The 93,355-nt window shown below is 64.4% G+C and carries 80 protein-coding genes, 1 tRNA gene and 1 pseudogene; 46 read left to right on the top strand and 36 right to left on the bottom strand.

Features of this window, described 5'->3' with window-relative positions:
* Positions 1 to 514: pseudogene (locus tag ACE3RX_RS13920) on the top strand (lysine decarboxylase); the annotation flags it as partial.
* 240 nt (positions 515 to 754) lie between these two features.
* Here ACE3RX_RS13920 and ACE3RX_RS13925 read toward each other — a convergent pair.
* Both ACE3RX_RS13925 and ACE3RX_RS13930 read right to left on the bottom strand, forming a co-directional pair.
* Positions 755 to 1,258: a dihydrofolate reductase gene (locus tag ACE3RX_RS13925; RefSeq protein WP_374484749.1), complete on the bottom strand. Its 504-nt coding sequence runs from the start codon at positions 1,256 to 1,258 to the stop codon at positions 755 to 757.
* A 1-nt stretch (position 1,259) separates the two neighbouring features.
* Positions 1,260 to 2,054: a thymidylate synthase gene (locus ACE3RX_RS13930; RefSeq protein ID WP_374484752.1), complete on the bottom strand. Its 795-nt coding sequence runs from the start codon at positions 2,052 to 2,054 to the stop codon at positions 1,260 to 1,262.
* 157 nt (positions 2,055 to 2,211) lie between these two features.
* Here ACE3RX_RS13930 and ACE3RX_RS13935 point away from each other — a divergent pair, with 157 nt between their 5' ends.
* Positions 2,212 to 3,666 carry a hypothetical protein gene (locus tag ACE3RX_RS13935; RefSeq protein ID WP_374484754.1) on the top strand — a complete coding sequence of 485 codons (1,455 nt, stop codon included), beginning with the start codon at positions 2,212 to 2,214 and terminating at the stop codon, positions 3,664 to 3,666.
* A 48-nt stretch (positions 3,667 to 3,714) separates the two neighbouring features.
* Here ACE3RX_RS13935 and ACE3RX_RS13940 read toward each other — a convergent pair whose 3' ends face one another.
* The gene (locus ACE3RX_RS13940) at positions 3,715 to 4,998 is read right to left on the bottom strand and encodes an O-acetylhomoserine aminocarboxypropyltransferase/cysteine synthase family protein (protein WP_374484756.1); all 1,284 of its coding nucleotides are present in this window, start codon (positions 4,996 to 4,998) and stop codon (positions 3,715 to 3,717) included.
* A 216-nt stretch (positions 4,999 to 5,214) separates the two neighbouring features.
* Between ACE3RX_RS13940 and ACE3RX_RS13945 the strand changes: the two genes are divergently transcribed.
* Positions 5,215 to 5,595, top strand: coding sequence for a hypothetical protein (locus tag ACE3RX_RS13945; protein ID WP_374484759.1), 381 nt, complete (start codon positions 5,215 to 5,217; stop codon positions 5,593 to 5,595).
* Here the strand turns inward: ACE3RX_RS13945 and ACE3RX_RS13950 are convergent.
* Positions 5,592 to 6,098, bottom strand: a complete 507-nt coding sequence (locus tag ACE3RX_RS13950) for an O-acetyl-ADP-ribose deacetylase (RefSeq protein ID WP_374484763.1) — start codon at positions 6,096 to 6,098, stop codon at positions 5,592 to 5,594. The genes ACE3RX_RS13945 and ACE3RX_RS13950 overlap by 4 nt on opposite strands.
* A gap of 131 nt (positions 6,099 to 6,229) precedes the next feature.
* Between ACE3RX_RS13950 and parA the strand changes: the two genes are divergently transcribed.
* Together parA and ACE3RX_RS13960 are read left to right on the top strand one after the other, a co-directional pair.
* Entirely contained in the window at positions 6,230 to 6,889 is a 660-nt protein-coding gene (gene parA, locus ACE3RX_RS13955; RefSeq protein WP_374484766.1) for a ParA family partition ATPase, read from the top strand.
* Positions 6,886 to 7,635 carry a hypothetical protein gene (locus tag ACE3RX_RS13960; RefSeq protein ID WP_374484768.1) on the top strand — a complete coding sequence of 250 codons (750 nt, stop codon included), beginning with the start codon at positions 6,886 to 6,888 and terminating at the stop codon, positions 7,633 to 7,635. Before parA ends, ACE3RX_RS13960 begins: the two co-directional genes overlap by 4 nt.
* A 9-nt stretch (positions 7,636 to 7,644) precedes the next feature.
* Here the strand turns inward: ACE3RX_RS13960 and pabB are convergent, their stop codons facing one another.
* The 10 genes from pabB to cysC all read right to left on the bottom strand — a co-directional run bounded on the left by pabB (position 7,645) and on the right by cysC (position 24,839).
* Positions 7,645 to 9,450 (bottom strand): aminodeoxychorismate synthase component I, encoded by a 1,806-nt coding sequence (gene pabB / locus ACE3RX_RS13965; protein ID WP_374484771.1) that lies wholly within the window; start codon positions 9,448 to 9,450, stop codon positions 7,645 to 7,647.
* Positions 9,451 to 9,544: 94 nt separating this feature from the next.
* The gene (ppk2, locus tag ACE3RX_RS13970) at positions 9,545 to 10,684 is read right to left on the bottom strand and encodes a polyphosphate kinase 2 (protein ID WP_374484773.1); all 1,140 of its coding nucleotides are present in this window, start codon (positions 10,682 to 10,684) and stop codon (positions 9,545 to 9,547) included.
* 46 nt (positions 10,685 to 10,730) lie between these two features.
* Positions 10,731 to 11,642: a hypothetical protein gene (locus tag ACE3RX_RS13975; RefSeq protein WP_374484775.1), complete on the bottom strand. Its 912-nt coding sequence runs from the start codon at positions 11,640 to 11,642 to the stop codon at positions 10,731 to 10,733.
* Positions 11,643 to 11,760: 118 nt separating this feature from the next.
* Positions 11,761 to 13,026 carry a gephyrin-like molybdotransferase Glp gene (glp, locus tag ACE3RX_RS13980; RefSeq protein ID WP_374484977.1) on the bottom strand — a complete coding sequence of 422 codons (1,266 nt, stop codon included), beginning with the start codon at positions 13,024 to 13,026 and terminating at the stop codon, positions 11,761 to 11,763.
* 5 nt (positions 13,027 to 13,031) lie between these two features.
* Complete coding sequence (gene mobA, locus ACE3RX_RS13985; protein ID WP_374484777.1) at positions 13,032 to 13,637, bottom strand: molybdenum cofactor guanylyltransferase MobA; 606 nt, start codon at positions 13,635 to 13,637, stop codon at positions 13,032 to 13,034.
* A 1-nt stretch (position 13,638) separates the two neighbouring features.
* A complete protein-coding gene (gene moaA / locus ACE3RX_RS13990) occupies positions 13,639 to 14,727 on the bottom strand; it encodes a GTP 3',8-cyclase MoaA (RefSeq protein ID WP_374484780.1) in 1,089 nt (362 codons plus the stop codon).
* Between the two features lie 193 nt (positions 14,728 to 14,920).
* Entirely contained in the window at positions 14,921 to 15,709 is a 789-nt protein-coding gene (locus ACE3RX_RS13995; protein WP_374484782.1) for a hypothetical protein, read from the bottom strand.
* Positions 15,710 to 15,749: 40 nt separating this feature from the next.
* On the bottom strand, positions 15,750 to 23,051 hold the full coding sequence (locus tag ACE3RX_RS14000; RefSeq protein WP_374484784.1) for an autotransporter-associated beta strand repeat-containing protein: 7,302 nt from the start codon (positions 23,049 to 23,051) through the stop codon (positions 15,750 to 15,752).
* A 30-nt stretch (positions 23,052 to 23,081) separates the two neighbouring features.
* Complete coding sequence (locus tag ACE3RX_RS14005; RefSeq protein WP_374484786.1) at positions 23,082 to 24,302, bottom strand: TIGR03032 family protein; 1,221 nt, start codon at positions 24,300 to 24,302, stop codon at positions 23,082 to 23,084.
* A 12-nt stretch (positions 24,303 to 24,314) separates the two neighbouring features.
* Entirely contained in the window at positions 24,315 to 24,839 is a 525-nt protein-coding gene (gene cysC, locus ACE3RX_RS14010; RefSeq protein WP_374484789.1) for an adenylyl-sulfate kinase, read from the bottom strand.
* Between the two features lie 245 nt (positions 24,840 to 25,084).
* Between cysC and ACE3RX_RS14015 the strand changes: the two genes are divergently transcribed.
* Entirely contained in the window at positions 25,085 to 25,951 is an 867-nt protein-coding gene (locus tag ACE3RX_RS14015; protein WP_374484792.1) for a hypothetical protein, read from the top strand.
* A 17-nt stretch (positions 25,952 to 25,968) separates the two neighbouring features.
* Here the strand turns inward: ACE3RX_RS14015 and ACE3RX_RS14020 are convergent, their stop codons facing one another.
* Positions 25,969 to 26,916 (bottom strand): LysR substrate-binding domain-containing protein, encoded by a 948-nt coding sequence (locus ACE3RX_RS14020; protein WP_374484796.1) that lies wholly within the window; start codon positions 26,914 to 26,916, stop codon positions 25,969 to 25,971.
* A gap of 99 nt (positions 26,917 to 27,015) precedes the next feature.
* On the opposite strand from ACE3RX_RS14020, the gene ACE3RX_RS14025 reads away from it, so the two are divergent.
* Complete coding sequence (locus tag ACE3RX_RS14025; protein ID WP_374484800.1) at positions 27,016 to 27,945, top strand: AEC family transporter; 930 nt, start codon at positions 27,016 to 27,018, stop codon at positions 27,943 to 27,945.
* Between the two features lie 15 nt (positions 27,946 to 27,960).
* On the opposite strand, the gene ACE3RX_RS14030 is transcribed toward ACE3RX_RS14025, so the two are convergent.
* The 3 genes from ACE3RX_RS14030 to ACE3RX_RS14040 all read right to left on the bottom strand — a co-directional run bounded on the left by ACE3RX_RS14030 (position 27,961) and on the right by ACE3RX_RS14040 (position 32,058).
* Entirely contained in the window at positions 27,961 to 29,061 is a 1,101-nt protein-coding gene (locus ACE3RX_RS14030; protein WP_374484803.1) for a GGDEF domain-containing protein, read from the bottom strand.
* Between the two features lie 31 nt (positions 29,062 to 29,092).
* On the bottom strand, positions 29,093 to 30,730 hold the full coding sequence (locus ACE3RX_RS14035; RefSeq protein ID WP_374484807.1) for a methyl-accepting chemotaxis protein: 1,638 nt from the start codon (positions 30,728 to 30,730) through the stop codon (positions 29,093 to 29,095).
* A gap of 119 nt (positions 30,731 to 30,849) precedes the next feature.
* On the bottom strand, positions 30,850 to 32,058 hold the full coding sequence (locus ACE3RX_RS14040) for a two-component system response regulator (protein ID WP_374484811.1): 1,209 nt from the start codon (positions 32,056 to 32,058) through the stop codon (positions 30,850 to 30,852).
* 260 nt (positions 32,059 to 32,318) lie between these two features.
* Between ACE3RX_RS14040 and ACE3RX_RS14045 the strand changes: the two genes are divergently transcribed.
* Complete coding sequence (locus ACE3RX_RS14045; protein ID WP_374484814.1) at positions 32,319 to 32,525, top strand: hypothetical protein; 207 nt, start codon at positions 32,319 to 32,321, stop codon at positions 32,523 to 32,525.
* Between the two features lie 49 nt (positions 32,526 to 32,574).
* On the opposite strand, the gene ACE3RX_RS14050 is transcribed toward ACE3RX_RS14045, so the two are convergent.
* Both ACE3RX_RS14050 and ACE3RX_RS14055 read right to left on the bottom strand, forming a co-directional pair.
* On the bottom strand, positions 32,575 to 36,654 hold the full coding sequence (locus ACE3RX_RS14050) for a PAS domain S-box protein (protein WP_374484818.1): 4,080 nt from the start codon (positions 36,652 to 36,654) through the stop codon (positions 32,575 to 32,577).
* Positions 36,655 to 36,768: 114 nt separating this feature from the next.
* Positions 36,769 to 39,423, bottom strand: coding sequence for a PAS domain-containing protein (locus ACE3RX_RS14055; RefSeq protein WP_374484820.1), 2,655 nt, complete (start codon positions 39,421 to 39,423; stop codon positions 36,769 to 36,771).
* 399 nt (positions 39,424 to 39,822) lie between these two features.
* On the opposite strand from ACE3RX_RS14055, the gene ACE3RX_RS14060 reads away from it, so the two are divergent.
* Together ACE3RX_RS14060 and ACE3RX_RS14065 are read left to right on the top strand one after the other, a co-directional pair.
* A complete protein-coding gene (locus ACE3RX_RS14060; RefSeq protein WP_374484822.1) occupies positions 39,823 to 40,671 on the top strand; it encodes a substrate-binding periplasmic protein in 849 nt (282 codons plus the stop codon).
* A gap of 27 nt (positions 40,672 to 40,698) precedes the next feature.
* Complete coding sequence (locus ACE3RX_RS14065) at positions 40,699 to 42,459, top strand: pyrroloquinoline quinone-dependent dehydrogenase (protein ID WP_374484824.1); 1,761 nt, start codon at positions 40,699 to 40,701, stop codon at positions 42,457 to 42,459.
* Positions 42,460 to 42,475: 16 nt separating this feature from the next.
* On the opposite strand, the gene ACE3RX_RS14070 is transcribed toward ACE3RX_RS14065, so the two are convergent.
* The 4 genes from ACE3RX_RS14070 to ACE3RX_RS14085 all read right to left on the bottom strand — a co-directional run bounded on the left by ACE3RX_RS14070 (position 42,476) and on the right by ACE3RX_RS14085 (position 46,928).
* On the bottom strand, positions 42,476 to 43,105 hold the full coding sequence (locus tag ACE3RX_RS14070; protein ID WP_374484826.1) for a response regulator: 630 nt from the start codon (positions 43,103 to 43,105) through the stop codon (positions 42,476 to 42,478).
* Complete coding sequence (locus ACE3RX_RS14075) at positions 43,102 to 44,511, bottom strand: histidine kinase (RefSeq protein ID WP_374484829.1); 1,410 nt, start codon at positions 44,509 to 44,511, stop codon at positions 43,102 to 43,104. Before ACE3RX_RS14075 ends, ACE3RX_RS14070 begins: the two co-directional genes overlap by 4 nt.
* A 366-nt stretch (positions 44,512 to 44,877) precedes the next feature.
* Positions 44,878 to 46,278, bottom strand: a complete 1,401-nt coding sequence (locus ACE3RX_RS14080; protein ID WP_374484832.1) for a sensor histidine kinase — start codon at positions 46,276 to 46,278, stop codon at positions 44,878 to 44,880.
* On the bottom strand, positions 46,272 to 46,928 hold the full coding sequence (locus tag ACE3RX_RS14085) for a response regulator (RefSeq protein ID WP_374484836.1): 657 nt from the start codon (positions 46,926 to 46,928) through the stop codon (positions 46,272 to 46,274). Before ACE3RX_RS14085 ends, ACE3RX_RS14080 begins: the two co-directional genes overlap by 7 nt.
* A 337-nt stretch (positions 46,929 to 47,265) precedes the next feature.
* Here ACE3RX_RS14085 and ACE3RX_RS14090 point away from each other — a divergent pair, with 337 nt between their 5' ends.
* A complete protein-coding gene (locus tag ACE3RX_RS14090; protein WP_374484838.1) occupies positions 47,266 to 48,360 on the top strand; it encodes a serine hydrolase domain-containing protein in 1,095 nt (364 codons plus the stop codon).
* 99 nt (positions 48,361 to 48,459) lie between these two features.
* On the opposite strand, the gene ACE3RX_RS14095 is transcribed toward ACE3RX_RS14090, so the two are convergent.
* The 6 genes from ACE3RX_RS14095 to ACE3RX_RS14120 all read right to left on the bottom strand — a co-directional run bounded on the left by ACE3RX_RS14095 (position 48,460) and on the right by ACE3RX_RS14120 (position 55,407).
* Positions 48,460 to 49,578: an alpha/beta fold hydrolase gene (locus ACE3RX_RS14095; RefSeq protein WP_374484840.1), complete on the bottom strand. Its 1,119-nt coding sequence runs from the start codon at positions 49,576 to 49,578 to the stop codon at positions 48,460 to 48,462.
* A gap of 366 nt (positions 49,579 to 49,944) precedes the next feature.
* Positions 49,945 to 51,471, bottom strand: coding sequence for a cryptochrome/photolyase family protein (locus tag ACE3RX_RS14100; RefSeq protein ID WP_374484842.1), 1,527 nt, complete (start codon positions 51,469 to 51,471; stop codon positions 49,945 to 49,947).
* Positions 51,468 to 52,727: a DASH family cryptochrome gene (locus ACE3RX_RS14105; protein WP_374484844.1), complete on the bottom strand. Its 1,260-nt coding sequence runs from the start codon at positions 52,725 to 52,727 to the stop codon at positions 51,468 to 51,470. Before ACE3RX_RS14105 ends, ACE3RX_RS14100 begins: the two co-directional genes overlap by 4 nt.
* Positions 52,724 to 52,870 (bottom strand): DUF2256 domain-containing protein, encoded by a 147-nt coding sequence (locus ACE3RX_RS14110; RefSeq protein WP_374484849.1) that lies wholly within the window; start codon positions 52,868 to 52,870, stop codon positions 52,724 to 52,726. The genes ACE3RX_RS14105 and ACE3RX_RS14110 overlap by 4 nt, the downstream gene beginning before the upstream one ends.
* On the bottom strand, positions 52,871 to 54,397 hold the full coding sequence (locus tag ACE3RX_RS14115; protein WP_374484854.1) for a deoxyribodipyrimidine photo-lyase/cryptochrome family protein: 1,527 nt from the start codon (positions 54,395 to 54,397) through the stop codon (positions 52,871 to 52,873). It lies immediately after the preceding gene.
* Between the two features lie 17 nt (positions 54,398 to 54,414).
* Positions 54,415 to 55,407, bottom strand: a complete 993-nt coding sequence (locus ACE3RX_RS14120) for an NAD(P)/FAD-dependent oxidoreductase (RefSeq protein WP_374484858.1) — start codon at positions 55,405 to 55,407, stop codon at positions 54,415 to 54,417.
* A 97-nt stretch (positions 55,408 to 55,504) separates the two neighbouring features.
* Between ACE3RX_RS14120 and ACE3RX_RS14125 the strand changes: the two genes are divergently transcribed.
* From ACE3RX_RS14125 to ACE3RX_RS14135, 3 genes are read left to right on the top strand one after another with little or no spacing between them, the layout of a single operon-like run.
* A complete protein-coding gene (locus tag ACE3RX_RS14125) occupies positions 55,505 to 56,245 on the top strand; it encodes an SDR family NAD(P)-dependent oxidoreductase (protein WP_374484863.1) in 741 nt (246 codons plus the stop codon).
* A gap of 6 nt (positions 56,246 to 56,251) precedes the next feature.
* Positions 56,252 to 56,710 (top strand): DUF3429 domain-containing protein, encoded by a 459-nt coding sequence (locus tag ACE3RX_RS14130; RefSeq protein WP_374484867.1) that lies wholly within the window; start codon positions 56,252 to 56,254, stop codon positions 56,708 to 56,710.
* The gene (locus ACE3RX_RS14135; protein ID WP_374484870.1) at positions 56,710 to 58,050 is read left to right on the top strand and encodes an ABC1 kinase family protein; all 1,341 of its coding nucleotides are present in this window, start codon (positions 56,710 to 56,712) and stop codon (positions 58,048 to 58,050) included. Before ACE3RX_RS14130 ends, ACE3RX_RS14135 begins: the two co-directional genes overlap by 1 nt.
* Positions 58,051 to 58,612: 562 nt before the next feature.
* Here the strand turns inward: ACE3RX_RS14135 and ACE3RX_RS14140 are convergent.
* Together ACE3RX_RS14140 and ACE3RX_RS14145 are read right to left on the bottom strand one after the other, a co-directional pair.
* Positions 58,613 to 58,688: transfer RNA gene (locus ACE3RX_RS14140), tRNA-Asn, on the bottom strand.
* A gap of 96 nt (positions 58,689 to 58,784) precedes the next feature.
* Positions 58,785 to 59,993 (bottom strand): amino acid aminotransferase, encoded by a 1,209-nt coding sequence (locus ACE3RX_RS14145; RefSeq protein WP_374484872.1) that lies wholly within the window; start codon positions 59,991 to 59,993, stop codon positions 58,785 to 58,787.
* Between the two features lie 118 nt (positions 59,994 to 60,111).
* Between ACE3RX_RS14145 and uvrB the strand changes: the two genes are divergently transcribed.
* Positions 60,112 to 62,175 (top strand): excinuclease ABC subunit UvrB, encoded by a 2,064-nt coding sequence (uvrB, locus tag ACE3RX_RS14150; RefSeq protein WP_374484874.1) that lies wholly within the window; start codon positions 60,112 to 60,114, stop codon positions 62,173 to 62,175.
* Between the two features lie 100 nt (positions 62,176 to 62,275).
* Positions 62,276 to 62,767, top strand: coding sequence for a low molecular weight protein-tyrosine-phosphatase (locus tag ACE3RX_RS14155; protein WP_374484878.1), 492 nt, complete (start codon positions 62,276 to 62,278; stop codon positions 62,765 to 62,767).
* Between the two features lie 104 nt (positions 62,768 to 62,871).
* On the opposite strand, the gene ACE3RX_RS14160 is transcribed toward ACE3RX_RS14155, so the two are convergent.
* Positions 62,872 to 65,922 carry an Rne/Rng family ribonuclease gene (locus ACE3RX_RS14160; protein WP_374484881.1) on the bottom strand — a complete coding sequence of 1,017 codons (3,051 nt, stop codon included), beginning with the start codon at positions 65,920 to 65,922 and terminating at the stop codon, positions 62,872 to 62,874.
* A 541-nt stretch (positions 65,923 to 66,463) separates the two neighbouring features.
* Here ACE3RX_RS14160 and ACE3RX_RS14165 point away from each other — a divergent pair.
* Genes ACE3RX_RS14165 through ACE3RX_RS14180 form a run of 4 tightly spaced genes read left to right on the top strand, consistent with a single transcriptional unit; the run spans position 66,464 to position 69,338 of the window.
* Positions 66,464 to 67,420 (top strand): RluA family pseudouridine synthase, encoded by a 957-nt coding sequence (locus ACE3RX_RS14165; protein WP_374484886.1) that lies wholly within the window; start codon positions 66,464 to 66,466, stop codon positions 67,418 to 67,420.
* Positions 67,413 to 68,069, top strand: coding sequence for an HAD-IA family hydrolase (locus ACE3RX_RS14170; protein ID WP_374484891.1), 657 nt, complete (start codon positions 67,413 to 67,415; stop codon positions 68,067 to 68,069). The genes ACE3RX_RS14165 and ACE3RX_RS14170 overlap by 8 nt, the downstream gene beginning before the upstream one ends.
* Positions 68,048 to 68,416: a Rieske (2Fe-2S) protein gene (locus tag ACE3RX_RS14175; RefSeq protein ID WP_374484895.1), complete on the top strand. Its 369-nt coding sequence runs from the start codon at positions 68,048 to 68,050 to the stop codon at positions 68,414 to 68,416. The genes ACE3RX_RS14170 and ACE3RX_RS14175 overlap by 22 nt, the downstream gene beginning before the upstream one ends.
* Entirely contained in the window at positions 68,397 to 69,338 is a 942-nt protein-coding gene (locus ACE3RX_RS14180) for a S49 family peptidase (protein WP_374484897.1), read from the top strand. Before ACE3RX_RS14175 ends, ACE3RX_RS14180 begins: the two co-directional genes overlap by 20 nt.
* 6 nt (positions 69,339 to 69,344) lie before the next feature.
* On the opposite strand, the gene ACE3RX_RS14185 is transcribed toward ACE3RX_RS14180, so the two are convergent.
* Both ACE3RX_RS14185 and ACE3RX_RS14190 read right to left on the bottom strand, forming a co-directional pair.
* Positions 69,345 to 70,058, bottom strand: a complete 714-nt coding sequence (locus ACE3RX_RS14185; RefSeq protein ID WP_374484899.1) for an SAM-dependent methyltransferase — start codon at positions 70,056 to 70,058, stop codon at positions 69,345 to 69,347.
* 3 nt (positions 70,059 to 70,061) lie between these two features.
* The gene (locus tag ACE3RX_RS14190; protein WP_374484901.1) at positions 70,062 to 70,637 is read right to left on the bottom strand and encodes a nucleoside triphosphate pyrophosphatase; all 576 of its coding nucleotides are present in this window, start codon (positions 70,635 to 70,637) and stop codon (positions 70,062 to 70,064) included.
* Positions 70,638 to 70,742: 105 nt separating this feature from the next.
* Between ACE3RX_RS14190 and ACE3RX_RS14195 the strand changes: the two genes are divergently transcribed.
* The 9 genes from ACE3RX_RS14195 to ACE3RX_RS14235 all read left to right on the top strand — a co-directional run bounded on the left by ACE3RX_RS14195 (position 70,743) and on the right by ACE3RX_RS14235 (position 77,242).
* On the top strand, positions 70,743 to 71,219 hold the full coding sequence (locus ACE3RX_RS14195) for a DUF177 domain-containing protein (RefSeq protein WP_374484903.1): 477 nt from the start codon (positions 70,743 to 70,745) through the stop codon (positions 71,217 to 71,219).
* Positions 71,220 to 71,240: 21 nt separating this feature from the next.
* Positions 71,241 to 71,420: a 50S ribosomal protein L32 gene (gene rpmF / locus ACE3RX_RS14200; RefSeq protein WP_079435603.1), complete on the top strand. Its 180-nt coding sequence runs from the start codon at positions 71,241 to 71,243 to the stop codon at positions 71,418 to 71,420.
* 78 nt (positions 71,421 to 71,498) lie between these two features.
* Positions 71,499 to 72,512, top strand: coding sequence for a phosphate acyltransferase PlsX (gene plsX, locus ACE3RX_RS14205; protein ID WP_374484905.1), 1,014 nt, complete (start codon positions 71,499 to 71,501; stop codon positions 72,510 to 72,512).
* Positions 72,509 to 73,474 carry a beta-ketoacyl-ACP synthase III gene (locus ACE3RX_RS14210; RefSeq protein ID WP_374484907.1) on the top strand — a complete coding sequence of 322 codons (966 nt, stop codon included), beginning with the start codon at positions 72,509 to 72,511 and terminating at the stop codon, positions 73,472 to 73,474. The genes plsX and ACE3RX_RS14210 overlap by 4 nt, the downstream gene beginning before the upstream one ends.
* A 42-nt stretch (positions 73,475 to 73,516) precedes the next feature.
* Positions 73,517 to 74,452 (top strand): ACP S-malonyltransferase, encoded by a 936-nt coding sequence (fabD, locus tag ACE3RX_RS14215; protein ID WP_374484909.1) that lies wholly within the window; start codon positions 73,517 to 73,519, stop codon positions 74,450 to 74,452.
* Positions 74,449 to 75,198: a 3-oxoacyl-ACP reductase FabG gene (gene fabG / locus ACE3RX_RS14220; protein ID WP_374484913.1), complete on the top strand. Its 750-nt coding sequence runs from the start codon at positions 74,449 to 74,451 to the stop codon at positions 75,196 to 75,198. Before fabD ends, fabG begins: the two co-directional genes overlap by 4 nt.
* A gap of 87 nt (positions 75,199 to 75,285) precedes the next feature.
* A complete protein-coding gene (acpP, locus tag ACE3RX_RS14225; protein ID WP_079435598.1) occupies positions 75,286 to 75,525 on the top strand; it encodes an acyl carrier protein in 240 nt (79 codons plus the stop codon).
* A gap of 16 nt (positions 75,526 to 75,541) precedes the next feature.
* On the top strand, positions 75,542 to 76,777 hold the full coding sequence (gene fabF / locus ACE3RX_RS14230; protein ID WP_374484916.1) for a beta-ketoacyl-ACP synthase II: 1,236 nt from the start codon (positions 75,542 to 75,544) through the stop codon (positions 76,775 to 76,777).
* Between the two features lie 30 nt (positions 76,778 to 76,807).
* Positions 76,808 to 77,242, top strand: a complete 435-nt coding sequence (locus ACE3RX_RS14235; RefSeq protein ID WP_374484920.1) for a protein YgfX — start codon at positions 76,808 to 76,810, stop codon at positions 77,240 to 77,242.
* Here the strand turns inward: ACE3RX_RS14235 and nadB are convergent.
* The gene (gene nadB, locus ACE3RX_RS14240) at positions 77,239 to 78,852 is read right to left on the bottom strand and encodes an L-aspartate oxidase (RefSeq protein ID WP_374484924.1); all 1,614 of its coding nucleotides are present in this window, start codon (positions 78,850 to 78,852) and stop codon (positions 77,239 to 77,241) included. The genes ACE3RX_RS14235 and nadB overlap by 4 nt on opposite strands.
* A gap of 207 nt (positions 78,853 to 79,059) precedes the next feature.
* Between nadB and rpoE the strand changes: the two genes are divergently transcribed.
* The 17 genes from rpoE to pgsA all read left to right on the top strand — a co-directional run bounded on the left by rpoE (position 79,060) and on the right by pgsA (position 93,244).
* Positions 79,060 to 79,659 (top strand): RNA polymerase sigma factor RpoE, encoded by a 600-nt coding sequence (gene rpoE, locus ACE3RX_RS14245; protein WP_079435684.1) that lies wholly within the window; start codon positions 79,060 to 79,062, stop codon positions 79,657 to 79,659.
* A 4-nt stretch (positions 79,660 to 79,663) separates the two neighbouring features.
* Entirely contained in the window at positions 79,664 to 80,206 is a 543-nt protein-coding gene (locus ACE3RX_RS14250; protein ID WP_374484929.1) for a sigma-E factor negative regulatory protein, read from the top strand.
* A complete protein-coding gene (locus ACE3RX_RS14255; RefSeq protein WP_374484931.1) occupies positions 80,203 to 81,168 on the top strand; it encodes a MucB/RseB C-terminal domain-containing protein in 966 nt (321 codons plus the stop codon). Before ACE3RX_RS14250 ends, ACE3RX_RS14255 begins: the two co-directional genes overlap by 4 nt.
* Positions 81,168 to 81,623: a SoxR reducing system RseC family protein gene (locus ACE3RX_RS14260; protein WP_374484935.1), complete on the top strand. Its 456-nt coding sequence runs from the start codon at positions 81,168 to 81,170 to the stop codon at positions 81,621 to 81,623. Before ACE3RX_RS14255 ends, ACE3RX_RS14260 begins: the two co-directional genes overlap by 1 nt.
* Positions 81,620 to 83,053 (top strand): DegQ family serine endoprotease, encoded by a 1,434-nt coding sequence (locus tag ACE3RX_RS14265; protein ID WP_374484939.1) that lies wholly within the window; start codon positions 81,620 to 81,622, stop codon positions 83,051 to 83,053. The genes ACE3RX_RS14260 and ACE3RX_RS14265 overlap by 4 nt, the downstream gene beginning before the upstream one ends.
* On the top strand, positions 83,043 to 83,294 hold the full coding sequence (locus ACE3RX_RS14270; protein ID WP_374484943.1) for a glutaredoxin family protein: 252 nt from the start codon (positions 83,043 to 83,045) through the stop codon (positions 83,292 to 83,294). Before ACE3RX_RS14265 ends, ACE3RX_RS14270 begins: the two co-directional genes overlap by 11 nt.
* A 69-nt stretch (positions 83,295 to 83,363) precedes the next feature.
* Positions 83,364 to 85,160, top strand: a complete 1,797-nt coding sequence (lepA, locus tag ACE3RX_RS14275; protein ID WP_374484956.1) for a translation elongation factor 4 — start codon at positions 83,364 to 83,366, stop codon at positions 85,158 to 85,160.
* A 29-nt stretch (positions 85,161 to 85,189) separates the two neighbouring features.
* Positions 85,190 to 85,978, top strand: coding sequence for a signal peptidase I (lepB, locus tag ACE3RX_RS14280; RefSeq protein WP_374484958.1), 789 nt, complete (start codon positions 85,190 to 85,192; stop codon positions 85,976 to 85,978).
* Positions 85,979 to 85,980: 2 nt separating this feature from the next.
* Complete coding sequence (locus ACE3RX_RS14285) at positions 85,981 to 86,346, top strand: DUF4845 domain-containing protein (RefSeq protein ID WP_374484960.1); 366 nt, start codon at positions 85,981 to 85,983, stop codon at positions 86,344 to 86,346.
* Between the two features lie 6 nt (positions 86,347 to 86,352).
* A complete protein-coding gene (gene rnc / locus ACE3RX_RS14290; protein ID WP_374484962.1) occupies positions 86,353 to 87,021 on the top strand; it encodes a ribonuclease III in 669 nt (222 codons plus the stop codon).
* The gene (gene era / locus ACE3RX_RS14295; RefSeq protein ID WP_374484964.1) at positions 87,021 to 87,929 is read left to right on the top strand and encodes a GTPase Era; all 909 of its coding nucleotides are present in this window, start codon (positions 87,021 to 87,023) and stop codon (positions 87,927 to 87,929) included. The genes rnc and era overlap by 1 nt, the downstream gene beginning before the upstream one ends.
* Positions 87,930 to 87,941: 12 nt before the next feature.
* Positions 87,942 to 88,679: a DNA repair protein RecO gene (gene recO, locus ACE3RX_RS14300; protein ID WP_374484966.1), complete on the top strand. Its 738-nt coding sequence runs from the start codon at positions 87,942 to 87,944 to the stop codon at positions 88,677 to 88,679.
* Positions 88,676 to 89,437: a pyridoxine 5'-phosphate synthase gene (locus ACE3RX_RS14305; protein ID WP_374484968.1), complete on the top strand. Its 762-nt coding sequence runs from the start codon at positions 88,676 to 88,678 to the stop codon at positions 89,435 to 89,437. The genes recO and ACE3RX_RS14305 overlap by 4 nt, the downstream gene beginning before the upstream one ends.
* Positions 89,434 to 89,811: a holo-ACP synthase gene (gene acpS, locus ACE3RX_RS14310; RefSeq protein ID WP_374484970.1), complete on the top strand. Its 378-nt coding sequence runs from the start codon at positions 89,434 to 89,436 to the stop codon at positions 89,809 to 89,811. The genes ACE3RX_RS14305 and acpS overlap by 4 nt, the downstream gene beginning before the upstream one ends.
* Complete coding sequence (gene nagZ / locus ACE3RX_RS14315; protein WP_374484972.1) at positions 89,808 to 90,845, top strand: beta-N-acetylhexosaminidase; 1,038 nt, start codon at positions 89,808 to 89,810, stop codon at positions 90,843 to 90,845. The genes acpS and nagZ overlap by 4 nt, the downstream gene beginning before the upstream one ends.
* Positions 90,846 to 90,859: 14 nt before the next feature.
* A complete protein-coding gene (gene uvrC, locus ACE3RX_RS14320) occupies positions 90,860 to 92,656 on the top strand; it encodes an excinuclease ABC subunit UvrC (protein ID WP_374484974.1) in 1,797 nt (598 codons plus the stop codon).
* Positions 92,657 to 92,671: 15 nt separating this feature from the next.
* Positions 92,672 to 93,244 carry a CDP-diacylglycerol--glycerol-3-phosphate 3-phosphatidyltransferase gene (gene pgsA, locus ACE3RX_RS14325; protein ID WP_374484979.1) on the top strand — a complete coding sequence of 191 codons (573 nt, stop codon included), beginning with the start codon at positions 92,672 to 92,674 and terminating at the stop codon, positions 93,242 to 93,244.
* Positions 93,245 to 93,355 lie beyond the last annotated feature (111 nt).

The following is a 93,355-nucleotide window of genomic DNA, read 5'->3' on the forward strand; positions in this document are numbered from 1 at the left end:
CATCACCAAGGGCCGCTGGAACACGCTGCTGACCGCGCTGCAGCAGTTCAAGGATGACTACGACAAGAACCAGCCCTTGTGGCGCGTGCTGCCCGAGTTCATCGCCAAGCATCCGCGCTACGAGCGCATCGGACTGCACGACCTCTGCCAGCAGATCCACGACATCTACAAGCAGAACGATGTGGCTCGCCTGACCACCGAGATGTACCTGTCGGACATGGTCCCGGCAATGAAGCCGGCCGACGCCTTCGCCAAGATGGCGCACCGGGAAATCGAGCGGGTGCCCATCGACGAGCTGGAAGGCCGCGTCACCAGCGTGCTGCTGACCCCGTACCCGCCGGGCATTCCGCTGCTGATCCCGGGCGAGCGCTTCAACAAGACCGTGGTCCAGTACCTGCGCTTCGCGCGGGAGTTCAACGACCGCTTCCCGGGCTTCGAGACCGACGTCCATGGTCTCGTGAAGGAAGAGCGCGACGGGCGTATCCACTACTACGTGGATTGCGTGCGCGGCTGAGCTTTGCCCCGGCCAGAATGAAAAACGCCGCGATGTGAATCGCGGCGTTTTTTGTTGTCGTCGGAGCAGGGAAGGAAGCGTGGCGTGGATTAGGTGTGGGGCTCGGCTAACTCTGGGGCTGAGTTAACTGTGGGGGGCGAATTCATTCGCCCACCGCCGGCTGACCAAGCTCCGCGGGCGAATGAATTCGCCCCTACTATTCGCCACTGCTCCGACATGATCTAACCCTCACCTCGCCGCTCAGGTGCCGCAGCGTTCGTAGGTGACGAAAGCGAAGGGCAAGCCTGATTCGGCTACGTGGGGCTGGCGGGAAGCCTCCCGCCAGATGCCGCGATCGAGGTTCGGGAAGAAGGCGTCGCCAGCGTAGTCCCGGTCGATTTCGGTCAGGATCAGGCGGTCGGCCAGCGGCAGGGCCTGGCCATAGAGCTCAGCGCCACCAATCACGAAGGCGATCTCCGCGTCGCCGGCAGCCGCCAGCGCAGCCTCCAGCCCGGTCACGACCGTGCCGCCTGGGGCCTGGAAGTCCGGGTTACGGCTGACCACGATGTTTAGCCGGCCGGGCAGCGGGCGGAAGGCGTCTGGGAGGGACTCCCAGGTCTTGCGGCCCATGATGACCGGCTTGCCGCGGGTCGTTTCGCGGAAGAACTTCATGTCCTCCGGCAGGTGCCAAGGCAAGCGGTTTTCGATGCCGATGACGCCGCCGCGGGCACAGGCGGCGATCAACGCGAGCAGCGGGCGCGCCATCTCAGACCGCCACCGGCGCGGAGATGTGCGGATGCGGGTCGTAGCCCTCCAGCGTGAAGTCCTCGATCTTGAAGTCGAAGATGCTCTTCACGTCCGGGTTGATGCGCATCGTCGGCAGGGTGCGCGGCTCGCGGGACAACTGCAGCTGGGTCTGTTCCAGGTGATTCACGTAGAGATGGCAGTCACCGCCGGTCCATACGAAATCGCCGAGCTCGTAGCCGCACACCTGGGCCACCATCATCGTCAGTAGCGCGTAGCTGGCGATGTTGAAGGGCACGCCGAGGAAGATGTCGGCGCTGCGTTGGTACAGTTGGCAGGACAGCTTGCCGCCAGCGACGTAGAACTGGAATAGGGCGTGGCACGGCGGCAGGGCCATGCGGTCCACCTCCGCCGGGTTCCAGGCCGACACGATGTGGCGGCGGGAGTCCGGGTTCTTCTTGAGCGCCTCGATGAGCTGGGCGATCTGGTCGATGCTGCGCCCATCGGGGGTTTCCCAGCGCCGCCACTGCTTGCCGTACACCGGGCCGAGTTCGCCGTTTTCATCGGCCCATTCGTCCCAGATGGAAACCTTGTTGTCCTTCAGGTACTGGATGTTGGTGTCGCCGCGCAGGAACCACAGCAGCTCGTGAATGATCGAGCGGGTGTGCAGCTTTTTGGTGGTGAGCAGCGGGAAGCCTTCGGCGAGATCGAAACGCATTTGCCAGCCGAAGACGGAGAGGGTGCCGGTGCCGGTGCGGTCGTCCTTGCGGTGGCCGCGTTCCGCCACGTGGCGCATGAGTTCGAGGTACTGTCGCATGGGACGCCAAAAGCTTGAATTTTAACCGATACCTTCGGGGGGCGGGGATGCGGATTTCCACGATCCGGGGTCCGCGGGGTCGGCAAGCCGCCAGGCCCTTTGTGCTACCATCGCCGCGCGTTGCGAACATATTTTTCGGCAGGGCCGTAACGGGGAGATGGCGATCGTCATGGTACTGGGTTCTGTTGCCGGAAGTGTGCATCCGCTCCTTGAAGCCGAGTCCCTGAACGAGGTACTCGGAGGGATTGCCGCCAGTGCGGCGCCGGCGGCGCTGGTTGAGCTCATCCGCTGGCTGGATTCCTTCCATTACGAGGCGCAGCTATCGCCGGCTGAGCTGGCGCGTCTCGTCGTCTTGCTCGATGAGGCGGCCCAGCCCCATCTGCGTCAGGCGGCCAGTCTTTACCTTTCCAATGTCCTGGGTTCCCGCAGCATCCGCTACAAGGTGCTGGGCCAGGATTTCTATGCCAGCTTGGGGCGGGCCTATGCCTTGGTGCTGGCAAGCCGGCCGGAGGGCATTGAGCCCGACGCTCAGTTGGCGTTGCTGTTGCGTTCCGTCCGTTGCGCCAATGGAGAGATGAAGTGGGCCGCTTTCGATTACCAGGACCTGCCGGCTGAGAGCTGGCGCCGTGCCGGCGAGGCCTATCGGGAGGCCTGTGAGCTGGAGCGGTTGGATAGTCCGGTGCTGGTCCGCGAAGGGCGGGAGACGCGTTCCACTGTACGGCGGGAGTTCGTCCGCCTGGTGGCCATGAAGAGCGCCAGCCTCGACCAGTTGGCGCCGGAGCGCATCGAGGCGATCGACAAGCTGGTGTGTCATCTGCAGCATGTGCTGGAACTGCGTCAGCAGCCTGGCAAGGGACAGCCCTTTGCGGTGGACCTGGAAACCCTGGCGCCTCCGCGGCGCTACGCGGTGCAGCCGGCGGAACCGTCGGTGGCGATGCGCTATTTCGATCCTGCCAACGCCATGCCGGCGTTGAGCGAGCTGGGGCGTGATGCGGGAGGCGTGGGCAGCCGCTTCGATGGCATGAATAGTTCGACAGTCGCGGGGGCCGTCCGTCACCTGCTCCGTCACTGGGGGGCACAGCCACCGACGCGGCGCTTCCGGCGTCATCCGGTTGGCGGTGCTTTGTCCCTGGCCACGGGCCTGGGCTTCATCCGGTCCCTTATCTCCGGTGACGCCTTGCTGCGGCCGGCGGCCGCGTGGACCTTGCGTGATGCCAGTCGTAACGGTTTCGGCGTGCAGGGGGCGATGATGGATCCCGAGGTCTGCCGGGTCGGCAACCTGGTCGCCGCGCATCTGGGGGAGAACGGGCGCTGGGTGCTCGGCCTTGTCCGCCGGGTGCGAATCGATGGCAAGGGCAGGGCGGCCGTGGGGGTTCAGCGCCTTGCCGATGATCCACGGCCGGTGATTCTGGATGACGGGGGGCGGAGCTGGAACGGAATCCTGTGTGATCCGCCGATCCGCGGCCGGGCGGTGCGAATTGTCTGCGAGCCGGGTGCCGCGAGCGGTGGGGCGATCTTCCTCAAGGTTGGTGATCGCACGCTCAAGATGCAGGGTGGCCCCGTCCTGTCCGCAGGCCTGGGCTATCAGGTTATGGGCGGCCAGCTGCTCTGAACATGCCGGTGCTCCGCCAGGCGGGGCACCGGATGCTGTGGCAGGTGCTCAGACTGCGGCCAGGGCCTGGTCCAGATCAGCCAGGATGTCGTCGATGTGCTCGATGCCGATAGACAGGCGCACCATGTCTTCGGACACGCCGGCCTTCACCATCTCTTCCGGCGACAGCTGGCGGTGGGTGGTGGACGCCGGGTGGCAGGCCAGGCTCTTGCTGTCGCCGATATTCACCAGGCGGGTGACCAGCTTGAGGGCATCCTGGAAGCGTCCGCCGGCGGCTTTGCCGTCACCGTCCGCGCTCTTCACGCCGAAGTTGAGGATGCCGGAGGCACGCCCGCCCATGTATTTGTGGACCAGCCCGTTGTGGGGGTGCTCCGGCAGGCCGGCGTAATTGACCCATGCCACCTTGGCGTGACCCTTCAGGAACTCGGCGACCTTCTGGGTGTTTTCGCAGATGCGGTCCATGCGCAGGGCGAGGGTCTCGATGCCCTGCAGGATCAGGAAGGCGTTGAAGGGGCTGATCGCGGCGCCCATGTTGCGCAGCGGTACGACGCGGGCGCGGCCGATGTAGGCGGCCGGGCCGAGCGCTTCCGTATACACCACGCCGTGGTAGGAGACGTCCGGTTCGTTGAGGCGGCGGAAGCGTTCCTTGTGCTCCGCCCACGGGAACTTGCCGCTGTCGACGATGATGCCGCCGATGGAATTGCCGTGGCCGCCCAGGTACTTGGTGAGGGAGTGCACCACGATGTCGGCACCGTGTTCGATCGGGCGGCACAGGTAGGGGGAGGGCACAGTGTTGTCGACGATCAGCGGAATGCCATGAGCGTGGGCGATGGCGGCCAGCGGCTCGAAATCGGTGATGTTGCCCAGCGGATTGCCGACCGATTCACAGTAGATCGCCTTGGTGCGCTCATCGATCAGCGGTGCGAAGGAGTCCGGATCCCGGTAGTCGGCGAAGCGGACATTGATGCCAATCTGCGGCAGCGTGTGGGCGAACAGGTTGTAGGTGCCGCCGTACAGGGTAGAGGCCGACACGATGTTGTCGCCGGCTTCGGCAATGGTCTGGATCGCGTAGCTGATGGCGGCCATGCCGGAGGCCAGGGCCAGGCCGGCAATGCCGCCTTCCATCGCCGCCACCCGCGCTTCGAGCACCGCCTGCGTGGGGTTCATGATCCGGGTGTAGATATTGCCGGCCACCTTCAGGTCGAACAGATCGGCGCCGTGCTGGGTGTCGTCGAAGGCATAGGAGGTTGTCTGGTAGATCGGCACGGCCACCGCCTTGGTGGTCGGGTCCGGGCTGTAGCCGCCGTGGACGGCAAGGGTTTCCAGTTTCATCGAGTTTTTCTCCGTATTTTTTGAAGGCGCACTGCATCAGGCCGCCGAATGATACGCCGTTTATCCACACCGGGTTTTCCCGGTGGCCATTGCGGGAATTGCCACCTCGCCGACGTCCCGGTGTTGATGGATAATGTCGGCCGCATCGCCTTGTCCGGCGCGGTTTTGCTGGCGCCGGAGCATGCCAAATAAGAATAGTTGGAGGAGGAGAGTTACATGGAGATCAAGAAACGCCACGCCACCTGGCTCGAACTGGCTGCCGCGCGGCTGTCTCTGCTGGGACAGGGGCGGATTCGTCTGCACGCGCTGACCGGTGGTGGCTGCCACAGTTGCCTGGGCATCACGCTGAACGGGCGCTGGCTGTGCGCCAACGATGGACGGCTGACGATTTTCGATTGCCGCGAGGCGGCCCGGCGCTTTCTCGAGTTGCTGCGCATCGACAAGGTTGAAGACGGCGATACGGCAGCGCTGCCGAGTGGTTCCGACGTGCAGTGCATGCGTCTGGGCACGCGTGGGCTGCGCGTCTGCAATGGGCGTGGCACTCCGGCGCGTACCACCTTTGATGCACCCCGTTGCATGGTGCCCCAGGCCTGCTAGCCGAGGGCTTCGTCGAGGATCGCCTTGAGCTGCGGGTCGAAGGCAACCAGCACGATTTCTTCGAATGATGGGTTGCGTTCGGCCGCGGCCCGGCATTCCGTCACCGCGATGCGGGCGGCCTCCTGCAACGGAAAGCCGTAGGCGCCACAACTGATCGCCGGTAGGGCCAGGGTCCGCAGGGCATGTTCCGTGGCCAGCTGCAGGCTGTTGCGGTAGCAGGAGGCCAAAGCCGCAGCTTCGCCATGCTGGCCCCCGTGCCATACCGGGCCGACGGTATGGATTACGTGGCGGGCGGGAAGCCGGAATCCTGGTGTGATGCGCGCTTCGCCGGTCGGGCAGCCGCCGAGTCCGGCGCAATAGGCCCTCAGTTCGGGGCCGGCGGCCCGGTGGATGGCTCCATCCACACCGCCACCACCAAGCAAGGACGAATTGGCCGCATTCACGATGGCATCGACCGCCAACGTGGTGATGTCGCCCTGCCAGGTTCTGATCGTCGTGCCCATCTTTGTCTCTCCTTGCCCGTGCTTTCGGCGCGCTGCCGCTTGAATCCCCGCATCTTGCCGCGGCGCCCACGGCTTGCCAATTCATTCTGTTCGCGCAAGAATAATACGGTATTACGCAATCAGGGGGCCGAGTGGCCAAGCCAAAGGTGATTACCGTCCTGTCCCAGAAGGGAGGGGCGGGCAAGTCGACGCTCACGATGCAACTGGCCGGCGGGCTCGCGCATAGCGGGCGCAAGGTCGCCATCGTCGATCTGGATCCTCAGGAAACCGCTCTGCGCTGGGCCCAGGCCGCGCCAGAGGGTTTTCCGGCGTCGGTATCGAGGCTGGATGGAGCGCCTGCCGGGCTGCATGCCTTCATCAAGCAGGGGTGCCGTGGTGCGGACATCGTGCTGCTCGACTGTCCGCCGTCCATCGAGCACGCCGCCACCCTCGCGGCATTGCAGGAGGCCGATGTGGCGCTGGTGCCGGTGGTGCCTAGCCCGGCGGACCTGTGGTCCACCAAGGGCGTGGAACGTCTGATCCTGCAGGTGCAGGCCAGCCGCAAGGGGTTGAAGGCGGCGCTGGTCCCCAATCGGGTGCTGCGTACCAACCTGGCGTGGGATGTCCTCGAGGTGATGCGGGAGTTCACCCTCCCGGTGCTGGGGGCGGCCCTGTCCCAACGCAATGCCTTTGCCCAGAGTGCGGTGATTGGCGGCACGGTCTATCAGCTTGGTCGCGCTGGCCTGGAGGCCGCGCGCGAGGTAGACAAACTGGTTGCGGAAGTCTTGAAACTCACTGGAGAAAAGTCATGAACAGCAAGGTCAAGTCTGCGCTGCGTTCCACGCTGCAGCAGGAAACCAAATCCCTCGAAACCCGTCTTCCCGAAGCCGCCGTGCCCGTAAAGGTCGAGGCCGTTGCTGCGGAGCCGGCGCCGGTCGCCCCCGTTCCCGCCCCCGCAGTGGAGAGCGCGCCCGCAGTCGTGGCGCCTGCCGCCGTGGTCGCCCCTACGGCACCGGCCGTATCGGCTCCTGCTCCGGCTGCCGCCGCCAAGCCCGCTGCGACGCCGGCGAGGGTGGTCAAGCCCGCACGGGCGAAGCCGGCACCGGCTGCCAAGGTGGTGAAGGCGCCTGCCGCCAAGCTCAAGGTCGAGGACAAGGCCGTTGCGGTTCAGGCCCTTGAGCCGGCTCCCGTCCCCGCCAAGAAGCCCAAGGTGGTGAAGGCCGACAAGCCAGCCAAGGTGGAGAAGGTCGAGAAGCTGGAGAAAACCGAGAAGGTGGCGAAGCCGGTCAAGGCGCCGAAGGCTGAAAAGCCGGCCAAGGTCGACAAGCCGGCCAAGGCCAGCCGCGAGAAGGTGGTGCGCGATTCCTTCTCGATGCCGAAGAGCGAGCACGCCCAACTCAAGACGCTGCGTGAAACTTTGGCCAAGGCCGGCCGGATCTGCACCAAGTCCGAACTGCTGCGTGCCGGCGTGCAACTGTTGCTGAAGGAATCCCCGGCCAGCACTCGCGCGCTGGTGGAGCGCCTGTCGGTGGTGCCGAAGGGCAAGAGCGCCAAGTAAAGAGGTGCGCTAGCCCCGGCCGAGGCCGGCGGCTAGCGCCGCACAGGCAGTAGGGGCGAGGCTTACACGGAGCAGGCCGCGAAGGCCGTTGCCGACGAAGAGGGCTTCTGCCTGGTTTAGATCGTCCAAGGTCAGCGTGACTTCCCGTGCCTGCCCTTCGCGCAGCAGGCGGCGGCGCAGGACGCCGTTGAGCAAGCCTGCATCCTGCGGCGGCGTTAGTAGTTCCCCGTTTTTCTGCACGAACAGATTGCTGCGGGCGCCTTCCGTCAGTTCTGCCCGTTCGTTGAGAAACAGGGCGTCGAAGTGTCCCTCGCCCATGACCCGGGTGAGTTCCTGATCGTAGAGCTTCCTGGCCGTTGTCTTGTGGCGCAGCAGCGGGTCGTCGCTGCGGACCCGATAAGGCGACAGCACTACCGTCGGGGCATTGCTCGGTGCCCCGGTGCTGAGTGGCGCCGTTTCGACGCGGAAGTCGCCCTGTTGGCCCAGGGTGATGCGGACCCGCAGCGGCGTATCGCCATCGATTGAGGCCAGCGCGTCGCGGAAGGTGTCGCCCTTGAAGGGGAAGCCGAACCAGCGGGCGGAATCGGACAGGCGTTCCAGGTGTTCAGCCAGGAAGGGAAAGGCCTGCTCTTCTGTCGGCGCATAACGCAGGGTTTCGATCAGCCGCAGGGGGGTGGGCAGGGCGGTGAGGAAGCGTGCCTTGAGATGGCATTCTGCCCATTCCCCGGCCGGGCTGGAGTCGTAGACAACCCCGCTCCCCACATTGAGCCGCGCGTGGCCGTCTGCGTCGGTGAGCAGTGTGCGGATCGGTACGCTGAAGCGGAAATCACCGCCGGGCCGGATGAAGCCCAGCGCCCCGCAATACACGCCGCGGGGGGTCGCCTCCAGTTCGTGGATGATCTCCATCGCGCGGATTTTGGGCGCACCGGTGATCGATCCACAGGGGAACAGCGCCCGGAAGATCTCCGCCAGCCCGGCGGAAACCGGCTCGGCGACGACACGGGAGATCATCTGCCAGACCGTCGGGTAGGGCTCGACGTGGAACAACTCGTCTACCCGCACGCCGCCGGGGGGGGCCAGCCGGCCCATGTCGTTGCGGATCAGGTCCACGATCATCACGTTCTCGGCGCGGTCCTTCTCGGACGTGCTGAGGGTGGCCGGGTCGGCGTGGCGTGGTGCGGTGCCCTTCATCGGCAGGCTGCTGAGGGTCTTGCCGCGGCGTTCCAGGAACAGCTCTGGCGAGCGCGACAGGATGCTGCCGCCGGCGTGGCGGATGAAGGCGCCGTAGCGGACCGGCTGGGCCGCGCGCAGGGCCTGATACAGGGCCGCCGGCGCACCATAGGCCTGGCCGCTGAAGGGGAAGGTGTAGTTGACCTGGTAGCAGTCGCCGTCGGCGATGTAGCGGCGGATGCGTTCGATGTGTTCGAGGTAGGCGGCCTCGCCGATGTCCGCCTGCAGCGCACCGACGCCGCAGGGGGCGTCGCCGGCCTGGTTCGCTAGCCAGGCTTCACTGGCGACGGCATCCAGCCACTCGCCGCGCTCGAAAATCCAGGCCTGGAGTAGCGGGCCGTGTCCGCTCTGTAGCAAGGGACGCAGGCGGGGCTCGATGGCGTAGCCGAGCTCGTAGGCGGCGGCCACGGCGACCCAAGCGCCTTGGCGGGCGGCTTCATCGAGGCGTTGCAGGCACGCCTGCCAGCCGTCTGCGTCATGGCAGACGACTTCCTCTATCAGACCGGTGAGCAGCCAAGCGCCGCCATCGGCGTCGAGCTTGTTGTCGAAAAAGGCGAAGGGGGGAGGCGGGGATTCGATGGGCACGGGCCGAGTTTACTGCGCCGCGGCACGGCATGCAGAAGCGTGAAGGACTACTCCCTGCCCCTGCTGGCGCAGGTGGCAGGGGGGCGGAGGGCTGTTACAGCAGTGGGCTGGCGTGCTCGCCGCGCTCATACACCACATGGGCGCGGCCGACCAGCAGCGGATCCAGCGAGCCGATGTGCTCCAGATCCTTGTTGGCGTAAGGCAACTTGTGGAGCACATAGCGCATGGCGTTGAGGCGTGCGCGCTTCTTGCAGTCCGACTTGATCACCGTCCATGGGGCGTCGGCGGTGTCGGTGTGGAAGAACATGGCTTCCTTGGCCTTGGTGTAGTCGTCCCACTTGTCGAGGGATGCGAGGTCCACCGGGCTGAGCTTCCATTGCTTGAGCGGGTGCGTTTCGCGTTCCTTGAAGCGGCGGCGTTGCTCCTTTTGGCTCACCGAGAACCAGAACTTGATCAGGTGCACGCCGCTGCGCACCAGGTGGCGCTCGAACTCCGGCGTCTGGCGCATGAACTCGAGGTATTCGTCAGGGCTGCAGAACCCCATCACGCGCTCGACGCCAGCACGGTTGTACCAGGAGCGGTCAAACAGCGCGATCTCACCAGCGGTGGGCAGGTGCTGCACGTAGCGCTGGAAATACCATTGGCCGCGCTCGGTTTCGCTGGGTTTTTCCAGCGCGACGACGCGGGCACCCCGTGGGTTGAGGTGTTCCATGAAGCGCTTGATGGTGCCGCCCTTGCCAGCCGCGTCGCGCCCCTCGAAGAGGATCACCACGCGTTGGCCGGTTTCCTTGACCCAGGCCTGCAGCTTGAGCAGTTCGACCTGCAGGCGGTACTTCTGCTTCTCGTACGCCTTGCGCGACATCAGGTTCTTGTACGGATAGCCACCTTCGCGCCAGCCATCGGCGAGTTCTTCGTCCGGGTGGGAGGGCAGCTTCTTGTAGACGGCTTCGTCTTCGGCGAGCAGCGCGTTGCGCAGTATCGCCGCATCGTCGGGTGACGCGCCGGCCATGATGGCCTGCAGGGTTTCGGCGATGCTGTGGGCGTCGTGTCTGGCCAGGGTGGCGACGATGTCGCTCACCGCGCTGGCTTTGGCGTCCTGGGCGGCCTCGACGGCCTCGTCCACGACGAAGCGCTCAATGCCGGCGGGCGTGTGGCGCGGCGCGGTGTCGCCGCTGGAGACTCGTCGGGCGTTCTTGGCGGTGGTGCCGGATGCCTTGTTGTTCTGGTCAGTCATGGCGGTATCTTCTTTGAGCGGGGAGGAGCGACGTGGCAAGGGCGGGTCAGCCCGCGAGGCGGGCGCAGCGTTCCGCGTAAGCCTTGCAGCGTTCTATGAACTCGGTGGTGCTCTTGGGCATGGGCGTCCTTGCCCGGGTGATGTAGCTCACCAGGTCGCGCCCCTGCTGGAGCAGCAGGCGTCCGTCGGCGACGACGTGCTGCTTTTCGACATTGGCGGGCATCGCATCTTCATTGAAGTGACGGCACAGGCGTTCGGCCGCGGTGACGAAGCTGGTCCAGATGTCGAAGATGTCCGGGTCGGTGCGCAGGGTCTCGGTTTTGACCTGGGCGGCACGGGCAAAGGCGCGAATGTGGGGCTGGATGCCCAGGAAACAGGGGAGGGTGTCGAAAGTCTCGACCATCGCGTCGGCAATCCGGTCGATGTCCCGCAGGGTCATGCCGATCTTGACGTAGCGGCTCTCGTAGAAATCCTCCAGCGGAATCGAAAAGGCCTTGAAGGGCTCGCCCCACAATTCGTCGATGCCTTCCTCGCCGGAACGGTGCAGCACGAGGCGGCCGAGGCCGAGGGCTTCCTGCAGGCAGCGCCCGCATTCGCGCATCAGCGCGTTGTCCGACTGGATCTCGATGCCAACGCTCTGCAGTTCGACCAGCTTGGTGAAGATGTCCGCCGCCCGGTTGAACAGGGCGCCGGCCAGCATGGCGCCCTTGACCCGCCGGCGGTCTTCGTTGGCCTCATCCTCATAGCTCTTGCGGGCTTCGTTCAGGCGGCTGCCCGGGATGTTGAGCCCGTGCTCGACGTGATTGAACAGGCGGCGGGTGAGGGCGCCGATCAGCTTGCGCTTGGCCTGCAGGGTATCCTCGGGTACCTGGTAAATCTTGACCCAGTAGCCGGAGTAGAAGACCCGTTCACGTCCGTCGATGATCTGCTTGGTGCCTTCGGGAACGTTGCTGTTCATGGTCCGTTTTTGGCAATGGTTTTGAAGCAGCCTGAAAACTGCGAAAGGTGAAATTCTGCACTAGAAAGTCGTGTCGGATGTAACCCCTCTGCAATTTCCCGTCAGCTGGGTCACGCTTTCAGACCAAACCGTCCAGAATCTGGACAGTCACGTCATCACCGGCAGCCACGTCGCCCTGCCCAGGGCCAAGGACGATGAAGCAGTTGGCTTCGGTCATCGAGCGCAGGATGCCCGAGCCCTGGGCACCAGTGGTGCGCACCTTCCATTCGCCATCCTCCGCGTAAAGCTGGCCGCGCAGGAATTCGGTGCGGCCGCGGCCCTTGCGGATAGATACCGTGCACATGGCGCGGAGTTCGGGCGGTTCGCCCGGCGCCTCGACGCCGGCCAGGCGCAGCAGGGCCGGACGGGCGAACTGGTAGAAGGTGACCATCACGGCGACCGGATTGCCGGGCAGGCCGAACAGCCAGGCCCCGTCTCCATCAGCGCCGATGCGACCGAAGGCCATTGGCCGGCCGGGCTTCATGGCGATCTTCCAGAACAGCACCTCGCCGAGCTTGTCCATCATGCTGCGGGTGAAGTCGGCCTCGCCGACCGACACGCCGCCGCTGGTGATGACCACGTCGGCGATCGAGGCGGCTTCGCGGAAGCTGCCTTCCAGGGCTAGCGGGTCGTCGCGCACCACGCCCAGGTCGATGACCTCGACGCCGAGGCGGGTGAGCATGCCGAACAGGGTGTAGCGGTTGCTGTCGAAGATCTCGCCCTCGTGGGCAATGGTGCCGAGCGGCACGACTTCGTCGCCGGTGGAGAAGATCGCCACCCGCAGGCGGCGCCGGACGCTGATTTCGCTGATGCCGAGGGAGGCAATCAGGCCCAGCTCGGCAGGGCGCAGCAGCTTGCCTGCGGGCAGGGCAGGGCTGCCTGCCTGCAGGTCCTCGCCGGCCCGGCGCACGTTCTGGCCCGCGCGCTGGCCCGCTGGAATCGTGACCTGGTCGTCGAGGGGGGTGACGACTTCCTGCATGACCACGGTGTCCACGCCCGCCGGCAGCGGGGCGCCGGTCATGATGCGGACGGCTTCTCCCTGGCCGACGGCTCGCGGGAAGGGGCGCCCGGCATAGGCGCTGCCAATGACCTGCAGCGTCGTCGGGCCGTCGCCGTGCAGGTCGGCACAGCGCAGCCCGTAGCCATCCATCGCGGAGTTGTCGTGGGCCGGCACGTCGATCGGCGAGATGACCGCTTCGGCGAGGACGCGGCCGAGGGCTTCCCGCAGCGGCAGGTGTTCGACGCCCTCGATCGGCGCCACCGCGTCGAGGATCAATTGGCGGCCCACGGCGACCGGCAAGGCGTTCGGGTCGTAGGCGTCGTGGCAGGTGAATTGCTGGCTCAGGGACGTCACTGCGGGATATCTCCAGGATGGTGGGCGCGGAGCTCGTCCGTCGTGTTGATGTTGGTGAAGGCCTCGGCCTCGTCGTCGAAGCTACAAACTACCCAGCGCAGGCGCTGCAGCCAGCTTTCCATGCGGCGCCCGCCTGCGCGCAGGAAGGCCTGCAGGTCGGCCAGCACGTCGCTGCGCATCAGCGCGAAGACAGGATGCAACTGTTCGCCGGTGCGGGCAACGGCCACGCTGGCCTCGCCGGCGGCCAGCGCGTCGGCCAGACGCGGCACCAGGTCGGCGGGCAGGAAGGGGGAGTCGCACGGAGCGCAGGCCAGATAGGGCGTCCTGCATGCGGCCAACCCGGCCTCCAGGCCGGCCAGTGGGCCGGCGAAGTCGTCGCGCAGGTCAGCGATGACGGCGGCGCCCAGGCTGGCGTAGGTGTCGCCATTGCGGTTGGCGTTGATGAGGACGGAACCCACCTGCGGGGTCAGGCGGGCCAGCACGTGAGCGGCCAGCGGGCGTCCGTCGAGCGGCACGAGCCCCTTGTCGACACCGCCCATGCGGCGCCCCAGTCCACCGGCGAGGATCAGGCCGCTGATGTCGTCCCTGCTGGGCACTTCCATCTCAGCCCCCGATGTAGGACATCTCGATTTTGCGCAGGGCGGCTGTTTCGGCCGTGCGGATCTCCGAGTAGCGGTCGCCGCGGCCCTGCCAGACCTGGCCGATGGCGGCCGACAACTCGGCATCGCTGTGGCCGCTGCGCAGCAGCGTGCGCAGGTCATGGCCGCTCTGGGCGAACAGGCAGGTGTACAGGCGCCCTTCGGTGGACAGCCGGGCCCGCGTACAGGTGGAACAGAAGGCCTGGGTGACCGACGAGATGACGCCGATCTCGCCGCCGCCGTCCTGGTAGCGCCAGCGCTCCGCCACTTCGCCGGTGTAGTTGGGATCGACCGGCTCCAGCGGGAATTCGGCATGGATGCGGCGGACGACTTCGGCCGACGGCACCACGTCGTCCATCCGCCAGCCGTTGGAACTGCCCACGTCCATGAATTCGATGAAACGCAGGATGTGGCCGCTACCGCGGAAATGGCGGGCCAGCGGCAGGATCTCATGGTCGTTGAGGCCGCGTTTGACGACCATGTTGATCTTGATCGGCCCGAGCCCGGCGGCGGTGGCGGCGTCGATGCCCTTTAGCACGTCGGCGACCGGCACGTCCATGTCGTTCATCGCCCGGAACACGGTGTCGTCGAGGGAGTCCAGGCTCACCGTGACGCGCTTCAGGCCCGCGGCCTTGAGGGCGGCTGCCTTCTTGGGGAGCAGAACGCCATTGGTGGTGAGGGTGACCTCGATGCCCGGAATGGCGGCCAGTTGAGCAATAAGCTGCTCCAGATTGCGGCGTAGCAGCGGCTCGCCGCCGGTCAGGCGGATCTTGCTGACGCCGTGGGCGGCGAAGAGCCGGGCCACGCGGGTGATCTCCTCGAAGGACAGCAGGGATTCCCGCGGCAGGAAAGCATAGTCCTTGTCGAAGACCGCCTTCGGCATGCAATACACGCAGCGGAAGTTGCAGCGGTCGGTGACCGAGATGCGCAGATCCCGCAACGGGCGGCCACGGCTGTCGAGCAGGCGCCCGGTAGGGGCGGTGAGCTCCCGCGGGATCTTCGGCAATTGCCGGAGCAGGCGCTCGTCGGCGAGGGGAATCACTCTCTGGTTCATCTCTGTGCAGGACGGATGCGGGCAGGCGCCGTTATACGGCGCCCATGGGCCATTGCGCCTTGTTCTGGGGTAAGACGTGGGGCGCCTTCCTGCAAAAATTATGGGGCGCAGGGCGGTGAAGGACAACCCGGCCGACAGGAGGGATAACCCGTAGGCGACTCCACGGCTGGAGACGCCCGCGGGTTTCAAAGGACTATTTGCTGAACGGCAGGACGACGGCCCTGCCTTGGTCGGTGGTGATGCCGACGACGGTGAGGCGGGACTTGTCGCCGTTGAGGGTGGCGATGCCGTCAAAGGTGGTGAGGGTGCTGCCGGGACAGCTCTCCACGAAGTGGGCCGTATAGGCACTTGCTGTCGTTTGTGCCGTCAGCGTGCCGGTGTAGGTGCAACCCGTGGTGGATACGCCGGCGATCGCCCCGCTGCCTGCGCCAACCGACCAGCTCAAGGTCTGGGTGCCGCCGCCGGCACTACCTTTCCAGGTACCGACAACGTCGGCCTGGATGGCGGGCGTGGCCAGCGCGTCCTGTTGGGTGACTGCCAGCGCCGTGGCGCCGAGTCCGCTGAAGCTGAGTGTCTTGGGCGTGGTGCTCAGGCTGGCTTGTATGCCACCGCTGACGGTAACCGGCGACGTGTTTCCGGCAAGCGCATAGATCTTCCCGCTGACCGTGGCCTGGTTGTCGATCGCCAGGATGTCCAGTTGCGACAGGTCCTGGGCCAGCACCCAGGCCGTCGCGGTATTGCCGGCGCCGGGCAGGATGATCGCCGTGAAGGCGGTCGTGGCGCCGGTCGTGCTCCAGCGGCCCTGCAGTGCGCTGGTGTCCAGCGTGCTCGGTGTGGGGGTCGGTGTGGGGGTTGGGGTCGGAGTGGGGGCCGCACTGGTGCCACCGCCACCACCGCCTCCACAGGCAGCAAGCAGGACCGAGGTGCCGACGGCGAGAACAGTTGGAAGCAGGAGGCTGGAGCGGAAATGTGTCGTTTTCATGGGCAGAAACCGGTGAGTCTTGAATGTTCGGGCTGGCGGTTCAGAACCAGAAGCTGCCAGCCGGCAGATCGGCATGAACGCCAACAATGGAGAGCTGCATGTAGGCCGCGGCGCCCGGATCGGTGATGACGCCATCGGCCTTGCCGTCCGCGTCGAACTCGCCGCCGTCCTTGATCTGGAAGTCCAGGCGCAGCTTGCCGCCTTCGCTGACGATCTTGCCGCCGTAGGCCTCGCTCGCCAGGTTGACCCAGGTGCCGGCGGTGTTCTTTTTCCAGTAGCCATTCACCCCGAGGGTGGGATCCACGTACAGGCTGAAGCTCTCCGTCGTGTTTGCCGCAGCGACGTTGGCGCTGAAACTGATTAGGCCCAGCGGCATCGTGATGGCACTCGGCAGATCGGTCGGTGCATCGAGCTGCTTGACGTTGTTGAGGGTGGTGGCGCTCGCCGCCGGATTGCTGGTGTCGACCTTGCCATCCTGACTGCTCGCCACGAGGGTCACATAGACCGGTTTGGCCGTTCCCGGCTTGGAAACGGCAGTGGGCGTGTTCAGGAAGGCCACCGAAGTGACCTGGGACTGGGTGCTGTCCTTGATCCCGTCCCCGTTGCCATCGCCAGCGACCGGCGTGTTGTTGCCGCTCGAAGTGGGCAGGCCAGGTGCGGCGTCTTCGATGGTCGGGGATACGCCGTCGTTGTCCTGCTCGACCGGGGGCTGCGGGGGGGGCTCCGTCGGCGTCGGGGGAGCCGCGGGCGGGGCAAGGCGCGTCAATACCACGTCGTTGCCGGTGCCGCCGACATAGCTGATCTGGAAGGACGCGCTACCAACCGTCAGCGTACCGCCCTCGGCCAAACCGCTGAAGGTCCCGACGACCGCCGAACTGCCCTGGTTGTCGATGAGGGTCAGGTGGTCGCCGACGGTGGGTACATAGCCGGATTTGAGCGTGAAGCTCAGCGTACTGCCGGTCAGCGTTACGGCGCCATTCTGCACCACGATCTGGTCATAGCTCGAGGCGCCGGCTGCGTTCATTTCCAGCGTGCCGCCCACCACGAGATTGGCGCCGCTGTCGATTGTGAAGTGGCCGACACCGTCGTTGGTGCCCGTGACGCCAAGGGTCAGCTTGCCGCCGGAGGCAATCGTCAGCGTGTCGTTCAGCCAGTCGGAGCCGGCGAGGCTGGCGCCGCTGCTAACCGTGATTTGGCCGTTGTAGCCCGTCAGCGTGCTGTTGGCATCCCCCTGCAGGGCCAGGGTGCCCGCCGTGACGGTGGTCGCACCCGCATCGGCGACGATACCGCTGTGGGCGAGCGTGATGGAGCCGCTGCCCGCCTTGGTCAGCCCGCCACCGTTCGTAATGGCCCCGGACAGCGTGACGTTGTCCGAGGTCTGGACGGTGGCACTGTTCAATAGCTGGATGGGATTGTCGATGGTGGTGGAGCCGGAAATGCTGAAGGCGCCGTTGTTGAGCTGGATGCTGCCACTGCTCAGGGCGTCATCGCTGGCTACCGACAGGGTGCCCTGGCGGACTTCGATGTCGCCGGACCACGCAGCCTCGTTGCCGGTGTTGGATAGAACCACGGTTCCGGCTTGGGTCAGGTAGAGCTTTTGCGCGCCAGAAATCTGACCAGAAAGCGTTGCGGTACGGCCATTAGCGACATCGAGCGTGGCATAACCCGAGCCGGAAAGATCGAGCGCATTGTCGACTGCCGTGGTGTCGGTGATGTCCAACTCACTGCCTGCAGCGAGTGATACCGCGCCCGTCCCCAGATTGGCGTCAGCCGCAATCGACAGCGTGCCACTCGAGACGCTCGTGGTGCCGGTGTAGGTGTTGGAGCCTGACAGGGTAAAGGTCCCGGCCCCAGTCTTGGTGACTCCGCCGGAGCCGCTGATTACGCCGGAGAAGGTCGTGGAGGCGTCGCCGCCCCCGGTGGTCAGTGTGTTGGCGCCCAGCGCGACGGTGCCGGCCCCGGCCAGGGAGCCGACGGTCTCGTTGCCGCCGAGGGTCAGGGTGGCGCCCGAGGCCACGCTGACGGCACTGGCGTCGGCGATGACGTTGGCGGCGCCCGTGGTCACGCCGCCTGCCGACACCGTCGTGGCGCCGGTGTACGTGTTGGCTCCGGACAGGGTGAGAGTGCCCGAGCCAGTCTTGGTGAGTCCTCCGGAGCCGCTGATGACCCCCGAGAAACTCGTGGATGTGTTGTCCGCCCCGGCGGTCAGGGTTTTGGCGCCAAGCGCGACGGCCCCGGCACCGGCCAGGGAGCCGACGGTCTCGTTACCACCGAGGGTCAGGGTGGTCCCTGAAGCCACGCTGACGGCACTGGTGTCGGCGATCACATCGGCAGCGCCCGTGGTCAGACTGCCGGCCGACACCGTTGTGGCGCCGGTATAGGTATTGGGCCCGGACAGGGTGAAGGTGCCGGAGCCGGTCTTGGTCAGTCCGCCGGAGCCGCTGATCACGCCGGAGAAGGTCGTGGAGGCGTTGCCGCCCCCGGTGGTCAGGGTGTTGGTGCCCAGCGCCACGGTGCCGGCGCCGGCCAGGGAGCCGACGGTATCGTCGCCACCGAGGCTCAGGGTGGCGCCCGAGGCCACGCTGACGGCGCTGGCATCCGCAATCACGTTGGCGGCGCCGGTGCTCAGGTTGCCGGCTGATACCGTCGTTGCACCGGTGTAGGTGTTGCTGCCCGACAGGGTCAGCGTGCCAGTACCGGTCTTGGTCAACGCCTTGGATGTACCGGAAATGCTTCCCGAGAGTTCTGCGGCTACAGCGCCGCCAACGTCAATTGAGGCATTCCCCGCCAGTGTGATGGCGTTGTCGATGGTGTTGGAGCCGGTGATGGCCAGCGTGGCGTTGCTACCGAGCGAGAGGGCGCCTGCGCCAAAATTGCCATCCGTGGCGACGGAGACCTTGGTGTCGTTGGCGATCGTCGTGCTACCCGTGTAGGTATTGGTGCCGGCAAGGACGATCGCGTTGCTGTTGGTCGGGTCGTCATTCTGCAGGGTGAGGGATCGGGCTCCGCCGCTCTCCGAGATGTTGCCGGAGAAGGTAATGACGGCCCCTGGGGCCATCAGGTAACTGGCAGTGTCTGTATGCAGTCCGGAGTCGTCGGCGAGCACGATATTGTTGACGATGCTTCTGGTGCTGCCGCTGGCCCAGATAAACGTGCCCGTATTCAGCGTGATAGTGCCGTCGCCAAAGCCTGATGTACCGAATGCCTCCAACACGCCAGAGCTTGCGACAATATCCCCGTGGAAATTGTTGGCGTTCCAGAAATTCAGCACATTGCCTATTGCGGTCAAAGTGCCTGAACCGGTTAGCGCACCGCGCAAAGCCAATTGACTGTCAGCCGCCATCGAGGCTGTATCGATGGTCCCGCCAGCGCTGTCGATCACGACCTCATTTAGGAGGTTGTCGTAATACACGCTGTCAACGAGCACGCTTCCCGTGCCGGTCAGTTTCAGCGTGCCTCCGGCCAGCGTGACCTGGCCGCCTCCGCCGATGGCGGTGTGGTTGGCGATACTGAGCGTGCCAGCTGAAACCGTGGTGGCGCCACTGTATGTATTGCTACCCGACAGCGTCAGCGTGCCCGAACCTGTCTTGCTCAAGCCACCGCTTCCACCGATGGCGCCCGAAAAGGTGGTGCTGGTGTTGGCGCCGCCTGTTGTGAGCGTGTTTGTCCCGAGCGTCACTGCGCCCGCACCGGCCAGCGAGCCCACGGTTTCGTCGTTAGAGAGCGTTAGCGTGGCGCCAGACGCAACCGTCACCGCGCTGGTGTCGGCGATGGCAGCTCCGCCGCTGGCTGTCAGGGTGCCGGCATTGATCGTGGTTGTGCCGCTATAGGTGTTGCTGCCGGACAGGGTGAACGTGCCCGAGCCGGTCTTGGCGAGTCCACCGGTGCCACTGATGACGCCGGAGAAATCGGTGGAGGTGTTGCCTGCCCCCGTTGTCAGGGTCTTGGCGCCCAGCTCCACGTTGCCCGCGCCGGCCAGCGAGCCGACGGTGTCGTTTCCACCGAGGGTCAGGGTGGCGCCCGAAGCCACGCTGACGGCACTGGCGTCGGCGATCACATTGGCGGCGCCCGTGCTCAGGCCGCCGGCCGACACCGTTGTGGCTCCAGTGTAGGTGTTGGCCCCGGACAGAATGAGGGTGCCTGCACCTGTTTTTGTCAGTCCGCCTGTGCCAGCCAGGACGCTGCTGATCGTGCTTGTCTTACCCACTTGGTTGGTGACGGTGAGCACGGTCCCGCTGCCAAGCGTGATCTGGCTGCCGGCCAGCGTCGTACCGCTGGTTACCGCATCGGTATTGACCGTCAGGCTTTCACTGATCGATACATTGCCAGCCAGCGTCGTGCCTGCACTGGCAAAGGCGCTACCCAGTACCAGCGTCTGGCTGCCGGTGTTGTCAGCCGCAGCAATTGCCACCGCCTCGCTGAAGCTGACGCCATTGCTGACGTCGATGGTGGCCGTGTCGGTGGTGTTGGTGACGTAGATGGTGTCGCTGTTCACCGTGACGTCGGCGGTGGTTGAACCTGTGCCGTCACTGAGCGTGAAGCGCAGGTTCGCATCACCCGCAGGGGTGTCATTGCGGTAGAGGATGCTCTGGGCAACAGCATTGACAAGCGCCGTTGTGGCCGCCGTACCCGAGCTGGTGAAGTTGACGGTGAGTACACCCGCGCCATTCGAGAAGGTGGCGAAGGTGAGGCCACCTGCTTGCAGGTTGCTGCCGCTGACCGTGAATGGGGCCCCGGAAGTATTGAAGTCGAAGACGTCAGCGGAGACGGCCGTGCCAGTGTGCTGCACCGTCAGGCTGGCGCCCGCCCAGTCGCCGTTGCCTGTATTGAGTGCGGAAAGCTCGGCATCATTCAAGGACGCATTGGTACCCGCATCGAGTACAACCGTATTGCCAACGCCGGCCCACGTGACGCTGTCGGCGTTCAGGTTGGAGATGATGGGTGGGTTGTTGTAATTCGAGACGGTGATGCCGTTGGTGCTGTCGGCGATGACCACGGCGGCATCAGCGCCTGCGACCCAGTCTTCGGCGGCCGCCAGGTTGTAGGTGGTGCCGCCGCTGGAACTGGTGCCGTTCTTGTTGAGGACCTGGTTGAGGGCGGCCTTGTCGGTGGCCGACAGCGTCAGCGTGAAGCTGGTGCCGCTGGTGATCTCGACGTTGCTGGAGTCGGTCAGTGTGTAGGTGCTGCCGCCTTCGCCGGTGAAGGTGAACTTGTTGGCGACGATGTCGTTGGTGGCGCCGGAGAGCTTCAGGAAGCCGGTTCCGGTGACGACCAGCGCCCCCGTGCTGGCATCGTAGGTGGCACTGGTGATGGTCGGTGCGGCAACGTTGCTGACGGTGATGCCGTTGCCGGTGGTGTCGGCGACGACCACGGCGGCATCGGCGCCGGCGGCCCAGTCCTCGGCGGCAGCGAGGTTGTAGGTGGTACCGCTGCTGGAACTGGTGCCGTTCTTGTTGATGATCTGGTTGATGGCAGCCTTGTCGGTGGCAGACAGCGTCAGCGTGAAGCTGGTGCCGCTGGTGATCTCGACGTTGCTGGAGTCAGTCAGCGTGTAGGTGCTGCCGCCTTCGCCGGTGAAGGTGAACTTGTTGGCGACGATGTCGTTGGTGGCGCCAGACTTCGACAGGAAACCGGTGCCAGTGACGACCAGCGTCCCTGTGTTAGCGTTGTAGGTGGCACTGGTGATGGCAGGGACGGCCACGTTGGAGACTGTGACCGCAGCCGTGACCACCGAGGTATCGGTATTGTTGATGACACTATTCCAGTCATCTGCAGCTGCCAGGTTGTAACTCGTGCCGCCGGTGGAACTGGTGCCGTTCTTGTTGAAGAATTGCTCGACGGCCGCCCGGTCTGTCGCATTCAGGGTGACGGAGAAACCCGTGGCGGAGGTGACCTCGACATCGGAACTGGTCAATGCGTAGGTGCTGCCGCCCTCGCCAGTGAGCGTCAGCTTGGAGACGGTGATGTCGTTTGTTGCGCCAACCGTTCTGACAAGGTTGTTGCCGGTGACAGTTAGCACGTGGGTGCTGCTGTCGTAAGTGGCCGAAGTGATGGTCGGCGAGGTGACGTTGCTGACGGTTATTCCATTGCCGGTCGTGTCGGCCGGGGCGCTCTGGGTGGCGTCCCAGCTTGTTGCGCCGGCGAGGTTGAAGGTCGTTCCGCCAACGGAAGAGGTACCGTTCTTGTTCAACAAGCCATTCACTGCCAGCTTGTCAGCTGCGTTCAATGTGACCGAGAAACTCGTTGAACTGCTCGCGGTTACGTTGCTGGAGGTGAGTGTGTAGGTATTGCCGCCTTGGCCGGTGAGGGTGAGTTTGCTGACGTCGATGGTGTCACCGGTGGTCATGCTGGAGCCGGTGACAACGAGCGTGCCGGTGCTGGCATCGTAGGTGGCGCTCGTAAGGGTGGGGGCGACAGCGATACTTACCGTGTGGACTGCGCCGGTGAATCCACTGGTGATCGCATTTGGGGTTGTGGCTGTGTCCTTGATTCCGGTACCGCTCGACTTCAGGTCGACTCGAATTGAACCCGTGCCTGAGATTGAGTTGACCGTCACCGAGTAAGAACTGCCAGAAGGGGGACTAATGCTAGAGATCGTTCCAGTGGCAGTTCCTGACACGGTTACGAGCGTGAAGTCCGACGTATCCACTCCCGTGACGTTTTCCGAGAACACGACGGAGAAGGTCGCGGATGTCGCGCTGGCTGAATCCGAGGAGCTGATGGATGTTACGGTTGGGGGGGTGGTGTCTGATGCAGGGGGGGTGCAGATGGCGCCATTCGTCGTATGCCATTGCCCGCTGTAGAAATCCGAGCACCCCAAACACTCATCAATCCCCTCCATTCCCTGCACCGTAAACGGCAGCACCGTCTCGATGTCACCAACGGCGTATTCCAAGTCCCAGTCGCCGCCCAGGCTCAGCGGGCCGGTGCGGTCGGTGGAGGCGGCGATGTCGGCGCCGTTCAGTGCGCTGGAGAGTGCATTGACGAAGGCGTGCCCGCTGTCGCCGGCGGCGACGGAGCAGCCGTAAATCAGCAGGTCGCTGTCAGGCGTCAGGTGGCTGGCGATGGCGGCCAGTGCGTCAGATTGGGCGGCCAGGTTGTTGCTGGTCAGTTGCAGGTCGCCCAGGCTGAGGCGGCCGGTGCCGCCGTGGCTGACGAGGTGTACCGCGTCGAGGGTGCCGTAGCTCGACAGGGCGTCGGTGATCGACTCCAGGCCGTTGCCGCCGGCCGGCAGCAGGATGACCGGGATGTTCGGGTTGATGCCGGCGGTCAGGGTTTTCCAGTCGCTGACGCTGGCGTCGACGATGACGACTTCGCGGATCGGTGAGGTGCTCTCGGTCATGGGGTGCCTGGGTTCGAATCTTGGAAAATGTCAGGTGCGGGGCTTGTTCTGGGGCTGCCAGCCGGGAAAGTCCGGGGCCGGCTTGGGCGCGGCTTTCCAGGGGCCGTCGGGCAGGTGCATGCGCCACTGGTGCTGTTCGGGCTCGCGGAAGCCGGGGGTGTAAGGCTTGCGGATGCCGGGCAGGAAGGCGACGTCGTAGGTCTCGGTGACCTGGCCTTCGATGGTCAGCCAGTGGTCTAGCTGGCCGGTGCCGAGATTGAAGACCAGCAGGCCGCAACGCTGGTAGAAACCATGGTCCTCGAGCTTCTGGGCCAGGTTGATCTGCCCGACCAGTCCGTTCTTGTCCGGCCGCAGGCGCGAAAGGGCGACCACCGCGTGATCGCCGACGAAAGCGATGCCGCGGGCGAAGCCCTGACACAGGACGACCGGCACGAAACGCTTGCTGGCGAAATCCACGTAGCCCAGTTGGGCCTCGCCGGAGTTGATGAGCCACAGTTTTCCGTCGTGCCAGCGTGGTGAGTGGGGCATCGACAGGCCTTCGCAGACCACCTCGTTGCTGCGCATGTCGATCACGAAGCCGCCATGGCTCTTGACGCCCTTCCAGCCGAGACGGGTGTCGAAACGCCCGCAGATCGTGGCGTAGGCCAGTTCGCCGTCGACGGCGCAGATGCCGTTCAGGTGGCAGCGGTCTTCCGGTGCCAGCACGCTGATGAAGTCCGGCACCCACACCGGGCGGAAGGTGTAGTGCTCGTCCGGTGCGGCGACACAGCTGAACTGGGTATTGGCGTACAGAAACGCGTAGTGCTGCCCCTGGAAATGCACGTCGGCCAGCACGTCGTGGGTGTTGCTGTTGCCGACCATGTAGCCCTGGCGCGGCATGTAGATCGCGTCGTAGTGCTGGCCGGCGATTTCGTCAGGGCCGGTGTTGGAGAAGCGCCAGATCTGCTCCCGGTTGCCGACCCACAGCTTGTCCTGGTCGATGGCCAGGCCCATGGCGGTGCCGACGACCCGCTCCTGCGCGTAGATGCTCCCGTCAGCATGGCTGCCGAGGAAGAACAGGCGCCCCGTCTGGTAGGTGGAAAAGGCCAGCGAGCCGCCCGACTCGGCCAGCCAGCGGGCCAGCCCCGGGGAGGGTGTGAGCAGTGGTTTGCCGGCGGCCCGGCGGAGTTCCGGGGACGATGTGCCGGCCTCGTCGAAGCCGCTGCGCTGATGGTCTGCCGGTGTCCAGGCGTTGAGCTGTAGATCTGCCATCGGATGGATACGCTAGGTGTTGTCTGGGTGGTTAACAACCTGACGGGCGATTTCCGCCGTGTCCAGGTTGCGGGTGTCAAAGCGGAATTCGGGCGCTTCCGGAGGCTCGTAGGGGGCGTCCCAGCCGGTGAGGCCCTGGATCTCGCCGCCCCGGGCCTTGGCGTACAGGCCTTTCGGGTCGCGTCGCATGCATTCCTCCAAGGGCGTGCTCAGGTGGATCTCGATGAACTGCCCTGCGGGGACGCGGCTTCTTGCCTGCAGCCGGTCAATCCGGAAGGGGGAGACGAACGCACACACCACGTCGAGGCCCGCGCTCCACATCAGCCGGGCAACTTCGCCGGCGCGCCGGATGTTCTCGCTGCGGTCGGCGGCCGACAGCCCCAGGTCGGCACACAGTCCTTTGCGCAACTCGTCACCGTCGAGAACAACGGTCTGGCGCCCGCTATTCTTGAGGGCGGCGGCAAGGGCTGTGGCGAGCGTGGTCTTGCCGGCTGCGGGCAGGCCGGTAATCCAGTAGATATGCGGTGGAGCGGCCATCCGGATGGTGTGTCGGGTTGGGTTCTAAGTGAGTCGGGAGTCGGGGCCGTGGGCCGCGACAGACGCGTCGCACGCTACCATGGCGACCCAGCGCCGCCAGTGGAGTCACGGCGCTGAATTGTGACATTGGTTACGGTGCTAAAGATGTTTGTAATTCTATCGATATGGCCGATGACGTGATGGCTGGGGCTGCGCCCCTTGCCCCTGGGCAGGGGCCCCGACCGCTGTTGCCAAATGAGCCCCGTGTGCTCGACAAGGAGGCCGAGCAGGCCCTGACCGAGCGCTTCCTGCTGCCAGCTCTGCCCGCGTTGGAGGCGCTGTTCCGGTTGCTGCGGGGCCAGATTGACCCGGCCTTGCGTCAAACGGGGCCGGGCAAGGCCGGCAAACCCTATCCGCTGGGCTGGTGTCTGGAGATTTCCCAGGCGGTGCAGAACGCCCTGCAGCGCTTGCAGCCGGTTTCCTTGCCGCCCCTGGCTGCACAGGGGTATGCGGCACTGGCGGCATTCCTAGCCAATGGGGGGCGTTTCCGGCAAGTGTGGGGAGACTTGCGGGGCGAATATTTTCAGAATGCCTTCCTGGCAGGCACGCTCTATATCGATGCGTCCAACGACACCGTGGTGCCGACCAAGCCGCCCGTGGAGATCCTGCCGCTGGAGCAGGCGCGTTTTGTGCCGATCGAGGATTTCGAGCACTTCGGGCGGGTGGCTGCACGTTATTGGGGGGCGCAGGCCTTTCCCAACCACGTGTTGCCATCCCTCGCGCCTTATTTCCCCTTGCTCACGGTGACGGCGGAGGGCGCGGTGTGCCTGCAGTCCGCCACCAATTACATGATCGCGTTGACGTGTACCGCCGGTTTCCAGCCCAGCGAGCAGGTGCTGGCCGCCCGGCCCATGGATCGTGATCTGGCGGGGCGGCTGGCTCAGTGCCTGGCAAACCTGCCCATAGAGGTCGTTCAGGAACCGGCACGTGGCCGGGCCCTGGCCTTAGGGGCGTGTCGGGAGTTGCGGGCCTGCGGTGCCTCTGCTTCCGATGACCACCGCACAAGGGCATGTCTGGCCATGCTGGAGGTCAATCGGGTGCTTGAGGGCGTAGTGCTTGGCAGGCGAGGGTGATGGGCCAGCTGACCGGATTACATGTCTCCGTCCACCCCGCCAGCTACCTGCGGCGCATCGGCCATCACCGTAGGCGGTGTCAGTGCCGCAATCCCACGCGCACACTCCAAAAAACGCGGCAGGCAGGGGTTGGCATTGCCCGCCGCCCAGATGAGCCCCTGTTCGACCATCCGTGGGGCGGACACCGGGAGGAATACCGCGCCGGGTAACTGCATTCGGCTCATCGACTGGGGCACCAGGGACACGCCGAGCCCCTCCGAGACCAGGTTCACGATCGTCTGCTGAAGGTGCGTTTCGAGGCGGACATGCGGTTCAAAGCCGTGCTCGCGGCAGCAGCCGATCACCATTTCGTGCAGGGCTGGGGCGGTACTGGCGGGAAAGGTGATGAAGGGTTCGCCGGCGAGTTCATCTACAGCGATCTCGGGCCGGGCGGCCAGCCGGTGTCCCGCAGGAAGTACCGCACACAGCGGTTCCAGGTAGACGCGCAGATACTCCAGCCCGGCGGGGCGTTGCCACGGGAAGGCGATGCCGATGTCGGCCTGGCCGGAGAGCAGGGATTCGTTGAGTTCCCGCGGCAGCACCTCGTTGAGCTGGATGTCGGCGTCTGGGTAGGCATCCCCGAAACGTTTGACCAGCCGCGGCAGAACGCTCCACGCCGCGCTCATCGTGAAGCCGACGCGCAACACCCCGCGCTCGCCCCGCGCGGTGGCCTGGGTGCTGCGCACGGCGGCGTCGAGGGAGGCGAGGATGCGTGCTGCCTGTTCGTGGAAATGCCGGCCGGCGGCGGTCAGCTCGACTTGCCGCGACGTGCGCTGGAACAACACGACGCCGAGCGCTTCCTCGAGCGCCGCGATCTGGCGGCTCAACGGCGGCTGGGAGATATGCAGCAGGGCGGCGGCGCGACCGAAGTGCAGGGTGTCGGCAAGAACCACGAAGTAGCGCAGCTGACGAAAGTCGAGGGTCATCGATTCCGATTCCGTATCAATCTTGGCTTTATATAGCATTGGACGGTATGGGATGCGAAATCCTAAGCTGCTCGTCACTTCATCGCTGAGCAGCGCCCCATGTCATCCATCATCAATGTCGTCCTGCCGATTTTTGGTTTGATCCTGGCGGGCTACCTGTGTCGCCGCGGGGGTTGTCTCGGCGAAGGGGCCTCCGCTGAGCTCAACCGCTTCGTCGTCTGGCTGGCCCTGCCGGCCCTGCTGTTCAAGGTGACGGCGACGACCACCTGGGCGCAGATCTGGCAGCCGGGCTTCATCGCCTCGGTGTGCGGTGGGTGCGCATTGGTGTTCGGTGCCACGGTGCTGTTGCGGGTGAGGCAGTTGCGCGGACTCGCCGATGCCAGCATCGACGGGCTCAGTGCCGCCTATTCCAACACCGGATTCGTCGGCATTCCGCTGTGCGTGTTGGTGCTGGGGCAGGCGGGCTTGCTGCCGGCGATCGTCGGGACGCTCATCGTTACATGTGCCTTGTTCGGTGTCGCCATCGTGCTGATCGAACTCAGCCTGCAACGGGAACAGAACCCGCTGCGGGCCCTGGCCCGGGTGGGGCGGGCGCTGGCGACCAATCCCTTACTGGTGGCACCTGTGCTGGGGGGCGCTTGGGGAATCACCGATCTGCCTCTGGCGCCGTCTTTCGAGCAGTTCCTGTCCCTGCTCGGTACTGCTGCCACGCCTTGTGCGCTGGTGTCCCTGGGGGCATTCCTGGCACAGGAGCAGGACGGCCGGCACGAGGGGGCGACGGGGCTTGCGTTGGCCAAGCTGATGCTGCAGCCGCTGGTTACGGCTTTTCTGGCCTTCCGGGTGTTCGAGTTGCCCACGCTGTGGGCCAATTCGGCCTTGCTGTTGAGTGCCTTACCGACCGGAACCGGCCCGTTCATGCTGGCCAGCTTCTATCGGCGCGAAGCCGCGCGGGTATCGCGCGTTGTCCTGCTGACGACACTGGGGTCGGTGCTAAGCCTGTCGTTGTGCATCCAATGGTTGGGGCATTAGCGGTGCGAACGCCCTTCAGGCGGCCTGCAGGGGGCTGATGGCGCGCGCGCTGGGCTGCTTCGTCGCCCGTTTTTCCCGGTACATGCCTTCGTCCGCCCGATGGAGCAGTGTGTCGGCGCTGCAATAGTCGTGGGGGCCCGCCTGGGCGAGGCCGATGCTGAGGCTGACCGGTTTGTCGTTGTTCGACGAGACGGCGTGCCTCAGCCGCGGCAGGTAGGTGTCACGGATGCTGGCCTCCGTGCTGTTGGGCAGAATGACGCAGAACTCGTCTCCACCACAGCGAAAGCACACGTCTTCCTCCCGGGAGACCTGTTTCATTGCTTCGGCGACCGAGCACAGGATCTCGTCGCCCCGCTGGTGACCGAAGCTGTCGTTGATCAGCTTGAAGTCGTTCACGTCCATGTAGGCTACGGTCACGGGCTCCCGGCGTCGCTGGGCGCCGGACAGGACGCGACTCAGGGTCTCGTTTAGGTGGCGCTTGTTCTGCAGGCCGGTGAGGGGATCGGTCTTGCTGAGTTCCTCGAGCTGTAGCGTGCGTTCGCGGACTTTCTCCTCCATCGAGAGCGCGTACTGTTCCGACTTGTTCTTGGCGATTTCGATCTCGGTGACGAGGCTGCGGATGTAGGTCTCGAAAACCAGCGTGACATCGAAATGGATCAGTTTCTGCAGGGACTCCAGCGTTGGCCGGAGCTCGCCGATGCCCGCGCGCGTGTCGCTGAGGGTGCTGGTCAGCAGGCTCAGCAAGGTGTGCACGCCGGCCAGGTAGAGCTTGGGTTCGACGCCGATGCGTTTGTGGACCATGCCGATGCGCAGGCGGTTGTTCACATATTCGAGGCCATAGTCCCCGGAGAATAGATCGAGGATGTAGCGTCGCTGGGCGCTGCGCAGGCGCGTGAGAGTATCCGCATCGCCGATCAGCAGGGCGATTTCGGGCTCGCTGGTCTGGGTACGGTAGAAGCACGCTACGAGATCGTCCAGTTGGGCTTCGATGAACGGTTTGCAGGCGATCAGCCGCTGCATGTCGTGGGGACCGAAGTTGAGCAGGTTCTTCCGGTGTTCGATCTCGAACTCGGTGATCCGGAGCTGCTCGAGCAGGGTCTGATTGGTCTGGTTCATGGTGCGAATCCTGTTTTTCGCCTGGTGCCTTTTAGGCGTGGAGGCGGAATCGACCGACGGAGGACGACAGCGCAGCCGACAGGCTGGTCAGGTCGTCTGCAGCGGTGGCCACTTCCGCTGCGGCCTCGGCGTTCTCCTCGACCATCTGGACGATCTCGTCGATCTGGCGCGCGATCTGCTGGCTGGCCGTGGCCTGCTCGTCAAGGCCGGTGGACACCTCGGTGATCACGTTCATGACGGTCTCGGCATTGGCGACGATTTCGTCGATTTCCTGGCCAGCCTGCTTCGCACCGGCCAGTCCGCTCTGCATCTGGGTGACGGTGGCCTGGATCTGCAGGGCGACGTCCTGAGCCCCGCTCTGGATCGCCTCGGTCACGCTGGTGATCTGGATGGTTGATTGCGCAGATTGCTCGGCCAGCTTGCGGACCTCGTCGGCAACCACTGCGAAGCCGCGGCCCATTTCGCCCGCGCGGGCGGACTCGATGGCGGCGTTGAGGGCCAGGAGATTGGTCTGGCTGGCGACGGTCTGGATGACCTTTACGATCTCCGAAATCCGCAACGTCGCCTCGCCCAGTTGGGAGGCATTGCGGGCGCTGTGTTCGATGCGTTCGCTGACCTTGGTGATCTGGTCAACCATGTCGTTGATGCCGAGGGCGCCGCTGGAGGCGTGTTCCCGGGCCTGCGTCGAGGTGTCGCTGGCGGCGCTGCCGAGCAGGCTCACATGGGAAATGGAGGAGGACAGCGCGTCCAGCGACTGGGCCATGGAGGCGGCCAGGCCGGCCTGGGTTTCCGAGCCGTGGCGAACCTGGTCAGTCGCATGGGACAGGTGATGGGTGGCTTCGTGCAGGCGGACGTCGGCCTGGCGGATGGTCTGCACCATCTCGCGCAGGGAAAGCTGCATGCTTTGTACTTCCCGCTGCAGTGCCGCCACTTCATCCTTGCCCTGCGGCTGCAGGTCGCTGCTGAGGTCGCCGCCGGCAATGCGTTTCACCGCGGCCAGTGTGTCGGTCAGCTTGTGCCGGATGCCGCGGGCGATGGCCAGCGCGATCACGGCGGCGAACAGTACGAACGTGGCCGCGCCGCCGATCACCGCGCGGGTCGTCTGGCGGGCACTTGCCTTGAGCGTCTCGATCGCAGTGGTGTTGGCCGTGCGCACCTGTGCGAGGTAGACACGAGTGGCCTCGTTGAGGGCGAGGGCTGCCGGCCAGTGGGCGGCATGGAAGAGGCGGTTGGCGTCGGCCTGGGCGCCGTTCGAACCCAGGCTGACGATCTCGCGGGAGAGCATTTCGAAGGTCTGGAGCTGCTCCCGTATGCCCAGGGCGGCTTGGGGCAGGCCTTGGTCTGCGCTGGCGCCGTGTTCCAACTCGGTGATGCGCTGCATGGCGCTGTTGGCCGCGGCGATGTGTTGATCGGTCGAGCGGCCGACTTCGGTCAATGTCGCCGGCTCGGTTTCGATGATGGCACTGCGGACCTGGATACGGATCTGCTGGATTGCGTCGTTGAGCCGGGTCACGGCATCGAGCTTCGGCGTGAAGGTTTCCTCGATCTGCCGTGAGGCGTCCTCGATGCGGGCGGAATGGATGGTCACGTAGGCTGCGACCGCAACGAAAATCGTGGCGATCAGCGCAAAACCGACGAGGATTCGGGTGGCGATGGAGCTGCTTTTCATTTCTGGACCCAGGTTCAATCGAGAACGTGACAGACGTCGGTCCGCGGCGATGCGGCCATGCCTGTCCGGAACGGGGCCCGTGGTCAGGCCTTGCGGCCCTGGCCCCATCGGGAAAGCCGTCAGAACAGCTCGACCATGTCCTGCCCTTGGCCGCGCCCGGCATTAAGCGCCGCGAGTACCTGCGAGAGCTGGGCGTCGAAGCCTCCGCCCTTGGCCAGACACCGCAGGATCCTCTGCACGGATTCATCCATCGTCGCGCTGATCTCGGCCTCCTGGCTGTTGCTGATGTCGAGCCAGGCATAGGTCTTCTCGATCCCCTCGATCATCTCCTGCAGGAGCAGGCGGGTATCGCACAGCGTTACGCGGGTTTGATCGCCCAGGACATTGACGGCCAGCTCCGCTTCACTCAGGGCAACCTGGATCTGCTCGGCGCGCTTTTGCCCTTCGAGCCGCAGATCCACATTGACCGCCATCACTTCGGCCGACTCGGCGAGGATGGCCAGGCTGTCACGCAGGATGCCGGCCCGCTCCTGCTCCGCCTGTTCGTCGGGCATGTTCGACACGATGATGGAGACCCGGTCGTAGTTCACCACCAGGTGGCGCTTGAACTGGAACAGGCGGCCCATGCCCCTGACGTTCTCGAGCATCGAGGTTTCGAGCGGGGAGGGTGTGCTGTTAGCGCTGGAAGCCGTCGCTCCGCCGTCCGGATGGCGGATCAGCACGCAGGCTTGCAGGCCGAGGTCCTGGATGGTGGTCAGCAGGTTGTTGGCGAGGTCGGGGTAGTCGGTAACTGCCATGTTGCGCCGCATGAACTCAAGCAGGGTGCCGGTCTGGCTGGCGCTGGAGAGGAATCCCATGGCCATCCGTTCCAAGGTCTTCTTTTCCTGTTCGAGTGCCCTTTGAGCGCGGTGCTGGCGAATGGCCAAGGCTATCTTGCGCGGAAAGATCTCGGGGTTGGCGGGCTTCAGGATCAGGTCGTTGCCCCCCGCGTCGAAGGCGTCGAGCTGGCTTTCGAGCGTGCTGCCACAGGCCACGAAGAGGATTGGAATGTCCAGAAACGTCCTGAGCTTGCGGCAGGTCTCGTAACCGTCGATGCCGGGGAGCGTAACTTCGAGGATGATCAGGTCGAGGCTGCGCGCCTTGCACAGCTCGATGGCCTGCTCGCCGGATGCGGCGGTCAACACATCGAAGTTGCAGCCGAGCATGCTGCGATGCGCGCTGCGTGTTGTTACATCCCCATCGACAATCAGAACCCGTCCTGTGGTCTCGTCATCGAAAGCGGGGATGAGTTGGGGGGCGGGTTTGTCACTGGAAGCGATGGCTCGCACGCGCGACCTCCTGGCTCGGAATCAAACAATTTTTATCAATTTTATGAATTTGATGTTTATATTGAAATGAAATTGTTATATCTAATAATTTGTAGATTTTATCTGTGGCCGAGAAAGCCAGATTTTCCGCGTAGAGAGGGGGTTGAAGTCGGGGCTTATCTTGGCGTGGTGGAAGGAAGTGAAGCCTTAGGCTGGGGTTTATATTGAAAAATTTAACAAATTTAATAAAATAAGATCAACTTCAAGCCGACGAGACCATCATGGCTACCGAGTTGATGTATCGCTTTTGTGTCCGGGAAAAGCGCTCTCAAGTATCTGCCTTCCACACCCGCAAATCCTTCATCACGCCGCTCTTCTATACGGAAGAGGCCGCACATGAGCGCTATGAAGTCATTGAACGCCTGGAGCACACGGCGATTCTGCGCGATACCCTGGTCCTGCAAATGGAGTCGCAGTGTCCTGATTAGGCTGCGGGTGCAGCAGGTGTGCCGAGTGTTGTAGCGGGAAAGGGCCGCCTCAGCGACGGTTCTTTTCCTGTTGGGCGCTCAGCGTTGCCAGCGTGAGCCGCAGGGATTCGGCCAGTTGCCGGGCTGCCGCTAGCGTGTTGGGGTCGTGCCTGCGGGCATCGATCATTACGCTGCTGGCCTGCGCCTGGAGGGCGTGGGCGAAGAGGTTGCCTGCAATGCCCTTGATCTCGTGGGCCTTGCGCTCTATCGCCTCCAGGTTTCCCTGAGCGATGAGTTCGTGCAGGCCTTCGACGTCATTGCCGTGGTTTTTCAGCGCAAGGCTGATGAGTTTGTCGATGAACCCGGGGTGCCGCTGGTAGCGGATGTTCAGGCTCGCCCAGTCGATGGGCTGATCGGTTGGGGGCTCTGCCGGGGCCGTAGGGGTTGAGGCGATCCCGGGCTGGGTGTGCAGTCCGAGGTGTTGCCGGATCGCTCCGCTCAGCTGCGCCATGTCTATCGGTTTGGTGAGGGTTGCGCTCATGCCGGCCGCGAGGCAGCGCTCATGTTCCTCGCGGAAGGCATGGGCGGTCTGGCCGAGGATGGGGAGCTGCGGGTAGCGCTCATGGATTATCCGGGCTGCGCTGATGCCATCCATGACCGGCATCTGGATGTCCATCAGGACGAGCCGGATGGAGGGATCAGCGTCCAGCGCCGCGATGGCCTGCGCGCCATTTTCGGCGAGGACCACGTCGGCGCCCAGGCCGTGCAGCATGTCGTCGATTACGGTGCGGTTTATCTCGTTGTCCTCGGCTACGAGGATCCGGATGCCGGATAGCGGATCGCCGGCGGGCGTATCGGGCGGGGCGCCCGCGTCCGCTACGCTTTCGATGCTCTCGGTACAGGGCACGCGCAGGGTAAAGGTGCTGCCCTGGCCTGGCACGCTGCTGGCCGTGAGGCTGCCTCCCATCAGGCTTGCCAGGCGGCGGCTGATGGCCAGTCCCAGCCCGGTCCCGCCGTAACGGCGGGTGGTGCTGCTGTCGGCCTGTTCGAAAGGCAGAAACAGGCGTTCAAGCGCCTCCGCGGAAATACCGATGCCGGTGTCGCTGACCCGGAACTCCAACTGACCGTCGTCACCCCGGACGGAAAGGCGAACTTCGCCGGACGTGGTGAACTTGACCGCATTGGACAGCAGGTTGAGCAGGATCTGCTGGATGCGGACGGAGTCTCCGACGCAGGCCGCCGGTAGATCGGACAATTCGCTGGCCAGTGTCAGCTTCTTGGCTGAGGCTGCGAGGCTGACGGCTTGCAGGGAGTCCCGGACCAGTCCGGCGACGCTGAAGGGGATCGCTTCGATCTCGAGCTTGCCGGCCTCGATCTTCGAGAAATCGAGAATATCGTTGATGACGGTCAGTAGCAGTTTTCCCGAATCCAGGATGCCCTTGAAGGTCTGCCGGGCCTGCGCGTCATCCGCGCTATCGCGGAAACCGATTTGGGCCAGCCCGAGCACGCCATTGAGCGGGGTGCGGATTTCGTGGGACATGTTGGCCAGGAAGGCACTCTTGGCCCTGCTGGCTTCTTCCGCAGCCTGCTTGGCAAGCATCAGCTCGGTGGTCCGTTCATCAACGAGCTGTTCGAGGTTTCTGCGGTACTGCGCGAGCTCCTGCTCGGTGCGTTTGCGCTCGGAGATGTCCCGCGCGATCTTGGCTGCGCCGATCACCTCGCCGGCGTCATTGAGGACCGGAGAAATGGTGATTGCTACATCGATGATCCGGCCGTCCTTCCTGACCCGCCGGGTTTCGTAGTGGGCGACCGTCTTGCCGGCAGCGATCTGCCCGAGAGTCAGGGATTCTTCATTCCGCAGGTCGGGGGGATACAGGCGGGAAATGGACTGTCCCAGCATCTCGCCGGCCGAATAGCCGAGCAGGGCCTCGGCGCCAGGGTTCCAGCTGGTCACTTCACCGGCCAGGGTCTCGCTGATGATTGCGTCGTCGGACGAGCGGACGATCTGTTCGAAATGGCGCGCCGATCTCTCGGATTCCCGGAGCCGGGTGATGTCGATGAAGGTTGCGAGGAACAGCGGGGCCTTCTTGGCCGGCAGCGGCGTGCCCGCGACCAGGACGGTGAGTTGCTCGCCCGATTTGGTCGTGATTTTCACTTCTAGTGGGGCGAAGGGGGTTCCGTTTTCCCGAATGGCCGTCGTATGTTCATCCCACGCCTGCTGGACGGTGTGGCGATATTCCGGGTTGGGGTAGGCGCGCGGCCACCAGTCGCCGACGGTTGGAATGTCGCTCCGGTCATAGCCGAAGGTCCTGACGAAGGATCTGTTCAGAAAGGTGATGGCGGTTGTTTCGTCAAACACGCCCATCGGAATGGGCGAGGCCTCGATGAGGGCTTCGAATTGGGCGGCCGACTGGCGCAGCTGCTCCTGCAAGGCGATCTGTTCGGTAACGTCCTGCACCGTGCCGTGCAGCATGTGAATGGCCCCGCTGGCATTCCGGTCCGCTTCTCCGCGCGCCGTGAGCCACAGGGTGCTGCCGTCCGCCCGCTGGACCTCGATGTTGCAGACATAGGCGCTGCCGTGCGTACGGCACTGGTCGACCGCCGCCGCGAGCCTGCTCCAGCTTTCCGTGCTCAGAAACCTGGCGATCTCGGGGTAGCCCACGGGTGGGCTGCCCGGTGCGAGTCCGAAGAAGCGGTAGACGTCGTCCGACCAGTAGTGGGTGTCGCTGTGCAGGTCCCATTTCCAGTAGCCCAGCTTGGCCAGGTGGCTGGCGACTTTCAGTGCCTCCTCGCTCTCCCTGAGCAGGGTTTCCGCATGCTTTCGCTCGGTGATGTCGCGGGATGATGCATAAAGCAGCTCGGTATTGTCGATGACGATAGGCCGCAGGCTGACCTCGGCGGCGAACTCGCTGCCGTCCTTGCGGCGGTGGCGGGTCTCGAAACGGGTTGGTTCGCGGGTGCTGAAATAGCGGGTCAGTGCCTGGGGCGCTTGCGCTTCGTCGAGGGTGGTGTCCCATTGCGAAACCGCCATCCCGATGAGTTCTGAGCGCGGGTAGCCCAGCAGGTGGCAGAAGGCATCATTGGCCTCGATGATGGCGCCGCTCCGGTCGAGAATATGTACGCCGTCACTGGCATTCTTCAGCAGGGCGAGGGCGTGGGCGCCCTCCCGGCGCAGCGCGGACAGCATGCGCAGCAGCAGGATCGTGAGGGCGCAGGTCACCGCGGCAAAGACGAGCAGGGCGCCGATGGTTTGTTTCAGGCGCTCGTGCCAGGGGGCCAGGTAGTCGTCCTCGGCAAGGCCGACGATCAGGTGGAACGGCAGCGCGGACAGCCTTTGATAGGTGATGAGGCGGGTAATTCCGTCGGGCGTGGTGCTGGTGTGGTAGGAGAAATGGCTGCGTCCGGACGCAATGCCGTCGATCAGCGTCTTGTTGTAGATGGGAGCTCCCAGCCGGCCTTCGGGCTTGTCCAGTCCCGGATGGCGGGTGACCAGCCTGAGCTGGGCATCCCGCAGGATGGCCAGGCCGCGGGGGCCATAGTCGATTTTGGTGAGCTGCTCGTAGAGATACTGGACCGGCACGCCGATCGACACGATGCCGGCAAAGCGGCCGTCCGGATGGCGGTAACCCTTCACCACCGGGACGATGGGAACGCGGGTGATCTGGCCGATCACGGGATCACTGACCAGCACGCCGGTCTCCGCCTTCTCCTGGAGCTGCGTGAAGAAACTCCGTTCGGCCCAGGAGGCCGCCCCGGGCACAACGTCCTTGCCGAGGATCACCCGGCCGCTCTCGTCGGAGATGCGGATCTGCGCGTTGAGCGGGATGCGCGACTCTTCACGGGTGAGCAGCGCCGTCACCGGCCCCGTCTGCAGGCTGCCGTGGTCGCGCAGTACTTCCTCCAGCCGGTCGACCACGCTGCCGAGCGTCACTTCAACGCGGCCCATGCTGGCCGCGAGGTTCTCGTCGAGGGCGCGGGCGAGGTTGCGGCTCTGCGCTTCTGCCCGTTGATCGTAGATGGTCCGGCTATCCACGAGGGAATAGACACCCATGAATATGGCGAGGCAGTTCATGAGCACCACCGACGCCACCAGGGCCCGGCGGAAGGCAAACTCCTTGTCGATCGACAGAGACCTGAAGATGGATCGCATTTCCTCGAAAAGGGTTGCCTGCGTTTAGGGTCAGATCGCGTCTGTCACCAGTCTAGCCCCTGTGGATGAGGGCGGGCCAGAAGAAAGGCTTGGGAAGTGTGGCATTTAGACTGTTCAGGGGCGTGACGGGCTAACGGCCTTTTTCTCTAACCAAGTGAGCAAGGTCGAATACATGATCGAAGGCTCAACCGGTTTGGTGATGAAGTCGTTCATCCCTGCATCGAGGCATTTTTTCCGATCCTGGCTGAACGCATTGGCGGTCATCGCCAGAATGGGTACATCTTTGTACTTTGCGTTGGCACGGATGGCACGGGTTGCCGCCATGCCGTCCATGACAGGCATCTGCATGTCCATCAGGATGGCTGCGTAGTCGTTCCTGTCCGTCATCATCAAGGCCTCCACCCCCGTTCCGGCGATATCCACCTCGAAGCCGACCTCCTCCAGAAGGACTCGCGCTACTTCCTGATTTACCGGCTCGTCCTCGGTGAGCAGCACCTTGTAGCCGCCATACTCGCGACGCAATGTTGCTTCGGCGTTTCCGTCCGGTGTCAATGGAGCCGCATCAGCGGTGGCTGATACCTTCCGCAACCAGGCTGTCAGCCAGAAGGTACTGCCTTCCGCGGGTGTACTGATGACGCCGACAGCGCCTCCCATCATCTGGGCGATTCGTTTGGTAATGGCCAGGCCGAGTCCCGTGCCACCGTATTTCCGGGTGGTTGAACTATCCGCCTGCTCAAAGGCGTTGAAGACCCGGGCGCATTGTTCGCTCGTCATGCCAATTCCGGTGTCGCTCACCTCGAAGCGCAGAAGATAGGCGTGGTCGTTTTCCTCCATCACACGCCCCGTGAGTTCGATGCGGCCTTGCTCGGTGAATTTCACCGCATTGCTGAGGTAGTTCACCAGGATCTGGGTGAGTCGAGTCGGATCGCCGCACAGCTCGTGAGGCAGGGCGGAGTCCTCCACGGATATTTCCAGCCCCTTCATCTCGGCGCGACTCTCTACGACTTCGACTGCTGCACGGAGTGCGCGGGCCAAGGTGAAGGGCTTTTCTTCGAGCTCCATCTTCCCGGCTTCGATCTTGGAGAGGTCGAGGATGTCGTTGATGACCGTGAGCAGGTGGCGGCCTGACGCCTCCATCTTGTCGAGGTAGGCGGCTTGTTGATCCGCCACCCCAGCTCGTCTGAGCAGGTTGCCCATGCCCATGATTCCGTTCAGCGGCGTACGGATCTCGTGGCTCATGTTGGCCAGGAAGGTGCTCTTGGCCCGGTTTGCCGCCTCGGCTTCTTCCTTTGCCTCGCGTAATTTCAGCTCCAGCTCCTTCCGAACCGTGAGGTCAGTATGCGTGCCCACTGCGCGTAATGGCTTTCCATGCGGGTCGTGCGATACCACCTTGCCTCGGCTGAGCACCCATTTGTAGTGGCCATCCTTGCAGAGCATCCGAAATTCCAGCTCGTAACTTCCGGCAGTTTCCAGCAAGAGCTGCGTGCGCGAGAGCACCGATTCCCTCTCATCCGGGTGTAGTAAGGCAATCCAGTGATCGTAGGTGTTGTCCGGCAGTTCGCCCGGTGCGTAACCCAGCATCCGGCTGTAAGCCTGATTTACGTAGGCGACATTCCGCTGGATATCCCAGTCCCACAAGCCGTCGTTGGTTGCATCCAGGGCATATTCGAGGCGTTCACGGTCGAGTGCTTGTTGGGCCAGGGCCTGCGATAACGCTTTGGTACGCTCTTCGACCAAGCTTTCAAGCCGCGCGTTGTGATGCTCAAGTTCCAGTTCCGCCTTCTTGCGCTCTGTGATGTCGATGGCAACGCCGTCCCAGGTAATCGCTCCGTCTGCGCGTTTGTGCGGCCTGGACTGCACGTGCAGCCAAATAGGGCGGCCATCTGCACGGGTGAAGAGCAATGTTCCCGAATAAACGCTGAGATCCCGAGCGCTGATCGCTTCGCCTTCCAGATAGTGATTCCGGGATTCCGGCGCAAGCATCGAAAACAAGCGCTGGGCGTCGTTAATGACCTCTGCTGGCTTCAGCCCGTGTGTCTTCTCTATGCCGGCGCTGATGTAATCGAAGTGCGGTTTGCTATCGACCAGTTCGTATCGATAGACAAAACCATCCGGCACGTTGTCGCCGATCGAGCGCAGGCGTTCATCGCTTTCGCGCAGGCTGGCCTCGCTACTGCGGTATTCCCACTCGATCCGTTGCGAGTTGATGCTGATCAGGGTCAGCGTCACCAGTTGTACGGTGAGAATCTGCACCATTGCGTAAAAGGTTCCGAACCCGCTCAGGGCCTCGAATGCGGTTTCGATCTCGGGGCTGGCGAGCTGCAGGGCAATCCGGACCACAGAGAGCAGTCCATAAACCGACAACCAGAGTGCCAACAGGACATCATTGGAGCCGAAATCGGCTGGACGGCGGCGCAGGGTGACGAGCACCGTTGCGAAGCTCAATGCGCTTGCATAGAGGCAATAGATGACGATGCGTGCGTTGAGGTCTGTGGGCGCAAGGCTGTAGTAGCCAAAGACTGCAAGAAAGGAGAGGGCGACCAGCGATTCGAGCCAGTAATTGATCCGGTAGCCTCGAAAGACCACCATGCCGTGCAGGATCAATCCCAAGCCGCCAACCAGAAACGCATTACGAACCACGCGAACCAGCCAGCTGACGGGCAAGGCGCCGGGAATCAGCATCGCGGCCCCCAGGGCCATACAGAGAATGCCTGCAACCCAGCAGCCGAATCCGGGGTAAGTCTTGTGCGTCAGCAGAACGACGAACATCACTACGGCCGCCGCTGTTGAGAGTAGTGCGTTCGTGCTCAGCAGTATCGACGAATCCATAGGTGGCGGCTCGCAGGCGTCAATCCGTAGGACGGCAACCGTCCCTCTTGGGTCAAGCTACTGAGCCGGCGAGGAAATGTCTACGCCGTATGACTCAACTGCGTTTTAGCGTGATCGTCCTGTTGGGGCCCGGTTTGGCCTGGTGATGGCGGGTTACGGAGAGCGGAGACGGGGGCGTAGAGGGCGACTTCCGGGGGAGGGGGGCGGGCAATTTGCCCGACGTGAACGACAAAATTGCCCGACCTCTGTCCGTGCGCTCTCGGCGCTGGAGGCGGCGCCTAGAATCCGGCGAACGACAAAAACAATCCCCAACCTCAACCGCCGTTCCGGAGACTAACGATGAAATGCTTCCCTCGCCGCCAGCTTCTGCTGGGGTTTGCCGCCCTCCTGCTTACCTGCCATCTGCCGGCCCACGCCGACGAACAGATGGACGCCATCCACAAGCGCGGTCGACTGAAGGTCGCCGTATACAACAATTTCCCGCCCTATTCCGATGCGGGCAAGGGGATTGACGTGGAACTCGGCCAGGCGCTGGCGGCCAAGCTGGGGCTGCAGGCCGAGATCATCGGTTTCAAGGCCGGCGAGGATATGGGCGACGACCTCCGCAACATGGTCTGGAAAGGCCACTATCTGCGGGGTGAGCCGGCCGACGTGATGTTGCGCGTGCCGGTGGACCCGGAGTTCGCCAAGGACAACGAGCAGGCTCGCATCTTTGGCCCCTACCAGCAGGAGGTGATGGGCATGGCGCGGGTGGCCAGCCGTATCCCGACCCCCAGCGGCTCAGCGGCGGTGGCGCTGGAGGTGTTTACCCGCGAAAAGATCGGCGTCGAGGGCGATACGCTGGCTGATTCCTTCCTGGGCGGCGTGCTGCAGGGGAGGCTGCGTTCCAACATCACCCATTTCCGCTCCATCGGCGAGGCCGTCAAGGCGCTGCAGGAAGACAGCGTGGCGGCAGTGATGGCGCCGTTGGCCGAGCTGGAGGGGGCCCTGGTTGGCGAGACTCGCTTTGCCCTCGAAGAGGCCAAATTGGGTGAGCTGAGCCCCAAGCGCTGGGCGATCGGCATGGCGGTGAAGGCCGACTCCGACGAGCTTGCCACGGCCCTCGGCGGTGCTCTGGCCGAATTGCAGAAGGACGGCACCGTGGCGGCGATCTTCAAGCGCCACGGCGTGACCCCGCGCACCAACTGAGCACCCCCTCGAGACCCGGACCGACAAATGCCTACCTCTATCCGCCTGCTCCCCGCCCTCTTTGCCCTGGCGTTCGCGCCGGCCTTCGCCGCCGATATCGAGTGGCCCACCTACGGCCTCGACCTCAGCAACCAGCGCTACGCCACGCCGAGCCAGATCAACACCGGCAACGTGGGCAGGCTCACTCGGGCCTGGGCCTACCACAGCGGTGTGAAGGCCACCTTCCAGTCAACGCCGATCATGGTGGATCGCACCGTCTATCTGTCGCTGCCCTTCAACGGGGTTGTGGCACTGGATGCGACGAGCGGCAAGCCGTTGTGGCGCTACGAACACCCGCGCAAGAAGGATTACCCGCTGTGCTGCGGGCCGGCCAACCGGGGCGTGGCGGTGGCGGATGGCAAGGTCTTCATCGGCACCGTGGATGCGCGGCTGGTGGCGCTGGATGCCAAGTCGGGCAAGGTATTGTGGGATGTGGAGGTGGCCGAGGCCGACAGCGCCCGGCAAGAGTCCGTCACCACCCTCACGGAGTCGGATCCGCTGCGCAAAGCCAACATCGCCGGGCAGTCGGGCGTGGGCATTGCCATGGCGCCCGTGGTTCACAAGGGCAAGGTGCTGATCGGGGTGACGGGCGTGGGTTACGGCCTGCACTTGGATTCCGACCGGGACGGTGCGCCGCTGGGGGCAGTGGTTGGGTTTGCCGGCAACTACGGCCGACCGGGCTTTCTGGCGGCCTTCGATGCGAACACCGGCAAGCGGGTGTGGCAGTTCGACACGATTGCCCCGAGCAACTGGGAAGGTGAGTTCCGCCGTACCACGCCCGACGGCGTGCCGCTCCACCGGGATATCGACAAGGAACGCGCCGACCTGCCCAAATACCCCGACGCGGCACGCTATGGTGGCGGCTCGGCGTGGTCCACGCCGGCCATCGACACCGAGCACGGCTTGCTCTACTTCGGCACCGGCAATCCGTCGCCACAGATGGACGGTACCTCGCGGCCCGGCGACAACCTGTACACCGTGTCGCTGGTGTGCCTCGACGTGGAGACGGGCAAGATCCGCTGGCATTACCAGCAGGTGCCCCACGACCAGTGGGGCTACGATGTGGCGAGCCCGGCGGTGCTGTTCGATTACCCCCACAACGGAAAGCTCGTGCCGGCGGTGGGCCAGGCCGCCAAGATCGGCTGGTACTACATCCACAACCGCCTCACGGGCGAGTTGCTGAAAAAGTCGGACGAGTTCGTCGTCCACCAGAACACCTTCACCAACCCCACGCCGGAAGGCCAGGTAATACTGCCCGGCGTGCTGGGCGGCATCAACTGGTCGCCTACCTCGGTGGATGCCAAGCACCTGGTGGCCTACGTGCCGGCAATCCACTGGCCGGTGAAGTACACCAAGCGTGTGATCCCCGCCACCGAGGCCAAACCCGCGGTGGAATACACGACGTTGGAGCCGCTGATGGACGCGCCCCGCTGGGGCGTGCTGTCGGCCATCGACCTCGCCACTGGCAAGATGAGGTGGCAGCACAAGACGGCCCAGCCCTTGGTGGGCGGGGTGCTGGCTACAGCGGGCAAGCTCGTCTTCATGGGGGAGGGCAATGGCCGCTTCAATGCCTATGACGCCGCCAACGGGCAGACGCTGTGGAGCGACCAGCTCGACGCAGGCGTCAATGCACCGCCCGTCACCTGGCAGATCGACGGCGTGCAGTACGTGGGCGTGGCGGCGGGCGGCAACCAGATTTTCGGCTACAAGGCCGGCGACACCTTCCAGGTCTACACCCTCAAGAAGTGAGGTCTGGCCCCGGGCCTCAGCCGATCAGCTTGAGCTTCATGGCCAGCCGGGCGAGCTCGAGGTCCGTGCGCACCCCCAGCTTGGTCTTGATCTGGTAGTGCACGTTCTGCACCGTCTTCGGGCTGATGTTGAGGATGTTGCCGATCTCTTCGACGCCCAGCCCGTCGAGGAGAAGGCGCAGGATCTCGAACTCCCGGGGGGACAGTTCCTCGGCCGGATTACTGGTGCCTTCCAGCAGGGTCAGCGCCATCTCCGGGGCGATGTCGGGGCTCAACACCTTTTCGCGGCGGGCCACCTTATACACAGCCTGGATCAGAACGTCCGGGCTGCTGCTCTTGGTGACGTAGCCCAGCGCCCCGGCGCGGACAGCCTGGGCCGCGAAGAGCGGATCCCGGTGCATGCTGAATACCAGGATGCAGGCTTCCGGCTGGCGCTGGAGAATGCGCCGGGTGAGCTCGATGCCGCCCATGCCGGGCAGGGACAGGTCGAGGATGGTGAGGTCGGGCTGGCCTTCACGGAGGATCTTCAGCGCTTCCTCGGCGGAGCCGGCCTCGGCTTCCACGCGCAGGTCGGCGCGGCGCTCCAGAAGGCGGCGGTAGCCTTCGCGGACCACCGCGTGGTCATCGACGAGCAGGATTCGTATCACAGGCGCTCCTTGGTGGTGGTCTCTTCGGCGTTTGAGAGGGGAAGATTCACGCTCACCAGCGTACCCCGCTCCGGTGCCGGTGCGATGTGCAGGGTTCCGCCTAGCGCGAGCACCCGCTCCTCCATCCCCAATCGCCCGAAGCCCCCGGGCTTGCTGGCCTGGCCGGCGTCCTCTCCGCTGCGGACACCCTGACCGTCGTCGCGGATCTCGAGGGTGAGCCCGGTCGGCCCCCGCCGCAGGCTCACGTCCACCCTACCAGGCAGGCCGTGACGAACGGCGTTGGTGAGGCTTTCCTGGATGATCCGGTAGAGGCTCACGTTGATGTTGTCCGGCAGATCGTCGAGTCCGTCGTCAGCGGCGAGGGTGAAGCGTGTCCCGCGGCTGCGCTGCTTCCAGCCGGCGATGAGCTGCTGGAGGCTGGGCACCAGCCCGAACTCTTCGAGCCCGATGGGGCGCAGGCGGTGGAGGATTTGCTGCAGGGTTTCCATCATGTGGGCGACGGTCTTGACGATGGAGTCCACACATGGGCGCAGGGCCGGCACGCTCTCGTCGGCCAGCTCCCGTGCGAAGGCCGCCTCGGCATTGAGGGACGCCAGGTACTGGCCGAACTCGTCGTGTAGCTCCCGGGCCAGGTGCTGGCGCTCCTCCTCGCGCGCCGACAGCAGCCGGCGGGCGAGGCGCTGCTGGCTGTGGATGGTGCGGGCGAGGCGGTCGGCCAGATGGTTGAAGCCCTCGGCGATGCGGTTGAGTTCAATGAGCGCGAAGCTGGGCATGCGAGCCTCGAGGTCGCCCCGTTCCATCCGGCTGAGGGTGCTGAGGATCGCCTCCGACGGTGCCAGTGCATTGCGTACCGGCCGATAAATGAAGTAGCTGAAGAACAGGATCATCGTGCTCACTGCCACCAGGTTGCCCAGCTTCAGGGCCAGCTCCAGCACCTCCCGACCATAGTTGGGCGTGACCACCAGCTGTCCGCCGGTGATGCCCGGGTACTGCCCGATACTGCCGCGAAACTCCGCATCGCCGCCCACGACCCAGCGCATGAAGGTCTCCACCGGCGCGGGCAGGTCGATAGCCTCCGCAAAACACTGGTGGTGTGAGGTGGAGGCGTGGAAGTCGCTCATCTCGATGCAGAAATCGATCACCTGTCCCATCGCCTTCAGGGCGGTGAGGTCGAGGTTGAGCTCGGCGAGGGTGGCGTCGTAGGCAGAGTAATTGCGATTGATCTCTTCGGTAATCAGCTGGCGGATCGCCACGCCCGTACGCTGGATGTCATCGCGCACCCGGTAGCGCGCCTCCAGCAGTGTTACCACCGCACCCAGCAGTAGCACGATCAGCGCAAACAGGCTGACACGGACAAAGAGGTGGCGCTTGAGGTCGAGGGGGCGCAGGCGAGGGGCGGGGAGCATGGCGGGGCGGTCAAATTCGATTGCCCCACAGGATGCCGCAAAACCGTCGTGGAAATTGCCCGACGAGCGATGGGGCAGGTGACCCAGGGATGGGCTTGTACTTGCCGTGCGATAGGGACACAGAGAAACCATCGGACCAGCGATGGACCAGATAGCAGGACTCATCCCAGCGATGAGCCGGTTAGGGGCAGGGCTGATGTGTTATCTGTGCCGTATGCCCGTTGCCTGGGGGCGGATAGCCCTCGCCCTTTGATCGACCGGATCAAAAGAAAACGCCCCGTAGCTACGGGGCGTTGTGTCGGGTGGAGCGTTTTGCGCTCAGACAAAGGAGTCAGACATCAGCACTTTGAACCACGTGTTCATCTTTCACCTAGGCGTCCGGGCGCATTGTTTCCGGGCGGCGCGCTCGCCCGGGCCTAGCGTGACGACAACTCGGAGGCCTTGCGCCCCTTCTCGGGCCTGGAGGGATACCTGCCCGCCCATTACGCGGACGGCCTCGCGTACTATCGCTAGACCCAGCCCCGAGCCTGGCCCGGCGTCGCGCCCCCTATAGAAGCGCTCGAATGCGTGCTCCCTTTCCTCGTCCGACATGCCCGGGCCGTCGTCCTGCACCTCAATGCAGATCCGTTCATTCGGGCCCCGCAGCGCCACCTCCACGTGGGAGCCGGTTGGGCAGTGGTTCAGGGCGTTGCGCAGCAGATTGTCCAGAATGGAGCGCAGGGCCGGCACGAACACCCTGGCCGGGAGCTGCTCTGGTGACGACAGGGACACCTCGATGCCGCGTGCGTCTGCCAACGGCGTCAGGTCGGCCAGATGCAGTCGACACAGCGCAACGAGGTCCACCGTCTCCAGCGCCTCGGGGAGCTGATGAGCGTCGAGCCGGGCCAGCGTCAGCAATTGTTCGATTAGATGGGAGGTGCGCTGCACGCCGCGCTGAACCCCCTGGCGCGCAGCATCGGCGTCAGCGGCGTTCGTCGCCGCCGCAAGGACATGGGCCTGCGCAGCAATCACACACAGGGGCGTGCGCAGTTCGTGCGCCGTGTTGTGCATCAGCATGCGTTCCTGCTCCACATGCTTGCGCGCCTGGGCAAGCAGCGTATTGACGGCGAGCACGATCGGCTGCAGTTCTGCATAGCGCAAGTCGAGCTGAAGGGGTGTGAGCGTGGCGGCATCCCGGCGGGCTAGCGCCTCCATCAACTGGCGCAAGGGCGCCAGCCCAGTCCGAACGGCCCACCACAGCGGCAGCAGCAGCAAGGGGATGGCCACCAGAATCGAAGGCAGCAGGCCCTGCCCCAGCCAGCGCAGTAGCAGATCGTCCTGAACCACCGGTTCAAGCAGCGTCACGCGCCAGCGAGGAGTCTCATGCTGCCAGGGCCAGAACGCGCGCCCCTTCACGCGGACGACATCCTGGCTCACTTGCTGCGGCGACAGCGGCGCTTGCCCACGCAGGGCAGAGGAGGCGTAGACCAGCCGCCCATCGGCTGCCTGGAGCTGGAAGGCCAGGTCTTCGATGTCCGGCAGGCCCGCCGCACGGCGCGATCGATTGAACTGCAGCTCCGTGGCCCTGACGATGGCCGGTGCGAGGGTCTCGTCCGCGTCGGCCAGCGCTTCGGCCAGACCTTCGGCGGCGGAGCGCTGCGCCACGCGGCCAGAGATGCTGGATTTAAAGTCCAGATAATCCATCGCGACCAGAACCGCCGTGACCAGCCCGATGGCCGCGAGTAGCACCCTCAGCAGGCGTCCTTGCAGGGAAGCAGTCTTTAGCATGTGCGGAGTTGGTAGCCCACACCACGTACCGTACGGATGCGCTCGGCACCGATCTTGCGGCGGAGATTGGAGACGTGTACCTCGATCGTGGCGGCATCCACTGGGTCCCCCAGGGGCTCCAGCAGCTGTCCCAGCACCTGCTTCGGCACCACCGTGCCCGCCTCCTTCGCCAGGGCCATGAGTAACTGGAACTCCCGCGCCGACAAGGGCACCGCTTCGCCATCCAGCCAGGCCTGGTGCGAGTGCGGGGAGACCGTCAGTCCGTTCAGGTGCCACATCTCTCCTGCCTGTCGCCGATGGCGGCGGTGCACCGCCCGAACCCGCGACAGCAATTCCGGAATCTCGAAGGGTTTGACGAGATAGTCGTCCGCGCCTTGGTCCAGGCCCTCAAGCCGGTCGGTGAGGGCCGAGCGCGCAGTGATGACGATGACGGGCGTGGCAATGCGCCTGGCACGCCATTGGCGTAACAGGTCCAGCCCGTCCTGATCGGCGAGGGCGCGGTCCAGTAGCACCATGTCCACCTCGGGCCCTAGCGCGTTCCGGGCGTCCGCCACGCGGCGCACCCACTGAACGCTCATGCCCTCGGCTTTCAGGGCGGCGAGCAAGGCGGGGCCCAGATCGAGGTCGTCTTCCACTAACAGAATATGCATGTCGCAAATTCTACTGGTTCAAGCTTTGGGAAAGCCAAAGCCTTGCCCAGGCCCCTGCGAACCCGCCGTGGCGTAGCCGCTTGCGCCACCACAGAGCCCGCGCAGCGGGCAGGACAACACTCTCCCAGGGGGGCCCGCACTTTGGCTTCCCTTCAGGTGTGGGGCCGCACACTACGCTCCATCACCACTCCGGAGCCAATCGATGTCTAGTCACTACCCTCCCTCCCGCATGTGCCGTCGAAGCGTACTCAAACTGCTTCTGTCCTCCGGTCTTGGCTACGGCTTGGCCGGGTGCGGTGGCAGCTCAGGCGACAGCGCCCAAGCCACGACCACGGCAGTGCTCAAGGCCCAGGCAGATGCCGCCGTTGCGTCAGGCCTGGTAGGGCTGACGCTGGGGGAGGTGAGCCATGTACCCGGTTGCACCGTTGTGATATCCGGCAAGCGCCGCATAGGCGGGAGTAAGGCGGTCACACCCGACGACCGCTTTGCCATCGGCTCGAACACCAAGGCCATGACCTGTGCCGCCATCGTCGGCCTGGCGCAGCGCCGCGGGCCTTTGCTATCGCTGACGCTGCCGCAGGTCTTTGCTGAATGGGCCGGCGAAATCCACCCAGCCTTCACCCAGGTGACGCTGATCGATCTGCTGCACCACCGGGGAGGCTTGCCACCCTACAACGGCAGCGGCCCGGAGGAGGATGCCTTCATTGCCGCGGTGGATGCCGACACTAGCGGGCAGCCCACCACCATGATGGGGCGGCGTGCCTACTTTGCGCGCTGGCTGCTGGCCCAGCCTCCCGCCACGGGTGTAACCCCGGGGCGGGACTACCTCTATTCGAACGCGGGCTACGTGCTGGCAGCGGCCATGATCGAGGCGCAGACGAGCAGGGCCTTTGAAGACGTCTTCGACGAAACACTCGTGAAACCTCTGGGCCTGGAAGGCGCGTGGCGTTCTCCCGTGCCCGGCGAGCAAGACGTCCTATGGGGGCATGAAGGCACAGTCAGCGCGCTGGCTGTGGTCGAAGCCACGGCCGAATCGCTGGCCACAAAGGACTGGCTGGACATCATGGCGCCGGCCGGGCACTGGGCGTGCACGGGCGCAGCCTACGGACACTGGCTCGAATGGCATGTGCGGGCTCTGCGCGGAGAGCTCACTCCATTGCCTCAGGTGTATGTGGATGATCTGCGCGCCGCGACGGGGGGGCGCTATGCATGGGGCTGGTTGGGCCTGGCCACGCCTAACCGGGTTCTGCTCATGCACACGGGCCACGAGCCCGGGTTCATGGCCGAAGCCGTCATGGACAACAAGGGAGGCTTTGCCTTGTTTGGGTTTAGCAACACGGCCCACTTTGCTGACGACGGATCCAGCTGGGTCCTTTCTCTCATCGACAAGGCCCTGGCAGAGGTCTTGAAGCAGCAATCCATCGCGCTCTGATCCGCCCAGGAGCCCTCACGCCGGCATCATCGGATCAATGATCGGACGCCGGCGGTGCCGTGCTCGGGGCCTCTTCCCGGCCGCGGCGCATGCCGGCAGTCAGGAGCCTGTCCCACCGCTGTTCAGCTCACGGAGCACGTAGCTGCGGATCAACCCGTCCTCGTCAAACTGCAGGACGAGTTCATGCTGGGTACGCGCGTTTTGGATCAGGCTGACTACGTCCAGGACGTCCCCGATAATCGGTAAGAGGCTGATCGCCCACGGAACACTGGGCGGCCTGTCACTGTACACCCAGACCTCCCGCGCACCATCCCGGAGGATCTCCTCAGGTTTTCCTAGCATGTCCTCCACCTGCTGCCGCGAAGTCGCTCCGGGGGTCAGCACCATTGGAGGCCGATTGCCCAAGGTGATGGTTCCTGCGGGCTGCAAGCCAGGCGCGGTGGTCTCGACGCGCCCGGATACCTCACGTACCGCTGCAACGATCGTCCCGGGCTGTTCTTTCTGGATGAAATGGCTGGAGCCCCAGACGATGTCCACCTGCCTCACGCCAGCCAACTGACGCCACTCCTGGCCCAGCGCCTGGCGTTTTCTCTCGTACTTTTCGTTGGCCTGAGCTTGAGGACGGCCGGAGATCAGCACCTTGCCCGGCTGGATAAGAGGGTGCGCCACGTCCAGAGTGTCCAGGCAGCCCGTCTGTTCATCGAACTCCCGCCGCTGGACATCGCTCCAGGCGACCAGCTTCAAGGTCTTGATCAGTATCGCAGCTTCGGGCTGCTCGCTTTGCACGGCCTCCCAGTTGCGCGGATGCGTGGGGTCTACCAGTACAAAGCCGGCCACCTCGGCGGAGTAGAGCTTGGCGAACACATATTGATAGAGGCCGCCAAGGGAATGGCCGACCAGCAGGTACGGGGGCATTAGCCCCGCCGTATGCAAACGCTCGTGCAACTCAGCGGCGATGCTGCAAGGGTCGCGTGGCGCATCGGTCGGGGCAGTAGCGCCCGTGCCGGGGCGGTCGTAGGCAAAGACGGTGAAGTCACGGGTCAGTTCCGGAACCACCTGCGTCCACGTCTCCTTGTTGTCGCCAAATCCCGCCTGCAGCACCACGACGGGCGAGCCATTGCCGCTGACAACATAGCCCCCATCGGCCCCCAGCGCTGGCGGCATGGACGCGTGGCCGAGCAGGATGCCAGCCGAAACGGAGATAAGCCCCCGTTTCATGACTGATGCGGCACGACAGCGACAACCTGCGGTTGGCCCATTGAATGACGGTGAATCATCTGAAAATTCCTCGTGTGGCTGCGAGCCAGTGTAGCGGCACCAAGCTTTGGCTTACCCAAAAAACGGCCAGCGCAGGCCGCTGCCGCCGGAATTGCTGACCACCGAGAGGGGGTTTCCCAAACTGCACCGCTATCGCAGCAGAACCCGTCGCACGGCGTGACGTGTGGCCGAGATTTCCATCGCAACGACCAGCCGCCCGACGTCTTCGAGGCTGAGATGGCGGTTCTTGCCCGAATCCTCCCGAAAGCGCGGAATCCTGCGGCATCGGGCGCCAGGCACTGCTTGACCACCTCGCGGGGATAGTGGCTAGAGCATGTCCAGCCTGTTCCTGATTGATGCGGCGTGCAGGCGGATGCCGGTCAGCGTGCTTTCATCGAAGCGGGCGAGCTGTTTGAAGACCATGCTGAGGCGGTGGTTGGCTCCAAGCTTGGTGCGGTTCCGGTCGAAAAAATCCCAGTACAGTGCGTTGAAGGGGCAGGCCTTGTCACCCACCCGAGCCTTCTTGTCGTAAGCGCAGCCCTTGCAGTAGTCGCTCATGCGGTCGATGTAGGCGGCGCTCGACGCATAGGGCTTGGTGGCGAGCAGTCCGCCGTCGGCAAACTGGCTCATGCCCAGGGTGTTGGGCAGCTCGACCCACTCGAAGGCGTCGATGTAGATGCCCAGATACCAGCGGTGCAGGGCGGCCGGATCGAGCCCGGCGAGCAGCGCAAAATTGCCGATCACCATAAGGCGCTGGATGTGGTGGGCGTAGGCGTGGTCCAGCGACTGGCCGATGGCGTGAGCGACGCAGCGCATGCGGGTTTGCCCGGTCCAGAACCACGCGGGCAGCGGCTGGTGGTGTTCAAAGACATTGTGTTCGGCGTAGCCCGGCATGCGTGCCCAATACACGCCACGCACGTATTCCCGCCAGCCGAGAATCTGCCGGATGAAGCCTTCGGCAGCCGCCAGCGGAGCCCGCCCTGCGGCATGGGCAGCCTCAACCTTGGCGACGACTTCGCGCGGGTTGAGCATTTTGGTGTTCAGGGCGAAGGACAGCAGCGAATGAAAAAGCCGCCACGCCCTGTAGGTGAGGGCGTCCTGGAAGTCGCCAAAATGGGGCAGGGCTGCGGTGATGAAGTCGTCGAGCTGCTGCAGCGCCTCTTCGCGGTTAAGCGGCCAGGCGAGATGGGCGGCGTCGGGCTCGCCGAAGCTTTTTACGCCGGCATCGACAATGCTTTGCCACAGGGCCGAGTGGTCGTGCCGGGTGCGCCAGTCGGCGGGCTCGCGGGGCAGGCCGGGCCAGGGCTTGCGGTTGTCGTGGTCGAAGTTCCACTGCCCGCCCATGGGCTTGCCGCCGGCCATCAGCACGTTGTGGCGGGTGCGCATGTGGCGGTAGAAGTGTTCCATCAGCCACTGCTTGCGGTTCTCGAACAGCTTCGCGGCGTCGTCGCGGCCGGTGTAGAAATGTTCGCTGTCCACCATGGTTGCCGGAATCGCGAGCTGCGCTGCGTAATCGGCGAGCTGGCGGTCGAGGCGGTATTCATCCGGAGCCTGGTATTCGATGCGGGTGGCGGCGTGTTGATTGATCAGCACGTCGAGGTTGGCGGGCAGGCTGTGCCGGTTGGCCGGCTCGTCGATGGCCAGGTAGTGCGTACGGTGGCCCGCTTCGGCAAGGCGCCGGGCGAAGTCGCGCATGGCGGCGAAGATGGCCAGGATCTTCTGGGCGTGGTGGAGGACGTAATCGGTTTCCTGGCGGACTTCCATCAGTACGTAGATTACGTCGGGGCGGGCTTCGTCGAACCAGCTGTGAAGCGGGTTGAGCTGGTCGCCGAGGATCAGGCGCAGGGTAGTCATGGTCGGCTCCACAGGGCGCGGTAGCGGCCGTCGTCGTCGTACTCGCGGGTTTGTTTGTCGGGGTTGAAGCGACGCCCACCGCGGGGGTCGGTGCCGTGGCCGGCGATGTAGAGCCAGTTTGCGTGGTTGCTGCACACGTCGTAGTCGATGAGTTGTGCCTCGAACCACGCCGCGCCGGCCCGCCAGTCGCAGGCGCTGTCGTGGATCAGGTAGCTGGCGACGATCTGCCGCATGCGGTTGGAGAGGTAGCCGGTGGCGGCGAGCTCGCGCATGCCGGCGTCGACCAGTGCTTCGCCGGTTTCCCCCTTGCGCCAGCGGGCAAAGGCGTCGGGGTCGTGAGCCGGCGCGTGATGGCCGTTCAGGCCGCTGGCGCGGTACAGGCGTCGGCCGTATTTGCGATGCAGCAGGCGAAAGTAGTCGCGCCACAAGAGTTCGAACCACAGCCAGTAGCTGCCTTCGTTGGCGCCGTGTTCGGCTTCGAAGGCCTTGAGCCGGGCCACGATCTGCTGGGCTGACAGGGCACCGGAAGCGAGCCAGGGTGAGAACTTGCTTGAATCGTCGATGCCGGCGAGGCGGTTGCGGGTGGCTTTGTAGGTGTGGGGCAGTTTGCGGTGCAGGTATTGGGCGAGGTGGCCTTCGGCGGCGGTTGCGCCGCCTGCAAACGGAAAGGCCGAGCGCGGGTCGGGCGTGGTCGGGGCGATGGGAGGGACGGGCGCCGGGCGTAACCCCGCCGGCAGCGGTGGAATGAGCTCCGGTTCAGGTTGCGGCGGGCACGGCGCGATGCCGGCTTTCTCGACGGCCTGGCGGAAGGTGGTGAATACGTCGGGCAGGCGGTCGGAGGTGAAGGGCAGGTTGTCCGGATCGAGCAGGGTGGATTGCCAGTGGCAGTCCACATCGAGGCCGGTGGTACGCAGGGCGGTGATTTCGGCGGCTTCTTCGGGGGCGGCGATGGCTTCGCAGACGATCTGACGGGCCCCTGTTTGCTGTGCCAGCTCGGCCAGGCTGCCCACCGGGTCGCCGTGCAGCTCGACGAGCGCACTGCCCCGCGCGTTGAGTTGGGTTGCCAGATCGGCGAGGCCCCCTGCGAGAAATTGCCGGCGATGGCGCCCGACGCGCGGGAAGCCCCATTGGGTGGTTTGCTCCGGCGCGTGGCAATACACAGGCACGAGCCGGCTGGCGGTTCGGCAGGCGTGGCGGAGCGCCGGGTTGTCGGCGAGGCGCAGATCATTGCGGAACCAGTAGATGACGGTGCTCATGCTTGGGCCTTGTGGCGGCGACAGCGTTCGGAGCAGTACTTCACGTCGTCCCATACCCGCGCCCATTTTTTGCGCCAGGCAAAAGGGAGGCCGCAACGCTGGCAGGGCTTGGTGGGCAGGTCTGATTTTTTGCGCATCGACATTCAGAAATCCAGATCCATTTGGTTGTTGCCGGCGGCTCGCTTGCCGCGGTTTGGGACGGTCGTGCGTTTGCGCGAGCCGTGTTTTTGCACGATGGCGGCTTTGGCGGCACGGATGTCCGGTTGGCTCTTCAGTGCAAAGAGACGGGCCTTGGCGGAGCGGGTCGCGGTTTCCAGATCGAGCGGTGGCTCGGCGATGTCGCCGGGCCGAAGGCCGTGGCGGGCCTGCAAGTCGGCGGGCATGCGCCAAGGTTCGAATAGCCAGCTGTCGGGTACGCGGCGCAGGGCCGGCAGCCAGCGGCGCACGAAGTGGCCGTGGGGGTCGTGGTCGCGGGCCTGCTTGATGGGGTTGTAGATGCGCGGCACGTTGATGCCTGTGGTGCCCGATTGCATCTGCATCTGGCTCCAGTGAATCCCCGGCTCGTAGTCGAGAAACTGCTGCGCAAGCCACAGCCCGACCGGCCGCCAGTGCAGCCACAGGGGGTAAGCGGCCACCGAGACGAGCATGGCGCGCATGCGAAAGTTGATCCAGCCGGTTTCGCGAAGCATGACCACGCAGGCATCGACCAGCGGCCAGCCGGTGCGCCCGGCCCTGAGGGCATCGAAATGGCGCGGGTTCCAGTCGTCCTCGCGCAGGCCGTCGTAGCCCCGGTGCAGGTTGCGGAATTCGAGTTCGGGCTCGCTTTCGAGCTTCTGGATGAAGTGGCAGTGCCAGTAAAGGCGGCTGATGAAGGCGCTGATACCGGCCTTGTGACGACTGGCCGAGGCGGGCAGGGTGGCGCCTTTGAGGCGCGCGGCGTGCACGATTTCGCGCAGGCTGAGGCAGCCGAAGGCCAGGTAGGGGGACAGGCGCGAGCAGGCGGAGGGCGCCGACAGGGGCGACGAGATGCCACCGCGGTATTGCTGGCTGCGCTCGCCCAGAAAATCGTGCAGCACGTCCAGCCCGTGGCTGCGCCCGCCGCTTTGGCGCCGGGGCGGATCGTGCGCGGCGAGGCCGAGGGCCGCCGCTGCGGGGGGCGGCGTATCGGGCCAGGGCAGGGGCGCAAAGCGCAGATGCTGCGGCGTGGGCAGGCAGGGCTGGGCCATCAGGGCTTCCCAGCGGGCTTGCCAAGCATCGCGGCTGGCGAGGCGCCGCACCACGCCGAACTGGGGGAATTCCTGCCAGCGCACGCCGTGGGATCGGCACCAGCGGCCCACGGCGAGATCGCGCTGAAACGTGAGGCCGTTGCCGGTTTCTTCGTGGGCAAACAGCGCGCCAAACGGCGCCGTGGCATGCAGACGATCCAGCACCTCGACCACATCGCCCGTGACCACGTGCAGCCGTCCGCCCAGCTGGCGCAGCGCCCGGTACAGTTCGCGCAGGCTCTCGAGGATGAATTCGTAATGCTGGCGTGCGGCGTCCGGCGCCTGCCACAGGGCGGGCTCCACCACGTACAGGCACAGCACCGGCCCGCGTGCTGCGGCAGCATGCAGCGCGGCGTGATCATGAAGGCGCAGATCGCGCTTGAACCAGACGACGCTGTAGTCCATGACGCGCACCCGGCGAGTCAGGCTGCACCGAAAGACTGCGCGACCTGCTGGGCCAGCGCCTGTCCGCTCAGCCATGCGCCTTCGACCTTGCCGCCATTGAGCCAGTCGCCGCACAGGCCGATGCGCAGCCCGGCATTCCAGGCGCAGCCTGCGTCGAGGGCCGAATCGGTATCGGCGTAGCGCCAGCGGTGGGCCGACCACGCCTGCGGGGCGGGGGCACCGAGTCGGCCAAAGGCCTGCAGCAGCGCCGCGGCCACTGTTTCCGGCGTCTCTTCGATGTGCGCTTCGCTCCATTCGGCGCTGGCGTGCAGCAACCAGGTTTCCTGCGTGCCGCGGCCGGGCTTGCTGTTGTCGCGGGCGACCCAGCGCAGCGGACCGGAATTGACGAAGGCCGCGTCGAAAGAAAGGGCCACGGGGGCGTCGTAGCGCAGCATCAGCGCCCAGCTTCCGCGCATCACGGCGCCGGCGGCGATGGCGGCCAGATCCGGCGCCACAGCTTCCAGCAGCGGCACCGCCTGGGGGGCCGGCACGGCCAGCAGCACCGCGTCGAAGTGGCCTGGCAGTTGGCCGTGCTCGGCGGAGGTCATCTGCCAGCCCGCTGGCATGCGCTCGAGTCGGGTGATGGTGGTTTGCGCAGTCAGCTGAAGGGGGGCGGCCAAGAAGCGGGCCGGTGCGGTCATGCGCGGCACGCCGACAAAGCGTTCGAGTCGCGTTTCGCTGCGCTGGCCGTCGCCCTCGTTGAAAACCGCCAGCCGCATCGGCCACACGTCGGCTACGCCGGCAGCCTGCCAGCGCGCCACTTCGGCGCGAAAACCCGGATCGCGGGCGGTGAAGTACTGGGCGCCGTGGTCGCACTGCCAGCCGTCGCCGCGGCGGGTGCTCATGCGTCCGGCCGGGCCTCGACTTTTGTCGTAGACAAAAATATCAAAAGCGTTGTCGTAGAGATTTTTTGAGCAGGACAAACCCGAAATTCCTGCGCCGATAACGGCAATTCTTGGACTTTTATTCATTTTGTCCTAGACAAATAGGGTGGTGTCTCATGATACTAGGCGAAACGAGGCGCTCAAAGAAGGTTCTTCGGAGGCGCTTGGAAATCCGGGAGTGGTCGTGGAAAAAATCGCATTGATTACCGGCGCAGCCGGCGGACTGGGCCGGGCCCTGGCTGCAGAACTGGCGGAGGAGGGCTGGCGGCTGATCGTGGTAAGTCGCGATGCCGGGCGGCTGGCCGAGGCTTTCGGCACCGCGCATCTGCACATCGAGGCCGATTGCAGCAGCGTCGCGGGCGTTCAGAAGGTGTTTCAAGTGGCGGCGGCACACCAGATGGTGCCGGAAGCCCTGGCCCACTGCGTTGGCAACATCCGGCTGGGGAGCGTGCACCGCATGGCCGAGGCGGATTTCGACGATTGCCTGCGGGCGAACCTGATCAGTGCGTTTCACACGCTGGGCGGGTTTGTCGGTGCCTTGCGCAGCGCGCGCCGCCCCGGTGCCGCGGTACTGGTTTCGTCGGCCGCCGCGCAGATCGGCACGCCCAACCACGAGGCCGTGGCCGCCGCCAAGGCAGGGGTGGAAGGCCTCGTGCGCGCTGCGGCGGCCAGCCACGCCGGGGCCGGCATCCGCGTAAACGGGGTGGCGCCCGGCATCATGGAAACGCCGGCCTCGGCCGGCATCATCGGCAGTGCCACGGCCCGCGAGGCGGCGGCCAGGCAATACCCGCTACCGGGCATCGGCTCGCCGCAGGAACTCGCCCGTCTGATGGCATGGTTGCTGTCCGAACAGGCCGCGCGGGTGACCGGCCAGGTGTGGTCGATAGACGCCGGCTTTTCGCAGATCCGCCCCCTCGTCAAGTGAGCTGCCATGTACAACGCGAGCACTGACACCTTGCCTGGCAGCGTGGCCTGGCTGGGCTACGGCGGGCTGTTGCCCTTTGTGGGCACGGCGCTGGCCATTTTTGTCGATCCCCATCACGCTGATTTGTGGAGCGATGCGCTGATGGCCTACGGCGCGGTGATCCTGAGTTTTGTCGGCGCATTGCACTGGGGGTTTGCGATGAGCCTGCCCAGCCTCGATGCCGGATGTCGCCGGGCCTGCTTTATCTGGAGCACGGTGCCGGCGCTGATGGCTTGGCCGGCGACGCTGCTGGAGCCCCTTGATGCCGGCCTGCTGCTGGTGACCGGTTTCTTGGTGCATTACTGGCAGGATCGACGCCTAGCCGCTCGGGCACGCTTGCCGGGCTGGTATCTGCCGCTGCGCCTGCGCCTCACCGCGGTGGCCTGTGGCAGCCTCCTGGCCGGTGTATTTCTCGTGTCGGTTTGATGGCGACCAAGCCCGAACGCAGTGCCTTCGCCGTGCCCACCGGGCGCCTGTCGCGGCTTGCCCGCCTGGGGAGCCTGGCGTCCGGGGTGGCGGGTGGCATGCTGGCCGAAGGGGCGCGGCAACTGGCCGGCGGGCGACGGCCCCGGGTGGGCGAGCTGCTGCTCACGCCGGCCAACGCCCGCCGCGTGGCTGAGCAACTGGCCCAGATGCGCGGTGCGGCGATGAAAGTCGGCCAGTTGCTGTCGATGGATGGTGGAGATCTGTTGCCCCCCGAGCTGAGTGAAATCCTGTCGCGCTTGCGCTCGGATGCTCGTCCGATGCCCATGAGCCAGCTGGTACCGGTGCTGGCGCAAAACTGGGGGGAGGGCTGGGAGCGCCATTTCAGGCGCTTCTCGTTCACCCCTATGGCGGCCGCGTCGATCGGCCAGGTGCACGCTGCCGAGGCGAGCGACGGCAGCCGGCTCGCCATCAAGGTTCAGTACCCCGGCGTCAGGCAGAGCATTGCCAGCGATATCGACAACGTTGCCGGTTTGTTGCGGATCTCCGGCCTGTTGCCCAAGACCCTGGACGTATCAAGCTTGCTCGAAGCGGCCAAACAGCAACTCCACGAGGAAGCCGACTACCTGCTGGAAGGGGCCCGCCTGACGCGCTACCGGGCGCTCTTAGCCGATCGCCCGGCGTTTTTGCTGCCGCAAATGCGGGCGGAACTTAGCACGCCGGGCATTCTCGCCATGTCCCGCGTGGATGGCGTGGCGATCGAGTCGCTGCAGGATGCGCCGCAGCCCGAGCGGGACCGGCTGGTCGGCCTGTTGTTCGAGCTGCTGTTTCGCGAGATCTTCGAATTCCGCCTCGTTCAGACCGATCCCAACTTCGCCAACTATCTTTACGAGGTGGCGACAGGCCGCTTGATCCTGCTCGACTTTGGCGCTACCCGCCCCTTTGACGAAGGCCTCTCCGAAACCTACCGGCGCCTGCTCACGTCGGCGATGCGGAGCGAGCCGGCCGGCCTTGAAGCCGCAGCAGCCGACATCGGCTATGTGTCAGAGGCGCTTGAGGCGCGACATCGCCACGCCGTGCTCGAGATGATCACGCTGGCCTGCGAACCCTTGCGCCAAGTCGGCCCCTTTGATTTCGGCCGTTCCGATCTGTCGCTGCGCATGCGCGATGCGGGCGTGAAGCTCGGACTGGACCGGGATTTCTGGCACATCCCGCCGGTCGATACCCTGTTTTTGCACCGCAAGCTCGGCGGGCTTTACATGCTCGCTGCCCGGCTCAAGGCGCGGGTCGATGTCAGGGCGCTGTTTGCGCCCCACGCGGGCAGTCGGGCGGCGGGGGAGTAAGCGGGGCCAGGTGGACCAGGAGGTACACAACCCGGGCCGGGTCATTGCCTTGATGCGGGCCAGTTTGGCAATGTCGTGCTCCTCAGTAGGCGTCGCCCTGGGCCTGTTGAATCTTTTCCAGAGGAGCCTTTGTTTCTGCCTTGCCTTCGAGCACCCCGACCGGTAAGTTCCGGGGACTGTGCCTCTGGTCTGCGCAGGCGCATGTCATCACGTTGCGCAGGATGCTCGAGAGCAACGTCCGGTCTGAACCGGTCTTGTGGTGGGCGAGTTTGTTGCAGAGGCTGTGTTTCCCGGCGTTGGGCCACGGCAAGAGCTTGGCGGCGGGCGGGGCATGTGCAGTCGGATAGAGGGGGCAGCCGGCTGCACCGTTATTGCAGCAGAACCGGCCTCACGGCGTGAAGAGCGGCCGAGATCGCCATCGCGTCGCATCGGGCGCGGAGACAGCGGAGTGGTCACGCCTTGATGGGTGATCCTGTGTCCGGCAGCGCCTGCCCAGGACCAGCAATCGACCAGACAACAAAAAAGCCAACCCTCGCGGATTGGCTTTTCTGCTTGCTTGTCTTGGCTCCTCGACCTGGGCTCGAACCAGGGACCTACGGATTAACAGTCCGGCGCTCTACCGACTGAGCTATCGAGGAACAGAGGCGCGCAGTATAGGTAGACGTTTTCGAAACGTCAAGCCGACCTGCGCAGATTTTTACCCCCGGCTTGGCCGGGGGCGGTGCAGCGGAAGTTTAGGCCTTGATGACGGCGGCGATGGCGTCGGCGACGTAGTCGAGGTTCTTGCTGTTCAGCGCGGCCAGGCAGATGCGGCCGGTGCCGACGGCGTAGATGCCGAACTCGGTCTTCATGCGTTCGACCTGCGCGGTGGTGAGACCCGTGTAGGAGAACATGCCGCGCTGCTTGATGACGAAGGAGAAGTCCTGGTCGATGTTACGGGCAGCCAGCTTGTCGACGAGGCCGGTGCGCATGGCGCGGATGCGGTCACGCATGCCGGCCAGTTCGGCTTCCCACTGGGCACGCAGCTCGGGGGTGGACAGCACGGCCGCCACGACCGCGCCGCCGTGGATCGGCGGGTTGGAGTAGTTGGTGCGGATCACGCGCTTGAGCTGGGACAGCACGCGGGCGGACTCGTCCTTGTTCTGGGTGACGATGGACAGGGCGCCGACGCGCTCGCCATACAGCGAGAAGCTCTTGGAGAAGGAGCTGGACACGAAGAAGGACAGGCCGGAGGCGGCGAACAGGTTCACCGCGACGGCGTCCGGCTCGATGCCGTCGGCGAAGCCCTGGTAGGCCATGTCGAGGAAGGGGATGAGGCCGCGGGCCGCACAGGCCTTGACCACTTCGGCCCACTGGGCTTCGGTGAGGTCGGCGCCGGTGGGGTTGTGGCAGCAGGCATGCAGCACGATGACGGAGCCAGCCGGCAGCGTGTTGAGCTTGGCGATCATCGCCTCGGCATTGGCGCCGCGGGTTTCCGGGTTGTAGTACGGGTAGGTTTCGACCGGGAAGCCGGCAGCCTCGAACAGGGCGCGGTGGTTTTCCCAGGAGGGATCGGAGATGTAAACGGTGGCGCCGGAAACGACGCGCTGGATCAGGTCGGCGCCGATGCGCAGGGCGCCGGTACCGCCGAGGGCCTGGGCGGTGACGACGCGGCCGTCACGGATGAGGGCGCTGTCGGCACCGAACAGCAGGTTCTGCACCGCGCTGTTGTAGGCGACGGGGCCTTCGATGGGCTGGTAGCCGCGCGGAGGGGCCGCTTCGAGGCGGGCCTTTTCGGCGGTCTTGACGGCGGCCAGCAGGGGAATCTTGCCGTTGTCGTCGAAATAGACGCCAACGCCGAGGTTGACCTTGGTGCTGCGGGTATCCGCGTTGAAGGCTTCGTTCAGGCCAAGAATCGGATCGCGGGGGGCCATTTCCACCGCAGCAAAGATCGAAGAGCTCATGGGGTCTCCAAAAGGGGCGAAGGGAGCGGGGCACTTTGTGCCGTCCGCTGGGCGATAATACGGAGTTGCCCGTGGAACACGCGGGCGCCGCCGATGGACTTAAGACAGAAATTTTATCATGGCCGATCAATCCGATAGCGGGCGTGTGGTGGTTTTCGAAGGCAGCCCGTTCCGACTCCACCAACCTTTTCCTCCCGGCGGAGACCAGCCGGAGGCGATCCGCCAGCTTGTCGAGGGGATCGAAGACGGTCTGATGTTCCAGACCCTGCTGGGCGTGACGGGCTCCGGTAAAACTTACACGATGGCCAATGTTATTGCCCGTTGCGGCCGGCCGGCGCTAGTGCTGGCTCACAACAAGACACTGGCGGCGCAGCTCTACTCGGAGTTCCGCGAGTTCTTTCCAGAGAACGCGGTGGAGTACTTCGTCAGCTATTACGACTACTACCAGCCGGAAGCCTACGTGCCGTCCCGCGACCTGTTCATCGAGAAGGACTCGGCGATCAACGAGCACATCGAGCAGATGCGCCTGTCGGCCACCAAGAGCTTGATGGAACGCCGCGACGTGGTGATCGTGGCGTCGGTGTCGTGCATCTACGGCATCGGTGACCCCAGTGACTACCACAGCATGGTGCTGCATTTGCGCGAGGGTGAGCAGGTGGCCCACCGGGATCTCGTCCAGCGCCTGGTTGCCATGCAGTACTCCCGGGCGGACGTGGACTTCAAGCGCGGCACCTTCCGGGTGCGCGGCGACGTGATCGATATCTACCCTGCGGAAAACGCCGAGTACGCGCTACGGGTGGAGATGTTCGACGACGAGATCGAGCATCTGACCCTGTTCGATCCACTCACCGGCCACCTCAAGCAGAAGCTCAGCCGTTTCACCGTTTATCCGTCCAGCCATTACGTCACGCCGCGGGCCACGGTGCTGAAGGCGATTGAGGCGATCAAGGAAGAGCTGCGCGAGCGCATGGAGGTGTTCTACAAGGGAGGCAAGCTGGTCGAGGCACAGCGCATCGAGCAGCGCACCCGCTTCGACCTGGAGATGCTCAACGAACTGGGCTTCTGCAAGGGCATCGAGAACTATTCCCGCCACATGTCCGGGCGCAAGGCCGGTGATGCGCCGCCGACCCTGATCGATTACCTGCCGAAGGACGGCCTGATGTTCATCGATGAGTCCCATGTGTCGATCGGCCAGGTTGGAGCGATGTACAAGGGCGACCGCTCACGCAAGGAGAACCTCGTCGAGTACGGTTTCCGGTTGCCGTCGGCACTCGACAACCGGCCGCTGAAGTTCGAGGAGTTTGAGCGCCTGCTGCCGCAGACCGTTTTCGTGTCTGCTACGCCGGCAGCCTACGAGAAGGAGCATCAAGGGCAGGTGGTGGAGCAGGTGGTGCGCCCGACCGGGCTGGTTGACCCGACCATCGTGGTCAAGCCTGCCACCACTCAGGTGGACGACCTGCTCGGTGAGATCAAGCTGCGCCTCGCCGTGCAGGAGCGGGTGCTGGTGACCGTGCTGACCAAGCGCCTGGCCGAGGATCTGACCGAGTATCTGGCCGAGAACGGTATCCGGGTGCGCTATCTGCACTCTGATATCGATACCGTCGAGCGGGTCGAGATCATCCGCGACCTGCGCCTCGGCGAATTTGACGTGCTGGTGGGGATCAACCTGCTGCGGGAAGGTCTGGATATTCCCGAGGTATCGCTGGTGGCGATCCTTGACGCGGACAAGGAGGGCTTTCTGCGTTCCGAGCGCTCGCTGATCCAGACAATCGGTCGTGCGGCACGCCACCTGCACGGTACGGCGATTCTGTACGCCGACCGGATAACCGATTCGATGCGGGCTGCGATCGATGAAACAGAGCGACGGCGTGCCAAGCAGCTTGCCTTCAACGAGGCTAACGGCATTACGCCCAAGTCCGTGACAAAGCGCATAAAGGACATCATTGACGGTGTTTATGATGCAGATGCAGAGAACAAGAAGACCCCAGCGCTAGCAGAGGGGCGTGTGGACTATCAACTCCTGGACGAGAAGGCGCTGGCCAAGACGATCCGGCAGCTCGAAAAGGAAATGCAGGAGCACGCCCGCAACCTGGAATTCGAAAAAGCCGCTTCGGTCCGGGATCGTCTGTTTCGCCTGCGCCAGCAGGCTTTCGGTGCCGAGGGGCATGACTCCGCGGCATGAACCCAACATCTCAGGCTGAGAGAGACTGATCAACGTGGTGCTCGCTCTTGTACGTTCTGCCCGCCGCCTGCTTAAATGGCCGGTAGGAGGGGATTACAGAATGAAAATATTATTTGTTTGCACCGGCAACATTTGTCGGTCGCCTACGGCTGAGGGGGTCGCGCGTCGCTGGCTGGTGATGGCCGGGCTGGGTGAGTTGGTGGGTGTGGATTCAGCGGGAATCCAGGGGTATCACGTGGGTGAGGCGCCCGACCCCCGTTCCCAGTCGGCTGCCTTGCGGCGTGGTTATGATCTTTCCCGGCTTCGGGCGCGTAAGGTTGAACCCAAGGATTTCGAAGAGTTTGACTTGTTGCTGGCGATGGACCGGGATCATTTCCAGTACCTGCGCGACAAGGCGCCGGAAGGCAAGCGCCACAAGGTGCGCATGTTTATGAGCTACGCCCGCATGGTGCGGCGGGACGATGTTCCAGATCCCTACTATGGTGGGGCGACGGGTTTCGACGCCGTTCTCGATATGTGCGAGGACGCGGTGCAGGGGCTTATCGACGAGATTCTTCCGGAGGTCAATCGTCGCCGCCAGTCGGTGAGCTGAGAAGCGCCGGCAAGAGACCATCGGGGGGCCTGTCTTCCGTTGAATGATGTAAAAAAGGCCAGCCTTTATCGGGCTGGCCTTTTTTTGCTGCTGCGGATGCGGGCTTACTTTGTGCCGGTTTCCACCTGGATCAGCGGCTCGTCAACAACCGGAGTGGTGACGCGGTTGCGGCGACGGCGTACCGGCTGGGGCGCTTCTTCAACCGCTACCTCGGTCTGGAAAGCCTTGACGGCATCCGCGCGGGTTTCCACCAGCACCAGGCCGCTGCCGGACAAGTCGATCGCTTCCGGTGCGGCGGCCACGATCGGTGTTGCTGGGCGGGTTTCCTGAGCGGTCTCGACGGGAGCCGCTTCCGCTTGCACAGGAGCCGGCTCCAGTTCCGCCACAACGCTCGGGATGGCCAGCTCCACGCCCGTTTCGGGCTGGGCTTCGGCCGCCGTTACGATCGGTGCCGCTGCGGTTTCGACTTCCACGACGGCGCTCGGCGCAGCTTCTGCTGCCACGGTGTCGATCGGGGCGGAGGCAGGCTCGCTCGGGGCGAGTTCTGCAGCCGACTGACCGATAGCCGCGACGGCCTGTTCGATCAGATCGGGCTTGGTCTGCGGCTGGGTAAGGCTTTCAGCGACCGGCAAGGCAACAGGCGTTGCTTCGACGATGGGCTGGGCCGGCGCTGCCGCTGCAGTTTCGACCACAGGCGCAGTCTCTACTGGCGCGGCTTCAGCTTCCGGAGCGGCGACCGCAACCGGAGCGGCTTCGGCGACCGAGGTGGTCTCGACGGCCTGGGCATCGCTGACGGCGGGCTGGGGCTTGGTGGCGACGGCTTCAGGAGCCGCCGCCTCGGTAGCGGACTGCCCCTCTTCACCAATCGCCAGTTCACCCTGGGCGGCGGCTTCGACGCTGTTGGCCTCCTCGTTGCGGCGGCCACCACGGCGGCCACGGCGGCTGCGGCGGCTGCGTTCGTTGCCTTCGCCTTCGGCTTGAGCCGGACCGGCTTCCACCGGAGCGGCTACCGCAGCCACGGCGTCGGCCGTTACCTGCTCGGCGCTGGCGACGATGCCTTCAGCCTCCGCGGCCTTGGGTGCCTGGTTGTTACGGCCGCGACGTTCGCCGCGCTCAGTGCGCTCACCGCGGCCTTCGCGCTCACCGCGTTCCTGGCGTTCGCCACGCTCCTGGCGCTCACCGCGCGGGCGCTTCTCGCGTTGCTCGGTCTGCGCCTCGCTGGCAGCGTTGCGTCCGCTTTCACGGGGCTCGCGGGGCTCGCGCGCTTCCCGGGCCTCACGGTTGTCGTTGCGCTCCTGGCGCTCGCTCCGTTCGCCACGCTCTTCACGCTGGCCATCCCGGCGGCCGCGGTTGTCGCGACCGTCACGGCGGTTGCGCTCATTGCGCGGACGGGACTCGCGGCGCGGCGTTTCGGGGTGTGCGACGACCGGTGCCGGTTCGGGCTGCTTCTCACCACGGAAGAAAGCGAAGATACGGGCCAGCAGGCCGGGCTGGCTTTCCGGCACAGCGGCGACCGGAGCGGCCTTGGCTTCGACGACCGGTGCGGGCTGGTCGGGGGTGATGCCCTTGACGGCAGCTTCCTGGCGCACCGGGCGCTCGGGGTTGGCCGACGGCGGCGTGTAGGTTTCGCCGGCCGGCTTGGTGGCCATGCGATAGCTCGGCAGGCTGGTGTCTTCGCTGTTGAGCTGGTCGTGGCGCAGGCGGACGATCTCGTGCTGCGGGGTTTCCAGGTGGCGATTGGGGATCAGTACCAGGTTGACCTTGTGGCGCAGCTCGATCTTGGCGATGTCGTCGCGCTTCTCGTTGAGCAGGAAGGTCGCTACATCCACCGGAACCTGGCAGTGCAGGGCGCCGGTGTTGTCCTTCATGGCTTCCTCTTCGAGGATGCGCAGGATGTGCAGGGCCGACGATTCGGTGCTGCGGGTGTGGCCGGTGCCGTTACAGCGCGGGCAGGGGATGTAGCTGGTCTCGGCGAGGGCCGGGCGCAGGCGTTGGCGGGACAGCTCGAGCAGGCCGAAACGGCTGATCTTGCCGGTCTGCACGCGGGCACGGTCGTAGCGCAGGGCGTCGCGCAGGCGATTCTCGACTTCGCGCTGGTTCTTCTGCGACTCCATGTCGATGAAGTCAATGACGATCAGGCCGCCAAGGTCGCGCAGGCGCAACTGGCGGGCCACTTCGTCGGCGGCTTCGCAGTTGGTCTTGAAGGCGGTTTCCTCGATGTCCGCACCGCGGGTGGCGCGACCAGAGTTCACGTCCACGGACACCAGCGCCTCGGTGTGGTCGATCACGATGGCTCCGCCGGACGGCAGGCTGACCTGGCGCGAGTAGGCGGATTCGATCTGGTGTTCGATCTGGAAGCGGGAGAACAACGGCACGTCGTCGTGATAGCGCTTCACGCGGTTCACGTTCTGCGGCATCACGTGGGCCATGAACTGGCGCGCCTGCTCGTACACGTCGTCGGTGTCGATCAGGATTTCGCCGATGTCTGGCTGGAAGTAGTCGCGGATCGCACGGATCACCAGGCTGCCTTCCTGGTAGATCAGGAAAGCACCAGCCTGGGACTCGGCGGCGCCGTCGATGGCGCGCCACAGTTGCAGCAGGTAGTTCAAGTCCCACTGCAGCTCTTCGGCGTTACGGCCGATGGCTGCGGTGCGGGCGATCAGGCTCATGCCGCCCGGGACTTCGAGCTGGTCCATGACGTCGCGCAGTTCGGCGCGCTCGTCACCCTCGACGCGACGGGATACACCGCCACCACGGGGGTTGTTGGGCATCAGCACCAGGTAGCGGCCGGCCAGGGAGACGAAGGTAGTGAGTGCGGCCCCCTTGTTGCCACGCTCGTCCTTCTCGACCTGGACGATCAGCTCCTGGCCTTCCTTCAGTGCTTCCTTTATGGACGCACGGCTGGCTTCGACGCCAGGCTGGAAGTAAGAGCGGGAGATTTCCTTGAACGGCAGGAAGCCGTGGCGCTCGGCGCCATAGTCGACGAACGCGGCTTCGAGGCTGGGCTCGATGCGCGTAATGACGGCTTTGTAGATGTTGCTTTTACGTTGTTCCTTGGCGGCCGACTCAATGTCGAGATCGATCAGTTTCTGACCGTCGACAATGGCAACGCGGAGTTCCTCGGCCTGCGTTGCATTGAAGAGCATGCGCTTCATTCGTCTTCTTCTCCCGCGCAGCACACGGGCAGGACGAACCGCGCCACCGCTTAACAGCGGTGACTTAGTTTGGCGTTGTCGCGACTATCCTTCATCGAGGGGAATATCAAACTAAAGTGGGCGGCGGGGTTCGTCTATGCACCCTGAACCGCGATTTTCCGCTGGGGACCGTGATTGGCCTGTGGGCACGACTGGTCTCGCAACTCCTCTGCCGTGTCGTACTCTCGGGTACGACGGCATTTCCCTTTGCGACCTCGGGCCTGCTCTCCAGGACTGCTTCACCGTCCCTGAATTCAGGGCCGTCAAACTGCGTGTGCGCTAACGCGCAATAAGTACAAGTTTATTGTCGAATACAGTACCATCGCCCTCTTTTTGTCTGGCGATGGACCTTCCTGCGGTGTTTCGGGAGCGGGTGTGACCCTGGCTGACCAAGGTCGAGTCGCTCCGGCGTGGCACGGGCCGGTGTTGAAGTCTTCACAACACGCTTGGGCAAGTGCGCCGCATCAGAACCGAAAACCGCTCGCCAGTATATTTCAAAAAGATGGCCTTGAGTAAAGCCCCCTCCGTGATGCGGGTCAGCGTCGATGACGCGAGCGCTGGGCAGCGCATCGACAATTTCCTGGTGCGCGTCTGCAAGGGCGTGCCGAAGAGTCACGTGTATCGCATCCTGCGTAGCGGTGAGGTGCGCGTTAACAGCAAGCGAGTCGATCAGACCTATCGCCTGCAACTCGGCGACGAAGTGCGTATTCCGCCAATCCGCTTGGCTGAGAAGGCGGCGGAGCCCGCGATACCGGTCGGCAAACCCTTCGACATCGTTTTTGAGGATGATGCGCTGCTGGTGCTCGACAAGCCGGCCGGGCTGGCCGTGCATGGGGGGAGTGGCGTCAGTTTTGGCGTTATCGAGCAGTTGCGCCGCCAGCGACCGGAGGCGAAGTTCCTCGAACTGGTGCATCGCCTCGACCGGGAAACCTCGGGGCTGTTGATTGTCGCCAAGAAGCGCAGCGCGCTGACCGTGCTGCACGACATGATGCGCGAAGGCAAGGTGCGCAAGCGCTATCTGACCCTGGTGGCCGGGCGCTGGCTGAATCCGATGCAGCATGTAAAGCTGGCCCTGCACAAATACCTGACCGAAGGCGGTGAGCGCCGCGTCAGCGTGAACCCCGAGGGGAAGCCGGCACACAGCATCGTCAGGCTGCTGAAACGCTGGCAGAACTACAGCCTGGTCGAGGTCGAGCTGAAGACCGGCCGCACGCACCAGATCCGCGTACACCTGAGCCACTTGGGCTTCCCTTTGTGCGGTGACGACAAATACGGGGATTTTTCCCTCAACAAGCAACTCGAAAAGCAGGGCTTCAAGCGGATGTTCCTGCACGCGGCGAAACTCGCCTTTCATCACCCGCTGACTGACCAGTTGATCGAGTTGGAGGCGTCGCTGCCGCCGGAGCTGGAGCGCCATGTGGTGCAGGTCGAGCAAACGGAGGAGAGAGAATATGGCTAAGCGTTTCGAGCTGATCGTCTTTGATTGGGATGGCACGCTGATGGATTCGGCGGCGGCCATCGTGCGTGCGATCCAGGCGTCGGCGGCCGATCTTGGCCTGCCGGTGCCGTCGGATGCCCGTGCCCGTCACGTGATCGGCCTTGGCCTTAACGATGCGCTGCATTACGCCGTGCCCGAGCTGGCGGAGTCGGATTATCCGCGCATGGTCGAGCGTTACCGCTATCACTACTTGTCCGGTGACGATCAGCTGACGCTGTTCGATGGCACGGTCGAGCTGATTGCGGGCCTGCGTGAGCGCGGCCACTTGCTGGCGGTGGCGACCGGCAAGAGCCGCAAGGGGCTGGAGCGGGCGCTGTCGTTTTCTGGGCTGGGTGAATATTTCCATGCGACCCGCTGTGCCGATGAGTGTTTCTCCAAGCCGCATCCGGCCATGCTTGATGAGCTGATGGATGAACTGGGCGTGGCGCAGGCGTCCTGCCTGATGATCGGCGATACCACCCACGATCTGCAGATGGCGAAGAATGCCGGGGTGGCAGGGCTGGCGGTGAGTTTCGGTGCGCACCCGGTGGAGCAGCTGCAGGCCGAGGTGCCGCTGGCCTGCGTGCACACGCCGGCGGAGTTGCGGGAATGGCTGGAACGCAACGCTTGATCTGCCCGTCGGACGCGGTCCGAGAGGGTGAGGACGGGGTGCGCTTCAGCGTGACCCGTGTCACGGGAGAAGAGCCGGCCTTCGTCGTGCGTTTCCGTGGGCATGTGCATGCTTACTTGAATCGCTGCGCCCATGTGCCGATCGAGCTGGACTGGATGCCCGGACGTTTTTTCGACGATGAGCGTCTTTACCTGATCTGCGCGACTCACGGCGCCCTCTATGAACCGGAAAGCGGCCGCTGCGTGGCGGGGCCGTGTCGGGGCAAGCGCTTGTTGGCGCTGTCCGTCGAAGAGCGCGACGGAATGGTATTTCTTGTGACGAATAGCGATGGACGAGAACAGGTCTGAGCATTGGGAGCGCCGGGTGCTGGAAAAGCTGGCGCTGGAGGGGCTGGCGGAGCAGAAGCGGCGGCGGCGCTGGGGGGTGTTCTTCAAGCTGGTCGCCCTGTTCTACGTGGGGCTCGCGATGTGGATCCTGGGCGACTTCGGTGCCGCGGAGCCGCTCGATGGCGGGCGCTTCACTGCGCTGGTGAGCGTCGACGGCGTGATTGCGCCGAAGGGTGAGGCGAGCGCCGAGCGGGTGGTGGCGGCGCTGCAGTCGGCCTTTGACGATGGTGGTACGCAGGGGGTGGTGCTGCGTATCAATAGTCCAGGTGGCAGTCCGGTGCAGGCGGGCATCATCAATGACGAGATCGCGCGGCTGCGTGCGCTGCATCCGCAGGTGCCCGTGTACGCGGTGGTTGAGGATGTCTGCGCGTCGGGCGGCTATTACGTGGCGGTGGCGGCGGACCGGATTTTTGTGGATAAGGCAAGCATCGTCGGCTCGATCGGCGTGCTGATGGATGGCTTCGGCTTTGCCGGGCTGATGGACAAACTGGGCGTCGAGCGTCGTCTGCTGACGGCTGGTGAGAATAAGGGGTTCTTGGATCCGTATTCACCGCAGAACCCTAAACAGTTGGAGCACGCTAAGGCCATGCTGGGTGACATTCACAGCCAGTTCATTGCTGCGGTGCGAAAAGGGCGCGGTACGCGCCTGAAGGAGACCCCGGAAATGTTTACCGGTCTGATGTGGACCGGCGCCAAGAGTGTTCAGCTTGGTCTGGCTGATGGCTTTGGCACCGTCGAGTCGGTGGCGCGGGATGTGGTCAAGGCAGAGAACGTTCGCGACTTCACGCAGAAGCCCGGGCTGGCCGAGCGTTTTGCGGAGCGCTTCGGCACTGATATGGCCGAAAGCCTGATGAATACGCTGGGCAAAACGACGGTGCGCTGACCGCCGTCAGGTGGCCAGGATCAGGAAAACGGTCGGCCGCTTGGCTAGTTCTGGCGCGGAAACCTTCTTCCATTCGGCGACCGGGCGGGTGTGGATCCACTCACTGTCGAGCGTCAGGTCGCGAGCGACGCATAGGCGGGTATCGGCCTTGCAGACGCTACGCAGGGCTTCGAACATCCGCTCGTTGCGATACGGGGTCTCGATGAACAGCTGAGTGCGGGAAAAGCGTGCCGATTCGGCCTCCAGTTCGCGGATGCGTCGGTTGCGGGCTTCTTCGTCCACTGGCAGGTAGCCGTGGAAGGCGAAGCTCTGGCCGTTGAGCCCGGAGCCCATCAGAGCCAGCAGCAGGGAGGATGGGCCGACCAGCGGCGCGACGCGGATGCCCAGTTCGTGCGCACGGCGGACCAGCAGGGCGCCTGGGTCGGCAACCGCAGGGCAGCCGGCTTCGGACATCAGGCCGGCATCGCTGCCAGCGAGTAGCGGGGCGAGCAGGGCGTCCAGGTCGGTGGCGGAGGGTTTTTCCGGCAATTCGCGGATGTCGAGATCGCGCAGCGGTTGCGGGTGCTCGAGGCGCTTCAGTTCCGCGCGGGCCGTCTTGGCGTTTTCGACGACGAAATAGCTCAGGCTGCGCGCACGGGTGGCGACGTCGGTCGGGGTGGTCAGCCCGGTGGGTGCTGGGCCGAGGCTGACCGGAATCAGGTAGAGGATGCCGCTGCTCATGATTCAGGGAAGTGCAATGCCTTCGTTGCGCAGCATGCGGGCCAGTGCGATCAGCGGAAGGCCGACTAGGGCGTTGGGGTCGTCGCCACTGAGGGCATCGAGGAGCGCGATACCGAGCCCTTCCGATTTGGCGCTGCCTGCGCAGTCGAGGGGGCGCTCCTTGTTTACATAGCGCACGATCTCATCGTCGCTCAGTTGGCGGAAGCGGACCTCGGTCGGTACGGCATCCACTTGCACGTGACCGCTGCGCGTATTGAGGAGGGCAAGGGCGGTGTGGAAGACTACCGTGCGGCCACTCATCGACTTGAGCTGGGCAATCGCCCGCTCAATGGAGCCGGGCTTGCCGAAGCGGGCCTCGCCCATATAAGCGACCTGGTCGCTGCCGATTATCAGCGCGTCCGGAAACTCCGCAGCGACTGCGCGGGCCTTTTCTACAGCAAGCCGTTCGGCTGTGGCTTGCGGAGCTTCGCCGGGGAGCGGGGTTTCGTCGATGTCCGGGCGGGCAACGTCGAAGGGCAGGTCGAAGCGCTGCAGGAGTTCGCGGCGGTAGGCCGAGGTGGATGCGAGAACGAGTTTCATCGTAACTGAAGGCCTGCCGCAGGCGGGCTAGGCGCGATCGAGCAGGGTTTTGACACGGGGAGCCGAAAATAATATCATGCCCCGCTTATGTCGCAAGAAAGCTTCGTGATCGACCTGCGGGCGCTGGCCAGAGACGGGCGTAGCGTGCAAAGAACGGTACCGGTAAAGAGTCTTGGTCGTTTGATCGATTCGCTGCTGGAGCCGGTCGGCACTGTTACGTTCGAGTTTCAAGGTGAGTGTGACGACGAAGGCAAGCTCTACGTCGACCTGCGGGTCCAGGGTGACCTGGTGTTGCAGTGTCAGCGCTGTCTTGAGGCTTTGGTGTGGCCCTGCAGTGTGCGGAATCGTCTTCTGCTGCTTCGTGCCGGTGAGGAATTGCCGGAGGATGAGCTGGAGAACGACGAGGTTGACGCCCTTGAGGTGGAGCCTCAGACCGACCTGCTGGCCTTGGTGGAAGATGAGGTGCTCCTCGCCTTGCCCTTGGTGCCGCGCCACGAAAATTGCGAACCGCCGGTGAAAGCCGACGGCAATGAAGAAATTTCGCCCTTCGCCGTTCTGCGCCAGTTGCGCGGCAAGGTTTAAGTATTCCTCAAGGAGTGTTTCATGGCTGTTCAACAGAACAAAAAGTCCCCGTCCAAGCGCGGTATGCATCGTTCCCACGATTTCCTGGTTGCCCCTCCGCTGGCGGTCGAGCCGACCACCGGCGAAGTGCACCTGCGTCACCATGTGTCGCCGTCCGGCGTCTACCGTGGCAAGAAGGTTGCCAAGGCCAAGGGCGAGTAATTTCCCTGGTCCGCGAGCGGCGCGACGCCTCTGGGCGCTCGCGCCGTTTTCATACATGCTTCTCTCTGTTTGCGCCGAATGACTGTCACCCTGGCTATTGACTGCATGGGGGGCGATCACGGCCCCTCGGTGACCGTGCCGGCTTCCCTGCATTTTCTGCGGGAAGATCGCGACACCCGGGTCATCCTGGTTGGGCGCCCGGAGGCCATCGAGCCCCATCTCGGGACGGCCCTGGCCGAGTTCGGAGAGCGTCTGCGCATCCATCGCGCCACCGAGGTGGTTGGTATGGATGAGTCGCCTGCGCTTGCCATGCGCAATAAGAAGGATTCGTCGATGCGCGTCGCGGTGAACCTCGTCAAGGACGGGGAAGCCCAGGCGGCGGTGTCTGCCGGCAATACCGGCGCACTGATGGCGATTTCCCGTTTTGTCCTGAAAACCCTTCCCGGAATCGACCGTCCTGCGATCTGCAGTACGCTGCCGACGCTGCGCGGGCAGACCCATGTGCTTGATCTGGGCGCCAATGTGGACTGTTCGCCTGAGCATTTGCTGCAGTTCGGCATCATGGGGGCGATGCTGGTGGCGGCCGTCGAGCACAACGAGCGGCCAAGTGTCGGCTTGTTGAACATCGGCGAAGAAGAAATAAAGGGCAACGAGGTCGTCAAGCAGGCTGCCGAATTGCTTCGAGAAAGCGGGCTTAACTTCTACGGCAACGTGGAAGGCAATGACATCTACAAAGGCACTGTGGATGTGGTCGTCTGCGATGGTTTCGTCGGCAACGTGGCGCTGAAGACTTCCGAGGGGCTGGCCCAGATGATGGCCACCTTCCTGCGAGAGCAGTTTTCGCGTAACTGGTTGACTAAACTGGCGGCCATCTTTGCGATGTCGGCCCTTAAGGGGTTCAAGCGCAAGCTCGATCCCCGGCGCTACAACGGTGCCGCTTTGCTGGGCTTGCGTGGCGTGGTCGTCAAGAGTCACGGCGCTGCCGATGGATTTGCCTTTGAGCAGGCGGTTCGGCGGGCAGCCGAGGCTGCCCGCAATCGCCTCATCGAACGTATCAGCGAACGAATGGAACGTGAAAGGTCCGCTGCATGATTTATGCACGAGTGGCTGGCACCGGGAGTTTTCTGCCCGGCAACCCTGTTACCAACGACGATCTGGTGGCCAGTGGCATCGATACGTCGGACGAGTGGATTGCCGAGCGTACGGGCATCCGCGCACGCCATCTGGCCGAGCCGGATGTTACAGCCAGTCAGCTGGCGTACGAGGCCAGTATTCGTGCGATCGAGGCGGCGGGCTGTCAGCCGGCCGATATCGATCTGATCATCGTCGCGACCTCGACGCCTGATTACATTTTTCCGAGTACTGCTGCGCTACTGCAGGCCCGTCTCGGCATTGCCAACGGCGGGGCGGCTTTCGACCTGCAGGCTGTGTGTACGGGCTTCACCTATGCGCTGGCCACCGCTGAGAAATTCATCCGTTCGGGCAGCAACAAGCGCGCGCTGGTTGTTGGGGCCGAGGTCTTCTCGCGCATCCTCGACTGGAACGATCGCGGCACCTGCGTGCTGTTCGGCGATGGCGCAGGCGCGGTCGTGCTCGAAGCCTCTGACAAGCCAGGCATCCTGGCTACTGCGCTACATGCAGACGGCAGCCACAACCCCATCCTGTGCGTGCCTGGGCAGGTCAATCGCGGCAGCGTGACTGGTGATCCTTTCCTGCGCATGGATGGTCAGGCGGTCTTCAAGTTTGCGGTCAAGGTGCTGAGCGAAGTTGCGCGTGAAGTTACCGAGCAAGCCGGCATGCCGCTCGACGCGGTCGATTGGCTGATTCCCCATCAGGCCAACATCCGCATCATGCAGGCGACGGGTAAGCGCCTCGGCTTGCCGATGGAGAGGGTTATTGCGACGGTGGCGCAGCATGGCAACACGTCGGCGGCATCCATTCCGCTGGCGCTGGACCATGCTGTCCGTGACGGCCGTATCCAGCGCGGGCAGCGCCTGCTCCTTGAAGGGGTGGGCGGCGGCTTCACGTGGGGCGCCGTGCTGCTCGAGTTTTAAAGAACAAGCAACAAGAACCAGTCACCATACAGGGTAGGGATCATGAATTTTGCGTTTGTGTTTCCGGGGCAGGGCTCCCAGTCCGTGGGCATGATGAGTGCCTACGGTGAGTCCGCCGTGATTCGCCAGGCTTTTGCTGAGGCGTCCGACGCGCTCGGCGAGGATCTGTGGCAGATGGTGCTGGAAGGCCCGGCCGAAGTGCTGGCGCAGACCGTCAACACCCAGCCGCTGATGCTGACTGCCGGCGTGGCGGTGTATCGCGAATGGATCGCCCGAGGTGGTGCTGTCCCGGCCCTGGTCGCCGGCCACAGCCTTGGTGAATATTCTGCGTTGGTTGCGGCAGGTTCCCTAGAGCTGACCGAGGCGGTCCGGCTGGTGCGTCTGCGCGCCCAGGCCATGCAAGAGGCGGTTCCCCAGGGTGAAGGTGCGATGGCTGCGCTGCTCGGCCTGGAAGAGGATGCTGCCGTCGAGGCCTGTGCGGAAGCGGCCCAGGGTGAGGTGGTGTCCGCCGCTAATCTGAATTCTCCGGGGCAGATCGTTATCGCGGGTTCCAAGGCTGCTGTCGAGCGTGCCATTACCGTGGCCAAGGCTCGCGGTGCAAAGCGCGCCGTGCTGCTGCCGGTGAGCGCACCTTTCCACTGTGCGCTGATGAAGCCGGCGGCTGAGCGTCTCGCCGTGCGCCTGGCGGAAATCGAGCTGAAAGTGCCTTCCATTCCTGTGCTCAACAACGTGGACGTGGCCGTCGAGGATCAGCCCGAGCGCATCAAGGATGCACTGGTGCGTCAAGCCTATTCCCCGGTGCGCTGGATCGAGACGGTGCGCGAAATCGCCCGTCGCGGTTCGACGCATGTGTTCGAGTGCGGCCCCGGCAAGGTGCTGGCCGGCATGACCAAGCGTATTGAAGGTGGCCTGCAGGGCGGCGCGATCGCCGATGCGGCCAGCCTGGAAGAAGTTCTGAAGACGACGGGGGCGGTATGACTCAGGTTTTGCAGGGACAAGTCGCGCTGGTGACTGGCGCGTCCCGTGGTATTGGACGGGCCATTGCGCTTGAACTCGGGCGCATGGGCGCTACCGTCATCGGCACGGCCACGTCCGAAGCTGGTGCGGCGGACATTCAGGCCGGTCTCGAAGCGGCTGGTATCGCCGGTCGCGGCCTCGCGCTTGACGTGACCAATGCCGAGGCCTGTGAAGCGGCGTTGGGCGCCATCGAGAAGGACTTCGGTGCAGTGGCTGTGCTGGTCAATAACGCTGGTATTACCCGCGACAACTTGGCCATGCGTATGAAGGACGGCGAGTGGGATGCGGTGATCGACACCAATCTGAAGGCCGTCTTCCGCATGTCCAAGCTTGTCATGCGCGGCATGATGAAGGCGCGCACGGGCCGGATTATCAACATCACTTCGGTAGTCGGCAGTTCCGGCAACCCGGGGCAGGCCAACTATGCTGCCGCCAAGGCGGGCGTGGCTGGTATGACGCGGGCGCTGGCTCAGGAACTCGGTAGCCGCAACATCACGGTCAACTGCGTGGCGCCGGGCTTCATCGACACCGATATGACCAAGGAGTTGCCGGAGGCGCAGCGCGAAGCACTGCAGGGCAAGATCGCCCTGGGGCGCCTTGGCAAGCCTGAGGAGATCGCTTCGGTGGTAGGCTTCCTGGCCTCGCCGGCGGCATCCTACGTGACGGGAGCGACCCTGCACGTCAATGGCGGCATGTACATGGCCTGATCCTCGCCGCGCTGGCGGGGGGGCATGTTTTTGGTAGAATGCGAAGGTTTTTGAATTCACACCCGTAATCAGGGAAGGAGTAAACACATGGAAAATATCGAACAGCGCGTCAAGAAAATCGTTGCCGAACAACTCGGTGTTAACGAGTCCGAAATCAAGAACGAATCCTCCTTCGTGGACGATCTGGGCGCTGACTCCCTCGACACCGTCGAGCTGGTGATGGCTCTGGAAGAAGAGTTCGAGTGCGAGATCCCCGACGAAGAAGCCGAGAAGATCACCAGCGTTCAGCAAGCGATCGACTACGTCACCGCCCACCTGAAGAAGTAAGTTTCCGGAGCCTGCCTTGACCCGTCGCAGAGTCGTCGTCACCGGCCTTGGCGTTATTTCGCCGGTCGGCAATACCGTGTCTGAAGCCTGGGAGGCCATCCTGAATGGCCGTTCCGGCATCGGTGAGATCACCCGTTTCGATACCACGAACTTCTCGGCAAAAATCGCCGGTGAAGTGAAGGGCTTCGACATCGGTGCCTATCTTTCGCCGAAGGAAGCGCGTCGTATGGATGGTTTCATCCACTACGGCCTTGCCGCGGGCATCCAGGCTTTCCGTGATTCGGGCATCGAGGTGACCGAAGAGAACGCCGACCGAATCGGTGTCAACATCGGTTCGGGCATCGGCGGTTTGCCGATGATCGAGGATACGCACAACGACTTCCTCGCCGGCGGTCCCCGCAAGATTTCGCCGTTCTTCATTCCCGGCACGATCATCAACATGATCTCGGGCAACCTGTCGATCATGTTTGGTCTGAAGGGGCCGAACATTGCTGTCGTCACGGCCTGTACCACCGGCCTGCACGCGATCGGCACCAGTGCCCGGATGATCGAATACGGCGACGCCGACGTGATGGTGTGTGGTGGTGCCGAGTCCACCGTGACGCCGCTGGCGGTTGGTGGTTTTGCTTCCGCCAAGGCCTTGTCCACTCGCAATGACGACCCCGCTACGGCGAGCCGTCCTTGGGACAAGGATCGCGACGGCTTCGTGCTGGGCGAGGGCGCTGGTGTGCTGGTTCTCGAAGAGTACGAGCATGCGGTCAAGCGTGGTGCTCGCATCTACGCCGAGTTGGCCGGTTTCGGCATGAGCGGCGATGCTTACCACATGACTGCGCCGGACACCGACGGTCCCCGTCGTAGCATGGTCAATGCGCTGAAGAACGCCGGCGTGAACCCGGATGAAGTGCAGTACCTCAACGCGCACGGCACTTCCACGCCGCTGGGTGACAAGAACGAAACCGAAGCCATCAAGCTGGCTTTCGGTGCCGATGTCGCCAAGGGGTTGGTGGTGAACTCCACCAAGTCGATGACTGGCCACTTGCTTGGCGGTGCCGGCGGTCTCGAGTCGGTACTGACGACCCTGGCTGTCTATCACCAGGTCTCGCCGCCGACGATCAACATCTTCGAGCAGGATCCGGAGTGCGATCTGGATTATTGCGCGAACGTTGCCCGCCCGATGAAGATCGACGTGGCGATGAAGAACAACTTCGGATTCGGGGGTACCAACGGTACCCTGGTGTTCCGCAAGATCTGACCGAATGGGCGCACGGAAGTCCGCGCGTCCATGACTGTCATTGAACTCAGGCCGTCGCGGCTGCTCGCCATGCTCCTTGTGGCGCTGCATCTTGCGGCGGCTTTTTCGTTTCTGCTCGGGTTTGGCGCAGGGGCTTTCAGCGCCGCGGGCTTGCTGATGCTGGTCGGCTCGGCGTGGCATTGCTGGCGCCGTTCTCGTCAGCAGTTCTGTCGCCTGGGCTTGCAGGCGGATGGCAAAGTGCTCGTCGATCCGGGTGGGGCGGCTGAGCGTAGGCTCTTGCCGCTGCCGTCTAGTGTTGTGAGTTATCCGGCGGTCTGGTTGGTTTGGCGGATGGACGGCGAGGCGGAGACGGGGGTGTTGTTGCTAATGCGCGACCAGCTCGCGCCACATGCCTGGAGGGAACTGCAGGTGTGGCTGCGTCTGCGGGCCCGGATGCGTCTGGGGGGCCCGCAGGGATCGCCTTAGTCTCTCGGTAGCGGTGCGCGCACGAAGCTTCGTTTACGCGGTGGACGAAGAATTGTGTCGCGGGCCTTCGGTAGCGTCCCGGGATAGTCGCGGCTGAAGTGCAGGCCACGGCTTTCCTTGCGCTTGAGGGCGCTGCGAACGATCAACTCGGCGGTGACCACCAGGTTACGCAACTCGATCAGGTCGTTTGAGACGCGGAAATTGCTGTAGTACTCGTCAATTTCCCTAGCCAGCAGGCGGATGCGGTGCTGGGCGCGCTCGAGGCGCTTGTTGGTGCGTACGATGCCTACGTAGTCCCACATGAAGCGACGAAGTTCGTCCCAGTTGTGGGAGATCACGATCGTCTCGTCGGCGTCGGTCACGCGGCTCTCGTCCCACTGGGGCAAGTTGTCGGGCAGCGGGCGTGGATTCGCGAGAATGTCGGCGGCGGCGGATTCGCTGAAGACCAGGCATTCGAGCAGCGAGTTGCTGGCCAGACGATTGGCGCCGTGCAGGCCCGTGCAGGCACTCTCGCCGATCGCATAGAGCCCCTTTACGTCGGTGCGGGCATGCAGATCTGTGACGATGCCGCCGCACGAGTAATGCGCCGCCGGCACGACCGGGATTGGTTGGCGGGTGATGTCGATGCCCAGTTCCAGGCAGCGGGCCATAATGTTCGGAAAGTGGCTCTGCAGGAACTCGGCCGGTTTGTGACTGATGTCGAGGAAGACGCAGTCCAGGCCGTGCTTCTTCATCTCGAAGTCGATGGCGCGCGCGACGACGTCCCGTGGGGCGAGTTCCAGGCGCGGGTCGTGGTCCTGCATGAAGCGGCTGCCATCCGGGCGGCGCAGCACGCCGCCCTCGCCGCGCACGGCTTCGGAGATCAGGAAGGATTTAGCCTGCGGGTGATAGAGACAGGTCGGATGGAACTGGATGAATTCCATGTTGGCGACGCGGCAGCCCGCGCGCCAGGCCATCGCTACGCCGTCGCCGGTGGCGGTGTCGGGGTTGGTCGTATACAGATAGACCTTGCCGGTGCCGCCGGTGGCGAGCACCGTGTGACGGGCGGCAATGGTGCGCATCTCGTCCTTCGCAATATCGAGCACATATGCACCGAGGCAGCCTTCGTTCGTGCGTCCGACCTTGGTGCCGGTAATCAGGTCGATGGCGATGTGCTGTTCGAGGATCGTGATGTTCGGGTGGCGACGGACCTGTTCGGTCAGGGTGGCCTGCACCGCTGCGCCGGTCGCGTCGGCGGCATGGATGATGCGCCGATGGCTGTGGCCGCCTTCGCGGGTCAGGTGGTAGCCGACTGACGAGTCGGGGTCGGCGGTGAAGGGGACGCCATGATCGATCAGCCAGCGGATTGCACGGGGGCCGTTCTCGACGACGAAGCGCGTAGCGCTGTCGGAGCACAGGCCTGCACCGGCAGTGTGGGTGTCGGACACATGGGCTTCGGTGTCGTCGGTGGGATCAAGAACTGCGGCAATGCCGCCCTGGGCCCAGGCGCTGGCGCTGTCTTCGAGGGAGCGTTTGGTAACGAGGGCGATCTTGAGTTTGTCTGCCAGGCGCAGGGCCAGGGATTGTCCGGCCAGGCCACTGCCCAGGATGAGCACGTCAAATGCGGTCACTTCGGGGGGATTGCCGCAGGGGGCTGTTTTGCGAAGGGCCGACTATAGCACGTGCAGTTCGTCGCAAAACAACCCTGGGGACGACTGAACTATACGGACGCGGCAGGGTCTAGGAGGTACTTTGGCCAGGTTTTGGCGGCTCTCGGGATATACTTCCAGGCCGGTGACCCTCCGGGTCACGACTACGAAGATATTTGTTTCCCGACCATGAGCGATCGCGAAATTGACCAGCAGCTGGTCGAGCGTGTGCAGCGTGGCGACAAGCAGGCCTTTGGGCTGCTTGTTTCCAAGTATCAGCGCAAGCTCGCCCGCCTGTTGTCGAGATTGATCCGAGATCCAGCCGAAGTGGAGGATGTCGCCCAGGAGACGTTCATCAAGGCTTATCGTGCCTTGCCGTCGTTTCGGGGGGACAGCGCTTTTTACACCTGGCTTTATCGTATCGGGATCAACACTGCCAAGAATTTCCTCGTGTCGCAGGGGCGGCGCGCGCCCACGACGACCGACTTCGATTCCGAGGAAGCCGAGACTTTCGAGGAGGGGGATCAGCTTCGAGATATCAATACGCCGGAACGCCTCCTGATGACCAAACAGATTGGCGATACCGTCAATGTGGCGATGGAGGCTTTGCCCGAAGAATTGAGAACGGCGATAGTCCTGCGCGAGATCGAAGGTCTGAGTTACGAGGAGATCGCCACGATCATGGAGTGCCCGATCGGCACGGTCCGTTCGCGGATCTTCCGCGCGCGGGAAGCAATTTCTGAAAAGCTCAAGCCGTTGCTCGATACGGCTCCGAACAAAAGGTGGTAAGACGATGAAAGAAAAGGTTTCTGCCCTGCTCGACGGCGCGCTCGACGAGCACGCGACGGCGCGGATGTTCGATTCCCTGAAACGGGACGGTGCACTGCGTCGGGAGTGGGAGAACTATTGCCTGATCGGGGATTTGCTGCGGGATGAGCAGGTTCTGTCGTCGGACTTTACCCGTAATGTGATGCTGTGCCTGGATGACGAACCGACCGTATTGGCGCCACCCAAGCGAGAGATCGGTGGCGGCTGGGTCCGCCACGTCATGCCGATCGCCGCATCGGTGATGGGAGTGGCGGCGGTCGGCTGGGTCGCGATGGCGCTCAATGGGTCCGGTCCGGAGGCGTTGCAGATCGCCCGAACCAACAAGGCTCCGGTTGCCGCGGTGGCGCTGGACCAGACGCGGGCGCCGGCCAAGCTGGTGGCGAACAGCGATACCTCGGAGCGTGAATACCTGTTCGCCCATCAGGCCATGGCTCCGTCTGCGGCCATGCCGGGCGTGGCCCTGTACGTGCGTACCGTCTCGGACAGTCAGGTGGCCAACCAGCGATGAAGCATTTTTTCTGTTGCCTGGTGGCACTGGGGGCGTGGAGTGGCGCCGCCTTGGCCGACGTTCCGACAGATCCGCTCAGCTGGCTTGCACGAATTTCCAACGCGGCCCACAAGCTGAACTACACCGGCACCTTCACCTATCAGAGCGGCAAGAACGTCGAGACGTCGCGGATTGCCCACCTGGTGGATGGAAGCGGTGAATACGAGAAGCTGGAAGCCCTCGACGGTAGTCCGCGCGAAGTGGTGCGCAACAATGAGGAGGTGCAGTGCTTCCTGCCCGACCAGAAGCTTCTGATCGTCGATCAGTCTACGGCGCGTCGCAGCTTCCCGGCACGTTTGCCCCAGTCGCCGAGTGCCCTCGCCGAGCACTATCGCATCCGCAAGGGCGAGGTGGTCCGCATTGTCGGCATGGAGAGTCAGCAGATCATCCTTGAGCCCAAGGACGACATGCGCTTCGGTCACCAATTCTGGGCCGATGTGGGCTCTGGACTGTTGCTGCGGGCGCGTCTGGTCGGTGAGAAGGGGGAGAATATCGAACAGTTTGCCTTCACCGAAGTTCAGGTCGGTGCACCTTTCGACAAGGACAAGGTCAAGCCTCGCTTCGTGCGTTCGAGCGACTGGAAAGTGGTCAATGCCCGTGGCAGCGATGTGAAGGTCGAGGATACTGGCTGGGTCTTCAAGAACTCCATCCCCGGCTTCCGTCAGGTTGTGTCGGTGGCCCGCCAGGGGCGCAAGGAGCGTGGAGAGGCCTACCATGTGGTGTTTTCGGATGGCCTGGCAGCGATCTCGGTGTTCATTGAGCCTATGCCGGCCAAGAACACCCTCCAGAGCGGCATGAGCTCCTCCGGGGCATTCAATATTTTCCGTCGTACGGTGTCCGATCACCTCATAACGGTGCTGGGTGAAGTGCCGCAGCAGGCACTGGTGCGTATCGCCGATGGGGTGGAGATGCGGAAGCGCTGATGCGGGTTAATGGCGTCGTCCAGCGGCTGGATGCCGGCTATGCATGGGTGGATGTGTCGGTGGCCCAAGGGTGTGGGCGCTGTCATGAGCCCGGGGGGTGTGGCGGCGTCAATCTCGCACGTCCCCTTGCTCCGATCAGCCGGAGTGTAAGGGTGATTAACGACATCGAGGCGCGCGCCGGAGAGTCAGTCGGCGTCGTCATCGATGATCGCGTTCCGTTGCAGGCCGCCTTGTGTGCTTATGGTTGGCCGGTGCTGGGTGTCATCGCGGGTGCCGTTGCCGGTGCTGCGTTGGCCTGGGATGGGGGGCGTGATCTGCTGGCCGCCGGGGGGGCTTTGGCGGGCGGGCTGGTGGCTGCCATATGGGGGCGCAAGCGTAGTCGAGGGTTGCAGCAGGAGTTGCCCATGCGTCTGGTGCGCGGGGCTGAGGAAGGTGCTGGAGTGTGCGGGCAATGAAGGGTGTGATTCGGTATTGCCGGGCTTTGCTGGTGGCAGGCTGCCTGTTGTCTGGGGGCGTGTCGGGCCATGTGCTGGCCAGGGAACTGCCGGATTTCGCCGAGCTGGCCGAGCGCCAGGGTATGGCGGTCGTTAACATCAGCACCACCCAGGCGGTACGCCAAGGCAAGGGGCCGGTGCCGAACATCGATGATGACGATCCGATGTTCGACTTCTTCCGGCGTTTCATACCCCGCCACCCGGGGGCTCCGAGAATCGAGCCGGACAACCGCTCCCTCGGGTCTGGCTTCATCGTATCCGTGGACGGCTATGTGTTGACCAATGCCCATGTCGTCGAGGGTGCCGACGAAATTATCGTCAAGCTTACCGATAAGCGTGAGTTCCGGGCCCGCCTAATGGGCGCCGACCCGCGCAGCGACGTCGCTCTGCTTAAGATCGAGGCCAGCGGCCTGCCCAAGGTGACCCTCGGTGACCCCGCCAGACTGAGGGTCGGGGACTGGGTCGTGGCGATTGGATCTCCCTTCGGTTTCGAGAATTCGGTCACGGCCGGGATCGTCAGTGCCAAGGGGCGTTCGCTGCCGCAGGAGAACTTCGTTCCCTTTATCCAGACCGACGTAGCGATCAATCCGGGTAATTCGGGGGGGCCGCTGTTCAACATGAAGGGCGAAGTCGTCGGCATGAATTCCCAGATCTACAGCCGTACCGGGGGATTCATGGGCTTGTCCTTTGCAATCCCCATCGATGTGGCGATGGAGGTGCAGAGCCAGCTGCGCAGCAACGGCCGGGTTCAGCGCGGTCGCGTTGGCGTGGTGATCCAGGAAGTCTCCCGCGAGCTGGCGGACAGCTTCGGGCTCGCCAAGCCGGTGGGTGCGCTGGTGAGTTCCGTCGAAAAAGGCAGTCCGGCAGAGAAGGCGGGGATCGAGCAGGGCGACATCATCCTGCGCTTCGATACCCGGACGATAGGCGTTTCCGGTGATCTGCCGCGCGCTGTCGGCAGTACCCGGCCGGGTAGCAGGGTTCCTCTGCAGGTGTGGCGCAAGGGGGCGACCCGCGATCTGTCCGTGGTGGTGGCGGAGTTGCCCGACGACAAGGTACGCAAGGTGGTGGCCAAGGTTGCCAGGCCGGATAGCTCGCCGAACCGGCTGGGCATCCTTGTCGTCGAGCCCAGCGCCGAGCAAAAGCGGGATGCGCGCTTCGGTGGCGGCGGGGTGATCGTTGACGTGCTGCGTAGCGCATCGGCGCGTGCCTCCGAGATCCAGTCCGGTGATGCGATCCTGGCGCTGGTGGTGAAGGGGGGGCGTACCGACATCCGCTCCGTGGATCATTTCAACAAGGTCGTCGCGACCCTGGAGCCCGGGCAGACCGTGACCCTGCTGGTCCTGCGCGGTGAATTCCAGACCTTCGTGCCGGTACGAACGATTGAGCGCTGAATACAAGCTGACTGTCTTGAGCCGGGAGTGGTGCCACTTGTGCCACGACCTGCTGGATGCGCTGCAGCCCTTGCAGCAGGAACTGGGTTTCGTCATCGAGGTGATAGACGTGGACGCCTTTCCGGAACTGGAGGAAATCTGGAGCGAAAAAGTGCCGGTGGTACTCGCGGGTGATGTAGAGCTGTGCCATTACTTCCTCGATGAAGCGGCGGTCCGTGCTCATTTCCGGCGTATCGGTTAGAATCCAAGTCTTTGCCAGGCAAACAAAATTTATTCAGGGTGCCCACCGGCACCCTTTTTCATGGCCGACATGCAACACATCAGAAACTTTTCGATCATTGCCCATATCGACCACGGCAAGTCCACGCTGGCCGACCGGATCATCCAGCTTTGTGGTGGCCTCTCCTCGCGGGAGATGGAAGCCCAGGTCCTCGACTCGATGGACATCGAGCGCGAGCGCGGCATCACCATCAAGGCCCAGACCGCGGCGCTCAACTACCGCGCCCGCGATGGCCAGATCTACAACCTGAACCTCATCGACACCCCGGGACACGTGGACTTCTCCTACGAGGTGTCCCGCTCCCTGGCAGCCTGCGAAGGCGGCCTGCTGGTCGTTGATGCCTCTCAGGGCGTTGAGGCGCAGACCGTTGCCAACTGCTACACGGCGCTCGACCAGGGCGTCGAGGTGGTGCCGGTCCTTAACAAGATGGACCTGCCCCAGGCGAATCCGGAAGGTGCGAAGCAGGAGATCGAGGACGTCATCGGCATTGACGCGACCGATGCGATCCCGTGCTCGGCCAAGACCGGCATGGGCGTCGAGGACATCCTCGAAGCCGTCATCGCCCGTATTCCGCCGCCGAAAGGCGATCCCGATGCACCGCTGAAGGCCCTCATCATCGACTCGTGGTTCGACAACTACGTGGGTGTGGTGATGCTGGTGCGGGTGGTGGATGGCACTCTTCGCCCGAAGGACAAGATCCTGTTCATGTCCAACGGCGCCCAGCACCTGTGCGAGCAGGTTGGCGTATTCACGCCCAAGTCCCTGCCGCGGGAGAGCCTGTCTGCCGGTCAGGTGGGCTTCATTATCGCCGGCATCAAGGAGCTCAAGTCGGCCAAGGTCGGCGACACGATCACTCTGGCCGGCCGCAAGGCCGCCGAGCCGCTGGCCGGCTTCAAGGAGATCAAGCCGCAGGTGTTCGCCGGCCTGTATCCGGTCGAGTCCAACGAATACGACCAGCTGCGCGAATCGCTGGAAAAGCTGCGCCTCAATGACGCGTCCCTGCAGTTCGAGCCGGAGGTGTCCCAGGCGCTGGGCTTCGGTTTCCGCTGCGGCTTCCTTGGCCTGCTGCACATGGAGATCGTGCAGGAGCGTCTGGAGCGCGAGTTCGACATGAACCTCATCACCACGGCACCGACCGTGGTGTACGAAGTGTTGATGAAGGACGGCACCGTCGAGCAGATTTCCAACCCGTCGAAGCTGCCGGACCTGTCGAAGGTCGACGAGGTGCGCGAGCCGATCATCAAGGCCGTCATTTTCCTGCCTCAGGAATACGTCGGTCCGGTGATCACGCTGTGCAACCAGAAGCGCGGCGCGCAGGTGGACATGCTGTACCACGGCCGCCAGGTGCAGCTGATCTACGATATGCCGATGAACGAAGTGGTGATGGACTTCTTCGACAAGCTGAAGTCCGTCTCCCGTGGCTACGCCTCGCTCGACTATGAGTTCAAGGAATACCGCGCGGCTGATCTGGTCAAGCTCGACGTGCTGGTGTCCAGCGAGAAGGTTGATGCGCTGTCGATCATCGTGCACCGGGCCAATTCCCAGTACCGTGGCCGCGAACTGGTCGCCAAGCTGCGTGAGCTGATTCCGCGCCAGATGTTCGACGTGGCCGTTCAGGCCGCCATCGGCTCCAACATCGTGGCCCGGGAAACCATCAAGGCCCTGCGCAAGAACGTGCTGGCCAAGTGCTATGGCGGCGACATCACGCGGAAGAAGAAGCTCCTCGAGAAGCAGAAGGAGGGCAAGAAGCGCATGAAGCAGGTCGGCAACGTGGAAATCCCGCAGGAGGCCTTCCTGGCCGTGCTGCGGGTCGATGAAGGTAAATAACCGGCTGTAGCCGGTTCAGGAGTGCAGGCGTGAATTTCGCGTTGATTCTGTTTGTTCTGTTGGTTGCCAGTGGTGTCCTGTGGGCCCTCGATCACTTCGTCGCCAGCAAGCGGCGCGCGGTCGGGGCCAAGTCGCCCTGGTGGGTGGAGTACGGGGCGAGCTTCTTCCCGGTAATCCTGGTGGTGTTCTGCCTGCGCTCCTTCGTCGTCGAGCCGTTCAAGATCCCGTCCGGCTCGATGATCCCGACCTTGCTGGTCGGCGATTTCATCCTGGTGAACAAATGGACCTACGGCATCCGCCTGCCGGTCATCAACAAGAAGGTGATCGCCGTCAATGAGCCGAAGCGTGGTGACGTGATGGTCTTCCGTTTCCCGGGGGATCCGTCGCTGGACTACATCAAGCGGGTCGTCGGTCTGCCGGGTGACAAGGTGGAGTATCTCGACAAGAAGCTGACCATCAACGGCAAGGCGATGCCGCAGCAGCCTGCGGGCGACTACCTGCACGCAGATCGTCTGTACTACTCGCCGCGCTTCATCGAGAAGCTCGGCGAGGTGGAGCACAACATCATCGTCGAGAACGAGGCGCCGGCTTTTGTTTCCCAGATCACCCAGTATCCGTTCCGCGAGAACTGCACCTATACTAGCCGCGGCGTGTCCTGCACGGTACCTGCCGGTCATTACTTCATGATGGGCGACAACCGGGACGGCAGTTTCGACAGCCGAGGCTGGGGCTTCGTGCCGGAGGCGAACATCGTCGGCAAGGCCTTCTTCATCTGGTTCAACTTCAGCGACCTCAAACGTATCGGTAGCTTCCATTGATCATGACGCGAAAGAGACAGTCGGGCCTGAGCCTGATCGGTGTGCTTCTTGTCGGCGCCCTGTTGGGCGCCTGTTTGCTGGTGGCCTTCAAGATGGTGCCGGTGGTGAGCGAGTACTTCGGTATCAAGCGCGCCATCTCCGCAGTGGCGGCCGGGGCTGACCCGATGACCGCAACGGTGACCCAGCTGCGCAGCGATTTCTCCAGGCGCGCCATCGTCGACGAGATATCCAGCATTTCTGCCGCTGACCTCGACATCACCAAGGAGAATGGCCACATCGTGATTTCCGTGGAGTACTCCCGCAAGGTCCCGCTGGTTTCCAACGTCAGCCTGCTCGTCGATTTTTCCGCCCGTTCGGCCAGCAAGTAACCCGTCATGAAGCTGGATGCATTGCAGCGGGCCATCGGCCATCGCTTTTCCCGGATAGAACTGCTGGAGCAGGCGCTGACCCACCGCAGCTTCGGTTCGCCCCATAACGAGCGTCTGGAGTTCCTCGGCGACAGCGTCCTCAACTGCGTCACCGCAGTGGCACTGTTCGGCCGTTTCAGCGAACTGCGTGAAGGCGACATGTCGCGTCTGCGCGCCAACCTGGTCCGCCAGGAAACCCTGCACCGCCTGGCCGATGGGTTGAAACTCGGCGACTACCTGCGCCTCGGTGAAGGTGAGCTGAAGAGTGGCGGGCATCGTCGTCCGTCCATCCTCGCCGACGCGCTCGAGGCGATCTTTGCGGCCGTCTTCCTGGACGCGGGTTTCGAGACCGCTAAAGCCGTCATCGACCGCCTCTACGAAGCGTCGATCGCAGGCCTCGATCCGGCCCGTGCGCTGAAGGATCCGAAGACCGCGCTGCAGGAGTGGCTGCAGGGCAAGCGCATGCCGCTGCCGCGCTATTCCCTTGCTGACACCCGTGGCGAAGCCCATCAACAGGAATTCGAGGTCGAGTGCGAAGTCGCCGGCCTTGGCCTCAAGACCCGCGGCATCGGCGTGAGTCGCCGCGCTGCCGAACAGCAGTCCGCCCAGCGGGCGCTGGAACTTCTTCCCAAGTAATGACCGATATCCAATCTCCTGCCGAGTCCGCGTTTCGGACCGGTTTCGTGGCCATCGTCGGACGTCCCAACGTCGGCAAGTCCACGCTGCTCAACCGCCTGATCGGCCAGAAGATCAGCATCGTCTCGCGCAAGGCGCAGACGACCCGCCACCGGGTCACCGGTGTGCTGACCGAGGGCAGCTCACAGTTCATTTTCGTCGATACGCCGGGTTTCCAGACCCGCCACAAGAATGCCCTCAACCGGGCCATGAACCGCACCGTTACCCAGGTGCTGTCCGACGTGGACCTGGTGCTGTTCGTTATCGAGAGCGGCCGTTACGGGCCCGAGGACGAGCAGGTCGTCAAGCTGCTGCCGGAAGGCGCCAAGGTGATCCTGGTCGTCAACAAAGTGGACATGCTGGAGGACAAGGCGCGCCTGCTGCCTTTCCTGCAGAAGGTGAGTGCCATTTATCCGTTTGCCGAGATCGTGCCGGTCAGCGCCGAGAAGGGCCGCAACACCGACGAGCTGCTGAAGGCGGCGGCGCCCTATCTGCCGGAAGGCGAGCCGATTTTCGACGCGGACGACATCACCGACCGCAGCGAGCGTTTCCTGGCCGCCGAATTCCTGCGCGAGAAGCTGTTCCGCCAGCTCGGCGAGGAGCTGCCCTACGGCATCGCGGTGGAGATCGAGAAGTTCGAAGCCGAGCCCGGCCTGCGCCGCATCCACGCGGCGGTGATCGTCGACAAGGCGCCCCACAAGGCGATGGTGATCGGCAAGGGCGGCGAGCGCCTCAAGCGCATCGCCACCGAAGCCCGCGTCGAAATGGAAAAGCTCTTCGACTCCAAGGTCTTCCTGGAAGTGTGGGTCAAGGTGAAGAGCGGCTGGGCCGACGACGAACGGGCTCTGAAGAGCCTCGGCTACGAATAAGCCGCTTTCCCCGTGAGCGCCAGGCCGCGCGTCGACCAGCAGCCGGGTTTCGTGCTGCACAGCTATCCGTACCGGGAGACCAGCCTGGTCGTCGAGGTGTTCAGCCGCGACTACGGCCGTGTCGGCCTCGTTGCCAAGGGCGCGCGGCGCCCGATGTCCCAGTTGCGTGGGGTGCTGATGGCCTTCCAGCCGCTGTTGATCGACTGGAGCGGTGGCGGGGAGATGAAGACCCTGGTGCGCGCCGAGTGGCAGGGGGGCCAGCCCTTGTTGGGTGGCCAGGCTCTGCTGTGCGCCTACTACGCCAACGAACTGCTGATGCGCCTGCTGCCGCGGGAGGACGCCCATCCGGCTCTCCACAAGGCCTATGGCGAGGCGTTGCGGGCGCTGGCCGCCAACGAATCCCAGGAAGTCGTGCTGCGCCGCTTCGAGCTGGCCCTGCTACAGGAGCTCGGCTATGGCCTCAGTCTGGACATGGAGCACGATGGAACCCCGGTCCGACCCGATGCTTTCTACACTTATATAATTGAACGCGGCTTGGTGCAGGTGGGTAACGAGGTTGCCGACGACGCCGTGACCGTCCGCGGGCGCACGCTGCTCGACATGATGCAGGGCAACTTCCGCGATCCGGAAACCCTCGCCCAGAGCAAATCCCTGATGCGCCGCCTGATCCAGTATTACCTCGGCGGGCAGGTGTTGCAGTCCCGCCGCGTCTTCACCGAACTTTTGGCCTTTCCCGGAGATCCGTCTTGATCGAACTCGGCGTCAATATCGACCACGTTGCCACCCTGCGCCAGGCGCGCCGCACCTGGGAGCCCGATCCCAGCTGGGCGGCCGTCGAGGCCCACCTGGGCGGTGCGGATGGCATCACCGTGCACCTGCGTGAAGACCGTCGCCACATTCAGGATGCCGACGTGCGCAAGCTGCGCGAACTCACGCAGATCAAGCTCAACCTGGAGATGGCCGCCACCGACGAGATGGTCGGCATCGCCTGTGACATCAAGCCGGAAATGGCGATGTTCGTACCGGAGGGGCGTCACGAGGTGACCACAGAAGGCGGTCTCGACATCGTCTCCCAGGAAGCCCGACTGAAGGACGCCGTCGCGCGCCTGGCCGACCAGGGCATCATCGTCAGCGTCTTCATCGATGCCGAGCCCGCCCAGGTGGAGGCTGCCGCGCGCATCGGCGCGCGGGTCTGCGAGATCCACACCGGGCCCTACGCCCACGCCTTCCATGCGGCAGGCCGGGACGCGGAAAGCCCCGCCGTACTGGCCGAGATCGCCAAGATCGCCGCAGCGGGGGAGGCGATCCGTGGCCTGGGCATGCGCTTCAACGCTGGCCATGCCCTCAACTACTACAACATCCAGCCGATTGCCCGCCTGCCGGGCATCCGCGAACTGCACATCGGCCACTCCATCGTCAGCCGCGCGGTGTTCACCGGCCTTCGTGAGGCAGTGCGGGAAATGAAGCGCCTTATGCGGGAAGCCGCGGAGCGCGGCGTACGGCCGTGATCCACGGCGTCGGCACCGACATTGTGCGGGTCGCCCGCATGGAGGAGGCCCTGTCGCGCCACGGCGAGCGTTTTGCCGCGCGCATCCTGGCCGAAGCCGAGCGGGAGGCCTTTACGCAGTCGCGTGCCCCGGCCCGCCTGCTGGCCAAGCGCTTTGCCGCCAAGGAGGCCTTCGGGAAGGCGCTTGGTACTGGTGTTGCTGTGCCGGCAACGCTGCATGCGCTGTGGGTCGGCCACGACGCGCTTGGCAAGCCGGTGTTCGAATACACCCCCGCACTGGCGGATTACCTGCGCGAGCGCGGGTTCGTCGCCCATCTGAGCCTTTCCGACGAAACCGATTACGTCGTCGCCTTTGCTGTCATCGAGAAACCATGAAGCCATCCCATGCCCAGCCCGGCCCGATCATGCTCGACGTGGTCGGGCACGAAGTCACCGCCGAGGAGCGGGAGATCCTGCAGCACCCGCTGGTCGGCGGGGTGATTCTGTTCGCCCGTAATTACGCCGAACCGGAGCAGCTGCGGGCGTTGACCGCCGCGATCCGTACGGTGCGCCCGGGGCTGGTGATCTCGGTGGACCACGAAGGCGGACGCGTGCAGCGTTTTCGCGACGGCTTCACGCGTCTGCCCGCGATGCGCCGCTTTGGTGCGCTGTGGGATAGCGATCCCGCAGCCGCCCGCGCCGCGGCACGCAAGGCCGGCCTGGTGCTGGCCGCCGAGTTGCGCGCCCATGACGTGGACCTGAGCTACGCGCCGGTCCTCGACCTGGATTACGGCGTCAGCACGGTGATCGGCGACCGGGCCTTCCACCGCCAGCCCGAGATCGCCACCGAACTCGCCCGTGCCGTCGTCGGCGGTCTGGCCGCAGCGGGCATGAAGGCGGTCGGCAAGCATTTCCCGGGGCATGGCGCGGTGGAGGCGGATTCCCATGTGGCGATCCCGGTGGACGAGCGCAGCTTCGACGCCGTTTGGGCCGAGGACGTGCAGCCCTTCCTGCAACTGGCCGGTGAGTTGGGCGGCGTGATGCCGGCCCACGTGATCTACCGCAACATCGATGCGCGTCCGGCCGGCTTTTCGCCTTTCTGGCTGCAGGACGTGCTGCGCCAGCGCGTCGGCTTCGGCGGCGTGATCTTCAGCGACGACCTGACGATGGAAGGCGCCAGCGTGGCCGGTGACATCGTCGCCCGCGCCGAAGCCGCCCATGGCGCCGGCTGCGACATGGTGCTGGTGTGCAACCGGCCCGAACTGGCAGTGCGTCTGCTCGACGCCTGGCGCCCGGCGGTTGACATCGATAGTGCCGCGCGCATCGCCGCGCTGCGCCCGCGGGCCGGCAGCGCTCCGGCGACGCCGGCCGAACTGGCCGACTGGACCGATTACCGGGCCGCCCGCGACGCCATCCTGGCGCTGGCCTGATCCGGACCCCTGCGATGAGCTTCGACGCCAAGGCCTTTCTGCGCACCCTGACCGAGGAGCCCGGGGTCTATCGGATGATCGGCGCCGACGAAGTGGTGCTCTACGTTGGCAAGGCCAAGAACCTCAAGCGGCGGGTGTCGTCCTATTTCCAGCGCACCCAGCTGAGCCCGCGCATCGCGATCATGGTGAGCCAGGTGCAGCGGGTGGACACCACAGCGACGCGCTCCGAGGCCGAGGCGTTGATCCTCGAGAACAACCTCATCAAGAGCCTCGGGCCGAAGTACAACATCCTGTTCCGGGACGACAAGTCCTATCCCTACATCGCGCTGTCCGGCGGAGATTTCCCGCAGATCTACTACCACCGGGGCGGCTTCACCAAGGGCGTGCGCTACTTCGGGCCGTTTCCCAACAGCTGGGCGGTGCGCGAGAGCCTGCACCTGATGCAGAAGATCTTCCGCCTGCGCACCTGCGAGGACACCACCTTCAGTAATCGCTCGCGGCCCTGCCTGCTGCACCAGATCCAGCGCTGCACCGGGCCCTGCGTCGGGTTGATCGACAAGGAGGCCTACGCGGCCGATGTGCAGACGGCCAGCCTGTTCCTCAACGGCCGCCATACCGAGGTGATCGACGACCTGTCGAAACGCATGCTGGAAGCCTCAGACGCCTTGGCCTTCGAGAAGGCGGCGATGTACCGCGACCAGATCCGCAACCTCCAGGCCGTGCTGCACAAGCAGTTCGTCGAGAGTGCCAAGGACGAGGATGTGGACGTGATCGCCGCGGTGGAGCGGGGCGGCATGGTGTGCGTCAACCTGGCGATGATCCGCGGTGGCCGTCACCTTGGTGACCGGCCGCTGTTCCCCAGCAACGCCCAGGGCTGCACGCCGTTGGATGCGCTGGTGGCCTTTGTCGAGCAGCACTATCTGGATCAGCCCTTGCCCGGCAAGATCCTCGTCAATCTTGAGCCGGCTACCGTCAAGGAGGCTCTCGAAGAGGTGGTCGAGGGCAAGGTCGCGGTAATGGCGGCGCGCTATGAGAACGAGCGGGCCTGGATGGGCATGGCCGAGAACAATGCCGGCCTCGCCTTGCTGGCACGGGAGCAGGAGTCCGCCCGCGGCGAGCAGCGCCTCGACGCCCTGCGCGACGCGCTGGGGCTAGCCGACACGCCGAACCGCATCGAGTGTTTCGACATCTCCCACACGATGGGCGAATCCACCGTGGCGTCCTGCGTGGTGTGGGACGGCAAGGCGATGAAAAAGTCCGAGTATCGCCGCTACAACATCAGCGGCATCACCCCCGGCGACGACTACGCGGCGATGCGCCAGGCCCTGACCCGGCGCTACGAGAAAGTGGCGGCCGGGGAGGGCGTGCAGCCGGACCTGATCCTCATCGACGGCGGCAAGGGCCAGATGGGCGTCGCCAAGGAAGTGCTGGCCGAACTGGGGCTGGAGGCCATCACGATGTTCGGCGTCGCCAAGGGGGAGAGCCGCAAGCCGGGGCTGGAAGAACTGGTTTTTCCGGACGGCCGCGAGCCCGTGCATCTGCGTCCGGATGCGCCGGCGCTGCACCTGATCCAGGAGATCCGCGACGAGGCCCACCGCTTCGCGATCACCGGCCACCGCGCCCGGCGGGCCAAGACCCGCAATACGTCGCGCCTGGAAGACATCGCCGGCGTCGGTCCGACCCGGCGGCGCAAGCTGCTGGCGGCCTTCGGCGGCATGGATGGCGTGCGCAACGCCACGGTGGAAGACCTCTGCCGTGTCGAGGGTATCAACCGGCACCTGGCAGAACAGATATACAATTCACTGCGATAGCCAGTGAACGCCGACATGCTCTTCAATATTCCCAATTCGCTTACCTGGGCACGCATTGCCCTGATCCCGTTTTTCGTCGGCATCTATTACCTTCCCGCAAGCGTGATGTCCCCGGAGGACAAGAACCTGGTCGCCACACTGACCTTCGTCGCTGCGGCGGTCACCGACTGGTTCGACGGCTACCTGGCGCGCAGCCTCGGGCAGACTTCGGCCTTCGGCGCCTTCCTCGATCCGGTGGCCGACAAGCTGATGGTGGCGGCGGCGCTGATCGTGCTGGTGCATCTCGGCCGGGTCGATTCACTGATCGCGCTGGTCATCATTGGGCGGGAGATCACCATCTCGGCGCTGCGCGAGTGGATGGCCAAGGTCGGGGCGGCCGGCAGCGTCGCGGTGGCCTTCGTCGGCAAGCTGAAGACGGCGGCACAGATGTCGGCGATTCCATTGCTGTTGTTCCAGGCGCCCATCCTCGGCTTCGACAGCATGGGGCTCGGCACGCTGCTAATCTACGTGGCTGCGGTGCTCACGCTGTGGTCTATGGGCTACTACATGCGCTGCGCGTGGCCGGAGTTGAGCAAGCGCAGCCGCTAAAAAGATTGCGGTTTAATTTGACAGACAAGAAATTTTGCCTATAATGGCGGTCTGTCACGCGGCAGTAGCTCAGTTGGTAGAGCGCAACCTTGCCAAGGTTGAGGTCGAGAG

Source organism: Zoogloea sp. (genome assembly GCF_041914405.1).
GTDB lineage: Bacteria > Pseudomonadota > Gammaproteobacteria > Burkholderiales > Rhodocyclaceae > Zoogloea.

What these genes read in the sequence shown, in the direction of transcription:
- ACE3RX_RS13925 (WP_374484749.1), bottom strand. Translation starts at nt 1,258, where the DNA reads ATGGCGCGCCCGCTGCTCGCGTTGATCGCCGCCTGTGCCCGCGGCGGC.
- ACE3RX_RS13930 (WP_374484752.1), bottom strand. Translation starts at nt 2,054, where the DNA reads ATGCGACAGTACCTCGAACTCATGCGCCACGTGGCGGAACGCGGCCAC.
- ACE3RX_RS13935 (WP_374484754.1), top strand. Translation starts at nt 2,212, where the DNA reads ATGGCGATCGTCATGGTACTGGGTTCTGTTGCCGGAAGTGTGCATCCG.
- ACE3RX_RS13940 (WP_374484756.1), bottom strand. Translation starts at nt 4,998, where the DNA reads ATGAAACTGGAAACCCTTGCCGTCCACGGCGGCTACAGCCCGGACCCG.
- ACE3RX_RS13945 (WP_374484759.1), top strand. Translation starts at nt 5,215, where the DNA reads ATGGAGATCAAGAAACGCCACGCCACCTGGCTCGAACTGGCTGCCGCG.
- ACE3RX_RS13950 (WP_374484763.1), bottom strand. Translation starts at nt 6,098, where the DNA reads ATGGGCACGACGATCAGAACCTGGCAGGGCGACATCACCACGTTGGCG.
- ACE3RX_RS13960 (WP_374484768.1), top strand. Translation starts at nt 6,886, where the DNA reads ATGAACAGCAAGGTCAAGTCTGCGCTGCGTTCCACGCTGCAGCAGGAA.
- ppk2 (WP_374484773.1), bottom strand. Translation starts at nt 10,684, where the DNA reads ATGACTGACCAGAACAACAAGGCATCCGGCACCACCGCCAAGAACGCC.
- ACE3RX_RS13975 (WP_374484775.1), bottom strand. Translation starts at nt 11,642, where the DNA reads ATGAACAGCAACGTTCCCGAAGGCACCAAGCAGATCATCGACGGACGT.
- mobA (WP_374484777.1), bottom strand. Translation starts at nt 13,637, where the DNA reads ATGGAAGTGCCCAGCAGGGACGACATCAGCGGCCTGATCCTCGCCGGT.
- moaA (WP_374484780.1), bottom strand. Translation starts at nt 14,727, where the DNA reads ATGAACCAGAGAGTGATTCCCCTCGCCGACGAGCGCCTGCTCCGGCAA.
- ACE3RX_RS13995 (WP_374484782.1), bottom strand. Translation starts at nt 15,709, where the DNA reads ATGAAAACGACACATTTCCGCTCCAGCCTCCTGCTTCCAACTGTTCTC.
- ACE3RX_RS14000 (WP_374484784.1), bottom strand. Translation starts at nt 23,051, where the DNA reads ATGACCGAGAGCACCTCACCGATCCGCGAAGTCGTCATCGTCGACGCC.
- ACE3RX_RS14005 (WP_374484786.1), bottom strand. Translation starts at nt 24,302, where the DNA reads ATGGCAGATCTACAGCTCAACGCCTGGACACCGGCAGACCATCAGCGC.
- cysC (WP_374484789.1), bottom strand. Translation starts at nt 24,839, where the DNA reads ATGGCCGCTCCACCGCATATCTACTGGATTACCGGCCTGCCCGCAGCC.
- ACE3RX_RS14020 (WP_374484796.1), bottom strand. Translation starts at nt 26,916, where the DNA reads ATGACCCTCGACTTTCGTCAGCTGCGCTACTTCGTGGTTCTTGCCGAC.
- ACE3RX_RS14025 (WP_374484800.1), top strand. Translation starts at nt 27,016, where the DNA reads ATGTCATCCATCATCAATGTCGTCCTGCCGATTTTTGGTTTGATCCTG.
- ACE3RX_RS14030 (WP_374484803.1), bottom strand. Translation starts at nt 29,061, where the DNA reads ATGAACCAGACCAATCAGACCCTGCTCGAGCAGCTCCGGATCACCGAG.
- ACE3RX_RS14035 (WP_374484807.1), bottom strand. Translation starts at nt 30,730, where the DNA reads ATGAAAAGCAGCTCCATCGCCACCCGAATCCTCGTCGGTTTTGCGCTG.
- ACE3RX_RS14045 (WP_374484814.1), top strand. Translation starts at nt 32,319, where the DNA reads ATGGCTACCGAGTTGATGTATCGCTTTTGTGTCCGGGAAAAGCGCTCT.
- ACE3RX_RS14050 (WP_374484818.1), bottom strand. Translation starts at nt 36,654, where the DNA reads ATGCGATCCATCTTCAGGTCTCTGTCGATCGACAAGGAGTTTGCCTTC.
- ACE3RX_RS14055 (WP_374484820.1), bottom strand. Translation starts at nt 39,423, where the DNA reads ATGTTCGTCGTTCTGCTGACGCACAAGACTTACCCCGGATTCGGCTGC.
- ACE3RX_RS14060 (WP_374484822.1), top strand. Translation starts at nt 39,823, where the DNA reads ATGAAATGCTTCCCTCGCCGCCAGCTTCTGCTGGGGTTTGCCGCCCTC.
- ACE3RX_RS14065 (WP_374484824.1), top strand. Translation starts at nt 40,699, where the DNA reads ATGCCTACCTCTATCCGCCTGCTCCCCGCCCTCTTTGCCCTGGCGTTC.
- ACE3RX_RS14075 (WP_374484829.1), bottom strand. Translation starts at nt 44,511, where the DNA reads ATGCTCCCCGCCCCTCGCCTGCGCCCCCTCGACCTCAAGCGCCACCTC.
- ACE3RX_RS14080 (WP_374484832.1), bottom strand. Translation starts at nt 46,278, where the DNA reads ATGCTAAAGACTGCTTCCCTGCAAGGACGCCTGCTGAGGGTGCTACTC.
- ACE3RX_RS14085 (WP_374484836.1), bottom strand. Translation starts at nt 46,928, where the DNA reads ATGCATATTCTGTTAGTGGAAGACGACCTCGATCTGGGCCCCGCCTTG.
- ACE3RX_RS14095 (WP_374484840.1), bottom strand. Translation starts at nt 49,578, where the DNA reads ATGAAACGGGGGCTTATCTCCGTTTCGGCTGGCATCCTGCTCGGCCAC.
- ACE3RX_RS14100 (WP_374484842.1), bottom strand. Translation starts at nt 51,471, where the DNA reads ATGACTACCCTGCGCCTGATCCTCGGCGACCAGCTCAACCCGCTTCAC.
- ACE3RX_RS14105 (WP_374484844.1), bottom strand. Translation starts at nt 52,727, where the DNA reads ATGAGCACCGTCATCTACTGGTTCCGCAATGATCTGCGCCTCGCCGAC.
- ACE3RX_RS14110 (WP_374484849.1), bottom strand. Translation starts at nt 52,870, where the DNA reads ATGTCGATGCGCAAAAAATCAGACCTGCCCACCAAGCCCTGCCAGCGT.
- ACE3RX_RS14115 (WP_374484854.1), bottom strand. Translation starts at nt 54,397, where the DNA reads ATGGACTACAGCGTCGTCTGGTTCAAGCGCGATCTGCGCCTTCATGAT.
- ACE3RX_RS14120 (WP_374484858.1), bottom strand. Translation starts at nt 55,407, where the DNA reads ATGAATAAAAGTCCAAGAATTGCCGTTATCGGCGCAGGAATTTCGGGT.
- ACE3RX_RS14130 (WP_374484867.1), top strand. Translation starts at nt 56,252, where the DNA reads ATGTACAACGCGAGCACTGACACCTTGCCTGGCAGCGTGGCCTGGCTG.
- ACE3RX_RS14135 (WP_374484870.1), top strand. Translation starts at nt 56,710, where the DNA reads ATGGCGACCAAGCCCGAACGCAGTGCCTTCGCCGTGCCCACCGGGCGC.
- ACE3RX_RS14145 (WP_374484872.1), bottom strand. Translation starts at nt 59,993, where the DNA reads ATGAGCTCTTCGATCTTTGCTGCGGTGGAAATGGCCCCCCGCGATCCG.
- uvrB (WP_374484874.1), top strand. Translation starts at nt 60,112, where the DNA reads ATGGCCGATCAATCCGATAGCGGGCGTGTGGTGGTTTTCGAAGGCAGC.
- ACE3RX_RS14155 (WP_374484878.1), top strand. Translation starts at nt 62,276, where the DNA reads ATGAAAATATTATTTGTTTGCACCGGCAACATTTGTCGGTCGCCTACG.
- ACE3RX_RS14160 (WP_374484881.1), bottom strand. Translation starts at nt 65,922, where the DNA reads ATGAAGCGCATGCTCTTCAATGCAACGCAGGCCGAGGAACTCCGCGTT.
- ACE3RX_RS14165 (WP_374484886.1), top strand. Translation starts at nt 66,464, where the DNA reads ATGGCCTTGAGTAAAGCCCCCTCCGTGATGCGGGTCAGCGTCGATGAC.
- ACE3RX_RS14170 (WP_374484891.1), top strand. Translation starts at nt 67,413, where the DNA reads ATGGCTAAGCGTTTCGAGCTGATCGTCTTTGATTGGGATGGCACGCTG.
- ACE3RX_RS14175 (WP_374484895.1), top strand. Translation starts at nt 68,048, where the DNA reads ATGGCTGGAACGCAACGCTTGATCTGCCCGTCGGACGCGGTCCGAGAG.
- ACE3RX_RS14180 (WP_374484897.1), top strand. Translation starts at nt 68,397, where the DNA reads ATGGACGAGAACAGGTCTGAGCATTGGGAGCGCCGGGTGCTGGAAAAG.
- ACE3RX_RS14185 (WP_374484899.1), bottom strand. Translation starts at nt 70,058, where the DNA reads ATGAGCAGCGGCATCCTCTACCTGATTCCGGTCAGCCTCGGCCCAGCA.
- ACE3RX_RS14190 (WP_374484901.1), bottom strand. Translation starts at nt 70,637, where the DNA reads ATGAAACTCGTTCTCGCATCCACCTCGGCCTACCGCCGCGAACTCCTG.
- rpmF (WP_079435603.1), top strand. Translation starts at nt 71,241, where the DNA reads ATGGCTGTTCAACAGAACAAAAAGTCCCCGTCCAAGCGCGGTATGCAT.
- plsX (WP_374484905.1), top strand. Translation starts at nt 71,499, where the DNA reads ATGACTGTCACCCTGGCTATTGACTGCATGGGGGGCGATCACGGCCCC.
- ACE3RX_RS14210 (WP_374484907.1), top strand. Translation starts at nt 72,509, where the DNA reads ATGATTTATGCACGAGTGGCTGGCACCGGGAGTTTTCTGCCCGGCAAC.
- fabD (WP_374484909.1), top strand. Translation starts at nt 73,517, where the DNA reads ATGAATTTTGCGTTTGTGTTTCCGGGGCAGGGCTCCCAGTCCGTGGGC.
- fabG (WP_374484913.1), top strand. Translation starts at nt 74,449, where the DNA reads ATGACTCAGGTTTTGCAGGGACAAGTCGCGCTGGTGACTGGCGCGTCC.
- acpP (WP_079435598.1), top strand. Translation starts at nt 75,286, where the DNA reads ATGGAAAATATCGAACAGCGCGTCAAGAAAATCGTTGCCGAACAACTC.
- ACE3RX_RS14235 (WP_374484920.1), top strand. Translation starts at nt 76,808, where the DNA reads ATGACTGTCATTGAACTCAGGCCGTCGCGGCTGCTCGCCATGCTCCTT.
- rpoE (WP_079435684.1), top strand. Translation starts at nt 79,060, where the DNA reads ATGAGCGATCGCGAAATTGACCAGCAGCTGGTCGAGCGTGTGCAGCGT.
- ACE3RX_RS14250 (WP_374484929.1), top strand. Translation starts at nt 79,664, where the DNA reads ATGAAAGAAAAGGTTTCTGCCCTGCTCGACGGCGCGCTCGACGAGCAC.
- ACE3RX_RS14255 (WP_374484931.1), top strand. Translation starts at nt 80,203, where the DNA reads ATGAAGCATTTTTTCTGTTGCCTGGTGGCACTGGGGGCGTGGAGTGGC.
- ACE3RX_RS14260 (WP_374484935.1), top strand. Translation starts at nt 81,168, where the DNA reads ATGCGGGTTAATGGCGTCGTCCAGCGGCTGGATGCCGGCTATGCATGG.
- ACE3RX_RS14265 (WP_374484939.1), top strand. Translation starts at nt 81,620, where the DNA reads ATGAAGGGTGTGATTCGGTATTGCCGGGCTTTGCTGGTGGCAGGCTGC.
- lepA (WP_374484956.1), top strand. Translation starts at nt 83,364, where the DNA reads ATGCAACACATCAGAAACTTTTCGATCATTGCCCATATCGACCACGGC.
- ACE3RX_RS14285 (WP_374484960.1), top strand. Translation starts at nt 85,981, where the DNA reads ATGACGCGAAAGAGACAGTCGGGCCTGAGCCTGATCGGTGTGCTTCTT.
- rnc (WP_374484962.1), top strand. Translation starts at nt 86,353, where the DNA reads ATGAAGCTGGATGCATTGCAGCGGGCCATCGGCCATCGCTTTTCCCGG.
- era (WP_374484964.1), top strand. Translation starts at nt 87,021, where the DNA reads ATGACCGATATCCAATCTCCTGCCGAGTCCGCGTTTCGGACCGGTTTC.
- nagZ (WP_374484972.1), top strand. Translation starts at nt 89,808, where the DNA reads ATGAAGCCATCCCATGCCCAGCCCGGCCCGATCATGCTCGACGTGGTC.
- uvrC (WP_374484974.1), top strand. Translation starts at nt 90,860, where the DNA reads ATGAGCTTCGACGCCAAGGCCTTTCTGCGCACCCTGACCGAGGAGCCC.
- pgsA (WP_374484979.1), top strand. Translation starts at nt 92,672, where the DNA reads ATGCTCTTCAATATTCCCAATTCGCTTACCTGGGCACGCATTGCCCTG.